The organism is Brevibacillus brevis (assembly GCF_001039275.2).
Taxonomy (GTDB): Bacteria; Bacillota; Bacilli; order Brevibacillales; family Brevibacillaceae; genus Brevibacillus; species Brevibacillus brevis_C.
The window spans coordinates 1942171-2054590 of record NZ_CP030117.1; the positions used below are offsets into that span (position 1 = coordinate 1942171).

Here is a 112420-nt window from a genome sequence, read left to right on the forward strand (position 1 = left end):
AGGTCGATCACGCCGAGGTGATTACCCCAGAAGCCAGGCATAACGGCTGGTTTACCGTTGATCGTTCCTTTTTCTGCATCAACGCCTGGAATTTTATCGAATCCAGGACCAGGGAATACGGAGTGGGAATGTCCGAACAGGATCGCGTCGATACCATCGACTTTACTCAGCTGGTAGCTTGCGTTCTCCAATTGAGGACCACCCTCTATCGGGCCAATTCCGGAGTGAGGAACCGCGATGATGATGTCTGCACCTTTTTTCTTCATTTCAGGAACGAATTTATTGGCGGTTTCCACGATGTCCTTCGCGATTACTTTTCCTTCCAGGTTAGCCTTGTCCCATTGCATAATTTGTGGCGGAACAAAACCGATTACGCCTACTTTGAGTTTTACATCTTTGCCGTTCTCATCTTTAAAAGTACGCTCCAGAATTTCGTAAGGAGTGTACATGTTTTTATCATTGTTCGGGTTTTTGTCCTTGTCGTCTACATAGACGTTGGAGTTTATGTAAGGGAATTTCGCACCCTTCAAGCTGGTGTCCAAGAACTCCAAACCAAAGTTGAACTCGTGGTTACCGATATTGGCAACATCATAGTCCATCAGGTTCATTGCTTTGTAAGCAGGGTGAGTATCTCCAGCTTTCAACGGGTCAATTTTTGCTACGTAGTCGCCCAATGGGTTTCCTTGCAACAAGTCACCGTTGTCGATCAGGATGCTGTTTTTCACTTCTTCTCTTGCTTTTTTGACCAATGTGGCTGTTTTTGCTAGGCCAAACTCGTCTGTGTTTTTGTCTTGATAGTAGTCATAGTTAACGATGTTGGTGTGGATATCTGTCGTTTCCAACAGGCGGAGCTTGAGGACAGAACCTGTTTGCGCGCTTACAGGAGTAAGAGGAAAAGAGAGTGCGCCAACAACCAAAGAAGTGCTGAGGAGAAAAGCAGTCAGCATTTTTTTGTTCGTTTTTTTCATGTTTGAAATGACCTCCATAAGTTTACAATAATGCCAAGCAAAAATAGTTTATCATTAGATTCAGACCCTGGATAGATAGCTAGATGAAATAGTATATTAATTTTTTGTATTGACAAAAATAAAAAAATATAAGATCAATCCCCCATTAGTCGTGTATGTCCATTTTTCTTTGTGGCAATGATAGGAAGAAAAGCCTATATAAAGAAGGGGTTCAATGTGACTGAGAAGAAAACATGGATGGTCTATGCGACATGGGGTGCAGCTTTAGCCACAGGCGTTGTAGTCGGTATCCTGTTAGTAGGAAAGGACGAAAATGATTCGGGCCTTGCTCGTTTCCTAAACTATACAGGCAAAGCGGATGTAGTAGCAGGTAATTCGTACGAACTGGTTTTAGCTCGCCACTATTTGTGTGGGGTGCGAGAGGAAGAACATGTGTCTGTTCATACCGAGCAACTGGCAGACGTTATGGGTAACTATCATGGATGGGAAATTGTACAAGCAGAACCTGTCAAGATGATCTTGATGAAACGCGAGCAGGATATAGCGCCAGCGTGCAAGGAGAATGGACATATCGGAATAGCTGCGGACGGCATGCTTACTCTCTTTCATGGTCTGCCTGCTGAGCAAGATGTCGTGCAAACGTTTTATCGAATCGATACTGCGAAAATGGAAGCGAGTCTGCCAAAAGAGGAATGGGAGAATCTGAAACGTGGGATTCGCATTCGGAATTTGGCAGAGTATAACAGCGTATTGTCCACCTATGGCGAATACCAATGGAGTGGCCAATGAAAACGGGTGAACCAAAAGAAATCCCTTTCGAGCCTTTCGTGTAACAAGCACGTATTGGACTGGAAAGGGATTTTTGTTTCCATTGCTAAGGATTTAGTTCAACCGCAATGATTCGCCAACGTTCCCCCGGCACTTCCCGGTGCAAAAGAAACGTCCATGTCTGTCGAAAATTCCCGCCTTCCCGGGCGATGTATGAGAGCCGAACAGGAACCTCTATCAGGAAGGGACCGCGTTCGTCTGACGGGATGACGATTTCTGACGATCGCACAGATTCGATCGTGGTCAGCCCTTCAGGAAGTGAGAATCCGTCGGTTGTCATTCGCATCGCATGGGTGTCATGCTCATGCAGAGCGGTGAGGAAATAGCCGACGAGTTCTTCAGGAGACGCCCCTTTTATTGTAGTCGCAAGTGCTCCGGAGGCCTTGAGAATCATCATGCTGTGACTGGGATCGGGCTCTGTACGTCGATGGGTGGAGCTGCCGAAAAAGTGGATGCAAAAATGCCCCGGGAATTCATTTCCTTTAATCGCACCAGCGCCATGCGGCATTCCGTGCATGGATGCTGCAAAATAAGTACCGTCTACCTCAACCAGAATGGCTCTTCGCTTCCACGACCATTTTCCCTGGTAAATGTTCTTCATGATTTGTGTATCCTTGCGTGTCAACGGTTGAACATCAGCATGGCGACTACCTGCTCGGCGTTGGACATCAAATCGTTGTCCTGTCTCTAAATCAATTACGGTACCGAATTCCATCCGTTTCAACGTTTTTTTCACCTGTTCCCAGGGTATGGCTTGTGCAAAATGGATAGCTTCAACGGACTTGACCATTTCTTCAATCCGCTGGCGAACATCGTTTGCCAATATATAACGACGAGGCATTTTTTTCTCATAAAGCTGGCCATCGTGATCATATACATACGTTCGTTTTTTTACAGTCAATGTAGCGCGTATCCAGTGAGGGTTGTAAGAGGCGACTTTGGTAGCAGAACCCAATAGCCGCTTCGTAAATTGCTTTTGATCACGGAAGGACATGGTCGTTTGGAAGGAGGACTCGGGTGACACTGAAACGGTGACCGTGATGTCATTCTTGACTTTGGCAAACACAGAGTATGGCATTGACAGTGCGATTACGATTAAGCATATACAAAAAATAAGGACTTTGCTTCGCAACAACCAACACCTCCACTGCTTATCGTTTCAATAAAATGTCTGGCTCATGTGGCGTAAATCTTGGTATCATAACGCCATTGCGCTTACGCCATACTGATTTCATACGGTGATCGAAGGAGGAGTCTTTAGACTATGTCTACCATGCCTAGAGGTAGCTACAAAGACCAGTTCCATCAGCGTTTGTACGTTCAGTTGAATCAGGGGCACAACAAGCTCAATTACCAACAGATCAACAAGATCAAAGAGCACATGCAGAGTGGCGTAGACGACTATGCCCACATGCAGCATGATGTGTCAGAGTCACTCGGAATGAACAAACACTAACAGACGCCGTATAACCCGTTCCTTATAATAGGGAGCGGGTTTTTATATGGAAATGCACGTTCGCTTTTTTTGTGCTTTGTGTTACAGTAGAGAGTAGAATCTTTGCTCACGGAGAGTGGACTATGCGCATTTTAGGAATTGACCCTGGTATTGCGATTGTTGGCTTCGGGGTTGTGGATAAAGAGGGCAGCCAATTGCGTCCCGTCCAATACGGAAGCATTCAGACAGAAGCAGGATTGCCAGTGCCACTTAGATTAAAACAGATTTTTGAGGCAATGCAGAGCCTTTTGGAAACATATCGTCCCGATGAAATGTCCGTCGAAAAACTTTTCTTTAATAAAAACGTGACGACGGCCTTTACAGTTGGTCAAGCGCGAGGGGTTATTATACTTGCGGCAGAGCTGGCTGGTGTGCCGGTCTATGAATATACCCCGATGCAGGTCAAGCAAGCCGTGACTGGATACGGGGGAGCAGAGAAGAAGCAAATACAGGAAATGACGAAGCTCCTATTGCGGTTAAAAGAAGTACCAAAGCCTGACGACGTGGCGGACGCATTGGGCATTGCTATTACGCACGCACAGTTTCGCGCGTTCATTTCCATTTCGGAAGGGGTCAAGAAATGATTGATTTTGTAGAAGGTACACTTAGTTATCTCGATTCGGAATACATAGTTATCGAAACCGGCGGAATTGGTTATCGACTGTTCTGTCCAAATCCGTACCAATTCGTTCGATATGAAGGCAGCAAAACCAAATTGTTTACCCACCACCACGTACGGGAAGATGCTATTCTGCTGTACGGTTTTGCTACCCGTGACGAACGTGATTTGTTCCGCAAGCTGCTTGATGTTAGCGGAATCGGTCCAAAGGGCGGATTGGCGATTTTGGCTGCGGCGACTCCCGAGCAGCTGGTGATGGCGGTTCAACAGGAGAATGTTACCTATTTGACGAAATTTCCGGGGATTGGGAAAAAGACTGCCCAGCGCATTATCCTCGATTTGAAGGATAAATTGGTAGGGTACACACCATCTGCGATTTTGACTGTTGCAGCGGGTGATTTGACAGCAGGCGAGCAAGCTGTGTCTGCACTGAACGAAGCACTCGATGCATTGACCGCACTGGGTTACTCTGATGGTGAACTGCAAAAAATCAGAAACACGCTGTCTGAGAAATCAAAAGAGGGCGATGGTGTAGAAAAGCTCATCAAACAAGGGCTTGCGTTGCTCATGAGGGGGTAGGATTTTGGATTCTCGGATCATCACGACGCATATGAATTGGGAAGAAGATGCGGCGGAGCTGAGCCTCCGTCCTCGCTATTTAAACGAGTACATCGGTCAACAGCACGTGAAGGAAAACCTGAAAATTTTTATTGAAGCAGCGAAAATGCGGAAAGAGTCGTTGGATCACGTATTGCTGTACGGTCCGCCTGGTCTGGGGAAGACGACCCTTTCGCAAATTATCGCAAATGAGCTAGGTGTGAATATCCGCACGACTTCTGGTCCAGCAATTGAGCGGCCGGGTGATTTGGCGGCGATTTTGACGAATTTGCAAGAAGGGGATGTCCTGTTTATCGACGAGATTCACAGGCTCAACCGAAGCGTAGAGGAAGTTTTGTATCCGGCTATGGAGGATTTTGCGCTGGACATCATTATCGGTAAAGGGCCAAGTGCTCGCAGTGTTCGTTTGGATTTGCCGCCATTTACATTGGTCGGGGCCACGACGCGAGCTGGTATGCTGTCGGCGCCGCTTCGAGATCGCTTTGGGGTTGTAAATCGCCTGGAGTTTTATACAGTTCCGGAACTGACCTTCATCGTTTCACGGGCAGCCGACATCCTGCAGGTTGTCATTCGAGAAGGCGGAGCAGAGGAGATTGCCAGACGTTCACGGGGAACACCCCGGGTATCAAACCGTTTGCTGAAGCGAGTTCGCGATTTTGCCCAAGTAAAAGGCGAAGGCGTCATTACGACAGAGATTGCCAAAGAAGCGCTGGAAAGATTGCAAGTCGATGCCTGCGGTCTCGATCATATCGACCATAAACTATTGCTAGCGATTATTGATCGCTTTGACGGTGGTCCGGTTGGACTGGATACGATCGCAGCAACAATCGGAGAAGAGTCACAAACGGTAGAAGATGTTTGCGAACCATATCTCATGCAGATTGGCTTCATGCAGCGGACGCCGCGGGGGCGTGTTCTCACCCCGAGTGCGTACCAACACTTTGGTCGGGAGATGAAATCGTGAATCCTGTAGCCAAGCTACTTATTATTAGTGGTGCTGCTTTAATCGTAATCGGTCTTTTGTGGCAGGTAGGAGGCAGATTTTTGCCGCTGGGGCGTTTGCCGGGAGATATCGTGGTAGAAAAGGAAAACGTCAAGTTCTACTTTCCGATTGTGACTTGTATTGTGATTAGCATCGTTTTGTCTCTTGGCATGTATTTATTCCGACTGTTTAAATAGGCAAGTGTGAAGGCCATCGGAGCTCATCGTTCCGGTGGTTTTTTTGCGTGCGGGCGTTTGGTCCCATTTTACGAAAAAGGCAGGAGATCAGCTTGTGATTGTCGAAAAACATGGGAAGACATGCCAATTTTTGTTGAAAATCAGGTGGAGAAAGGACAATGGACGACATGAGAAAGAAATGGATGGGGAAAGTCCTTTCGGTGGGCCTGCTATCAGTAGTTCTCGTAGGAGGACAAGTACCAGCGCAGGCAGCCGGCGACGATATTAGAGTTGCGCTATTTGTGGATACAGGACAAGGCTATCGGGGAGTAGTTCCTTCCGTTACGCTGACGGCTGAAAATGGAATGGAAGTCGTACTCAATGGACCCGAGGGCAAGACAGATTTACCCGAATTAAAAGGAGATGCAACTCGTTACCGGGTTGATGAATATCATTTGATCGTTGCCGAAACTGGTGACTGGAATCGCGCACAGCAGATTGCACAGCAAATGAGCCAACGAAAATACGAGGGCTCCATCCAGGTGGCAAAGCGCAACGGCCAGACCGTCTATCAGGTCGTAAGCGGGACGTATGACACGTATCAGGCTGCTGCCAATCAGGCAAAAACGGTTGCCCAAGTAATCGGGCAGAATCCGCTGGTAAAAGGTCCACATCGACTCGAAGCGGGTAAATTCAAAAGCTTACAGGAAGCAGAACAATGGCAAGCGTCATTTGAAGCAGCGGGTATTCCTGCTTATCCCGTGATGGTATCAGATGGGGATAAAGTCAAATATGCGGTATGGATCGGCGACGAGGTTAGTCCAGAAGCTGTGAAAGAATTGAAACGAAGAGCAAACGCCGCAATTCCTTCTTTCTCCTATCAGGAGCCAGACAGTCAATCTTATGTTATATTGAAGCAGGATGTATACGGATCACCGGATGAAGTGATTTGGAAGTATGTATTCTCTCCTCAAGTAAAGCTGACTGTCGAAGCGAATAAAGCAGGCGATGAATCGGTGATTGGCGTTGTGGAGCGAGAGCAGCGCACCTATCGCGGTGAGATGGAGCTATCGGAATACAATGGTCACTTGACGCTAGTAAATGAGCTTCCTATGGAAGAGTATCTGTATGGAGTCGTTGGCTCTGAAATGGCTCCGGGCTGGCCGATGGAAGCATTGAAAACACAGGCAGTCCTGTCGAGAACTCGTGCTGTATGGCAAGGAAATAAGTATGGAGTTGCCAATGTATCAGACACGGTTTTCGAACAGGCGTACTATGGCTATACAAAAGAGTCTGATGATGTACGTAAGGCCGTCGACGAGACAGAAGGCGAAATCATTTACTACCAAGGCAAACCAGCCGAGTCACTTTTCTATTCCAATGCTGGCGGCATGACTGCTGACGGCACAGAAGTATGGGGCAATCCAGTTCCTTATTTGCGCTCTGTCGAGAGTAAAGACACCTATCCAATGGACAATGCGAGCGTATGGTACCGCGTGGCTTTAGCAGATGGAACGCTTGGCTATGTAAGAAATGATCTGGTAACTGAAACAGGCCAGAGCAATTCAGAGGGAAAAAGAATCGCGGTCATTTCGACCGAGAATACCAATTTGCGCTCAGGTCCAAGTACAACGACGCATCGTGTGTTGTCCGTACTCCCTACTGGTGCAGAAGTAACGATCCTCTCAGAAGTAAAAGAAGAAAATGCATATTCGTGGACGCGTGGTCCGTTTACCTCTACAGAGGTTGCAGCTATGATCAATGCCGCGCATGACAAGAACAAAGCTCCGCGCATTTCAGGAAACGTAACGAGCCTGAAAGTGACAGAACGCGGTCCATCTGGACGTGTGATCGCGATGGAAGCAAACGGGAAATCGATCGTCGTTTCTTCACCGGATGCTTTCCGTTCTGTATTTCAACAAGGTGGCTCCCCTCTGCGCAGCACGAAGTTTGAAGTAGAAATGGTCAATGGCTCGCAATTCATCTTCCGAGGCACTGGCTTTGGGCATGGACTTGGTGTTTCGCAATACGGAGCTCGTGCAATGGCAGAGGAAGGGTATGACTACAAAGATATCTTGCAACACTACTACCAGGATGTGACAATCGAAAAGTAAGTCGTTTGCCACAAGATCTACCGCAAAAAGGAGTAACGATTTCGTGGACGTGCAACAATTTGATTTTGATTTGCCGGAGCATTTGATTGCCCAGCACCCGCTAGAAGACCGAACTTCATCGAGATTGCTCGTGTTAGAGAAACAAACAGGCAATATCGTTCATCAGCAATTTACCAATTTAATCGATCATCTCCAAGCAGGGGACGTACTCGTCATGAATGACAGCCGCGTTTTACCTGCCAGACTGATTGGAGAGAAGGCTGACACTGGTGCGAAAATAGAAATCCTTTTGTTGAAATCACTTGGTGACGATCGCTGGGAAACGCTGGTGAAGCCCGGGAAGCGGATGAAGCCGGGGACAGAAGTGGTTTTTGGTAACGGTCTATTGCGTTGTGTTTGTGAAGACGTGACAGAGACTGGTGGACGAATCGTGCGCTTTTTGTACGAGGGAATTTTTTATGAAATTCTCGACCAATTAGGCTCGATGCCTTTGCCTCCGTATATTCACGCACAACTGGAGGACAGTGAACGTTACCAGACAGTCTATGCGAAGGAGCGCGGTTCAGCAGCAGCTCCGACAGCCGGCCTCCATTTCACGAAGCCATACTTGGAGCAAATCGCTGCAAAAGGCGTACAGCTTGCTTACGTGACACTGCATGTGGGACTTGGGACTTTTCGCCCTGTATCAGCGGATTCCGTAGAAGAACATGTCATGCACGCGGAGTACTATGAGATTCCTGAGGAAACAGCAGAGCTGGTGAACCAGGCAAAAGCAGAAGGTAGAAGAGTAATCGCTGTCGGGACGACATCCTGCCGCACATTGGAGACAGTAGGACGCGCGAATGGAGGAAAGCTGGTCGCAACCTCTGGTTGGACGGATATTTTCATTTACCCGGGCTACACGTTTTCCATCCTGGACGGGCTCCTGACAAACTTCCATTTGCCGAAGTCTACGCTTGTCATGCTAGTCAGTGCTTTGGCTGGGAAAGAGAATGTGATGCGTGCCTACAAAACGGCTGTGGAAGAGGAGTATCGCTTCTTCAGTTTTGGCGATGCGATGTTTATTTTATAAAAATGTGAACAACCCACCTGTATAAGTGTATACTTATTAGTCAGGTGGGTTTACTTCATCCAGAAGTTTTTCTATAATAGGTAAGACTTACATACATAGCTTGAGGAGTGCAAAGAGTTGGCTGTACGCTACGAGTTAATCAAAACATGCAAACAAACTGGTGCACGTCTCGGTAAGCTACATACCCCTCATGGGACGATTGACACCCCTGTCTTTATGCCTGTCGGTACACAAGCGACAGTAAAGACGATGAGCCCCGAGGAGTTAAAAGCGATTGGCGCGGGCATCATCCTCAGTAATACCTACCATTTGTTTCTACGTCCAGGGCATGAAATTGTTCGGGAGGCAGGCGGACTTCACGGCTTTATGAATTGGGACCGTGCGATTCTGACTGATTCCGGCGGTTTTCAAGTGTTTAGCCTTAGTAACCTCCGCAAGATCACGGAGGAAGGAGTATCCTTCCGTTCCCACCTAAACGGCGAAAAGCTGTTTATTGGTCCTGAAGAGGCTACACAGATTCAAAACGCGTTGGGTGCTGATATTTTTATGGCATTCGATGAGTGTGCTCCTTATCCTGCGGAGTACGATTACGTAAAAAAATCAATGGAGCGAACAACCCGCTGGGCAGAGCGTTGTCTGAAGGCGCATACTCGTCCAAACGAACAAGCGTTGTTTGGAATCGTTCAGGGTGGTATGTTCAACGATTTACGCGCACAAAGTGCTCGCGATCTCGTTTCCATGGATTTCCCAGGATACGCGATCGGCGGTTTGAGCGTGGGAGAACCGTTTCCTTTGATGTACGAAGTGCTGGAGCATACCGTTCCACTGCTTCCGACAAGCAAAGCCCGCTATTTGATGGGGGTTGGTTCGCCAGATGCTCTTATCGAGGGAGCAATCCGCGGCATCGACATGTTTGATTGTGTGTTGCCGACACGAATTGCCCGCAATGGGACATGCATGACAAGCCAGGGAAGATTGGTCATCCGCAATGCAAAATACGCGCGAGACTTTACCCCACTTGATCCAAATTGCGATTGCTACACCTGCAAAAATTACACACGTGCTTACATCCGACACCTGGTCAAGTCGGAGGAAACCTTTGGAATCCGATTAACTACCTACCATAACCTGCACTTCTTGGTGAAGTTAATGGAACAGGTGCGTCAGGCGATTGCCGAAGACCGCTTGCAAGATTTCCGCGACCAGTTTTTCGCTCAATATGGATTGGGTGAAGATAGATCTTTTTAATCGAGGGGGATTTTTTTCATGGAAGGCTTGACTCAGTTTTTACCGATTATCATCATGTTTGCGATTTTTTACTTCTTGCTGATTCGTCCGCAACAAAAGAAGGCAAAACAACGCAACGCTATGCTTGGTGCTCTGAAAAAAGGCGACAAGATCGTAACAATCGGTGGAGTGCATGGAACGATCCAAGACCTGTCTGATGATACTATCACTTTGCGTATTGCTCACAACGTAAACGTTACGTTCGATCGTGGTGCGATCAACAGCGTAGTTTCTTCCAGCAACGAACCTGCAAAGAGTGAACCAGCAAAGATCGAAGAAGCAAAAGAAGAATCCAAATAATACATGCGAAAAGCAGGTGGGTGATCCACCTGCTTTTTTCTGTCTTGTTTTAGCGACGAGGCTTGATAACTTTAGGTTTACTGCCTTTATGTTTGTTGTTGGAATTGGCCGAATTCACGCCGAGAATCCCACCTAACGCAGCCACGCCAAAAGCGCCGAACAAGAACAGGAAGGTCCCCCATTGCATCGGGGCGTCAAAGCCGAGGAAGCCGATCAAGAGGATGAAAAGGAAGTAAGTGAGTCCGGTAAGTCCGCCATAGTACCAGCCCTTGCCGCCACAACGACGTCCAGTAACGAATCCCCCGATCAAAAGGGCGATGGCATTGATTACGTACGTAAAATAGGGCAGCGTGCCTTCTCGTATCGAGGTGAAGCTAAGGAGCAAGGTCGCGAGTAACGCTCCAATTAAAACAAGACATGTCGTATACAATAGACCTGTCAGTACAGAGGTGGATGCACTTCGCACGGTATGTACCCCCTTATTGGAAGTGTTTGTACATCTATATGAGAGGCTTGGCTCACGTATTCATCTTCGCGTTGAACATTGATAGGAATTTTCGTATGATGGATGGGGAACGAGACGGGGGTGAGGAAGATTGATCAAAACGTACTTTTATAACCACTCTGAACAGAAGATGTTTCACGACGTTGATCTGGCAACGAAGGATCAATGGCTGAAATCACCAGAGGATCTTCTCTGGATCGATCTGTATGATGTGGGAAACAATGAACTGCCCTATATTGCCAAGATTTTCGACTTTCACCCGTTGGCAATTGAGGACTGCCTGCACGTCAGTCCACGTGCCAAGGTAGACAAGTACGATGACTACTATTTCTTCGTTTTTCACGCCCTGCGTTACAATGAAGAAAGCGATGACGAGATCACAACGGTAGAACTGAACGTTTTTCTCGGCCCTAACTACATCGTGACGATCCACAAGTCCCCGATGAATACCATCGGTCGGATCGCTGCCATGTGTCACCGCAACATTTCTTACTTGAACAGAGGTCCTGACTATTTGCTGTATGCCATTGTAGACGGGATTACCGATGAATATTTTCCCATTATTGATCGGATTAGTGTGCGGATTGACGAGCTGGAGGACGAGATTTATGAACATCAGATGGAGGAAATTACCGAAGAGTTCCTGGCGTTGAAGCGAACGATTATTTTAATCAGGCGTGTGATCATGCCGCAAAAAAGAATTTTCGCGAACGTCAACGGCCGCTACTCCTTCGATATTTCCGAGGAAAACGTTCCGTTCTACACCGACCTAACAGACCACTTGGAGCGGATTTCGGATTCGACGGAAACCTTCCGTGATCTGGTTAACGGTGCGTTGGATACGTACTACACCATCATTAGCGCCAAAACAACGGAGACGATGCGGGTTCTTACGATCATCTCTACGATCATCCTTCCGTTGACATTTATCACCGGACTATTCGGGATGAATACTTTTGCATGGCTGGGTGAAGAAGCCGAACCGTATATGCTGATCGTGGCACTCGTGATTATGCTAGCGATGACGTTTGCCATGCTCCACATTTTCCGCAAGCGAAAGTGGCTGTAATTGGTGCTAATACTTTCCCTGCCCCCTGTTGAACACTAGTATCAAATGTTCTTTGGGGGGCAGCGCAAGTGGATAATCTTACAATGGTGTTACTTCGCACCCTTTTCTCGTATTTTTTCCTCTTGATCTTAGTGCGGTTGATGGGAAAGCGGGAATTGGGAAAGCTGTCCGTTTTTGATGTAGTCATCTCGATCATGCTTGCAGAAATGGCTGCACTGGCGATTGAGGATGTCGATAAGCCCGCCCTTCGGTTTTACTTGCCGATGCTGTTGATTGCCTTATTGGAAGTCGCTTTCGCTTATGTGTCATTGAAGAGCAAGAAATTCCGCGATACTGTGGACGGCTCTGCCGATTTGATTATAGAAAATGGGCAAATCAGGGAGCAGGCGATGCGTCGCAATCGCTTGAACATGGATGACTTGATGGTACATCTGCGGCAAAAAGACGTAAAAAACATTGCCGATGTTGAATTTGCGTTGTTGGAGCCAACCGGACAGATGAGTGTGTTTTTAAAGGAGCAAAAAGACAAAGTTACGAGGGAAGATCTCTCGTTGATGAAAAAGCCGCAAGTCGGTCCTGTCTCGTACAAAGGTCTGCCCATTCCACTGATTCTCGATGGCAAGGTGAGGACGGAGGCACTGAACAAGATCGGACAAAACCAGCTTTGGCTGAAACGAGAAATCCGGAAATACGGAATCAAAGACATTCGAGAGGTTTCTTTTTGCAGCATTGACGAACGTGGCATCATGTATTTGGACAAAAAAGACAAGCCGCTGCAATAAGCGCTAGCGGCGAGGGAAGAACACGGCGAGTTGTTCGCCGATCCACGGAATACGACGCACGTCTTGCTTGCCCAAGACGCGCATGGCGACGAGCAGGACAAAGTACAGCAGGGTGCTAATGAAGGTACTTGCAGTCAATAGCTGTCCAATTGATACGTCCGTAAACCAGTGCTTGGCAATGTAGGAACCGGAATAACCCATGAGTAGCATAGCGACCGCGATTTTGCCGAATTCCCGAAGGTCTACTGTAAAACCGATTTTTTTGATCAGACTGGCAAAATGTAATAAAGTTCCAAGTGTAATGCCGATATTAAGAGCAATGACAGCGCCGTGAATGCCGAATGCTGGATGTGCCGTGAAAAAAAACATGGCGACAGTTTTGACGATGGCACTAATCAGCGTATTTCGAAAGACGACCTGAGCGTAATCGAGGCCTTGCAAGGCGGCTGCAAGCGGTGCTTGGAAAAACAGGAAGACGGAGAACGGTGCCAGCTCTTTTAGCAGCACGCCAACCTCCCGATACTCATTGCCGTAGAGCAGGACACATAACGGTTCTGCAAAAATGGTGAGCAAGACGGTACAAGGTGCTCCGATGACGAGTGTAATCCGCATGGCTTGATAAATGCGGCGATGCACGAGTGGGGCATTTTTTTGATAGGCCGCTTCCGCCACGGCAGGAACGAGGGAAACGGACAAGGAATACGTTAAAAAAGTGGGAAAAAGTAACAAAGGGACGGCCATTCCGGCAAACTGCCCGTACAAACCAGTAGCAGTCGAGGTGGTAAAACCTGCGATGACGAGTGCGTACGGTACGAGCATCGGCTCTAGCACGTAAGCGATGGAGCCGATGATACGGCTAAGCGTGACAGGGAGTGCGACATGGATGAGTTGCGACAAGCTCTTTTTGCTTGCTGAAACCGTCATGAGAAGGGGCTTATCCAGAAGCTGAGCTGCTGCTTTTTTGCTGCCTTTGCGATACTGCCAGAGAATGTACAAGAGTCCGGCGGCTTCTCCAAAAATAATGCTGGCGACAGCACCTGCTGTGGCGTACTCAATGCCTGCCGAAAGAAACGACATCGTCATGACAACGACCAATGCCATTCGGACGACCTGCTCTATAAGCTGAGAAACCGCAGTAGGGATCATGTTTTGCTTGCCTTGGAAGTACCCTCGCAGAACAAGAGAAATGCCGGAAATCGGGATGACCGGAATGGCTGCGAGCAGAACAATGTGTGCACGAGGGTCCGCAAAGAGCATTCCAGAAATCCATTGAGAGAACAAGAGGAGCAGGACACAGATGAAGAGGCTGATCCCGCCGGCGACCGACAAGGCTAGTAATAGAAATCGGCGAGTCAGCCGCGGATTATTAGCCGCTTCCGTCTCTGCCACTTGCTTTGCAATGGCAACCGGAAGTCCGAATGTCGTCACAGTAATCAGAAAGTATAAAAGGGGCACAACCATTTGATAAAGCCCCATTCCTTCCGCTCCGATAATGCGCGACAACACGATCCTGTGAGCAAAACCAAACACTTTGGTGATGCCACCAGCAATAATGAGGATGACCGTTCCGTAAAAGAAGGATTGTTTCATGGAAGGCTCCTTTGCAAGGATAAATTCACTCAGTAAAGAATATGGACGTGCCGCTGTCGGCATGACTACTTTGAGGGGGAAATTGGGATGGACCAAGCGCAAAAACAGGAATGGTATGGGCAAGTCGCAAGTCTTTGTGCAAGTAAGGCAGAGGAATTTGCTCTCTTGGGGTACGACAATGTGGCACCTGAAGACGTTTGGGAATGCGTCACGAACAGCTATAAAGAAATGCCGCCGATTCACCAGCTTGTCAACGACATTTTGTCCTTGAAGCCAAACAAGTATATGAATTACCTCATGATTCAAATGTACAAAAATTCTTAGTGAAACTTCTTCTTATCTAAATCGTATAGGTAAAAACGCGCGATGCAAGATAAGGGGTTGGTTACCATGGTTCGCTTTTCCAGCATCAATTGACACGTTTTTTCTTACTTCGCTATAATGGGCATATTGGTTTTCGTGTCGACGACGAGGCACGGCTAGGAAAGAGGGGTATTACATGATTAAATGGAGCAGACTTGTTTTGTTCCTGGTTGTGGTGGGCTTGTTGGGCGGTTTGTTTACCACGACTGGACAAGTAGCAAGCAATATCACACTAGGATTGGATCTAAAGGGTGGCTTTGAGATTTTGTATCAGGTAGAGCCCCTGAATGAAGGACAAAAGGTCGATACAACATTATTGGCTGCAACAGCACAAATGGTTGAAAAACGGGTGAATATCGGTGGCGTTACTGAACCAGAGGTAAACGTCGAGCTGCCGGACCGAATCCGCGTGAAGATTGCTTCCCATGATGCTGATCAGGAAAAGCTTCGCGAGTTGATCGGCAAGCCAGCCGTACTTACGTTCCGTGACGTACAAGGCAAGACGTTGATGAGAGGTAGCGATTTGGCGCCAGGGGGAGCAGCAGTTGGTTACGACGAACTGAAAAGACCGTTGGTTACCGTCAAATTTAAAGAACCAAAACTTCTAGAAGACGTGACTCGAGCAAATCTTGGTAAACCAATGGGAATCTTCCTAGATGATACAATGCAGACCAACCCAACGATTCAGTCTGTCATTTCCGGTGGTAGTGCACAAATTACCGGTAACTACACGCAAGAATCGGCGCAAGAGTTGGCTGACTTACTTAACTCCGGTGCAATGCCGGCCAAACTGATTGAGAAACAGGTAACATCTGTAGGGGCTACACTTGGTGCGATGTCCTTGGAAAAAACCTTGTATGCAGGATATATCGGTGGAGCCTTTATCTTCCTGTTCATGCTGGTGGTTTATCGTTTGCCAGGTCTGGTAGCGAATATTACATTGGCAGCTTTTATCTATCTCTCCCTGCTCTTCTTGGATTGGATGGATGCGACGCTTACACTGCCAGGGATTGCTGGTTTCATTTTGGGAATCGGGATGGCCGTGGACGCGAATATTATTACCTATGAACGTATTCAGGAAGAGATCCGTTCCGGTAAGACGATTCTATCTGCATTCCGTGCAGGTGAACGACGTTCCTTGGTCACCATTTTGGATGCGCAGGTTACGGCTTTGATCGCAGCTGTGGTATTGTATTTCTTCGGGACTAGCTCTATCCAAGGCTTTGCGATTATCTCGATGCTGACAACGATCGTAAGTATTTTTACAAACGTTTTTGCCTCTCGCTTCCTCCTCGGCTTGTTGATCCGTACGAACCTATTCAAGAAGCCGTCTTGGTTCGGGGTAAAGGAGAGTGAAATTGGTGAGTTATAGAGCACTAGAGTACGCTGATAAGTACAACATTGTAAAAAACCGTAAGAAGTTTTTTGTGATTTCATGGATTATTCTTGCATTGGGCCTGCTGTCCATGTTCACTTTTGGGTTGAATCTCGGGGTTGATTTTAAGGCAGGTACACGTCTGGATATGTATATCGGGAAAGACTTCTCGACTACTGATATTGATGCAATCGTCCGGGAAAAGCTACCGGAGACGCATTTTACGAATGTGACAGCCTATGGGGAAAAACAGGCTTATACACGCTTTGAAGAAACCATTCCGCCAGAAAAGCTGACGGAGATTGAACAGGCATTGATAGCCAAGTATGGTGATCAGGTAACCAAGCAAGAGTCTACAGTTGATCCGATTATTGCACAAGAATTGGTACGCAATGCCGGTCTGGCAATTTTGTTCGCTGCACTTGGGATTGCCATCTACGTAGCGTTCCGCTTCCAGTTCTTGATCGGGGTCGCGTGTGCGATTGCTCTCTTGCATGACGTATTTATCCCGATCGCGTTGTTTTCCGTGTTTCGACTCGAGGTTGACTTGACCTTTATCGCAGCGATTTTGACGATCGTTGGTTATTCGTTGAACGATACGATTGTTATTTTTGACCGTATCCGTGAAAATGAACGCGTGATGAAGACCAAGACAATTGAAGACCTGGAACACCTGGTAAACGTGAGCTTGTGGCAGACCATGCGCCGCTCTGTCTTTACCGTGGTAACCGTTTTGGCGACAGCCGTTGCGATTGTGTTCTTGGGAAGCGAAGGGATTCGCAACTTCTCCCTCGTACTGATTTTCGGATTGCTCAGTGGTTCCTACTCTTCGATCTTTATCGCTGCGCAAATCTGGGTTTCTTTGAAAAAGAGAGAAATGAACAAGAAGCGCTTTTCAACTGCTCCAAACGAAAGCTAAGCCGAAAGCCGCGGGGATATTCCCGCGGTTTTCTCCTTTTTTTACCGGAGAAAGCCTCACTATTGTCAGGCTTGGGCTCCATCCTCTATAATGAATGAGGATTGGAGGAAAGCCCATGCTGAAAGCGAAAACACGCTGGAAACTGGCCACCTATGATGAGCAGCTTGCTGCTAGTATTGCCGCAGATTGCCAGCTTACTCCGCTCGTATCCAAGCTACTGGTGATACGTGGCATTGACACATCACAAAAGGCTCGTGACTTTTTACAAGCCGGCCCAGAATTGTTTCATGACCCTTTCTTGCTGGATGGAATGGAACAAAGCGTGCATCGCATTCAACAAGCCATTCAAAGGCAAGAACCGATTTGCATATACGGCGATTACGACGCCGATGGGGTTAGCTCCACATCGCTAATGGTACATCTACTGCGCCAACTCGGCGCTGTTTTTGACTACTATATTCCCAACCGTTTTACAGAAGGGTATGGGTTACATAAAGACGCATTGGCGCATCTGCATCATAGCGGCTATAAGCTGATCATCACTGTCGATACAGGGATCAGTGCAGTGGAGCAGGTAGCGTACGCGAATCAGTTGGGTCTTGACGTCATTGTAACCGACCATCACGAACCTCCGGCAATCATCCCGGAGGCATTTGCTGTGATTAACCCCAAGAAGCCCGGCTGTTCGTACCCGTTTGATATGTTGGCGGGAGTGGGGGTCGCCTTTAAAGTGGGGCATGCCTTGCTGAAAGAACCGCCATTGCATTTAGCTGATTTGGCTGCATTGGGGACGATAGCGGATTTGGTGCCGTTGGTAGATGAAAATCGCATTCTTGCTCGAGCAGGATTAAAGCGCTTAAATCATACAAGGAATCTTGGTCTGCAAGCCTTAATCCGAGTTTGTGGGTTGGCCGATACCGAGCTGTCTGCGGGACATGTAGGCTTTGCGCTAGGACCGCGTCTGAATGCGAGTGGAAGGCTGGAGACGGCTGAATCTGCTGTGAAATTGCTGACGACTTCGGATATGGACGAAGCAGAGAAATGTGCCCAGGCGCTGGACGACTTAAACCGCGAACGTCAGGAAATTGTCGCAGCGATGACTGAGGAAGCTGTACAGATGGTGAATGAGCTGTATCCGCCTGACCAGAACAATGTTCTCGTTCTAGCTAAAGAAGGCTGGAACGTGGGTGTGGTAGGGATCGTAGCTTCCCGATTGGTCGAGCTTTTTTACCGTCCAACGATTGTGCTTGGCATTGATCCGGAAAAAGGAACAGCAAAAGGCTCGGCACGAAGCATTGCAGGTTTTGATATGTATGAAGGTCTGACTGCTTGCAAGGAGTGGCTACCGCACTATGGCGGTCATACAATGGCAGCGGGGATGACCTTGCCTGTAGAAAATCTCGACTTCTTACGCCAAAAGTTAAACGAGCTCGCTGGAGAGTGGTTGTCCGCGGAAGACTTCACGCCGATGACCAAGGTGGACGTTGCGATGAGCATGGAAGAGATCAGCTTGACCGCGGCGGAGCAACTCGAACAGCTCGCCCCATATGGAATGGGGAATCCAACACCGCTCGTTTTGTTAGAAGAAGTAGAAACGCAAGGGATGCGCACTATTGGGCGCGATGACAATCATTTGAAGTGTACCTTGAACAAAGCGGGTACCTCTTTGGATGCAATTGGCTTCAACTGGGCACATGTAACAAAGAGAGTAACGCCCAAGGCACGTTTTCACGTATTGGGAGAATTGTCTGTAAACGAATGGAACGGAAATCGAAAGCCTCAGCTGACGATCCGTGATTTGTCTGTTGGACACCAGCAAGTGTTTGACTGGCGAGGCAGTCGTGACAAGATAGAGAAATGGCAGCAAGTAATGGCGGAGTCAAATTCGGTGACCGTTCTGTTTCGCGAGGAAAGCTACGAGCCATTGGCAGCGAAAGCGACTAGCGATCAGGTGAATTCCTTGTTCGTGGTTGGACGAGAGGGGACTGACATCACAACCTCTTCCAACGTGATTTTGTATGATTTGCCGAAGCATCGTTCCGAATTGGAAGTGGTTCGTGTCTTGCTCAAACAAGCGGAGCGCATATACTGCTTGTTTGGTGATCCGGATTTGGGAATGGAGCGGCTTTCCTGTCCGGGCCGGGATCATTTTAAACAGTTGTACCAGTTTTTCGTCCAGGTGCCAACTGTTAAAAAAATCCACATGGATGCATTGGCCAGAAAGCTGCAATGGAAAAGAAATCTATTGGACGGCATGATTGCCATCTTTATGGAGCTGGAGTTTTTAGTAGAAGAGGCCGAACAGTACACGTTGCAGGCCAACACTGCGAAAAGACCGCTCGAGAGCTCTATGCTCTACGCGAATTGGAAGGAAGAAGCACAGCTTGCTACGGATTTATTGCTTTCTTCTTCTGATGCAATGATTCAAGCGCTTCATCAATTGGTGGAACCAACCACCGTTTAGGAGGAATTTTTCATGGATTTTAAACAATACATTCGTGTTATCCCAGATTTTCCACAGCCAGGTATTCGTTTCAAGGACATCACTACTCTCTTGAAGGATGGCCCTGCTTACAAAGCTGCGATTCAAGACTTGGCTGTGTTCGCGCGTGAAGTACAAGCAGACGTGATTGCGGGTCCAGAAGCACGTGGATTCGTAGTAGGTGCTCCACTGTCGTATGAAATGGGAATTGGCTTTGTGCCGATCCGCAAGTCAGGTAAGCTGCCATATGAATCCATCAAGGCGGATTACGACCTGGAGTATGGAAAAGATGCACTGGCTGTACACGTAGATGCTATCCAACCAGGTCAGCGTGTTCTGATTGCTGACGATTTGCTGGCGACAGGTGGAACGATTGAGACAACAATCAATTTGATTGAGCAACTCGGAGGCAAAGTGGTAGGAGCTGCCTTCTTCATCGAACTGTCCTACTTGGATGGACGTAGCAAAATAGGTGAAATTCCTATCAAATCGCTCGTTCAATATTAATTGATGTAACAAGGAAAAACGGGTGAAATGCCCGTTTTTTTCTTTTTTCTGGGGCTGTACATACTTTACAGGGGAATTCAGCTTTACAAGACGAACGACATACAAGATAATAGTATGAAATAGACAGACATGATACGTGCAAGTAAGCCTTCGCCTGCGCCAAAAGGCTTGGCAAAGCCCAAGTTTTCTAGACGTATAGGAAAGTTCAAGTGCTTCACAGTGCGAAATGCGTCCAGGCTTAAACTTTCCGGAGCGCATCACGAAGTGCCTCAGCGTCTGCTTCCGGCAATACTTCGGTGAAACTTTCCGCTATAATGCGGTCGCTCCTCCGTGAGAAGGCCTCGAACGAGGTTATTTTACTGAGAGGATAAGGGAAGGGAACTATGATTACCGGCATTGATGAGGTAGTAAAAAAAGCAAGCACCTATTTATCACAATCGGATTTGGACCTGATTACACGTGCCTATCAGCTTGCCGAAAAAGCGCATGAAGGGCAAATACGCAAATCAGGTGTTCCTTACATTATGCACCCAATCGCTGTGGCGGGTATTCTTGCAAACCTGCACATGGATGCCGTTACGATTGCGGCTGGATTTTTGCATGATGTCGTGGAAGATACCGAGATTACGCTTGATCATCTCCGTGAGCAGTTCGGACCGGATGTAGCTCTCCTGGTAGATGGAGTGACCAAGCTGGAAAAAATTAAATACAAGTCCAAGGAAGAGCAGCTCGCCGAAAACCACCGCAAGATGCTGGTTGCCATGGCACAGGACATCCGCGTCATCATGATCAAGCTGGCAGACCGTCTGCACAACATGAGGACACTTCGGCACATGTCCGAGGAGAAGCAACGCGAGATTTCCGATGAAACGCTGGAAATCTTTGCGCCACTTGCCCATCGTTTGGGGATCGCTTCCGTCAAATGGGAATTGGAAGATACGGCGCTTCGGTATTTGAATCCGCAACAATATTATCGGATTGTGAATTTGATGCAAAAGAAACGGGTGGAGCGCGAAGCCTACCTGAATGAAGCATCGGATACGATCAGAGAAAAGCTGGGCGAGTTAAATATCGAGGCTGAAATTTCGGGACGTCCGAAGCATATCTACAGCATCTTTAAAAAGATGACGAGACAAAACAAGCAGTTCAACGAGATTTATGACCTGCTGGCGTTGCGGATCATCGTGAATGACATCCGCGACTGTTATGCGGTTCTGGGTATCGTGCACACCTTGTGGAAGCCGATGCCAGGCAGATTCAAAGATTACATTGCCATGCCAAAGACGAACATGTACCAATCACTTCATACCACAGTGATTGGGCCAAAAGGTGAGCCATTGGAAGTGCAAATCCGTACTTGGGATATGCACCAGACAGCTGAGATCGGGATCGCGGCTCACTGGGCGTACAAGGAAGGCAAAAGCATCGTGCAAGGCTCTTTTGCAGAGAAGCTCGGTAGTCTGCGGGAGATTATTGAAGGTGGATCGGAAGAAGCTCCGAACGCGCAAGAGTTCATGGAGAGTCTCAAGCAGGATCTTTTCTCCGATACGGTTTTCGTCTTCACGCCAAAAGGCGATGTAGTCGAGTTGCCAAAAGGCTCTGTACCACTGGACTTCTCCTATCGGATTCACTCTGCGGTAGGAAACAGAACGATCGGCGCCAAAGTGAACGGCAAGATTGTCCCGCTCGACTATGCGATGAAAACAGGCGATATCGTCGAAATCCTGACCTCCAAGCATTCGTACGGTCCTAGTCAGGATTGGCTAAAGATGGCCAAATCCGCGCATGCTCGCAACAAAATTAAACAGTGGTTTAAAAAAGAGAAGCGGGAAGAGAATGTCGCCAAAGGTCAGCAGATGGTGGAAGCGGAGATCAAGTCGCGTAGCTTTGATATTAAAGAAGCGATGACGGAAACAAACCTGAAGGAAGCGGCAGCCCGGTTTAATTTCCAAGGGGCAGAAGACATGTTTGCCGCAGTTGGCTATGGTGGCATTACGGCTTCGCAAATTGCGACTCGTCTTGTAGACAAACTCCGCCGGGAGCGCGAAGAACAAAACCCGACGATTCCTGAGGTCAAACCGAATCCAGCAGATCGTTCTGCCAAGAGTGAATCTGGCGTCAAAGTCCGTGGCTTGGATAATTTGCTCGTCCGTATTTCTCGTTGCTGTACACCTGTTCCAGGCGACCAGATTATCGGTTTCATTACAAGAGGTCGTGGGGTATCGGTGCATCGACTGGACTGTCCGAACGTACTGACAGACGAATGTACAGAGCGTTTGATTGATGTGGAATGGGATACCGATTTCAAACATAATTTCCATGTAGAGATCGAGATCACGGGCAATGATCGGAGCGGACTGTTAAACGATGTATTGCAGGTTGTGGCAGAGACAAAGACGAACATTGCGGCTGTCAGTGGCAAGTCAGATAAAAATCGAGTGGCAACGATTCATATGACCATCTCGATTAGCAATGTGGATCATCTGTTGAAAGTAGTAGAGCGCATCAAGCGCATCAAAGATATTTATTCGGTTCGCCGGATACTGAGCACCTGATCCTTTGTGGATTGGGTGTTCTTGTTTAGCTAACAGGAAGGATGAGTCAGTGTGAGGGTTGTCGTACAAAGAACGAGAGAAGCGAGTGTTACCGTAGCAGGAGAGATCGTCGGACAAATTGAACACGGCTTAATGCTGCTGGTAGGCATTACGCATGAAGACACAGAAAAAGAAGTAGAATTTGTCGCAGACAAAATTGCGAACTTACGTATTTTTGAAGACGAGGAAGGCAAAATGAACTTCTCTGTTTTAGACAAGGGTGGCCAAATTTTGTCCGTATCACAATTTACGCTGTATGGTGATTGCAGAAAGGGCAGAAGACCCAACTTCATGGCTGCCGCACGACCAGAGCAGGCTGAACCGCTGTACGAGCTATTTAACGCCAAGCTGCGTGAAAAAGGGCTTCAGGTGGAAACAGGACGCTTTGGCGCAATGATGGACGTACGTCTGTTAAATGATGGCCCTGTCACGCTGATTGTCGAATCGTAAACACAACCATCAGGGGGGATGAAAACATGGCCAAAGAAGCATTGGTGATTGGTGCTAGTGGCATGCTTACAGAGGTCTCCCGCTGGCTGGCTCGCCAAGATTATCAAGTAACCGTGCTTGGTCGTGATCCAGTCAAATTAAGCCGTGTCAGAGACGGTTCCACTCATCCAGAATCGATTCATTTGCTGCCTCAAGACTATCACCAGACAGACGGCTTGCGTCAGGCTATGGAAGAGCTCGTAGAGAAGAGAGGGCCGATGGATGTGGTTGTCGCGTGGATTCATTCGACTGCACCGCATGCACTGCCTGTGATCGTGGAAGAACTGTCGCGTCCTGAGAAGCGCTGGCAATTGCTGCATGTGTGTGGGAGCGGTGCTTGGAGAAATCCACCAATAGAACTTACATCAGAAGTTTGTATATATCGGCGAGTCGTCCTCGGGTTTAGATGTACAGATGAGCATTCACGCTGGCTGACGAATGATGAAATCGCGGTTGGGGTGATTGACGCTCTGCAAACAACTGAACGGCAAATGATTGTCGGTCAGGTCGAGCCGTGGGAAAAACGTCCGACGTTGTAACACAGATAGCGAAGTCAAAAACAAAAACGATTGCCGGATGCAATCGTTTTTGTCGTTTCAGTACTAATCGGGTCAGTGAATGAAAGTGGTTGCAGGGAGGATCAGATTTTTGCCGATCAGGTTTGCGGAAATCGGCTTTTTCCCGATTTCTCGTGCCCATATGGATAGCTGCCCGACATGGTGGATTTCATGAGCGATCATATGCCGCATAATTTCACCCCATGTGTACGTAGCAATGCTTCCGTCTGGCTTCGTATCCTGAAAGGCTCTTGTTTCCATACTTTCATCCCAATTGCGCAAAAATTGAAGCACATCCGGGCGAAAAGTCGCCTCCAGGTCACGAACTTTTTCCAACCGGTTGTGCAGGTCGAAGCTCTCTTGAAAATCAGGTCTCCCAAGCATGACTTGAATCCAGCTCCACTCTACATCAATGACATGGAACAGTGTGTGCAAAATACCCCCGACACCACCGACGCGCGCACGAAGTAATTCTTCCATGGGGACATCCTCACACCATTTCAGCCATTCTTCACGAACGATCCAATTGTACTCAAACATCGTTTTAATAGAAATCACTCCATTTTCAAAGGTTAACTTGTGATCACCTGCGTCCATACCGTACGTTTGTTGATGTTGTGATTATTTTTCATCCGTCATCACTCCTTTCGATGCCTTATGATATTCGCAAACCCTTTTGGAATTCCTGCCTGTCTTGCTTTGATGCAATCGGGTGCGCCATAAAAGAACCCCCATACGAGAGAGCTTGAGCCAGCTTCTTTCGCATGGGGGTGGAAGAGAGGGATCAGCCTCCCTGATTGCTTTGTGTATTAAAGTACTGGACAATCCCTTTGAACAGACCTTCCGCTGCAAGATCCTGCTGTTTCTCGGAACGTGCGCGAATCTCGTCGTTGTAGTTGGATAAGAAGGAGATCTCGGCCAAAATGGATGGCACCGGGTTTTCGCGTAGAACGAAATAGTTTCCGTATCGATAATTCATGTCCTTATAGTTCGTCGCTTTCACCAGCTCCGTTTGAACCAGGGAGGCGAGCTTACTAGAGTTACCTTGGCTGTAGTAGAAAATAATCGAGCCATTTGTTGCTGAGTTTGGATGCGTATTATGATGGACGCTGACAAAAATATCAGCCTGATTTTGAATCGCGATGTCGACGCGCTGTTGCAGGGTCAATTTGCGATCATCAGCCCGTGTCATGATGACTTTGGCACCTGCTGCTTCCAACTTGTTGCGCAGGAGCAGGGAGACTTGCAGATTGACCGTTTTCTCTAAAGTAGAGAAGCTTGAGCCTGTCGAACCACCATCTGTACCACCATGACCAGCATCGACGACGATGACTTTGCCGGCAAGATCATTACTGCGTACCACTGCTGGCGCACCATTAGCAGAAACGAGCCAGCCTGCAATGTAGCCTGTGGAGCCGTCAGGGAAGTTTACTTGGAACCACTCGCCCGATTTATTGGCAATCCCGTATTTTTCGCCAGGCTGTACCTGTTTGATAACATTGTGATCGGTACTCGGACCAGAACGAACATTGGTATCTGGATTCATAATCGTTACGTATGGGCCACTCGGAGTAGGCATACTTGGTTGATTCACCGTGATGTGCCACCCAGCCACCCAGCCAGTTTTTCCGGCCGCCGTGTTGATGCGGTACCAGTCTCCTTGTTTTTCCAAAACAGTCAGTGTGCTTCCGGCTGGAAGTGTCGCTTGAATGGCACTCGTTGTGTTCGGTTCACTGCGCAGATTCAATCCGTCCGTTTTTACTGTGGCGGTTTGACTTGAAGAAGACGGTTGTCCAGTCTGAGGTTGCGTGCTTCCGTTTCCATTTTCGGGCAGAGTCGGTTGACCAGTGTCCGGGTTCGTTTGATCGGTGGAGAGCCAAGCGTTGACTCCATCGTAAGGGAATTGAATCCAACCATTTTGTCTGTTCAAGACCGTGATTTTCTCGCCCGCATGTAGTTGACCGATAGCCGGTGTACTGGCATCTGGCGTGGCGTATACGTACGGAGCGAAATCCAAGGTTAGGCTGGCTCCTTGTACGGCGGGAGGCTTCGGTTGTGAGCCAGTACCCGCAGGATTGGTTGTTGGGGGTGTGCTACCAGTAGAGGGAGGAGAAACTGCTTGTCCCGCACCTACTTCTTTTACAAGCCAGTTTGCGACCCAGCCTTTAGTTCCTGCGTTGAGTTGGATTTGGATCCATTCGCCACTCTTTTGCACGATGGGGTAGCGCGTACCTGGATTGATTGTTTGAACGACTGCATATGTCTGACCGGGTCCAGAACGAACATTGAGATTCGTCGTGTTGCTCTCCACTTGCTTGGCAGATGCAGTAGCTGGTTTCTGTTGCTGTTGCTGTGTGTTGACGAGCCAGTTTGCTACCCAACCGCTTTGACCGTTCGGAAGCTTTACCTGAATCCAGTCATTTTTTGTGGAGATGACGGGCAACACAGTTTTGTTCGGCAGTGTAGTGACGATAGTGTCTTGGAGGCTAGGACCTGAACGGACATTGAGCTTGTCCACGGTGACCTGAACAGAACCGGCGGCCCAAGCTGCAGAAACGGGGAGGAAAATGGCACAGACGACAGTCAGGAGACTCCTCAGGATCTTTTGACGAACAAACACGATAGACATCCTTTCCGAAATACGTAGCTTTTTGATTTCATTGCGATCTTGCATGTTTTTACCAAAACAATCACTTCGCTATTTCTCCTGCTTTTTCCTGCAAAATACGACAAAGTTCTGCATGGGTTCCCTGATTGCTTTTCGGCAGGCAAGGCAATACTAGATTTTACTAGATGCTAGCGAACGCAGCTTTTCAGGAGGAATTCATCGTGAGACAGTCAAAGAAGGAAACATTCGCGCAAGGATTGAATCGGCAGTTTTTGTCTGTTGATTTTCAAGACGATTTAGAGAAAGAAATGTCACTACAAAATGTAGAAATGGCCCAAGATTTTCATCCAGGCTTGCGGGATATCCAACATCCTCGGCAAAAACGGAAATGATCGATTTTGCCACCTTGCACACGATGCCACAACTTGTCTAGTTGACCCGAGTAATTCTCGTCGGCTATGATGAGGAGTGGCATTTTTGAAAAAAGCAGGTGAACTCCATGATACAGATCATATGTGAGGGACACGCATTCGAGCGGGAACTCTCCTTAATTCTCGCGTTATTTTATGAAGATCCAGCACTCACTTTTGTGCCCGAGTGGACAGGTGAGGCTAATTTGAAAATCAAGCTGGCACTGGCCGTGCAAGAAAATGGAGTCGTAGCTTCGGGAGAGTTAAACGATGGCAAGCAAAGCATCTCCCATCAGGTGGAGCGAGACTACGTAGCACGTGATGAAAAAGCGATGAAAAAGACGGCTAAGCAAGCTCTTTGCTATGCGCTGCTATTGATGCTGGAAGAATACACAGGTATGGAGCAAGGTTGGGGTATTTTGACCGGGATACGCCCGACGAAACTGCTGCACCAGTTGAACGCCGCTGGTGTAAACAGACAGGAAGCACACAGGAGATTGCAGCAGGATGTGATTTTGCGTCCATACAAGCTAAAGCTATTGCAAGAAATCGTAGACAAGCAGCTCTACGTCGTGCCTGATTTGTATCAAATTGATCGCGAACTGTCCGTGTATATCGGCATCCCATTCTGTCCGACGAAGTGTGCGTACTGTACGTTTCCTGCTTATGCGATTCGCAGTCACACGGCTTCGGTTAATCCGTTTCTCGAAGGTCTCCATTACGAGCTAGAGCGGATGGGAGAGTGGCTTCGTGCGAATGACCAACGGATCACGTCCATTTATTTCGGTGGCGGAACCCCTACAAGTATTACCGCAGATGACATGAACCAGCTGTTTGAGACGATGCATCGCTCTTTTCCGCATATGGGAGATGTGCGTGAACTGACAGTTGAGGCGGGAAGACCCGACACGATTACACGCGAAAAGCTCGATGTGATGAAACAGTGGGAAGTGGATCGGATCAGCATTAATCCACAGTCGTTCACACAGGAGACGCTCCAGGCGATCGGACGTCATCACACCGTCGAAGAGACGATTGAGAAATACCATCTGGCTATGGAGATGGGCTTGACTAATATTAATATGGACCTGATCATCGGGTTGCCAAACGAAGGCGTAGCCGAGCTGGCCCACAGCCTCCAAGAGGTAGAAAAGCTGATGCCTGCCTCGCTGACGGTGCATACGCTGTCTTTTAAAAGAGCCTCAGAGATGACGCAGAACAAAGAGCGCTACAAGGTCGCCAGTCGCGAAGAAATTAGCAAGATGATGGAGATGGCCTCCGAGTGGACAGCGGCGAATGGCTATGACCCGTACTATTTGTATCGGCAGAAAAACATTTTGGGAAATCTGGAGAATGTCGGATATGCCCAGCCAGGGCAGGAGAGCATCTACAACATCATGATCATGGAAGAGGTACAAACCATCCTCGGTCTCGGCTGTGGTGCAGTATCCAAGCTGATGGCTCCAGGAAGCGGCAAGCTGACGCGCTTTCCGAATCCAAAGGACCCGAAAACGTACAATGACACATACAAGGTTCTAGTGGAAAACAAGATCCGTGATTTGGATGAAATCTATTCAGGTGCGAGAGCGGCTGGGCAGGTATCTGGCAAGTGAGTGATGGATATACTTGTTATTAATAAAAAACCTCTATCGAGGCTTTTTCAAGGAGGAGCGACCGCGTTTTTGCGGAAAGTTTTACCGAAGTAATGCCAGAAGCAGACGCTGAGGCACCTTGTTATGCGCTCCAGAATTTATTAGTATGTCACTAATAAATTCTTACACGTTAAAAAAAGTTTTATTCGAGCGCCTGTTGACGGCTGTTGGCGGGTTTGCTATGATTCACATTAAGCTTTTTTATTGAATAAGCAATGATCTGATGACGGGAACAAGTATCCAAAGAACCGATACCCAGAGAGAAAGCGCCGTGGCTGAGAGTGCTTTCGTATAACGGCTTGGTGAATGACATCCCTGAAGACCGCAGTGAACGGCTGAAAGAAATCTCTTTCCCCAGTAACTGGCAGGCGTGTGCCGGCGTTAACGGCTAATAAGTGGGATAGCCTTTGTGATGTAGGGCTATTCAAACAGGGTGGCACCACGGGAGTATAACCAGTCTCTCGTCCCTGACATGCGGCGATTTGCTAAATGTCAGGAGACGAGGGACTTTTTTATTTGGTCATAAATAAAGGTTCCTTGATCCTGAAGGTTTGGCTTTAGCCCGAGTTTGTGAAAAGACATGGAGGTTCGAGAGGAATGACAAGAATCCAGATCCCACGCGGTACGCAGGATATCATGCCTGGTACTGTAGAGCTGTGGCACTACGTGGAGGCCAAGGCCCGCGATCTGTGTCGCCGCTCCAATTACGCGGAAATTCGTACGCCGCTGTTTGAGAGCACAGAGTTGTTCCAACGGGGTGTAGGCGAGACCACGGATATCGTGGAAAAAGAAATGTACAGTGTAGCCAATCCGCGCAGTACGGATGCTCTCACGCTGCGTCCAGAAGGGACAGCGGGTGTTGTTCGCTCTTACGTGGAAAACAAGCTGTACGGTGTGCCTAATCAGCCTACCAAGCTGTACTACTTAGGACCGATGTTCCGTCACGAGCGTCCGCAAGCAGGCCGCTATCGCCAATTCGTCCAATTCGGTGCAGAAGCGATCGGTTCAAGCGATCCAGCGATTGATGCAGAAGTCATTGGCCTTGCGATTCGACTGTATCAGGAGCTCGGATTGACAGGACTTTCTGTGGAATTGAACAGCGTAGGTACGGTAGAAGACAGAGCGCGTCACCGTGAGCATTTGCTCGCACATTTGAACGGTGTTCGCTCCGAGCTGTGCGAGGATTGCCAATCTCGTATCGATCGCAATCCGCTGCGTGTGCTCGATTGCAAAAATGAAACATGCAAAAGACTGACGATGGACGCTCCGTCCATTTTGGACTACTTGAGCGAAGAATCTGCGGCACACTTCGAAGCCGTACAAAACTATTTGACCGCGCTGGATATTCCGTTTCATGTAAATCCACGTCTGGTTCGCGGCTTGGATTACTACACGCTGACCGCATTTGAAATCAAAATGGCAGAGATCGGTGCGGTAGAAACGCTTTGTGGCGGTGGTCGTTACAACGGACTGGTTGCAGAGCTCGGCGGTGACGATATGCCGGGCATCGGCTTCGCACTCAGTATCGAGCGTCTGCTGTTGGCACTGGAAAAGCAAGGTGTTCAACTGCCGATCTCGGGTGGCATCGACTGCTTCGTAGTGGTGCAGACACCAGAAGCAAAAACAACAGCTTTCGTACTCGTCGACCAATTGCGCCAAGCAGGGATTGCGGCTGAGCTGGATTATCTGGATCGGAAAATGAAAGCACAGCTAAAGCAAGCAGATCGTCTACAGGCTCGTTTTACCGCGATCATCGGTGAGTCTGAATTGGCAAATGGCACGGTTGTTCTGAAGGAAATGGCAACAGGCGAGCAACAAGAAGTGAAACGCGAGGAACTTGTTTCGGTACTCGCTGCAAAAGTAAATCAATAAAACAAATCGTTGGGGGAAATGATCATGTCTTGGCAATATCGCACCGTACATGGTGGAGAAGTAACAACAGCACACGTTGGGCAGGAAGTCGTACTGAACGGCTGGGTACAAAAGCGTCGTGACCTCGGAGGCGTCATCTTCATCGACTTCCGTGACCGCACAGGTATCGTTCAAATCGTATTCAACCCGGAGTACAACAAAGAAGCTTGGGAAGCGGCTGACAAGGTTCGCAGCGAATACGTACTGGTTGTAAAAGGGAAAGTGGTAAACCGTGCACCGGAAGCAGTCAATCCGAAGCTGAAAACCGGCGAAGTAGAAGTGCACATCTCTGAAATCGAAATCCTGAACGATGCAAAAACGCCTCCGTTCCTGATTGAAGACGAGATCGATGTAGATGAACAAGTTCGTCTGAAATACCGCTACCTGGACTTGCGCCGTCCAGAAATGCAGCGCTCCCTGATTTTGCGCAGCAAAGCAGCGAAAGCGTTCCGTGACTACCTGGATGAGAACAACTTCGTGGAAGTAGAGACACCAATTCTCCAGAAGAGCACTCCTGAGGGCGCACGCGACTACCTCGTGCCTTCCCGTGTACATCCAGGAGAGTTCTACGCACTGCCGCAATCGCCACAGTTGTTTAAACAGCTTTTGATGGTATCCGGTTTGGAGCGCTATTACCAAATCGCACGTTGCTTCCGTGACGAAGACCTGCGTGCTGACCGTCAGCCTGAATTTACCCAAGTGGACATTGAAACCTCTTTCCTGTCTATGGAAGAAATCCTGCCAATGATGGAAAAGATGGTCGCTCACGTATTCAAGCAAACGGTTGGTGTAGACGTACCGACTCCATTCCCTCGTCTCACGTATGCGGATGCAATGGCGCGTTACGGTTCTGACAAACCAGACGTACGCTTCGGCATGGAGCTGACAGACGTATCTGATCTGGTTGCGACAAGTGACTTCAAGGTGTTTGCAGCAGCAGTAGCTGGTGGCGGACAAGTAAAAGCGATCAACGCAAAAGGGTGCGGACACTACTCCCGTAAAGAAGCAGACGACCTGGGCAAATTCGCTTCCCGTTATGGTGCGAAAGGCTTGGCTTGGATCGGCTTCAAAGATGGCGAAGTCAAAGGGCCAATTGCGAAGTTCTTTAAAGAAGAAGAACTTAACGAGATGAAAGCACGCTTGGCAGTGGAAGAAGGCGACTTGCTCCTGTTCGTTGCTGACAAACCAAAAGTGGTAGCAGATGCACTGGGTGCTCTTCGTTCCAAGCTGGGTGCTGAACTCGGTCTGATTGACCAAAGCCAGTTCGCATTCCTCTGGGTAGTAGACTTCCCGCTGGTTGAGTGGGATGAGGATGCAAAACGCTACGTTGCCCTGCACCATCCGTTCACACGTCCAAAAGACGAAGACTTGCACCTGTTCGATACTGATCCAGGTCAAATGCGTGCACAAGCGTACGACATGGTTCTCAACGGATACGAGCTCGGCGGAGGTTCCATGCGGATCTTCAAGCGCGACGTGCAAGAAAAAATGTTTACCACACTTGGCTTTACCCTCGAAGAGGCGCGTAAACAATTCGGCTTCCTCATGGATGCATTCGAATACGGTACACCTCCACACGGTGGAATCGCACTTGGCTTGGACCGCCTGATTATGCTTTTGGCTGGCCGCACTAACCTGCGCGAAGTCATCGCATTCCCGAAAACAGCAAGTGCGAGCGACCTGATGGTAAACGCTCCAGATGTAGTAGACGGAAAACAATTGAAAGAGCTGTCCATTGCAACAATTGTCACAGAAGAAGAAAAGGTGGAAGCGTAATCGACTTGCGCAACTGCATTGCTCTTTGATACATTGGTAATACTATGATGAAAGCCCTGCGATGCCCGTGACATCCGATAGTTTTGAGCCACAAAGTTTGTTTAGGGAGTTTTTCGTCCGTGATTGTAAAGGCATGCCTCCTTAGAGTGGACGTCTGTAACAGTTCGGCAAGACACCCACCTGCGATGAGCAGGTTCAAAACTAAGGAGCAACACGGCATAATGGGGCTCCTTTTTTCTACTTCAATCCTACTTTTCCGATTGACTATAAGTTGCGCGTTGAACTGCCCAATAATCTCGCTTGCGAATGAAAGGTGACACGAAATATGCTTCATCAATTTTCTCGTTGTGAATTGGCCTTCGGTCCTGAAGGTTTGGAAAAAATGAAAAATAGCCGCGTTGCTGTATTAGGAATTGGCGGAGTTGGTTCCTTTACAGTAGAAGCACTCGCGCGAACAGGTGTAGGCAAGCTCGTTTTGGTAGATAAGGATGTAGTAGACATCACGAACATCAACCGCCAAATTCATGCGACGCTGAACACAGTTGGTCAAAAAAAGGCTGAGCTTATGAAGGAGCGTATTGCGACGATCAATCCGGAGTGCGAGGTCGTAACTCTCCATATGTTCTACAATGAAGAAACAGCACATGAGCTGTTTGAACATGAACTGGATTACATCGTGGATGCCATGGACACCATGTCCGCGAAGCTCCATGTAATTAAAGAAGCAAAGCGTCGCAATATCCCTATTATTTCTAGCATGGGTGCGGCCAACAAAATGGACCCGACCCGTTTTGAGGTTGCCGATATTTCCCAAACGAGTTATGATCCGATTGCAAAGGTCATTCGTCGTGAGCTGCGGAAAAGCGGTATCTACAAAGGGGTAAAAGTTGTATACTCCCGTGAGATTCCCGTCACCGTACGTGTAGATGTACGCGAACAGATCGTTTCCAACCCGGATTCACCGATTAGCAAAGTGCGGATGCCTCCAGCAAGTAATGCTTTCGTGCCTTCTGTGGCTGGTTTAATTTTAGCCAGTGTAGTGGCAAGAGATATTTTGGAGTGGCAGCCTGTAAAAGGATAGTGGAACATGGATGATTTATTCACGTTTGCCTACGACCAGCAGGGTGGTGGCAAACAGAAGCCATTGGCTGCACGGATGCGGCCGCAAACGATTCAGGATGTAATCGGGCAATCGCATATTTTGGCTCCTGGAAAGCTGCTCCGACGCGCGATTGAAGCAGATCAAGTGTCCTCTGTCATTTTTTACGGACCTCCAGGTACAGGGAAAACAACGCTGGCAAAAGTCATTGCTCGAACCACACGCACGCATTTCTCCGAGTTAAATGCCGTTACGGCTGGTGTCGCCGACATCCGCAAAGTGGTAGATGCGGCAAAGGAGCGGCTCGTTATGGACAGTCAGCGGACAACCTTGTTCGTAGACGAGATTCACCGCTTCAACAAATCGCAACAGGACGCCCTTCTTCCTTATGTGGAGGAAGGCACAATCATTTTGATTGGCGCCACGACGGAGAATCCTTTTTTCGAGGTGAATCCGGCGCTTTTGTCGCGTTCACAAGTGTTTTCCCTTCAATCGCTTTCCCATGAGGAATTGAAGCAGGTCATGGATCGGGCACTTCGTGATGAAGAAAATGGATTGGCGGAGCTATTTGTCACCGTTGAACCGGAAGCGGCAGAGCATTTGATTCAATATGCCGAAGGGGATGCCAGACGTTTGCTGAACGCATTGGAACTGGCAGTGACAACGACGCAACCAGGTGTGGATGGACGCATTACAGTGACGCTGGACGTCGCCGTAGAATCCATTCAGCGCAGGGCTGTACGCTACGATAAGAGTGGGGACAACCATTACGACACGATCTCTGCTTTTATTAAATCCATTCGTGGTTCTGATCCGGACGCAGCTCTTTACTGGCTAGCGAGAATGATCGATGCCGGAGAAGATCCACGGTTCATTTCTCGCCGTTTGGTCATTTCGGCTTCAGAGGACATCGGAAATGCTGACCCGCAAGCGATCACAGTTGCGATTTCCTGCTTTCAGGCGGTAGAATTGGTGGGAATGCCTGAAGGGCGTATCCCTTTAGCACAAGCGACGACGTACCTGGCAACCGCCCCCAAAAGCAATGCCGCTTACAACGGAATTAATTCTGCGTTGGATCGTATCCGAACGGATGGTCACAAGCAAGTGCCGATTCATCTGCGAGATTCTGCTTACAAGGGAGCTGCGAAGCTGGGACACGGTCAGGGATATCTGTATCCGCATAACTATCCATATGGCTATGTACCTCAACAGTATCTGCCTGACGGTGTAAACTACTCGTTCTACCAGCCAAAGGACCACGGCTATGAGCGTCACATTCGCCGCTTCCAGGAAGAAAGACAGAAGATGGATGAACGTGGATTGCCAAGGAAAAACTCCCCCGAATAAATAGGGGGAGCTAACATTTACGTGCGGACATTTCCGCCTGGTTTATTGGGCAAATCACCGTTTTCATTCGGCTGTTTGCTCTGCTCACTCGCACCGTAACGGGCTTTGTGAGCAATCGTGCCTGCGGGTTGGTCGTACAAGGTTTCGGACGGGTGGTTGGGACCTCGTTCCGAGCGTTTGTTCGTTGTCATCTGCATATCACCCCCTAAGATGTTAGTGTGTCCCTCGATACAGAAGACATGTAGGGGGCGGGCGCGTATTACCGATACAAAGAGGAGAGTTGTTAACGTGAAGATTTCGACGAAAGGACGTTACGGGCTGACGATCATGATGGAATTGGCCAACCGTTGCGGAGAAGGGCCGACTTCACTGCGGAGCATCGCCCAAAAACACGATTTGTCCGAGCATTATTTGGAGCAATTGATTGCACCTCTGCGTAACGCGGGTTTGGTAAAAAGCATTCGCGGCGCATATGGCGGTTATGTTCTGGCGAAACAGCCGGATGAGATTTCTGCTGGCGATGTGATTCGCGTGCTGGAAGGGCCGATCAGCCCTGTGGAATTTGCAGAGGAAGAAGATCCGGCTAAGCGTTTTTTATGGCTGCGTATTCGGGATAGTATTTCTGCTGTTCTGGATTCGACTTCACTTCAAGACTTGATCAGTTTTGAAGGCGATGGTCCTGCTGATAATTATATGTTTTACATCTAGAATATAAGTTGGTAGAAGGTGACAGCAGTGTCAGATCTAATGTATTTTGACCATGCAGCTACTACGCCTGTACATCCGCGGGTTGTTGCTGCTATGACTCCCTATTTGACTCAAGTTTACGGGAATCCATCCAGTGTCCATGGTGCAGGTCGCGAAGCGCGAAAAGCGTTGGAGCATGCGAGAGACACGATTGCCGACTTTATGGATGCTGATCCGCAATCGCTCATCTTTACGAGTGGCGGGACAGAAGCGGACAATATGGCCATCATCGGTGCTGCAATGGCACAGCGCGAACGTGGTCGTCACGTCATTACTTCGCAAATCGAGCACCATGCAGTCTTGCATGCTTGTGAATTTTTGGAGCAGGCAGGATTTGAAGTGACGTACCTGCCTGTTGACCAGACAGGCATGGTTTGCTTGGAAGACCTGAAACAAGCGGTTCGCCCAGATACGGTACTGGTGTCCATTATGTACGGGAACAACGAAGTAGGAACGATCCAGCCAATCGAGGAAATCGGTACCTTCCTGCGGGAAAAAGGGATTGTTTTTCATACGGATGCCGTACAGGCTTTTGGTGTACTGCCTGTCCATGCACGAAAGCTGCCTGTGGATATGCTCTCGGTATCCGCTCATAAAATTAATGGTCCAAAAGGAGTCGGCGCTTTGTATTTAGCGCGTAAGGTTCCGTTTTCCCCGATTTTGCACGGCGGTTCACAAGAGCGCAAACGCAGAGCGGGAACGGAAAATCTGGCTGGGATTGTTGGGTTTGCCGAAGCGACAAAGGTCGCTGGAGAGGAAATGGCCGAGCGGGTTGAAAAGTATGAGCAGATGAAAGCTGCGATGATCGCAGTCTGGCAGGAAGCAGGAATTACGTTCTGCTTGAATGGACATAGCGAACAGGCATTGCCGCATATTTTAAATGTGTCCTTCCCTGGTGCCCATACAGAAACCATGCTGATGAATCTGGATATCGCCAAGATTGCAGCCGCGAGTGGCTCAGCTTGTACATCCGGATCATTAGAGCTGTCACATGTTCTGAAAGCGATGCACTTGGACGATAAGATTGCTCTTTCAGCTATTCGTTTTAGCTTTGGGATTACGAATACAGTGGAAGAGGCGAAGCAGGCTGCTATAATGATTGCTGCGATTGTAAAACGTTTGGTTCGTGAATAACGAAGGGTGAAAGCCGTTTGGATAAGCCAAGCGGTTTTTTTCATTTGAGCAAAAGTTGGTTTCTTATTGGAGTTTGGTGGTGAATTGTGGAAGAGGATGGTAAAATAATTCTGTAGTACTATTCCTGAAGAACTATACAACTCGGACCATCCGATAAGGAGAGGACTTTCATGTTGGCCAGACGCTACTCTATTCGCTACAAACTGGTGTTTACGATACTGATCCTAACCATGCTCCCACTAATGGTCGTCGGCTATATCCAATTTGAAAATGCACGCAGTGCGCTATATAAACTGGCGGTATCTGACTTGCGATACATAACGGAAATGAAGGCACGTGAACTGGCTGTTTACGCTCAAGAGGCAACGATTAGTGAGGGGAACAGACAGAAAATTAACGAAATAACACGCGAGGTGGCGGAAGACTACTACAAGCCAAATGGTATGGTTGGCTACGCCTATATCTTGGATGCGAGTGGAATTGCCATCTTTCATCCAGACCCGAAAGTCGAGAATACCTCTTTGGCGAATGAAGAATTCACGCAAGTCATGCTCGCTCAAAAAAACGGCTGGATCGAATATGAATTCGGAGGCTCTACCAAAGTGGCGGCCTATAAGCAGCTACCGAACGGGTGGATACTAGTCATTGGCAGCTACGAGAATGATTTGCTGACGACGATTGAGAGCAGTCGTCCGATGATGTTTCTCCTCAACCTGATAAGTGCCACCTTAGCGCTGGTCACAGGTATTTTTATTGTCAACAAGCTCGTTCGACCGCTAAAAGAGCTGGTATTGGCAATGAAGCGTGCAGAGACAGGAGATTTAACCACCCAAGTGACTGTCCGTTCCCGGGACGAGCTTGGGGAATTATCGTCGATGTACAATGAGATGATGGGGGTATTTCGCGGCATGGTCAACGAGGTGCAGCGAGTAGCCCAGCAGGTCGCGGCAGCTTCGGAAGAATTAACAGCGAGTGCGACAGAAAGTGCACGTGCTTCCGAACAGATTTCCATGGCTTCCTCGGAAATCGCTACGGGTTCCGAACAACAAAAACAAACAGTGACAGATACAGTACGCTTTTTATCTCGCATCGGTGGAGATATCCAACTCATTGCGGCCTCGACCTCTCAAGTAAATGCTGATGCCACAGACGCGAATCGATTAGCACAGGTTGGGGAAGGCAAGCTGCAAGAGCTCGTACAAGAAATGGATCAAATCACGGATCATGCCCGTCGAACGGAGCAGGTTATCCGCGAGCTTGGCTCTCAATCCGAGCAAATCATCGGAATCATCACGACCATTCGTCAAATATCCAACCAGACGAATCTATTGGCTTTGAATGCCGCCATCGAGGCAGCACGGGCGGGGGAACAGGGACGCGGCTTTGCGGTTGTGGCCCAGGAGGTACGTAAGCTGGCTGAGCAATCGGGTGAGGCGGCAGAAGAGATCGCAGGCTTGATTCATACGATCCACACAGATATTCTCGCGGCTGTGTCGGAAATGGGAACGACTGCTGTCGCTATACAGGATGGACGCGAAGGAGTGGCCCAGGCAGGAGATGGCTTCCACCAAATCCTGGTGGCCGTTCAAGACGTCAGCCAGCAAGTACATCGTATGAACGATGCAGCCCAAGCGATTCATCGAGATACAGTCCAATTGGTGAGTCACTCTGAAAAAATAGCAGGACTTGCAGAAACAGCGGCCAGAGATACACAGGAAGTGGCAGCAGCGTCTGAAGAACAGTTAGCAACCTCCGAGGAAATGACAGCAGCATCGGAAACGCTTGCGAAAATGGCTGAGCAGTTGTCAGAACAAGTAAAACGATTTACAATTTAAGACGAGCATATGAGAAATCCACTTTCGAGAGAAGTGGATTTTTCCTTTCTGGAACGGTTTTTATGTAAGGAGGCGTTTAGATGGACGAGCAGCAGTCAATCTCGCTGTTTGCGGAAAGCTTCATTCGAGGATTTGTTTCTCAAGAAATTTTTTACAAGGAAGAAACGTGGTACGGAGTTATCCGTCTTAAGATAGAAGAGACTACCGAATCGATTAAAGAATCGGAGGTCATTATAGTCGGGAATTTTCCTCGCCCGCATCCAGACGAGCTGTACACCTTTTACGGTGAATGGAAGACACATCCTCGTTTTGGCCAGCAGTACGTAGCAAAGCGCTATGAACGTGAAACGCCGAAAACATTGGCTGGGGTTGAGCGATACTTAGCCAGTGGGTTGTTTCAAGGGATCGGAAAGAAGATGGCCAAACGAATTGTCGAGCAGCTCGGGGTAGATGCGCTGTCGATTATCGCGGACTTCCCGGAGCGATTGGCTGAGGTACCCGGCATTTCTGAACAACGTGCCAAAACGATCTACGATTCAGTAGTCGAGCATCGTTCCTTGGAAAGTGCCATGGTTTTCTTGTATGACTTCGGCATTGGTGTGAACATGGCGCTGCGTATTTATCAGACCTACAAGCTGGAAACGATGACAGTGTTGAAGGAAGAGCCTTACCGGTTGATCGAGGATGTCGTAGGAATCGGCTTTAAGCGGGCAGATGACATTGCACGAGCAACTGGAATTGCTGCTTCCTCAGAAGAACGGGTGAAGGCAGCGGCTCTCTTTGTCTTGCAGGAGGCTTCGTATTCAGAAGGACATGTTTATTTGCCTGTGGAGGAGCTTTGTGAAAAAACACTGCGCCTTCTCGAAGAGTGCGGGGGGCACGACTTTTCTGGAGACGATATTCAACTGGCCGTGGAAGCTCTGTTTGTGTCGAGTAAGATTGCCTGGGAAGATGAGCGGGTGTATTTGCCCTCGCTGTTTTTTGCCGAGCTCGGTCTTGCCAAAAGACTGCGCCACTTCGCTGAGCGGGATGAATTCGGTACGTTCCCGACATCAGAATTTTACCGTGCGTTAGGGGCGGTCGAGGATGAGCTGGGGATTACGTATGCCCAGACGCAGCGTGATGCCATTGAACAGGCGATCAAAGCGGGTCTGATGCTATTGACAGGGGGACCTGGTACGGGGAAAACGACAGTCATTCGCGGGATATGTCGCGTCTTTTCTCAGCTCCATGGATTGTCTTTGGACTTGAAAAAATACAACGAAGAAAATCCGTTCCCGATCGTTCTTGTGGCTCCTACTGGACGTGCAGCAAAACGTATGACAGAGACTACGGGTTTACCAGCAATGACCATCCATCGCTTGCTCGGTTACAAAGGGGAGAGCTTTGAGCATGACGCGGAGCACCCAATCCGTGGTCGGCTATTAATTGTGGATGAAATGTCCATGGTCGATATCTGGCTCGCCAATCAATTGTTTCGTGCGGTCCCAGACGACATGCAGATCATCATGGTTGGTGACCCTGACCAGTTGCCTTCCGTAGGACCGGGCAACGTCCTGATGGATATGATTCGATCTGAATTGCTGCCGTTGGTACAGCTGACAGAAATTTATCGGCAAGCAGAAGAGTCCACGATTATTCGGTTAGCCCATGATGTACGAAAGGGGAATGTACCGGCAGATTTGCTTCACACCACCCCGGATCGGCGATTCTTCACAAGTTTGCCACAAGAAGTTCCGGAAGCAGTGAAACAAATTTGCTTCGGAGCCGTAAAAAAAGGATATACGGCAAAAGATGTTCAGGTATTAGCCCCTATCTATAAAGGTAATGCCGGTGTTAACCGGTTGAATGAAGAATTGCAGGAGCTGTTTAATCCAAAAACGCCGCAAAAGCGTGAAGTTACCTTCGGAGAGACGACTTTCCGTACAGGAGACAAGGTCCTGCAATTAGTGAACAATGCTGAAGAACAGGTGTTTAACGGTGACATGGGTGAGATCGTCGCCATCTTTTTCCCGAATGAAAATGCGGAGAACCAGGAGATGCTGGTCGCTGCCTTTGATAACAGGGAAGTGGTGTACAAGCGTTCGGATTATCATCAGCTGACGCTTGCCTACTGCTGCTCGGTGCATAAGTCTCAAGGCAGCGAATTTCCGATTGTGATCATGCCGTTTGTCAAAAGCTACTATCGTATGCTCAGACGTAAGCTGGTCTATACCGGGATTACCCGGAGCAAATCATTCCTCATCATGTGTGGAGAGCCGGATGCGTTCCGTGCTGCTGTAGAGTCTGATGAGGAGGGGGTACGGTACAGTTACCTGGAGGAACGGCTGAAGCAAGAGTGAAGTTGGAACCATTTGCGCCGAATGGACGTGTTCATTTCGCCTGATACTAACAAGGCGGAAGGGGGATGTCCCACATGCGCAAGGCAATGGATGCAGTCGGATTGCCAGTTGTTTGCCTCCAAACAGGGGAGACGATTGGAACCGTGCGTGACATTCTTTGCGACTCCACTTGGCATGTACGAGGAGTCTTGCTGAGCGAACAGGGCTGGTTCCAATCAGGTACCTATATTCCTACCGAACATATTCATGCGGTCGGGGAGTCCTGCCTTACCGTATCGGGAAAAGACGCGATCACGCCCTTACCTCATCTCGCCGGACTAGAGCCTGTCGGCATTGTGACGGGAAAGACGAAGTTAAAAGGAAAAGCGGTGATAACCGCATCCGGAGAGTGTTTGGGGAGGCTGGAAGACGTTTACTTTTCAGCCAACTGGGAGAAACTTGTAGGGTACGAACTATCGAATGGCTGGCTTGCAGATATTACGGAAGGACGAAAGCGCCTCCCTGCACCAGCATCCGTTATCATCGGGGAAGAAAACCTGATCGTGCCGGACTAGTTCGTGGCCAGGCGTGAAAGGGAGGAAAAAGCGTGATGCGTGTCATATGCCCGAATTGCAGTTCCAAAGACGTAGGAAAGATTGGAACCAATCAATACTATTGCTGGAACTGCTTTATAGAAATGAGCGTTTCCAATGAGCAGATCGCCTCTGTCTACCAAGTTGAGGAAGATGGATCTTTGCATTCGCTCAACGATCTGTTTATTGAGGAACAGACAGTAACCGCTCACTTGAATATGTAGTGGATTTGAGCGGCAAAACCAATGGAGGTGGCACGATTGTTCATTCGAGGCCTGTTGCGGATTCTTGCCACAAGCGGAATTGTGGCGATCATTGGCTATTGGATGGCTCCGCGACGTCGCAGTCGGTTTTCATTGAATTGGAATCAGTTGCCCTTCTCCATGCGTGATATGACGCGTATGTGGAAATCAGGTCGCAAGCTGATGCGTGCCGTTACTCGTTAACACAAAATGTGCAGTGGAACGTAAATAAACACCCGAACATACACTGTGTTCGGGTGCTTTTTTTCTACGTACATGAAAAAGCTCCGTCGCGGAAACGACGGAGCCTTGCTTTGCATTAAGATTGTTCTGCCAAGCGTTTTTGCTGTTGGCTTTTCATGCGTCCGATCAACAGGACACCAACCACAACAGCTACGATGAATACCCATTTCACCCAAGGATAAGCGGCAAAGAATGGTGTGAGGAACTTCTCGCTTGTTACCATGCTCGCAGCGGTATACGCCAATACGGCAGAACCGATATATATCACAATCGGATATTTCTCGATCAGCTTCAAGATCAATGTGCTACCCCATACCATGATCGGAACACTGATGATCAAACCGATAACTACCAGAAGGAAATCACCATGTGCGGCACCAGCAACCGCGATAACGTTATCCAAGCCCATTACTGTGTCGGCTACGATAATCGTCCAAATCGCTGCTCCAAGAGATCCGCTTGCCTTCATATTCTCATGACCATTATCTTGAATCAGCAACTTGAGGGCGATCCAAATGAGAATCAAACCACCTACAAGCAGCAGACCAGGAATCTTCAACAACCAAACGACAGCGAGTGTCGCCAATGCACGAATGACAATTGCACCAACAGTTCCCCATATGATCGCTTGCTTTTGCTGATGAGCAGGCAGGTTACGAGCCGCCATCCCGATGACGAGGGCATTGTCCCCGGCCAGCACCAGGTCGATGATAACGATAGAAAGTAATGCGGTCCAAAACTCAGGGCTTAACAATAAATCCATTTCTCTTCCTCCTCCTAATCCATTTTGGAAGCGAATAATCCGCTGGCCGTTTTCTTGATACCTCCTATAGTGTGTGTAAAGGGGCGAAAAAGAAAACGACCTTTCCCGGGACAGGAAAAGGTCATTTGAAAAACAAAAATAGACCTTTTACCTGGCCGGCAAAGGTCTTGCTTACAACATTTACGAAAATGTTGCCAACATAGCCGGGGAAAAATCCCGTAATGACGACTATGTTGCGAAAAAGCTACTCCCCTTTGGAGATATCCTCTTGTAATTACATACTACTGAACACGAAATTGTGTGTCAATAGGTTACATGAAATTTATGTGAATGAGACAAGCTAAAAAAGATGTTTGCAAATAGGGAGGAGTTGGGGAACGTGGATGAACTTCGGCGAAGTCGTCTATTTGCTGCTGCTGTTTGGCTCATCGCACTTTTGGTCATCGGCAATCTGCTTTGGCTGCTCCGACCAGTCCTGTCACAGTTGTTTTCGCTCATAAAGGAAGTGCTCGTTCCCGTCATATTGGGACTCGTCATCGCTTACTTGCTCCATCCGGTCGTGCAATTGCTGGAAAAAAGAAGAGTTCCGCGCTTGATGGCAGTTCTGCTCATTTATGGCTCATTTGTATTGGTGATTACCATTGCGATCATCAACGCGATTCCTGTTTTTACGAAACAATTGGTGGAGCTGTCAGACGATATTCCCCGCTTGATGGATTGGTACTATACATGGATGAGTGAGTGGGAAGCGCGAAAATATTTCTTGCCGGATAGCATCTCGAAGGGTGTCGACCGGGTGATCATCCAGTCGAATGAAGGGATGTCTCATTCCGTATCGAAAATCGTGGATAATGCTCGTCATTCGATGGGAAAGCTGTTTGCTTTTGCTATCGTGCCGTTTATCGCTTTTTACTTTTTGAAGGATATGAAGCAATTGCATGAGACGGGGATGTCGATTGTTCCGAAGGCTTATCGGAAGCAAGTGCTGATTGTCTTGCGGGATATTAATGAATCCTTGGGTAAATACATACATGGACAAATGATTGTCGCCCTGATCGTAGGCGTTTTCGCATACTTGGGCTATTGGTGGATCGGCATGCCATATCCTTTTGTACTGGCTGCATTTGTATGTCTTACCAACATCATTCCGTACATTGGACCCTTGATTGGGGCGGCACCGGCAGTTGTAATCGCGATTACGATTTCCACCAAGACACTGCTACTCGTTCTCGTTGTGAATCTCATCATTCAAATCGTAGAAGGGAACATTTTGTCCCCAAACATCGTTGGTCGTTCTTTGCATTTGCACCCGCTTCTCATTATCTTGGCACTGCTGGTAGGGGAGACGGTAGGGGGGATCATTGGGTTAATTGTTGCTGTTCCGATCCTTGCCGTTTGCAAAGTGATCGTTAGCCGAATCGCTGTCATGATGCACGAAAGTTGACAGTGATCAGGGAAAATATTTATAATATGGACAAAGTGATTTATGTGAAATCAATGAGGGAACGAGTATGTTGCAGACCTTTTACAGAGAGGGCGCTCCATGGTTGAGAGGGCGACCAAAAGAAGAGCAGCAGAAGGCTACTCCTAAGACCGGGCAAAACCCGGCGGCTTGGCACCGTTAGACGCCACTTAAGCGACAGGCCTTGGCTAAGATACGTGTAGCGAGCCTGTAAGCAGGGTGGTACCGCGAGAAAATCAGTTCTCGTCCCTGAGGGGATGGGGACTTTTTTTATTTTTAGATGAGGAGAATGTAGATGAAGAAACTGACAGGCAATCAAATCCGCCAGATGTTCCTCGACTTTTTTGTAGAAAAAGGACATCGCATTGAGCCTAGCGCTCCATTGGTTCCAATCGACGATCCTTCCCTTCTGTGGATCAACAGCGGTGTGGCGACCCTCAAGAAGTACTTTGACGGCCGAATCATCCCGGACAACCCACGCATCACGAACTCGCAAAAGTCTATTCGTACAAACGATATTGAAAATGTGGGACGTACTGCTCGCCACCATACCTTTTTTGAAATGCTGGGTAACTTCTCTATTGGTGAGTACTTCAAGGAAGAAGCGATTGAATGGGCATGGGAGTTTTTGACGAGCCCAAAATGGATCGGCTTTGATCCGGCTTTGCTTTCCGTTACGATTCACCCAGAGGACGAAGAAGCATTTGAGCTGTGGAGCAAGAAAATCGGTGTTCCAGAAGAGCGAATCATCCGACTGGAGGGCAACTTCTGGGATATCGGAGAAGGCCCGAGTGGACCGAACACGGAAATTTTCTATGACCGTGGTGAAGCGTTCGGAAACGACCCGAGCGACCCTGAGCTGTACCCAGGTGGGGAGAATGAGCGCTACCTGGAAATATGGAACCTGGTATTCTCCCAGTTCAACCACAATCCAGACGGTACCTACACGCCGCTGCCTAAGAAGAACATTGATACGGGGATGGGTCTTGAGCGCATGACGTCTGTCATCCAAGGCGTAGACAACAACTTTGAGACAGACCTGCTGTTCCCACTGATCGAAAAGACTACGGAAATCTCCGGTGTGAAGTATAAAACAAGCCCTGAGATGGATGTAGCATTGAAGGTTATCGCTGACCATGCACGTACGGTTGTGTTTGCGATCGGTGACGGTGCGCTTCCATCCAATGAAGGACGTGGCTACGTCATTCGCCGTCTGCTTCGCCGTGCCGTACGTATGGGGAAAAAGCTGGGCGTAGAGAAGCCATTCCTGTACAGCTTGACTGAGACAGTAGGTACGATGATGGGTGAGTTCTACCCAGAGGTAGTCCAAAAGCGTGCGTTCATCGAAAAAGTCATTCGTGCCGAGGAAGAGCGTTTCCACGAGACATTGAACGACGGTCTGGCGATCCTGTCTGACATGGTGAAGGCAGCAAAAGAAAGCGGAAAGACACAACTGTCTGGTCAAGATGTCTTCAAAATGTACGATACGTATGGATTCCCTGTTGACTTGACAGAAGACTTCGCAGACGAGCAAGGGCTGACTGTCGATCGCGATGGCTTTGATCAAGCGATGGAAGAACAGCGTGAGCGTGCACGTGCAGCACGTCAAGATGTAGACAGCATGCAAATCCAAGGTGGTCCATTGTCTGATTTGACGGTTACGAGCCAATTTGTTGGTTATACTGAATTGGTAGCAACAGGTAAAGTTGAAGCGATTATTTTGGACAACCAGCTGGTAGAAGAAGCAGAAGAAGGTCAAACCATACAAGTCGTTCTGAGCCAAACTCCTTTCTATGCAGAAAGCGGCGGTCAGATCAATGACGAAGGTTTCCTGATTTCTGATATCGTGAAAGCACGTGTGACAGATGTACAAAAAGGACCAATGGGTCAAAATGTACATTCCGTCATCGTCGAAGCAGGTACCCTGCGCAAAGGCGATGAGGTTCGCGCGGAAGTGAACCGTGAAGCACGTCTGGCTATCACCCAAAACCATACAGCGACTCACTTGCTGCATCAAGCACTCAAGGATGTCCTGGGAACGCATGTCAATCAGGCAGGTTCCTTGGTAGCACCAGAGCGTCTCCGTTTTGACTTCACTCACATTAGCTCCATTACGCCAGAAGAGCTGGAACGTATCGAAGCGATCGTGAATGAGAAGGTGTGGGCAAACCTGAGTGTCGAGATCTCCAACAAACCATTGGCTGAAGCAAAAGCGATGGGCGCGATGGCGTTGTTCGGTGAAAAATACGGCGACGTTGTACGCGTCGTAAAAGTGGGCGAATACAGCTTGGAGCTGTGCGGTGGATGCCATGTGAACAATACCGCGGAAATCGGTCTGTTCAAGCTGGTTAGCGAGAGCGGTATCGGCGCAGGTACACGCCGGATCGAAGCAGTAACAGGACGCGGTGCTTACCAGTTCTTGAACCAGCAGTTCACTACACTCAAAGAAGTGGCGCAAGCACTTAAAGCACCAGTGCTGGCAGAAGCACCTGCACGTGTAGAAGGTCTGCAACAACAATTGAAAGAAGTTCAGCGCGAAAACGAGTCCCTCCGTGCAAAACTGGGGAACATCGAGGCAGCGTCGTTGACGGATAAACTCCAACAAGTAGACGGCATGAATGTACTCGCTGCACGTGTTTCCGCTGTCGATATGGACAACCTGCGCGGCATGGTAGATGAGCTGAAAAACAAACTCGGTTCCGCTGTCATTGTGTTGGGTGCAGTCGATGGGGACAAGGTGAACCTCGTTGCAGGTGTAACCAAAGATCTCATGGATAAAGGTATCCACGCTGGCAAGATCATCAAGGAAGTCGCAACTCGCTGCGGTGGCGGCGGTGGTGGACGTCCTGATATGGCACAAGCTGGCGGTAAGGACCCATCCAAGCTGCAAGAAGCACTGGATGCAGTGGTTGACTTCGTGAAGAGTCAAGCAGTATCGAAATAGTGCGATTGCGCGAGAAATTTGTATAATCGACAGGAGTAAATGAAATCCGAGTCGAATACAAAAAAGAGTAGGTAACCAAAAGAGTCTCAAAGGAAATCGAGGTGTTGATTGTGAGTTCGTTGGATAATACCATGAAATTCACGGTGCCCAAGGAAGCGAATGCGGCGGATGTGCAAGAAACATTGACAGAGGTGTACAAAGCCCTGCAGGAAAAAGGATACAACCCGATCACCCAGATCGTAGGTTACTTGCTTTCTGGCGACCCGGCGTTTATCCCACGCCACAACAACGCGCGGAGCCTGATCGGCAAATTGGAACGGGACAAAATCATAGAAGAGTTGGTGACCGTTTACTTGTCAGAGCGCAAGTAGACCTTAACGATGACACGATTGATGGGGTTGGATGTAGGCGACAAGACTATTGGAGTGGCTGTCAGCGATGAGCTGGGATGGACTGCGCAAGGAGTAGAGACCATCAAGCGACAATCCAAGGAAAAGGATCTTGCCCGCCTGAGCGAATTAGTTTCGCAGTATCAAATTGGGGCTTTCGTCGTTGGTTTGCCCAAAAACATGAACGGAACCATAGGCCCGCGTGCTGAAATGTGTCAAGCATTTGGCAAGCTTTTGGAGGAACGCATGTCTCTTCCTGTCCACATGTGGGACGAACGCTTGACGACGATGGCGGCAGAGCGTATGCTGATTTCTGCTGATGTCAGCCGTCAAAAGCGAAAGACAGTGATAGATAAAATGGCGGCCACTTTAATCCTCCAAGGATATTTGGACGCGAAATCGAGGTGACCACAATGAGTGAAGAGATGATGGAAGAGTTCGAAGTGGGCGATGTGATCGCGCTGACGGAAGAAGGTACCGAGGAACCGCGAGATTTTCGTATCATGTACATTTTTGACATTGAAGACCGCAGCTATTTGGTGCTCGTACCAGTAGATCAGGAAGAGGAAGAAGAGTATGAGGTTCACTTCCTGCGTTATGACGGTACAGACATGCTCCAGCCAATCGAGGATGATGAAGAGTGGGAGCAAGTAGAAGCTACCTTCGAAACGTTGATTGCTGATTTGGAGAAAGACGGAATTTAATAGATTCGTGGAAAGAGAGTCCGCAACTGGCGGACTCTTTTTTATGTCTTTTTTCGCCAAAATCACCCATGAAGTGACAGTTGGATAAGCCTCTTGTATAATGAATGGGATGGAGATAAAGAGACCCTAAAGGGAGGATTTCTAGCTTGAAACCAATGTCAGCGAAGCCTGATTTTAACCCCGGACGCCCTGTGACAAATCGACGCAGACGTGGCGGACGAATTGTGATGTGGCTGGTAGCCTTGTTGTTGTTGATCATTTTGGCTGCGGGGGGAGCAGCGTGGTACGTGTACCAGCAATTACAGCCAGTTGCAGGTGAACAGACGGTGAAGAACGTGGCAATTCCGTCCGGTTCATCCGTACAAAAAATCGGTCGACTTCTGGAAGAACAAGGTCTGATCCGAAATGCCGATGTATTTAATTACTACGTGAAGTATAAAGGCGTGGCCCCTGATCTTAAGGCAGGAGAATACCAATTTACGACTGGCCAAGCCATTGACGAGATACTAACTGCCATGGTGGAAGGAAACACCGTGATCAATGCGAACCGATTTACGATCCCAGAAGGCTGGAATGTCGAACAGATCGCAGATCATCTCGATAAAGAAGGCATTGTAGAGAAGGCAGCATTCTTAAAAGAAGTAAATGAAGGTGCATTTCCCGACTATCCTTTTGTCGCAGCTATACCGAAGCATACAGATCGAAAACATCGTCTGGAAGGGTATCTGTTCCCGGAAACGTATGAGGTGGACAAGGATGCTACAGCACATGATGTCGTCTCGCGTATGCTGGCTCAATTTCAAAAGGAATGGAAGCCAGAGTGGACAGAGCAACTAAAGCAGCACGATTTAACCCTGGATGAAGCGGTTAATCTCGCATCGATCGTTGAGCGAGAAGTAACAGTAGACAAGGAGCGTCCACTTGTAGCAGGCGTGTACTACAATCGGATTCGCGATAAGTGGCCGTTGCAGGCTGATGCTACCGTTCAATTTGTTCTCGGCAAACAACGAGACCGTCTGACCTTCGAGGACCTAAAAGTAAAAAGCCCGTACAACACGTACACAAATCCTGGCTTGCCACCGGGGCCGATTGCAAGCCCAGGCAGAGCTTCACTTGAAGCAGTCGTCAATCCGGCTAAACACGATTACTTTTTCTACGTGACGAAAAAAGACGGAACGTCCGAGCACTACTTTTCCAAAACACTGCAAGAGCATGAAGCAAATGATAAGAAAAGCAGGGGAAACTAACCAAGTTTCCTCTTTTTTTTTTGCATGCGATCAACGGTGCTTGACGTAGCCAAGCTTTCTCAAGGTGTGCTATAATAATTCGGTTGTAACGAAAGAGGAGTGAAATCATGATTACCAATCCGGCAATTGACGACTACGTGTCAAGCCTGGTTCCCGAGCGTTCTTTGCTGCTCAAGCGATTGGAGCAGGAGGCGGCAGAGGAAAACATTCCGATTGTGCAGCTCCCGTCCGCTCAAGTCATGCGGATGTTGTTGTTGCTGCATCGTCCCAAAGCGATTCTTGAAGTGGGTACGGCAATTGGCTATTCCACCATTTGGCTTGCAGAAGCTGCACCGGAAGCGCGAATTGTCACAATGGACATAGATGAAGATCGATTGGTGAGAGCACGGGAAAATATAAAAGAAGCAGGATGTGCAGATCGTGTGGAAATACTCTCACGTGACGCCACTTTAGGGCTGCCGGAGTCGTATCAATTTGACTGCTTGTTTATCGATGCAGCCAAAGGGCAGTATCGAGTATTCCTCGATTTGTATCTACCGCTTCTTCGCGAAGGCGGTTTGGTAATCAGCGACAACGTCCTGTTCCGAGGACTGGTGGCGACCCCAGAAGAAGCGGGCAAGCGCCAGCGTCCGATGGTGGACAAGCTGCTTTCTTATAATTCACATCTGATGGAGCGTCCTGATTTAGAAACGACATTTATTCCAGTAGGAGATGGGCTGGCCATCAGTATGAAAAAGAAGTAAAAACATAGGGTCGTAAACGTGTAAAGCATCATGAGGAAGGGGACATGAAGCATGGGTAACCCCGTATTGATTGGGGTAGCGGGAGGCAGTGGTTCCGGAAAAACGACTGTTGCAAAGGAGCTGTACCGCCAGTTCCAAAATGATAGTGTAACGATGATTGAGCAGGATTCCTACTACAAGGATCAAAGCCATTTGAGCCCAGAAGAGCGGGCGTTGACGAACTATGACCATCCCTTCGCTTTTGACAACGATTTGTTGCTTGCGCATTTGCAAGAGCTAATGCAAGGAAAAGCGATCCAAAAACCGATCTACGACTTCAAGGTGCATAACCGCAAGCCAGAGCAAATCCAGGTCGACCCGAAGGATGTCATCATTCTGGAAGGAATGCTGATTCTGGAGGATGAGCGGATTCGTGATTTGATGGATATCAAGGTATTCGTCGATACGGATGCGGATGTGCGTATTGCACGCCGAATCGTACGTGACATCGAAGAGCGCGGTCGTTCCCTCGATTCAGTGGTGACACAGTACTTAAACGTTGTTCGACCGATGCATTTGCAGTTTATTGAGCCGACCAAGCGATATGCAGACGTCATCATCCCAGAAGGCGGCTACAACCGAGTAGCATTGGATCTGTTATCGACGAAGATCAGCAATATTTTATTGGAGAAGCAACAATTCGCCAATCAATCATAAACACCTTAAAGTGCACCGTGACGTACGGTGTGCTTTTTTCTTTGTTCGTTGTTTCTGTCGCGTTCATTCCGGCAATACTGGTGAAAAAAGCCAGGGAGGGAATTCGATGCAGTTGGATCGACGAATCAAAAGACGTCACTTTCTTGTATTGCTGTCCATGTCGTTGTTATGGCTCGGTTTGGTCGCGCGCTTGTGGTGGATTCAACTCGGATCGCCCCATCGGTTTTCTCGGCATGGCGTTGATTTGGTAAAGGCAGCAGTAAAACAAAGACAGCAAAGCATCGTACTGCATAGCGGGCGTGGCGATATCGTAGATCGAAATGGGTACGCCTTTACCGGAGAAGAGCATCTCGCCTTGATTTTGTTCCCGTTGGCACGTGGGAGCCTGCAAGGAACAGATGGCTTGCAGCGATTGGCTCAAATAACCGGAGAATCTAAGGAACGGCTGTCGGAGACGATGGAAAAGGCAAAAGTACCGCTACTCATGCGAGAGGAATCCGGCAAGCTGGTGATGCTCACCGAGCGGCAGGCCGAGGAAATCAATGCACTTGCCATCCCAGGAGTAGTGGCATTGGCGGTGACAGAACGATACCGCGCGGATGAAGTAGCCAAGCATCTGATTGGTTTTATCCATAAAAATCCCGACATGGTGCAGAAGCTGTATCCAGATGAATGGACCAGCGGGAAAATGAATGCCGAGAGCACGCTGGGAGCATCGGGTCTGGAGCGAAGCTTCGACCGGTTTTTACAAGGGGTAGAGCCGTCTGTCTTGTCCTATTATGTAGATGGGCACGGACAACCGCTCCGAGGGTTGGATATTCGCTATACAAAGCAGTCGAATCAATACTATCCGCTGTCATTAACGACTACCTTGGATGCAGCAATCCAACGAAGCATGGAGGCAGCAGCCGATCAAGTAGGCTTAAAAGAGGGCAGTATCGTCGTTTTGGACGTACAAACAGCCGATGTTCTTGCAGCTGTGAGCCGCCCTACCTATGATCAAACAAATGTCACGGGAAACGCAAGCGACTGGAAGAATCGCGCATTCAAGCAACTCCCGCCTGGTTCTGTCTATAAAACAGTGGTAGCAGCCGCTGCGTTGGCGGAAGGGATTGTTTCACCAATTGACCGTTTCACATGTACAGGGGAGTACGGGAAGTACCAATTCTCCTGCTGGAAAAAAGAAGGTCACGGCAGTGTGACACTGGAAGAAGCGTATGCCCAATCCTGCAACATTGCGATTGCCCATATTGCCAAGCTGGTGGGCGGAGAAAAGTTGGAGGAATATGCAAAAAAGCTGGGCTTGACCACTCAAGTGGGGCATGTTACTCCCAATCTGTATAAACTCAAAAACTTCAAGCAGCTGGATGGCGAAGAGCCGGGGAGAGTCTTTGCAGAGGGAGTATCCCGCGACGATGAAGGCGTCCTGATTCAAAGCGCCATTGGTCAACGGGATGTACGAATATCCCCCTTGCAAGCAGCCAACATGATGGTAACGATTTTGCGTGGCGGTCAAAGCTCTCAAGTACGGCTAGTAAAAGAGATCGCATACCGAAATGGTCAGTCGTTCCATACGTTCCCAGAGCAGGACCTCGCTTTGGACGGAATTGACTACGTCACAGCTAATAAATTGCGAAAAATGATGCGTAAAGTCGTCACCGAGGGAACAGGACAGATGCTCATGAATTCCACTTGGCAGGTGGCAGGCAAAAGCGGGACTGCACAAATCGGGGATGCGAATGGAAACAACCATCTGTGGTTTCTCGGGTACGCCCCGTTAGAAGAGCCGCGTTACGCCATTTGTGTCGTGGCAGAAAATCAGCCGAGCTGGGGGAAAAACCAGGCTATGGAGCTTTTTCACCGAGCTGTTGCTGAGCTTGCCGATCATACAGCTCAATCTTGACCTCGCGAAGAGTATTTCCGAGGATGAAGCCTCTTGCGTTAATTTGATTGTTTTTACCTAGCCCGACGATCAGCATGAGGGGAGAGGAGGACATGTACATGGACTGTGACGCTTTTGCCCAAATGGTTCTCTTATCACCTTTGCTGGGAGATAGGCGTTTTACCGTATGACTATGCCAATCACCAATGTATTTCCATTGTCGATGTCTGCTTAATTTTCGGACGAGCTTATTGAGATGCGTGTCATCGAAAAAAATAGAATGTGGCTGGTGAATCGCATTTGGGCCTGGTTCACTTGCATACGTAACGACCCATCTATCTTCACCAAGTGGGTATCCCATCATGACCCCTCCTGTTTCAAGCGAGGGTTTTTTTCGTACGGCCTGCTCAATCTGTTTCCACGCTTTTGGTGTGATGTACAGCGTCGTCATGAGACGTTCGTCCCTCCTTGATAAAACCACTGACATTTGCTTGATATCATATGTATGCGAATAGTGAAATGTCCCGGCGTCCAGCAAAGTTATGAATTGTCGAAAAAAAGATTGTAACTCATCCTCTTCCTTTCTATAATTTGAGTAAAAGTGTGAGTTCAAAAAGTCGACTTTTTGAACAACCTCTAAAAAGACGGAGACTGGAAAGGTTGATTGTATGCCTTTGGCACCTGTTGATCTCTCACTGATTGGACAAGTTTTAGCGGCTGATTTGTACACCGAACAAGGAATTTTGCTGCTGGGACAAAACACGACGGTCACGCCTGCCCATGTGATCCTATTGCAAAAGCAACGAGTCCGTGAGGTTGACATTATACAGAGTCTAACGGAGGGAACCGGTGAAGAAGTTACTTCTCAGCTATTCCAGCTAGAGGCAGATTCCGAGACTGTTGCTGCTTATGTACAAGCCCTCGACAAAACGAGACTACTCTTCGATGAACTGACAGTTGGCGGGGCACCGAGTCTTGAGCATTTTTCCAACATCTTTTTTGATGTAGCAGAAAAATCGACGAAGCATTTGGGGTTGTTCCGGAACTTGTACGTACTGGAAGGGGCAGACAGCTATACATACCGACATTCATTAAATGTAGGCATTCTTTGTTCGCTCATTGCTCGCTTGATGAAATGGGATGAAGAGCGAATAGCATTCATGGGGACGGCCGGATTTTTGCATGACATTGGGAAAATGAGGGTACCGAAGGAAATATTGCTTAAGCCAGGCAAGCTAAGTGAAGAAGAATTTGCGATCATGAAGAAGCATACCGTCTACGGCTATGAAATGATCCGTGAGATGGAGGGTGGATCTGAGCTGTTGGCTTTGTGTGCCTTGCTGCATCACGAGCGACTCGACGGGTCTGGCTATCCGGAGCAAAGAAAAGGCGATAGCATTCCGATCGAATGTCAGGTGCTCGCCGTTGCCGACATGTTTGATGCGATCTGTTCTGATCGGGTGTACAAAGGGAGGACGTCCCCATTCGAGGCAGCACAGCTCTTGTGGAAGGAAGCCTGTAACGGGGCGTTAAATGTTGAGATCGTTGCACAGTTTGTCCGCTACATTGCCTTGCTGTACGTAGGTGCGAAGGCGAGGTTGAGTAGTGGGGAAGAAGTGGAAGTGATTCTTATCCATCAGGATGAACCGATGCGGCCGTTGGTCAGAAGAATGGGTGAATTCCTCGATTTGCGGCATGATCGCAAGCTGACGATTGAAAAAATGATTGGATAGGAAAGACGACGCGAAAAAGGTGAAACCGCTCTTGGAAAATGAGAGCGGTTTCATTGTTGCTGATCTGTGAACGATCGTCGGGAAAGCTCGATCAGTTTGGCAGATTGTGACACAATGATAGTGTGCATGATAGACAAAGAAACGAAAAGAGCCGTGTCGTGCGAATGCTCGAAACGCAAGGAGGAAACACATGATACGCAAAGCGGAACCCACAGATGCAGCTTTTGCTGCGCCATTAATTTATGATGCCATTGGCGATATCGCGCATACGTTGACAGGTGCAACGGAGGCAGCAGATGCGATTCGCATGATGGAGGAGTTTTTTGCGAAGGAAAATAACCGGCTCAGCTACGAAAACGCGGTGATTGCCATGGATGGAGATGTACCGGTAGGACTGGCGCTCTTTTATCATGGAAGCCAAACAGAGGTGCTCGATCGTCCCTTCGTTGAGCATGTCCAACGTTTGACTGGCGAGACGATTACGCTTGTAAAAGAAGCAAAGGATGACGAATTTTATTTGGATTCTGTCGCGGTTGATTCCTCATGCAGAGGGAAGGGGATCGGATCACTTCTGCTGAATGCCTTTGAAAAAGAAGCGATTCAGCGCGGGCATGACCGAATCGCTTTGCTTGTTGACGAGGAAAAACCACGTGCACGCAAGCTGTATGAATCGCTCGGCTATCGTGAGGATGGGACAGTGATCGTAAGCGGTCATAAATTGAGCCATATGGTGAAGGACCTATCGGATAAGGCGTAAGAAGACTTCTATCAAGGCTAGTTACAAGAACAAAAAACGTTTCCCATTGGACATAGAGTGAAAAGTCCGAGGGAAACGTTTTTTCGTAAGCTTAGCTGCTAAAAGAAGGCAAGTTTTCTACTTGAGGAGAGGGCAAGTAAGGTGTGAGATCAAACTTCCAGTCAAATTCACGAATCGGACTGTACTTACCCGTCAGGAGCTTCAAAATATGAGCTTCGGTTGCTTTACTCGTATTTTTGGATGCGCCTGCTTCGTCGAAAAGATTGCCGCATGCATATGCAAATAAATACTCTTCCCAGCTCGAATATGCGAGTTGGATTCGCTTGGCTATGTCCAGCATGCTTTCTACAGCATCTGCCTTGGGAATATAGGACTGTTGGGCGCCCGCTTTGCAAATAATGAGATACCAGGCGTAATCAAAGGCGGCAATGCCGGCATGTGGGAGTCTGTTCATGTACGAGTACACAACCAACTGCCGGGCTGACTCCATGTCGCCTTTTTTTAAGGATGCGATGTAATTGGAACGATTGGCAGCGCTGAGTGCGGATAATACGTGGCGATGCTGATCAAATTCAGTTCTTCGCCCATGTTCCAAAAACCAAGTCAAGCGCTCTTGCGTTTTGGCTGCATCTCCCGTATCCCATCTGTTATCGATTCGAAGCCGCAGAAAGGTATCGCGCAGGCGGTTGTATTCGTGGATGGCCAAATAATACGCGAGCCGCTTCTGATTTAAGCAAACAGAGGAGAGAGCATGCAAGTAGCGCCTTAACTTTGGATCGATCTCTTTTTCGTTTTCTGCCTCTTTTGTCATGAAAGTCCTCTCTGCCCCCTTTAGTGGAATGTCAATGCTTTGCGAGTTTTGGGAATCTCACGAATGATACGGATGTAATACAACAGGGAAATCATCGCGAGAATGCCCAGAAGCCATGACCCTGTCCATCCTTTTTCTTCTAAGTCAGCCTTGGCATTGATATACGTATCGGTCACGAGAACCGCATTGTGCGGATGCCTGCGTTTGTCCAAAGCATTTACTATGACAGGCAACATCTCACCATCGGGTATCACCTTGTGCGTTCCTCGCATCGTAATGGAATGCTTGTCATGAATTTCTTTGGCATGGTCGTAGTCCGTAATGACTATGATCGCTTGTTGATCCAGATACCACACATTTATATAACCGGTGTCAGCGTTTAAGAGATCTCGCTCTTCGGCTTTGGCAGCAGGAATGAACTCGGCTTTTGGCTCGGGATGCTTCTCTTTGTCATAGACGCGGAGCATATTGATATAAGACGCTTTGGTCAATGTAAATTCCACCTGGTAGCCAAGCGGAGTTTGTTTTAACTCGTCGATCGTCTTAATTTGGACAGGTTTATATGTATTGACCAAGGAGTCAAACATCTGCTCCGGAGTCATCTCCAGCTTCATGGAGACAACAGCAAACATAGCGTAATGGAGCAGAAGGAGAAAAATAATCGTCCAAATGTTACGTCTGGTGTAGATGGCAAAAAATTGCTTGAACCTTGATAGATTGCCAGGCAGCCCGAGTGCGCGTAAGTTTTTTCTCCTAGCGCCTTTGGCCAGCTTGTTCGTAGCGGGCTCGGTCACCTTGTTAAACGGTGACTGTATTTGTGTCAGGCATATCTTCGCGTCGATATCGGAGGGATTATGCGAAAGCATCTCCTGAAAAACCTCTTGAGCCTTCTCCCATTCCCCTAGCTGAAGATAGCCTTTCCCCAACAAGCTGCGAGCGTCCCATAGTTCTGGCATGCGAGCGAGGATTTCCTCGCAATCCTTGATCGCATCAGCAGCATCTCCCTTTTCGAGGAAAAGTCGCGCACGATACAGATACGCATCGATGTTATCTGGATCAAGACGTAATAATTGATCAAAAGCATGAAAGGCACGATTCTTATTGCCGGTTCGCAAAAAATATTCGCCCTGTAAACGGATCAAATCGGGGTCAAGAGCGTACAGGGCATGGGCTTTTGCCAAATAGCCCTGAGCCGTTTCCCAATCATTTTCCATGAGGGCAAATAACGCATCGCTGCGCCATTCAAGAAACGCTTCAATATCCAAGTCCTCGCGATTCTCAAAAGAGTGGTAACGCAGCGTGAAGGTCCGATTGAGCTGCCCGTTCAGGTAAGCGATAAAACGTCCTGAGAGCTGGATTGCGAGCTTTTCCGATTTCTCCCGCCATTGAAAATGGGAATCGAGCAGCATCCACACCTCATGAGGCAAATGGTAGTGTTCTTCTAAAAAGTGGAGAAATCGCGTATCGATGAGTTGATGGCAGCCGACATTCCACATGGCCTCGTTATTCAGCAACTCACGCCAGTTTTCAAGCTGGATACGCTCGTAATAGTTATCGTACAGCTCTTGCGTACGCCGGAAAAAACGCTCCACCATATCATCGGGGTTCAAGGAGCGTTCGGAATGATCGTAGCTCTCCGTGAAATCGTACCGCTTGGGAATGGGGATTTCTTCTTGAGAGACTACTTCTTGCGTTGTTTCCTCTAAAAAACTGTCAAACAGTGTGAGCCGCTGTGGTGGATCGAAGATAGGTTGCTCTTCTTCCGGTTCATGCTCCTCCCGCTCATCCAGTCTTTCCGGTAGGGGCGTTTCTTCGAACATACGATTCCGCTTAGTATTGCGTGTGTACTTCAGGGCGAGGTCATACGCCTCTCGCAATCGCTGAAAGCCTTCAGGATCAACTTCCGGATTGTGCACCTTCAACTTTTTGGCATAAGCCTTTTTTATCTGGGCAGGATTGTCCGTCGGTTCAATCCCGAGAATCTCCCAAATCCCCATTAATACTCATTCCACCCTTCAAACATGTCCAGTTGCTGCTTTAATTCTTCTGCTGCTTTGGCGATGTCTCTTTCATTTTGGGTGGAGAGGACACTTTCGAAGCGGCGTAAGTAATTCGCAATGATCATCCGGTCTTCGCCCAACGCTTCCTCATACATACGTTCGCCTTTTGCCAGAAGTAATCGATTTTCGGTTCGCTCTCTAGGGTGGATTTTAATGTTTTGAAGAGCTTGAAAACGCTCCTCAATTTCTTTTTTTGATAGGCTACCTGGACTTTTTTCGATGACGGCCTTGGTTTTAACGCCTGTAGAGACGACAGTCACTTCGACTTCCAGAATTCCGTTGATGTCATATGTATAACGAACATCGATAGACTCCTCGCCCTTTTTGGCAGGGGGAACTTTTACATTCAATTCGCCAAGCTTGAGGTTATGTTCGACACGTCGGCTTTCCCCTTGATATACATCAACGAGAATGGAGCGTTGATAATCGTTAACGGTATATAGCCGTTCTACCCGGCTGACCGGGATGGGCGTATTGCGCTCGATGATCGGAAAAAAGTAGCCATCCTCGTGTTTGCCGTTTGCCATGGTTTGTACAATACCCGTACCGAGTGTGTATGGGCAAACATCGGTCAAAACAAGCTCGTTTAACGCCTGGTTGCGTTCCTTGAGTGCTGCCTGAATCGCTGTTCCCAATGCAACAGCCTCATCAGGATTAATATGCGAATAGGGCAGTTGGCCAAATATTTTGCTTACGATGGATTTGATAAGAGGCATGCGCGTTGCACCGCCAATAAGCACGATTGCGTCCAGTTCCCGAGGGGAGATGGATGCGTCTCGCAATGCACGCTCGATCGGCTGACGAAGTCGTTGCAGCAGAGGAAACGCGAGATTTTCCAGTTGATTCCGGCTGAGAGTCGTTTCAACCAGCGCTCCCTGAATATTGACACTCATTTTCCCTTCTTGGTCGGAAAACATAGCGCGCTTGCACAACTCAGCTTGTTTGTGGATGGACGAACGTGTTTTGCTGTCAAGCGAGTTGATGTCGAGTCGATGGGCTTCTATAAAATAAGAGGCAATCAGATCGGTAAAGTCTTCGCCGCCCAAAAAGTTGTCTCCAGCGATTGATTTTACTTCCATCACACCTTCGAACATTTCCAAAATAGAAACGTCAAACGTTCCGCCACCTAAATCGAATACGAGGAATTGTGTCTCGGATTCCTCCTGATGGAGGCCATATGAGATCGCGGCGGCAGTCGGTTCGCTAATCAAGCGTTCTACTTTCAGCCCAGCAAGCTCTGCTGCTCGTTTCGTTGCTTTGCGTTGTGTGTCGTTGAAATAGGCAGGCACACTGATAACCGCTTCGTGAACGGGGTGCCCTAAATGAGCCTCAGCATCCGCCTTCAACGATTTAATCACAAACGAGGAAAGATCTTCGGCAGAAAGGGAATATCTCCCCAATTGGTACCTTTTTTCTGTCCCCATAAACCGTTTGAAGGTAGAAGCAGTCCGATCAGGGTGAGTTAAGAGGCGCTCTCGGGCGATTTTTCCAATCAAGATCTCGCCGTTCTCATCGACGCTGACTACAGAAGGAGTCAGTGTTTCTCCGAGCGCGTTTGGAATGAGCACGGGTCCATTCTCAGTCCAGTAGGCCACCAGACTGTTTGTCGTGCCCAAATCAATTCCAATGGTGGTCATCAGTTAGGTCCTCATTTCTGTGTTTTTCTACTAATATCGGTAAAAGTAGAGGCTTTGTAGATCATTTTACCATGAAAAAAATGGATATAATTGGTGCTTTAGTAGGATATGAAATCGAATTTTAGATAAAGAAAATAGAAATAGAATTCGTAAGATAGAAAACGACAAACGAGAGAGGTCGTTGTGCCGATGCAGCAGCGAATGGAAAAATGGTTTGAAGCGTGGAAATTACTTATGCACGATATGGAGCGACAAGGTGCTCAGGTTTGGCCGCTCACGATAGAACCACCAGCGGCGCTGGAAGAAATCGAAAGAAGAGAGGAAAGTCTCGGGATCCGCTTTCCCGCGACGATCCGTACTATTTTGCTTACGGGCAGCAGTCAAGTTCAAATAAATTGGTCGTTGCCATCTCGAGCGTTAGATCCTTTTTCACTCAGTGGAGATTTGGGATGGTCATTGGATGCATTTGAGTGGCCGTACTTTGGTGGAGACGAAGCGGATGAGGACGAGAAAAGGTATCTTTGTTTTCACGTCGGCGGTAATGGCGATATGCTGCTCATCGATTTGTCGACAGGCGCAGATGACCCACCCGTCTATTCATGGGGGCATGAGACAGACGAATTTTTATTGCTCGGCAAAAGTTTTACAGAGTTCGTAGAGCGAGTCACGGAGCTCGGCTGTATTGGGGCAGAGTGCTGGAATTATGAAGCGCTTGCCGGGGTAGAAGGCCTCGATGTTGAGGGGCAAGTCGCACAAGAGTGGAAAGAATGGCTGCAAATCTATCGGACGCTAACCTTTGAAGAGGCCGCACAAGATTTCGAGAAGCTGGTCTTGTTTGCAAAAATGCATGGTGCAGGAGATTCACGTATCCAAGAGGCATTTGTTCAGTATGATTGGGAGCCGATTTTGCATAAATGGGTAGCACAAATCGAGCAGGAAACCTCATCAAGCAATTTGTTACTCTGGTGCCAGCTCATTGTCGAGACAGTAGGCAAGAAGGCAGGGAGCTGGGTACGTTCGCTCTGGGAGTCCGAGCCACATTATGAACGGATAGGCTCGAGTCTACGTGCCTATGTAGCGGCAGCTTGTTTGCCAGAAGAAGAGGGCTTGCAGCGAGTTTTGGCTGAAATGGACGAGGTCGTTGCCAGAAAAGAATGTCTGGTTGGCTATGCTGCCAACAGTCATTTGCATCACTTTCGCTCCCGTGAAGTCATTTTGTGGATGGAACCGCATGTGGCGTACCCGATCGAAGGCTGGGATGAGCTATTCGCGGTATCACGTCCACAATGGGATGATCTGATTCGCTGGCTGGACGGAAATGAAGCACAGCGGCAGATTGCGTTAAGTGCTTGGGGCAAAATGCTCGCAAGTGGTGAGTCCCCCTCCGGTGAAGCGAATTGGCAAGAAATCAATCGGTTGCTGGATGTAGCGTACGAAAAAGCCATTCTGCGCAAGGAAAAGGAGCGTGTAGATCGCATTCGCGCTTCCTTGGAAATAGCAAAGCATTAGACGAAGGGGCATGAACCCGTGTTTGTACAAGAGGAATGGAGCGAGGGGGAAAGACAATGAGAAATGTGGTAACGGTATGGGGAACAACCTTGCAGTCTTCTGATGAACTAGCGGATTTTCTGACTCCGGTTTACGATGAAAACGGGGATGTGATACCGTCTGGCTTTTTAACAGCGTCGGGCCTTGAATGGATAGACGAGGACTTTTTTGAAGTGCATGAGGTACAGGATGCAGAGGCCAGAGCGGACTTCTTCACGTATTTGGAAAACGAATATGCGATGAATGCAACGCTCAATAGAAAAGAATGGCCCAAACAGTTAGAAGAGGAGATTGGCAAGTACCCACATGTGATTTTGCTGTACGGCAATGAATCGCGGTACGGTCCGATTAACGAAAAATTGTTCGATCTCACTGAGGGCGGGCAAGAAAAAGAGGCACCAGTGGTCCTGCTCGCCAAGCTAGTATTTGAGACAGAGGAGCAATAAGGAGCAGGAAGGAGTGAATATGATGGGAGAGACAGAGATGACTTATCATTTCGCAGATTTATATGATGCAGCCGAACTGGGAGACCTTGAGCTCGTAAAAAAGATCGTCACGCAACAGCCGGAATTGCTGCATGAGAAGGATGAGTATGAGTTTTCCGTACTGCATGGAGCTGTGATGACAGACGATGTCGACCTTATTGCGTACTTGGTAGCACAGGGAGCAGATGTCCATGCGAAAAACGATGAGGGCATTACCCCGTTGCATATTGCACTCTATCCAGAGGTTGCAGAGGCGCTCATCGCGCACGGTGCAGACATACATGCCAGCGCTCATGATGGAAGTACCCCGCTGCACACACAGGTTGCGGATGGAGAGGAGCGTGTGGATGTGGTAGAGCTGCTCCTGGCTAAAGGTGCGAATCCTAACCAAAAGGATATGGAGGGGCAAACACCATACGATATAGCACGAGATCGAGAAGACGAAGAGATGATGGCTTTATTTGAATAGGGGAAAAAGGAAAGCGTCCGTTATGATTTCGGGCGCTTTCTTTCTTGCTCGAGTGCTGCGACACGTTTTTCCAGCTCGTCGATGGCTTTTTGCTTGATTGCCGTGCGTTTTACGATGAACAAGCAGCAAGCAATGACAAGTGCTATAGGCAGGAAGAGGATGACAAGTTGAATGAGTACAGTACCCCATTCGATCGACACGGCGCCAAATTCTATCATGGGTAATTGCTCCCATCATTCATTTTGTTCATTTTACCAAGATATCCGATTTTTTTTAAGCTCCATCCATATGCAAAAATGTGAATCCTTTACCATACAAGCAACAGTGAATTAATCGACAACAACTCCCTGCGTACAGGCACGCATAGGCGACCGCCCACATAAGGATAGAAGTAAGCTATTCCAGACGTGGAGGTGGCAGCCATGTCCAGCATTATCGCGGCGCTTTCCCTTGTTTTTAAAGAACTTCTTGTTTTTGTGGCTTATGTCAAGAACAATGCCTTCCCGCAACCGCTTCAGGACACCGAAGAAGAAAAGTACCTCCGACTCATGGCCAAAGGCGACCCTTACGCCCGCAACAAGTTGATTGAGCACAATTTGCGTTTGGTGGCGCATATTGTGAAGAAATTCGAGAACACGGGTGAGGACAGTGAAGATCTGATTTCCATCGGTACCATCGGCCTGATCAAAGCAATCGAGAGTTATCAGGTGGATAAGGGCACCAAGCTGGCTACGTATGCTGCGCGTTGTATTGAGAATGAAATCCTCATGCATCTAAGAAGCTTGAAAAAAACAAAAAAAGACGTATCCTTGCACGACCCAATCGGGACGGATAAAGAAGGCAATGAAATTACCTTAATCGACGTCCTTGGCACAGAAACCGACGAAGTGGTCGACGCAGTACAGCTCAAGCTGGAGTCCAATAAAATTTACCAGCACATTCACATCCTTGATGAGCGCGAAAAAGAGGTCATCATCGGCAGATTTGGGTTGGATCAGGACAAAGAAAAGACACAGCGCGAAATTGCACGTGAGCTGGGCATTTCTCGTTCGTATGTATCCCGTATCGAAAAGCGAGCGTTAATGAAGTTGTTTAATGAGTTTTATCGTACGAAACAGCCGCAGAATCGGTAGTTTGTTCGCAGCGGAGGAGCTATTTTGAGGTAACATTTCGTAGCTCGTTCTCTACTTCCATTCAAAGTTAAGGATAAACAGATGTGAAAAATGACATTTCATTACAAAATTTTACACAACAAGCGTTTTTTTGTGGATATTGGGATGAAGCCACTCGGATGCCGGGTGGCTTTTCTATTTGCTTGCTGATCAAGACGCTCTTATTGGATCAGTCAAAACGCAAGTGGAAGGGGTGATTGTACGAATCCAAGGAATGGAGGACCAAAAGAAATAGCGTAGGGCAAATTACTATTAGAACTTAAAAATGAAAATTATGCCGATAACGGAACTTTTCAATAACCTAATAACTAAAAAATTCACGGAGACAACACTCCTTTTTCTAGGAGTGTAACGCGGGAGGATAGGACAAAAAAAGCAGGGCACACAAGCTCAATTAAGTTAAATCACTCATTATTTTTGCTGAATTATGTAAAAACACTCCAAATTCCAATAGCTAAATAAAGAAAACCAAATAAACCGTAGGCATTTGAGGCAAAAAAGTAAAAACTCCCCCTGGTTCGGAGGAGACTTGCAACTAACTATATTGGCGCAACACGAAACATTCCTGTTAAAGCAGGGTACTGTTTAAAGTCGTATTTCTCATACAGTATCTTACCTTCGTTAGAAGAAAAAAGACCAATAAAAGCTTTATCGGGAGCATTCTCTTTTAGATAGGACATAAGGTTGTCCATAATCATTGTCCCTATCCCCATTTTTTGAAACTCCGGAAGTACAACAATATCTTGGAGGTAAAAATAAACGTACCCATCGCCGATAATTCGGCCCATACCAATTATTTTACTTTCGGAGAGAACAACAACTGAATACAAAGAATTTTCAAGTGAGTCTTTGATCACTTTGAAATTCATCATCTTTTCCCAACCAACCGAAACGCACAATTGATGAAACTCTTCAAGAGTAGGGGGGCGTTCTATAATCTCAAATGACATATAACTCCTCGCTTCCAAATTTTCTATGTCTGAGGATATAACTTCATTTGAGACACCCCCTAAAAGTTGATTAGTGAAGATATTACCATTTTTTGCTTGGAATATCTACAATCTCGTAAAGTCTTGGGGAAAAAGTAGATTGTGTCACATTTACCTTCCCTACAATAGTAATAGTACCATCAGTGTTTAATTTGCGAAGTTGGTATCTAACATCAGATGAATAACTGTCATCATGTGCAACTTGATTATGAACCAATAGATATGCTTTTCCTGCATTTAGATTAAAGACTGGGCTATAAACATAGTTAGCATTTGGAATTGAGTATGAATAGTTAGAAAGGTTCGTAGCTGGAACATTCTGTTGGCTTAATGTTGGAGCTTTCTCTGCTGATGCGGAAGCAACAGCCCCAGAGAGAATTAGTCCCATTGACAACAGAGGAATGGTAACCATTTTCCTTACTTTACGAAAAGTCATTTCATAGCACTCCCTATTCTTTAATTAAAATTATTAATTGGTATTTTTTACAATATTTGGTTTTGTTTGTGATCAAACGGATGAGTAATAAGTAGAGCCTTAAGGCTTCGGTAATGACAGCAAGTCATTCATAGAGATGATACAGCAAAAGCAACGTACAACTGGGAATGAATGGATTTATCAAAATAGTTAATGAGCAAATATCAGTTCTCGAAGTTGCGTTAAAACACTAGGTAAGTATTCTTGTGGATGCAAAAAAATCGCCACAAACACGCTTATTGGTATGGCTACAACCCAAATCAGACTTTTGAATACTCTTGATTTTAATTTTTGAGTGATAAACAGAGAAATTAACAAAATAGCAATATTTAAAATTAATGTAATTGGAATACTTACAATTCTACCAAGACCTGTATAAGGAAAGTAATCGAGCAATAAAAGTATGGTAGCTATACTCGGAATCACGGCTAAAAAGAAAGTTATTACTGGCTTCTTCATTTGGTGACCTCCTAATCTGGTTGTTTGCAGTTTCACTTAATTTTCGTGCTGCGATTCCCATAATAAGGTACTCGTGAAATGAATAAATCTATCCTGTCCGTTAGGGTAATTTGTCTTCAGTCTCAAACGATATTTTCATCGAATACTTGGAGTGCAAGTCTTTACCAATAGCGATTTACCAAGCTGCTATAAAAGTGGCTGCTTAACAAAACGGTAATTTAGAAAATGTACTCTAAGGCTGTCAAAAGTATCCCGAAAAGCAAGAGTATCCAGCCAATCACTAATGTTATGTAGGTTAAAAGCTTCCAGATTCCATAAACAGAGCCTTTTCGTAAACTAATACGACTCCACAGAATCATCCATAATCCAATCAGGGTCGCTTCCTTTTGAAGGACTGGAAAAGCAACACATATTAATAGACCTGTGATGAAACCTAATAGTATCAATTTTTTTGAGCGAGTCATATAAAGTACCTTTCGAATCCCAGATTTATGTTTCAAACACTATATACATTAAAATGATTATTCCTTGAAGTAAATACAAAATTTGACACAACACGCGATTTGATAAATGGGGAGGGCATCGCTATGAAAGTAAATCTGTACTACATCGCTCTGATCGCGGAGTTTATTCGATAGAAGATCGGAAACAAGACACCATTTCGATTATCACCCAAGAGGAAGCGATAACAATTTTGGTTGCCGCAGATTAACAAAACAATCGATTTGTTAAAAAGGGGGGGTGAATTGTGCATGATGAACTGGTAGAAGTGTTCGACTCGTTGTATAGCGCCATCGTATACAGCCCTGCGACGCCGACATTCAAGACCAAATTCATCACAATTACAGTCATTTATCTCCTTAAAATGTGCTTAAATAAGATATCTGGTGAAGGCGTTATTTATGGAAGCAATCATTTCAGATGTTAAAACAGAAAGGAGCTCGCTATGATCTGGATTGTTCCACCTTATGAAGTAGACAAAGTATCTATTATTACTGTAACGGAATGGGTAGAAAAACAAGCTAGATATATTAGACAGGCAGTGGCAGAACACTATGCCATCGTTGATTTCGTAATTGAGCCATGTCAAGGTCACATTGGCTTTAAGAATGAAGCATTGATTCAAGATGATTTGAAAGGAAATAAAGAGTGGGAACAACTGTTTCCAATATTGATATGTTGCATTTATGACGCTTTAAAAGAGTTTATTCAATATCAATATCACGAACGAAATCTGGCAATTGGCAATTTCATGTTCAAGCTCATGAGCCTTGAAATCCGTCCTGGAGATAGTAGAGTGACGGATTTCAAAATAGCAACATATATCGGTCTGAGAGAAATATTTGAAAATAATGAAGCAAAGACTAGTACAACTTAGCGATCAGTATTTCGTTCTACAGATGATTAACTGAATAGCCGAATTTGTTAGTGATTTCTACAAGTTGGGGAGAGTAGGATGCAAGCAAGGAATCTATTTGGAATATGAGCATTTTCGAGAGGGGAGATATTTGGTCTGTCCCTCAAACGGTTAGTCTATCGTTACTTAACAAAAGAGAAATTGTGATGAGTCGGAATCAGAGCAAACTTTTCTCTTATAAACGATTAATTTCTCGCATAGAAAACACAGCTCTTGTATCGTTAGGGGTTGCCCTGAAGCCAATCAACTTGCCTTCTGCTTCTCACTTGTAAACTTCTTCTTTTGGAATGCCTAATGCGTTAGCAACTTGTGTTGCAGTTAGGTAAACATCTTTCTTACCAAACATGTTTGCTCATCATTTCTGCATAACTAGATAATCTCCATGTAAGTAAGATCGCAATCAAAAGCTATCTGTTTAACAATATATTGTGAAAGAAGGAAACAAAAAAGAGTCCTTCTGTTAGAAAGAAGGACTCTGGTTTAATATCTTATTCAACACTAAAGTAGAGCGTCTTTTCCACGCCACCGTACTCAACAGTAAACCAGCCAACATCATTTCCTGTAGATCTTGTCGCTTTAACCATAGCATATGCAGTTTTAGGTTGTTTGATATACTCGCATGCTTGTTCATCCGTTACGTTAACTTCATTTGATACAAGCTTGGATGTTCCGTCCGAAAAATGAGCAGTTACCCAAATAGGAGCATAGTCATAAGGATAGAAATTGTAAGGGATATCTTCTTCAATAACAAGCTTGGTGACAGTCGCTTGGGCCGTAACATTTGATTGAACAGCTTGAGGTGTTGCGGCACTCGCTGATGAAATAATGGCAAAGACTGAAAAAATGGATAAAGCTACAGATGCTAATCTTTTCATTTCTGTCATCTCCTAATATTTGAATTCGTATAAAGATTACCTTTGGATACAAAAAAATACAATATTTTTAATTCCGAAATATTCTTTTATTTCGAACAGAGAACAGGATTGAACACAATATTTCGGGAGTGAACTGAAGATTTTAGTCATCCCAGTTTTCGAAAATCGAATCGCCAGCACACCACTTCTCGTAATCAAAAAGTTCAGGATTTTGGATGAGTTGAAATGAACGGGCTACCCATTGTTGGATGAACGTATTTCGATTGGAAGAAGCCTGTTCTACAAAAGAACGAACTTCTTCAAGGTGGTTTTTATTACTTTTAATTTTGACAGCATCACCTACTAATAGATATAGACAAGCTAGAAAGACTTTTCGCTTATCCTTTGCTACTTTCGGGTTAACAGATAATGATAATAGCAAAGGAGCAGTATCTATAGTAGTGATAAATAGGTCCCAATCTTGATGTGGTAACTCTGAATCATTTGAGAACGCTCATTCGCGGATGTCATAAGTCATCGTATCAACTACTTTCTATAAAAAAATAGCCCCCAGCTGGGAGCCCGTATATATGTGTAGATGAACTGCGGGTGTTGAGGGATGTTAACAAATCGTTAGGTGAAAGTCTACAAAAGCAACGACGAGAGTATGATCAGTTGCAAGGTGAAGTGGTAGCAGCAGAGACGAGCAAGGGCGTGAGGATGAAAGAAAAGAATTCTTGGGTTTCATGAAACACACATTTGTTTCTCAGTATTGCAATTATGCGGAGGCAAAAAGCAACTAACTGTAGTTCATGAACAAGCTGGGTCGATGGTAGTCAATTACCCTGCATGCAACTTATCCGGGCAGCAAGGAGTTTTGCTTGCAGGAGCCTTTCCGCAGTGTTTTGGATTTGCACGGGTATATGGCAATCTGCCAACAGGGGCGATTGTGGCATTTGCCGATCTGGTGGGTTGCCATAAAGTTATCGGGAATAAAGGTAACGTATCCGCGTATCTCAGCAACTCTAAAGTTGTAGACGGGCACGAATTGCTCTTTGGTTATTTCGACTTTGGACGTTACGCCTGGGAGATGGCGAATGTAAAGCCTATTGATCCGGTGCCAACAAAAGGGTAGCAAGGACTCTGGAATTGGAATTAGGACACCTAAAGAAAAGAAAAAGCACCACTAAGGGTGCAATCTCCAAACGATTATCTTATGTCTCTACCGCTAAAGGTTCATACCAAGAGCGAGGGGGAACCCTATGCATACTTACAACTGTAAAAGTGAAGTCATGTCTTTTCAGAGTACAACAAATAGTAACAGTCTTATTTTAGAAGTGCGAAAGACTCATTTATTTTTAAATCACCATACAGTTGGTCAAATAGCTTGCCGTCTTCAGATTGGGAATCAAACGGATTGGACTGTGGCGTTGTATACACATACACCATGTCATTTGATTCTGCAATGGATGTCCCTACAGGCGGCCCTTCTTCGCCAGAGAGGCGAGTCCAATCAGTTTTCGTAAAAACGGAGATCATCAGAAGCGCTTCAGAACCTTTTCCATCTTTGGTCGAATAGTCGAATTGCACTACATGCTTGGCTGATGGCAGAATTTTGTCTGCATCTGCACCTTCGTATTGGTTCACCTTGTAATGCCCGTTCCAAGAAGTTGGCGGCTTAAAGCTGAAATTTGCTTGAGGGTTAGTGTAAAGGTCAGTTTTTCCGCTTTCTTGCGCTACAGGCTGTACTGGCTGTTCTACTTTGGCCGCTTGCTGAATCTTGTCTGCATCTGCACTTGAAGGTTCGTTCACCTTTTGATGCCCGTTCGAGGAAGTCAGGGGCTTAGAGCTGAAATGTTCTTGAGATTCAGGTTGTTCTACTTTGCCATAGTTAACAGCGAGTAAGATGCCGATCACTACGACGGATGTCAGTATGATGCCGATGATGATTTTTTTGAAATTCATGTTGGTTCCTCTTTCTTTGTATAAGGAGTGATGTTGCTTATAAGGTTATTATAAATGAACAACATATGAAGATAGTTACAGATAAGTGACATTTTTCTATTTCATAAAACGTTTTGACTGGCATTTAACATAAGAGAAAAAGTGATTCTGAATGGAATCACTCGGCAAATATCACAGGGACATTCATATGAGTAGCAAGCTGCATGAACTTCCCCAATTCAACAAGGTTACGAGAGATTCGCTCAGCACTGTGACAGATTACCTTGTTTACCACCCCAGCCTCTATGTCCGCAATCATCTGAGACAGACAGATCAGAGTCAATGGTTTTAATGTTGATTTTCATATACACCTTATGGGCTGCATCTTGGACAAGCGGCATGCAGGACTCCAATTGTTTTTCAGTCTTTCGAAAATCGTTGAAGGCAGTGCGGATAAATACAGCAACCATTATGATCACCTCAAATTGAACTCTTGCGTCAAGTTTACAGCGCAAACAGACAAAAAATAGCCCCCAGCAGGGAGCCCTAATAATTTCTTTCGCCAAGAAAATTATAGCATGGGCTGCCACGAGGGGGAGTTGGAAAGATGAGCGCACAAGAGCAACTGTCATTTCTGGAACCAGTAGACGAAAAAGAAGTCAGAAAGGCTGTTGTCAAAGCATTAAAAGAATATAAAGCCCTTCGTGTTGCTGTACAAAATAAAAAGGAGCGACAGGAGAAGGGTGTCGATCAACTGTTTCCACGGCTTCAAAAGTCTGAGTCCACGAATGAGTTGAAAGCAAGACAGATTGAAAGGGCGTTGCAGTACTCGTTAGATGAAGTAGAGCCCCAGATCATCGAAGAGAAGTATCTCTGCACGTCCAGGGTGAAGGACATCAATGTATATCTGGACTTAGGTCTGACAAAAGACCAATTCTACACAAAAAAGAAAGAGGCAATAATGCAAATTGCTACGGCACTCGGAATGATCTGAGTGCCCTTTTTTGTGCGAAAAAGCCCAACAAAATCACGATAAAATGCAGGATAAATCTCGGACTTTATCAGGGATAAAAGGCAGGACGATTTGAAATGTTATGGACGGTAATCTTGAGTCAAGAGCAAGCGACTCCGGCTCTTGGGAGATACCGCCTATCCCTTATCAATGGTGTACCTGAGCGAATCTATGGGTGATGATGAATGTGACCTTACGAGAGGGGGACATTCTGAGCCTGAACGCACCAGTTGCGACGAGCGTAGCAGGGAACCATGCAATTATTTTTGTTTGTATGCATTACAGCGGTTTTCAAGTTTTGGGAACCCCTCTCGGAGCTTTGAAAAATCGCGAACTACTCTGCTGGGATGTATCGGACAGAGGCCTACATGCGAGACTTACGGCTCCGGCCACTCGCCCCTTGTCCAGTATCTCTCATTTTCGTATTGGCCAACCCTGTCAAAGAGTGCAGAGGCTTTTTTCCGGTAAGCAGGGGCAAATGCTTACTGATTGTTCTGCAACGCCTCCTAAAGCCTGTGACCGGAGTAGGCGTAAGGATTGGCTCGCGGCGGAGGCCCCTGCAAAAAAGAGTGGGGCTTTTGATATAGACAAGCACCTGCCATTACCTCAGAATGGAAGTATAGGGGGTGATATTTTGCCAGAAATTTATCTAGGAATTTCGATACCTGATATTGTTGTTAGTTCGAAAACTATTCTTCCAACTATCGCAGGGGTTATTGTCACAGTGATACTAATAAGAAATAGTTTAAATTAAGCACCCACACGGTGCTTTTTTTCATGGAGGTGGGTGAAATGTAGTGCGCCAGTATGTTGACTCAGTGACAGGAGAAATATACTACACAGAGGAAGTGTTGCGCCGGTCAGACGAAATTGTAAAAGTATTTCGACCCGTAGGCCGTAGCTCAAAATTCGTGAAGATCAAAGCCAGCCAAAAGGCAAAGCGACGGCTCAGAAAGCTGTCACTCGCTGAGGCTGGTTTTTTGTTGAAGATCGCTCCTTATGCCAGCGAGGGAACTAACCTCCTGCAAGGCGACAATGAGCGCGGACAAAAGGGGACGCCGCTTACCGTCAAAGACCTTGCCCGCATCGCAGACTGCTCCTATCCTACAGCACGCAAGATCGTGAAGACATTCATTGAGCTGCACATCATGCGTCGAACTGACTTGGAAGGACGGTCAGCATTAGCTATTAATCCCCTGTATTCTCTCAACGGGAAGACAGCAGAAGCGTGGCTCCTGCACCTATTTAGCCAGGAGATCACAGAGGCAGGAGAAGACCCAAATTTGGACTAGGGGGGTCGCCAGTAGCCAACTGCCAGCTAAAGCATGAGGCTCTAAGCTTCAACCCCATTTTTTACGGTGAAACAATACATATACTTTTCCGCTTGAATAGTAGTCGTTTGATTACACCTACAAAATATGGCATCAGCCCAACAGCATCAAGGCATCCAGCAATTTAGTGGCTGGCAATATTCTTTATTCTTACTTTATTGCCACGAAGGAGCTAACAGCATGGATATACGTAAAATACCAGTCTCTAAAATCAACTCAGCCCCTTATAATCCACGGGTCGATTTGCAACCCGGCGACCCCGAATACGAGAAGCTGAAACGATCCATTCAAGAGTTTGGATACGTCGAGCCACTGGTTTGGAATAAGCAAACAGGTAATCTAGTCGGCGGGCACCAACGCTTTAAAATCCTTGTAGAGCAAGGAACTACTGAAATAGAAGTTTCTGTTGTGTCCTTGGATGAAATCCAAGAAAAGGTTTTGAATGTTGCGTTGAACAAGATCAGCGGTGATTGGGACACAGACGCTCTCACGCAATTGCTTGTTGAATTACAGCAGGAAGGGGGAGACATTGGCTTATCGGGCCTTGATGATGTAGACCTCAAGCAAATGGTCGGAGAGATCGAGATACCAAATTTCGAAGCTGGCACAGCAGAGGACCAAGGGGATCTAGGTGTATTGAGTTCGAAGTTGGTTACTTGCCCGCATTTCGGGGAGGAATTCGAGCGTGATTGAATTTGAAAGTCGATTGGGCGACACATGGGGCTACGAGATTTGCTTGCGAGAATTTTCACTTTAGCCGCAGTTTGCCAGCAGGAAAATCGGTGAAGGTGGGAGCATGGGAGAATGGCCAATTTATCGGGGATGTTATTTTCAGCCGGGGAGCGACGAACTACATCGGTTCACCCTAGGGTTTATCGCAGCGCGAATGCTGTGAGTTGACGCGAGTTGCTCTGACAATGCACCAATCGTTTGTATCGGAGATTTTCGCTAAGGCTATCAGATTCCTGAAAAAACAGTCTCCAAAGGTTGAACTGATTGTCATCTATGCCGCCGATGTTGAACATAATCATCACGGTGGGATTTATCAGGTAACCAACTGGATTTATGAAGGTAAAACGAATGGTGAGCACTATTTCATCATCAAAGGGAAGAAAACTCATCCAAAGTCGATTCACTCTAAATATGGTACTGGCAGTCAATGAATCGAATGGATTAGGAGAAATCTTGATGCCGATGCAGAGTTGTATTACACGGTAGGAAAGCCTAAGTACCTGATGCCACTAAGCAAGAAGATTCGGCGCAAAAATCTTGCCTTTGCACAAACCTTATCCAAAATAAAAAGGGAGACGCGTCAACGTCCTCCTTCACCCGGGTCACCCCCGGCTGAGATAGCGATACCTGCGGCCGCAGTTGTCTTCACTCGCTATCTCGTTTTCCATTTTACAGGAAAGCCGAGGGTGCCACAATGAAAACAACTAGAGAACAGTCTTCTCCTGAATCTATTGACCTTCTATTGCAATATCAAATCGAAGTAATGGAAGGCATCATGGAATCGAAAGACCAATACAGGAAAGTCGTGAAAGCAGCCATTGCAAAGTGGGTTAAGGACTTCCAAGCAGGCAAAATTGAAATTAAAACAGTAGATGACTTGAAAAAGTTGATAGATCTAGACATTGAACTGCAAAAGGATAATTTTTGAGACTATTTCCGCTTCTGTACGTAAAAATCATACAGGAGGGATCACATGGCTAAATTGAAAGAATTCTTTTTGTTTGCTTTGGTTTACATCGGAATGTTTTTTATGATGCTGAGTTTTGTTCTTCCTTATGGAAATTTTACAGCATGGGGGGAATTTACTAAAGGAATTGCACAAATAAAGGTAACTGTGGCGTTGGGGTACGCAGCGCTGATAGCTGCTATAGCTGCAACTCAAAAGCATGCAGGCCAGTTTTCAAAGAATAAGAAAGCTTTATATAACATTATTAGATTATTTTGTCTCATGATTTTTTTGGATATGTTTTTGTATGGATATTCTTTTAATGTTTTTTTTCAGAAGGTTAATTTGATTATCTATGCTGGTAGTACATTGGTGTTTATAATACTGACGGTAGCAGTTCTAAAATTAATTCGAATGATGATTAATATAGAAGAGTAAAGAGCATTCATTGATTTGGATGCTCTTTCTTTTTTCAAAAACAACCCCATGAAGTGGTGAGGTGGTGGTCATGTAGATGGCGAGGAATCCTGAAAAGAAAAAATGCAAGGCAAGGAGTAAGCAGCGCGACGAGCAATGCAAAAACTGGGCTAAGCCTGGCTGGGATGTGTGTCGTTTCCACGGTGCTGGCGGCGGTGCCTCAACGCGCAATACCAACGCACTCAAAACAGGCGAACATCAAACAATCTGGATGGATGCTCTAACTCCCGAGCAACAGGAAGTTTTGGCTAGGGTCAATTTGGAGCCGTTGGAGCAAGTGAACCAATCAATCAAGCTTTACGCTTGGCGTGAACGAGAGATCATGCTGAAAATTGCTAGAATCGAGAGTGGTTTGACTGAAAAACAACGGCGAGTGCTGCAAGAGCGCCTCACCATAAAAGAGCCTGTGCAAGTCCACGATGACAAATCTGGACAAACAAAAACAGTCGCCCTGTCCCGGGAAGAATTGGTCACCACGGAAATTGAGGAGACGGAGTACAGGGCAATCGATGACATCCTTCACCTACAGGAAGCTCTTACGAGGGTGACAGACAAGAAACTCCGGGCTGTCGAGATGAAGCACAAGCTAATGAGTGGAATCAACCCTGAAACAGTCAACATTCAGCAGTACCTGGAGGCGTTAGGGACAGTTGCTGAGGAAGCCTGGGGAGATGAGAAATGAAAAAAGGTGGAGCAAAGTTTCAATTTAAGCCTTTTTCCCTCAAGCAAAAGAAACTGTTGTTTTTTTAAAACGGTTCATACTTGGCCTATGGATTATGGCAGAAGGCATTGTGTATGACATGTTCTCAGAAGATGTCCACGTCATCGACGAGTTACCAGCATCATTTGATCGCCTCATCGTTGGCGGCGACTATGGTATGAACAACCCAACGACATTTTTGTTAATCGGACAAAAGGGAACCGATTTTTATGTCATCCGGGAGTATTATTATGGTGCGGGTCAGAAGAAGGGTCAGAGTGAGGAGGAAGCACAAGTAAGGCAAAAAACAGTAGCTCAGTATGTAGATGAATTTATTCAGTTCCTTGGGGATGACAAGCCGCAGTATATTTTCCTTGATCCATCAGCAGCAGCGCTTATTATCGAACTGAAAAAACGTAGCTTCGCGAACATTAAAGGCGCGAACAACGACAGGATAGACGGCATTCAATTGGTCCAGCAACTTCTTGGCGGGCATGAAGGCCGTCTTTATTGGATGATCCGATCGTTTAAGAGAGCGATTGAAGAGGGTAAGACTCCTGTGGAACGAGCTGTATTAATCAAAGAGGTAAGCAAGCAGCGAGGAAGGACCATTCAACATAAACCGCGCTGTTACTGTAGCGAGAACCATATCCACGGCTGATGCAAATGGAGGCAAACTGGAAGGCCGGAAGCAGTCGGGGCTTGTGAAGAAAAAGCGGTGGCGGGCAGCGAATAACAAGCGCAAGCGCAAGGATCACAAAAAGGCAAACGGTCAGACAGTGGACATCGACGAACATTTCGATGTAGGAGGTGAAAAACTTATGCACCCAGGAGACCCGGCAGGAAGTGCAAATCAAATCGTAAAATGCAGATGCACGATGCAAGCTGTGTTTGACGAAGGGAACTCGTCCGATTTAGTGTCAGGGCTCAATAAAGAAGCCCAGAATGTTTATACAACTGCAATGCATTTGAAGATGACTTACACACAGTAATAATCCACTCCTCCAGTTGCAGGATTACGTGATTGATAACATCTTGGACATGGAGTATAGCTACAAACATTTTCTTCAAAGCATCGATATTCCCACTGTCTTGTTCGTGGATTAAACCTTCTAACACATCTTGGGCGAACACGACACGACACACCACATCGAGGTAGAGGTAACATCGGTGGTCTTAGCTGTGTTGGTGTAATTCCAGGATAGTAAAAATTATGTTGATTATAGTTATACATCGAGAGTCCCCCTTATGGGATTTCTACAATATCCTATGAAAACTTTATCCAAATTCTTTAGGGGAGTGCCTAAGATCATGGAAATTTTTACCGTTTATTCTGTGATGAAAATTTTAGTTCAGTATGTCGAAAGGAGGTGAACATTTTTGTCATACGCATTGAAAGACGCAAGAATTACGCACATTTCCCTCGTGGATAAGGGCGCAAATGGTAAACCGTTTGCGATCATCAAGGAAGAGGGTAAAGAGCCATTACAGAAAGATATCCGCATAGCAAAGGCGGACAAGGCCAAGCAGATCGTTTACGGCGTCGTATATGAGCCTGATACCGAAGATGCACATGAAAATCAGATGACAGAAGAAGAAATCGAGAAGGCAGCTCATGGTTTCATAGGGCGTCAGAACACATACAACATCGATAAGCAACACGATTTAGACGTAAACAAAGGTACATGGTGGAATCGTACATTGGCCTGTAGATATGACTCTAGGTGATCAGGAGATTAAGAAAGGGTCCTGGGTGGTTGGCGTGAAGGTAATGGACGCTAACACATGGGAGCAAATTGAAAAGGGCGAGATTACAGGCTTCTCTATGTGGGGAGTAGGTAAACGTGAAAAAATTGAAGGAGCCTCTTCGGATACCGATGATGAAACGGTAGAGAAGGGGCTTTTGCATTCCCTTGCCAAGCAATTGAAGCAGAAGAAGAGGAGAAGGTAAGCACATAGCTTTCTCCTTTCTCCCGAGCGGTAGGCGGTTGGGGAGAAGTAAAGAAAAGAACGCTCTGAAATAGAGCGTCTAGATGTTATAATATTCCAAGTGTAATTGAATCGGCTCATCCCCGATAGAAAGGGGGTGAGGCCATGACGGTGTTTGAGGCAATATCATTGATGCTCACTTTCGGGCTTCTGATCGTTGCCGTGCTTTCGTTCCACAAAAAGAAGTAGACCACCCTTGAGCTTGGTAGGCTTGGTGGTCTACTGATGACAAATTGAGATAAAAGAGGTGGGCTACATGGATTTAGATAAAGCGATATTAATTGCCGTAAATGCTCATAAAGGACAAACCGATAAAGGAGGGTACACTTACATTTTACATCCATTAAGGGTCATGCTATCTATGGATACTGAGTCATCAAGAATTGTGGCAGTCCTTCATGATGTAGTTGAAGATACAGATGTAACACTAACTGATTTGCGACAGCAAGGTTTTTCCGAGCAAATCATAACTGCCATTGATTGTTTAACTAGGAGAAGTGGAGAGTCATATATGCAGTTCATTGAGCGGGTAAAACAAAACGACTTAGCAAGGGCGGTAAAGATAGCAGACATTAATGACAATAAAGATTTGTCTAGGATACCAAGTCCAACTAAAGAAGATATAGAACGACTCAAGAAGTACAACGAAGCATTAAACCGGCTGTTATCACAATAGTTAATGTAGATGGCACACTCTTTTTAGAGTGTGCTTTTGTCGTAATATGTCGTTTGTTCCCGAAATGTTTAAACTGACTGGAAAAGTGAGGTGGGGTAGAATGTAGGCGGGAGGGAGTGGTATATATGAGACAGGTATTCATTTTATTTGTATTTCTGCTTTTAACTGGCTGTGCTAATGTATCGAATACAGACAAGAGCTTGGTTGAAGTATTTGGCGAATCTACCAGTGAAATAAAAGATAAGCTGACCAATACGTCTGACTGGTATCATAATTCTCGATCGTTCCCCGATCTAAAAGCTTCATCAAAATGGTTCGAACGTGACGAAGGTAACGGATTCAAGACATATTTTACTTTTTCTGAGGACAGTAATCATGCATTCGGATTAGTTGTAAACAAAAACGAGAACAAGTTAGTTCAGGTTCTGGTAATGTCGTTTTTGGATCCAAAGTTTAATGAGAATGCGAGTGAAAAGGCATTTGCCTCAGCCCAGATGATCACCACTGCGGCAGGCTGGACATTAGATGAAGCCAATGAAAAAATCAAGCAAATAACAGAAACTAGTATAGAGAAAGATATAGATCAGGTAAGTCACAATGGATTTGTTTTGAAAAGAGAAAATAAAAAAGTGGAACAAATGGTATTCTATTCGATAAAACCTGAGAATGAAGAGGTTCCTGTAGAATTTATGAGAGTGTTAACTAATACATAGCAAGCTAAAACCACCTAGCAATAGGTGGTTTTCTATTTGGAGGTGATACAGTGGGGGCAGTTGTAGGGCTTACCGCATAGATCCAAGCTAAAAATCAATTGAGTCCAGAACTTCAAAAGTTGATTGGTAGTTTGTTGACACCCTCGCCGAGATAGCTAGCACTACGACTGACATTCGTGGAGAGGTACTCGGCTCAATCGTTGAGTACAGCACCCAAGTGACGAAGTTTTTGGATACGCCTGAAAAACTAGCTGCTCTAACCAAGGAAATGAATAATCTGTGGTCGATCGATAAAGTACTTGATGCTTTGAAGGAAGCAACGATCAAACTCGACAATCAAGGTGATATGGTCAATGTTTTGAAGACAGCGTATGAGGCGCAGGACATTGATTCAGACGAAGCTCAAAAACGAGCTGAGAAATCAAAAATTATTGCCGAAGCGATTCACTCGTCAAACGCGGGAGACAATCAGTTCGCTATAGCAGCTTTGATGCAGACATTTGGTGGCATTCAAGAAAAAAAGTCAGACAAGAACTATTGAACGAATTGGGAGGTGGCCCTGGGGAAGATATCACGACTGCATTTGCTCCTCTTCTACAGGCTGCGGGGCGGATTGGTATGGCTGACCCAAGGGAGTATGAAAACATATCAGGACAACGACTCATTACAAGGGTTTGTTCAGGCAAAAGCATTGCTCACGACTGAGTTGGTTGGATTAGGATTACTGTCAGATGAACAAATCCAGGCTCTCCAGCACGCTTTTGAATGGATCATAGACGCATTCTAAAAGTGATAGATTTCCTACCGGATAAACAGGGGATTTTATACTCTATTCTTTATAAATATAAAGTAAATACTTTGCATTATTTGGAATAAAATGGTATTATAAACTCGTAATCTAGAAAATAATGGGAGGGAAACTTATGAAAAGGTTCAAACCTATGTTAGTAGCTTTGGGGTTATTTACTGCAATTTCGTCTGTAACGGCAGGTGGTGCATTGGCAGCAAATGATAATTGGATTGTAAACTCTAAATCTTCTATACAATCTGTAAAAACCTCCTTCAGATTTGATATTAACAGTCATCTTGAATCTGATCAGTTTGATGTAGCTGAAGGTGAAACTATTAAAGTTACTGTTGTACAATGGTTTAAGAATAGTAATGCAACAGGAAAGCCAAAAGTTTCGTATAAACTGTATAATATAAATAGTACCGAAGCAAAAGGTTCAAAGTTAATTGAAGGTACGTATACAAATACAAACACATCGTTTGAATTTCCAAATCTAAAAAAAGGAAAGTATTATATTAAAATCATAAATGAATCAAACTCGACGGTAGCTGGAAACGGGTATGTCGAGTAATAGATGCTAAACCGCTGTATAGGGGCTGTCTAAAAAGTCGATTTTCCGACTTAGAGACGCCTCTTTTTTTGTTTGCGTGTTCGCATTATGTTTGCATATAATGCGAACAAACATTCTTATTCGGAGGGAACGACTTGATTAAGGAAATGCAAAGAGCAATAAACCAGCAACTGCACATTCAGTTTATTTACCTCGGAAACAACAAGAAGACGTCGCAGCGTACTTACGCCCACTGGCGATTTTTGGAGACAGACTGAAAGCTAATTGCCTTACACGAAAGGCGCCGAGGGTTTTTGTCATCGATAACATTCTTACTATTGAACCGGTGGTGAGCAGCCATGCTATCTGATATCGAGCGGAAAGTCTTGCGAGTGATCGGAAACTACTCAGCAGGGCGGCGTAGAATGCCAACAGTAGACGAATTGTGCATCAAGACAGGGCGAACTCGTGGAGGCATAATGACAGTGCTGGAGTTATTGGCAAAAGCAACTACTCCAAAAAGACCGACTCGGGATGAATTTGAATTAGAAGAATTGGGAAATCAGCTCGCTGAAGCTAAAGATGATGGCGACAAAAGATCGTTGTCTGTTTGGGGATGTCGGAGAAAGTGTGGGGGCGGATCACGGTTCCTGACTCGCGTACTAGACTCGTTCACGTTGAAATAGAAAAGAGAAAGAACAAATTGAATGTCTTCGAAAAAACTATGACCCGTATCTGTAAAACAGCAGAGACTGGTCTTTTGTTTATTTTTGGTAGGGGAAAATAGCCATACATTCCGATATTTACAAAACAATGCTATTATCATTAATGGAAAACTGTTACAGAGGTACCACAACATAGAGAGAAGAGAAGGTGCATTCATACGAGAATTAAAGAGATTGATTATCTAAGGGCTATCAGTGCTATTGCAGTAATCTCAATCCATGTAACAGCGAGTTATGTAGAAACTAGTGTTATGGCGTTTGCTTGGAATCAGGTAGCGCGTTTCGCTGTACCAATGTTTATTCTACTTTCAGGGTTAAGTCTTGCCTTAAGTGATCGGGGGAGCATAGGGAAACGTGAGTTTTTTAAAAGGCGGTATAATAAGATCTTACTACCGTATTTGATCTGGAGCATACTTTACTTTATCTATGCCCAGCGATACAATCTTGGGTCAGCCGAACCCTGGGTTCTTTTAACAACGCTAGGGAAGCATATGGTGAAAGGTACGGCTTACGTTCACCTATATTTCTTGGTGATCATTTGCCAACTCTATCTAATATATCCATTCTTGAAGAGTCTTCTACGGACGAAGACGAATTGGACGCTAACAGTTTCGTTTATATCGACCTTAGTAATGCACATGGCAATTTATTTACATGCCAACCAACTAATCGTACTACCTAGCATCAAGGTACCTTATGTTATTCTTTTTCCTGTATGGGTGTTTTACTTCGTTTTGGGAATGTTCGTGGCAATGAGATTTAATGAAATCTCAGCATTTGTCGGAAAGCTGACGCTCTGGCAAACTTTTGTACCATGGTTTGCCTCTCTGATCGTATTGGTGGTTGATAGTAAATGGACGGACACTTTTGCCTCCTCAACTAAGCCGAGCACTTTGTTGTACACGGTTGTTAGCGCGTTGTTCATGTACAGGCTGTCAACAAGCATGACTGATTGGCCAAGGAAGGTATTACACTCGGTCTGTTGGTTCTCTACCCATTCCTTTTTCATTTACCTGATCCATCCTTTGATCATTAGTGAACTGTTTCACTTCAAAGGATTGAGAGTAGGAGATTCAGGATTGGTAATGTTATTTATACTAACGATCGTATGTTCCTGTGTCCTTGCCTATATGAGCAGTCGGTTTAAATTCGTCCATTTGTTCGGCGGAGTCTTCATCAGACAAAAGCAGAGAAAAGAAATTGATATAGCGGTAGATTATCCAAATTGAGAACTTATTGTAGATTATTGCGAATTTCTAACTGGGCACCGTAAAACACCAAAGGTAAACGAACTTTGAATAAACATCTAGGAAAATCCCTTTCCTGGACATTATAAAGGTTAGCTACAAGTAATTACCAGCACCAGTATTCGTCGATTATATCCTCTCTACCGACATAGATTACAACGGCAACGGAGTCTTCAAAAGTGCGAGGCACCTTCCAGTTTTATAGGAGGTGCCTCGTCGTGTTATTTGGTATATTCCATCACTTCAAAGGATTGAATCTTACTGAATGCTACATAATCTTTTCGACCTGTAAATGGGCCTTTATTAAAGTCCTTATCAAACATGTATGTCTCTTTGCCGCGACCATCTGCACGGTCATTGTACCAGTCGATGAAGTCTTGTACTTCGGATGCAGTTAGCTCAAATTCTTTCTCAAGACCACTAATCATTTTAATTACAAGAAGTGCGTTATCACCAGTTGGGGTTGGCTCTGGTTCAGGCTCCGGCTCAGGTTGTGGTTGAATATTCTTTGACATCATTTCTATTTCGCCAAGTGAGAGGGCTGCACCATCATTATTAGAAGAAATATTAATGCGATATGTTTTATAGCTATTTGGATTATCGAAAGTATATTCCTTTACTTCACCTAACACCCAATTAGTAACATTATTACGGACATCTAATACTACCCAATCACTACCATCCCAAGCTTCAAAGGTCCAATCTCTCGGATTCTCATTAATACTTAAATTATAATTCCTTGATTTTAAGGTGTATTTTGAAATAGTTTGTGGTGTTTGAAATTCATAGGATATCCATCCGGATTTTATTCCTTCGCTAGTTACCCATCCATAATCATTGGCTGAATCATTAAATGCATTATAGGGTTGATGACTCCCACTCCATTGACTACTAGCACTTACAATACCACTTGGAGTATTATTGCTTGTCATGATAGGAATCAAATCATCAGAATATTGATCTTCCGCATGACCAATGTTCTGACCAGAAAATAAAACAGAAAACATAAGGGCAAAGCGAAAGAAATGCTTGCTGAGCTTCTTTGTTAAAATCATGATAATCCTCCTCGGAATTCAAAAAATGGATAATAGATCAAAACACCATAGAAATATATTACAGTTCGTTGATTTGAGCAAAACAGTAAAAGGAATAAATTCAAATCAAAGGGACAGTCAGCGAAAATAGTCAAAGTGAGTTCAAAAAAACCGTCCCTGAATTTCAGGTGACGGGTTTTCGTGTTTCCTCACTACTTATGACAAGCCGTTCGCGCATATCTTCTCGACAGGAGGGAGAAGCCGTATGATCGGAATATATGCCAGGGTGAGTACAGAGGAGCAGGCCAAGAGCGGATTCAGCCTCGACGATCAGTTAAGGGAATGCAGGAAGAAGGCAGCGACGAGTGAAGCTGCCGAGTACATAGATGATGTATCAGGCGAGTTCCTAGATCGTCCGGCTCTCTCAAGGCTAAGACAAGATGTGAAGGATGGGGTCATAACAAAGATTGTGTGTCTGGACCCTGACCGTTTGTCGCGTAAGCTAATGAACCAACTGCTTATTACAGATGAATTTGATAAGCGTGGTATAGAGCTTGTGTTCGTGAATGGAGAATATGCAAAAACGCCTGAAGGTCAACTCTTTTACAGCATGCGTTGGAGCAATTGCTGAATTTGAGAAGGCAAAAATTAATGAGCGTATGAGTCGTGGAAGAAGAGAAAAGGCAAGACAGGGCCGCGTTCTCCGTGACTTTCAAATATATGGGTACAGTTATGATTCTGAGAAGGAACAGATAGTAATAAATGAAGCTGAGGCAGCAGTAGTGCGACTTGTATTTGATCTGTTTACTCAGCCAAATGATCTTGTTGAAGGGATAAATGGAATAGCCGTTTACCTGACCAGCAAGGGAGTTCCTACAAAGCGGGGGGCGAGTGTATGGCATCGACAAGTGGTACGTCAGATGCTGATGAATGAGGCTTACGTGGGGAGATTTTATCAAAATAAGTGGAATACGGAAGGGATGCTGGGCAATCAGTTTCGCCAGCCAGATGAGAAAGTCCGTATGAAAATGCGCCCAAAAGAAGAGTGGATATTGTTGCCATGCCCATCCATCATTAGTGAAAAGAAATTTGAACATGCCCAAAGACTACTAAAGGAATCTAGAAGAAGATGGGCGGGCCGGAGCTTTAACGAGTACCTCTTAAGCGGCTTAGTACGGTGCGGGAATTGTGGAAATACGATGCCAGGAAGAAAAGTGAAAAACTGGGGCCAACATGTATTTGAGTATACCGACGTTAAGAATACAGCAGGTGCAAAAAATAAGGGATGTGGTCGCCGTGTCAGATGTGAGTAATTGGACAATCAGGTTTGGGAAACGGTGGCGTCCTGGTTGAATAATCCTGACGAGATTGCCGTGGCAGTGGAAGATAAAGTGGAAACTCCATTCGAGCAAGTGGAGATGGAACGCTTGCAAAAGGAACTCGAAAAAACAAAAGCGGGTCGCAAGAGATTGCTTAAATTGTTTGCTTCCGGCGAAGATGATATTGGTGAAGAAGATATTCGCCAAGAGTTAAAAGAACTGAAGGAGAAGGAAGATAAACTGAATCAGCGTCTCAATGAGCTGCTGGATCAAACAAAACAGCAGGTCGATTATGAGTATAGCCGCAACTTAATCCAGGAAGCTGCTGAATATTATTTATCGAAGGCACAGGATGAGCTAAGCTTTGAGGATAAAAAAGAGCTGATCCGACATGTGGTAAGGGAAATAAGAGTATTTGAAGAGAGCGTGGGGATATTCACGTTTTAAGTCTTTCTAAGCTCCTCTTTTGACATTTAGATTGAAATCCTCATGCATCTAAGAAGCCTGAAAAAACCAAAAAAGACGTATCCTTGCACGACCCAATCGGGACGGATAAAGAAGGGAATGAAATTACCTTAATCGACGTCCTTGGCACAGAAACCGACGAAGTGGTCGACGCTGTACAGCTCAAGCTGGAGTCCAATAAGATTTACCAGCACATACACATCCTTGATGAGCGCGAAAAAGAGGTGATCATCGGCAGGTTCGGGCTGGATCAGGACAAAGAAAAGACACAGCGTGAAATTGCACGTGAGCTGGGCATTTCTCGTTCGTATGTATCCCGTATCGAAAAGCGAGCGTTAATGAAGCTGTTTAATGAGTTTTATCGAACGAAACAGCCGCAGGGAAGATAAAAGTTCAAGGCGTAAAGGAAATTCATTTGAAAAAGATCACCCGTAAGAGAGGCATTCTTTAAACCAGCCGTCTTACGGGTGATTGCTGTGCGAGTAGCTTCAAAAATGATTGTATCCGCACCACTTTCATTTTTTACACGAAAAAACAATCGTAACATCTGATGCATTTGAAACAATTCACCCTGATGTAAAGCTTAAAGTCGGAAGCAAGGTGGGAATTGATCTATATTCGCATTTAAATCTTTTTGTCCTAAGTGATATTTATCTAAATTGTATCCAGTCTGAAGGTTATTCAGAAAAAGAAAGAAGGTAAGGATAGTGCGAACAAATGAGCGACTTTAGTAGGCAGAAGACCTCTACATGAAACAACACTCCTTTTCTTGGAGCGCAACGTAGCAGGATGGGCAAAAAAGAACCCACCGATAGCACATTCACTATGGGTGGGATTGGGAATCGTTACCCTGCCTATGGCTCACTCTTTAGGGATTCAATCCAATCAGCATGACAGGTATCGCACAATAGTTCGTTGCGATCCTGCTTACCTTGGAAAAACGTGATTTGGCGAACGCTGTCGGTTTCACGTTCACAATAATAACAGCGATATTTCCCCAATTCGTTCCCTCCTTGAAGAGTTTTTCAAGAGTAACGATAGTTATTCTCCCCATCTATGGTTTTATCTAACACGCTAGAAATTTTTCAAATGATCATAACCTCAATTATGTTAAATCAAATCGTTTATGACCTTCTATGGTTTTTTGTCTGAAGTAAAGAAACAGAGGAAAAGCAAATGATAGACCAACAGTTAAAGTTGCAGCTATGTAAATCCACCAATGCTTAATGTGATGCTTTCTAACTTCTTGAAAAAGAAATACCCAGAAAATTAAGCAAGAGATTAGAAAATCGGTTGCAAAAAACGAAGAAATGTTGTTTGCAAAAAGTTCCGATGTAAAGAGTTTGATATCTAATCCATTTGCACGAAGGAACGGAATGAAATAACTGTAAGGCAAGACTGCTCCCAAAATTGCCAGTAACAAATATAAGTTTTTCATTCTCAACTTCCCACCCTTATTTTTGGGAATATTATACAGTAGGCAAAGAGTCAACTTCAATCCGTTTGAGAGTGAATTATTTGGTCTAAATACCATGGTGAACAATATTGTAGTTTTCATGAAAAGCCCGTTCAGCAATTGCTGCCAAAGCAGCTAGGGTTTTCGTCAGATCATCTCTGGTGCAAGTGTCTTTGAGCAGGTTCGCACCTTCGTTACGAATGATTGTAATGCCGTGGTAATTTAAGCCGGTTTGGTTGTTAAACTATTGGAATGTATGAGACAACATAATGAAATCCGTATAAGATACCGATTTTGGATATTACGACAAAGGGCGCTATGCCTGGCAATTAGATGACGTTTAGCAGATAGATGAGCCGATGACATCGAAAGGACAGCAAGGACTCTGGAATTGGGGAGGGGAACGGGATGCAATTCACCAGGCTACGTGAAAAGAACGGCAAGGAGATTTTCAAAGGGGATATCTTGCAAGATATCACTAACAGCGATGCTGCCGTCTGCTTAACAAAAGAGAAATTTAGATAATCAAGTTGTTTAAACAAACGAAATTAACAAGAGGCCTTCCGTAGAAAGCCTCTTTCAAAAGAGTAGGTTTATGGTGTTGTGACTGAAATAGTACCAGAAGTTCTCCCGGTCCTTTTGCTGTTATATCTAATGTAATATTCGCCAACTGGTAGCGGTTTACTACTTGTGAAGCTAAAGGATCCATTTCCATCTAAGTTTGCACTGCCATAGGAGGTTGTAGTACCATCCGGACGGTCTTTAACAATTGCATAGAGAACATAAGCGGTGTCACTATTATGAGTCTGACTCACATTAACTGTAACATAGCCTTCTGTATTTACATTGAAATACCCAGACGAACTAGTCTTATTACTTTTGCCTAAGTTCGAAAAATTTGCTACTTGTGTTGTTGTAGAAGGTACAACGGTATTAGAAGTTTGTTGAGAATTGGCGGCTTCTGCCCCTGTTGGAATAACAAAAGAGGCAGTAAGTAATGCGAGCATAGCTGCTTGAGCAAACTTTTTCAAATCTATCATCTCCCAATTTTCGAATTTTAGTATATATTACATAATAACGAGGGGGAATTGGAAAGATGAGGGGACAAGAGCAACTGTCATTTCTGGAACCAATAGATGAAAAAAAGTCAGAAAAGCAATTACCACCTATCCCTTGTCAATGGCGAACCTGAGCGAATCTATGGGGATGACGAATGCGACCTTACGAGAGGGAGGACATTCTGAGCCTGAACGAACCAGTTGCGATGAGTGTAGCAGGGAACCATGCAATTATTTCTCATTGTATGCATTTCAGCAGTTTTCAAGTTTTGGGACCCCCTCTCGGAGCTTTGAAAAATCGGGAATTACTCTGCTGGGATTTACCGGACAGGCGAGACCTAAGGCTTCGGGCTCTCGGCCCTTGTCGGTTACATCTCATCTTTGTCTACGGAATATGGTAGTCACAATAGGGGAACACCCCCGTATGTTGGCGGGATATTGAGAGGCTGTCATGTTGATGATTGGTTCTAAGAGTGTTAAGAGGGATAGAATGAAGTGAAACAAGCCACCCAGTATATGAGTGGCTTGTCTTTGAGGGAGTCGTGGTCTCCCTGCTCAATGGAAATGTGTAGCTTAATCCAAGTACCTGCTATATACATAGTATTCATCAGGAAGGTTGTCATTAGAAATGATTGTATCTACTCTTAGGTTGTATGTTTTGTTTGCTTCGAGGTAGACATCGAAAAACTTATTATCGTAATTGGCGACATTTGCGTTGTACGACCCATTTGCATTTAATCGTAGCCAAAAGTCTTGATATCCTACACCACTACCTTTTGTTCCACGAGCGTAGACAAACTCAAAGCGAACGGTGCCTGATCTTGGAGGAGTAACTTTATAATAATCGGTGGATTGGTCATCTTGAAAACCATTAATTTGTCCACCGATAGCATAGAGACCGGCACCACTTAGTTTGTTGTTGTCCGGCTCAATGTCAGGATAAGTTGCTGAGGCATTAAAATTATCTAGTGCTGGAGACTCCTTAGCAGAGGCAACGGGGATGAGACTAGAGAGCAAAACTAATGTAAGCAACCCAGACATTACTTTTTTCACACGCTAATACCTCCTAAAATTTGGTATATAATATTATTACCACCTTATATGTTGGTTGTATATGGAATTTTTTGGATTTTATTTTAATTTATATTTCTCATCACTATATAATTGATCTAATGGTTTGCCAGCTAAAGCAGGTGGTTAAATGTAGTTAAAGATGGAATATAATAACACTGTACCCATCAGGCATCAACCAAGCAACATACGATTAAAGATAGATTTGAGAGCCCTCTTTTATTAAAAAGAGGGCTCTACCTTATGAAACAGGGCGAAAATGTTGCGAGTAACAAGGGAAATATATTACGATTCCATATATATCTTTGATTATGAGCTAAACTTATGATTGGTATGTAGAAAGGGAACGCCATATGTTCGCACAAGAAACATATATTTTAAAACCAAGACAGTTCATAAACCAAGAAGAAATGTGTAAAGAAAACAAAACCTTCATTGACTGCTTTGATTTAGTTTTTGTCCCATTGGACGATAGGGAAGAAATGAATAAGTACTTCTCGTGCAAAAGAGATCGCCGGTATGTTGATACAGCCATTCACCTTACCTTCAATGAGGATACATTGTTGCATAAACATGTCTTCGAAACCGATCTTTGGGGCGATTTTTTATCCCTCGTGAGTCGATTTATCAAATTTAATTTTGCTAATGTTCAATTCACTGGCACACAGAGTTATTTTTCACTAGTAGATCTTCCAAGTAATACTATTCAATATTCAGTTAAAGTGACTGACTCGATTTTTGATTTTGAGAAAGAAACGATTCTGCCTAAAAAGGAATTTGTCGAATTCATCCTAGTAGAAACCATAAAATTCAGTGAATCAATGATAATGTCCGGTTTTAACCAAAAATATTATGAAGATAGAATGAAACGGGCTACTCAGTGGTTGTATTGTGTTGATTTTTTGTAACTAGAAATGATAAGAGTCATTGAATCGAGATCAGGCTCACTATTCCATGAAAATGAAATCTGTGCATGATCAGATGAGAGTCTATCCTGTACCAGCAATGATCAGCAGCCCTAAAAACCAAGTTCCTGATTCCATTCAAGAAATAGATCACCCGTCCCTGTTTTAAGGAGACGGGTTCTTTGCTGTGAAATGTTTATTCGTATCAGTAATCTGTGGGTGCACAAAACAGACACTTTATTTGACCAGGATTTCAACCTTAGTTCCGTTTGGAAAATCCTCTAGTTGATTGGAAATCCACGATCCAGCTCCTCGATTATCGGATGGTGATATGTATTCGATATGTGCCCCTGTTCCACCCTCAGCACACATTGCCATCGGCCATTCGTCTCGATCGAGTCCCTTTTTTGTAGGTATGCCTTTGAGTGATTCTTCACGATTTTCATCTGCTCCATCGCGGTCAATTGTACATACAGCGGACTTCCCAGAGGCAATCGCTTTTTTGATATGCTTTGCAGTCTGAGGGTATCGATCAGATGGAAAAACAATCGTATGGTCTACGTTCCCGTTGCTGACTGTTTTGTTCTCTATTGGCACAAGTCCAAAGAAATAGGCGGCTCCGACCAGCAGCACCACAATCAACATCAGCATTTTTCTGTGTGTCATGCTTTTGTCCTCCAATTAAGTTCTTTTTCAATAATAACACCACCCAGCGATATGTCGAAGGGATGTGATTAGCTTGAGCAAAGGGAACTAGCTATACCTGCAAAGGTCAGAAGTCCAAAGAATGAGGGACCCAAATATATCCTAACCTATGAATAAAAAGAGGCACCATCCTGTCTTAGAGGAGGTGTCTCTCATGTTATTTAGTATATTCCTAAGTTAAATTACTCGTCACTTTTGCCAAAGTATGTAAAAACATTCCAAATTCCAATAGCTAAATAAAGGAAGCGGCCACGCCAAACTCCTTTGGGAATTACTATGCAGGGATTTACCGGACTGGGGGAATAAATGGAGATTATGCTAGCTAAAAGGAGAAAATTGGAACGTTTTTAAATAATACGGTTGTATTGTTTAGAAACGCATGCTATGATGTCTTTGAAATAATTGGAAGGAGATGGGAATGATGTATTAATTTTGGTTTTATAAAGAAATATGAAAAAGGATTTGTTCGAAAAGATTAAGTGGGAGTGTGGAGTATGATTAAAAAGTTAATGACTTTAGGTGCCGTTGTTTCTGCATTAACTTTCGGTTCGCAAGTTGTGTTTGCAAATGACGTTTCACAAACTGAGAAATTAGGTCAAGAAAAGATTAGGTTACAAGAGGGCAGTGTCATTGGTAGAGATCAGCAAATCAAAAATGTTCAGCAGCAATCAAATGAAAACATCTTTTTTAGAAAACTAGGATTAAGAAATACTGATGGATGGATCGCTTTTGAGGATTATGCCCAGTTCACTGTTAACTACTACCGAATAGTAGAGATTACCACCCACCATACGGGACAGAATGCTGATATCGAATACGTAGTGGTTTCCCCAGGTAAGGAACCAAAGACGTTTCAGATAAAAGGAGAAGTCATAGGCAAACAGACGTTTTGGCTCCCACCTGGCACGTACTATGTGAACTTCCGTAATCACTCAAGTGATCCGGCTGATGTTTCTGTATCGGTAAATCAATACATGTAATGACCAGTAAGACTCACCATGACCAAGTCTACTCCCTATCAACTTGCTCTTCTTCAGAAGGCGGGTAAAAAGAAATGTAAAAAGGAGTGTTTTTACGATGAAAAAGTTTATGACAAGCTTAGCGACAGTGGCATTATTGACTTCAGCAGTTCCTGCATTTGCACAGGAGGAGCAGCAAACACCTGTAACTACTGCAACCACTCCATATTCTTCATCTAACGAGTTATCAAAAGCTTCTGCTGAACAGGAAGAGTTTCAAGATATTGAAGTGCGTTTTAATCATGTTCCAAATGTAGATAGATATAAGTGGGTTCGTTACAATATAACCGATGGATATGAGGACGCAGGTGGTACTTCGTACTCAACTAGCACAAAAATTTATAGTTTGCGAATTGGAAAACTATACAGAATACATGCTTATGCTTTAGACCAAAACAATAATGTAATCGCAGTATCAAACGCGGTGGAAGTAAGAGGGGAAAGAGGGGAAACGGTTATTTTTCTTAATTTAAAATAATGGCTATCGGAATAGATAGACGTAAAAGCACCTCTTGGGTGCTTTTTTTATCGAGGTGGGCGGAGTCTCCCCATATTGAACAATTTAATGAGGTGTTTATGCGGACTCTTACGGGTGAATTTTGTTAGACAGAAGCTGTACCTCCTGTTTTCCTTCCCTACTTTACGTGTGTAAGGGATACTTCAAAGGCATCTAAAATCTCTAGAAAATGCGAGGCTTCTCTAAATACATGGTCAGCGAGCAACGGGGGGATTATGCTCTTGATTTTGCATTCCTCAATCAGATCACGAGCAGTTTTTTTGAAGTCACGCAATTGACGGACGGATACGCGATTTTGATCGACAAATTGATTCAGGAGCGGTTTCGTTTGAGACTGGGGACGCATGGAATCAAGATCCTGAGCTTGGAACAATAATTGATCAAAATCATGACTAAATTCTCTAGCTTGATCCACTAGCTTTCTTTCGGAAGGATCGAGCAAATGGTTAATAAATTTCGCATGGTCAGCCATGATTCGCAGGAAAAAGACATTTTCATTAATCACCGCATCTGGTAAGGGATCAAGGTTTCCTGTATTCAGTTGTTCTAATCGATTCCGGAAATAGGCGGCTTCCCGGCTCACGTGATCGACCAACAGCGGAAAGTTGTTACCACCGATTTTGCAACGAATAATGAGTCCGAGTACTTTGCGTTTAAAAGCCCAAATATAGGAAGCGGCATTGTGAACGATTTGATTAAAGTCATAGATTCGTTGAGGCTCTACATCAGAAGAAAAGGCAAGGGCTTGGCTTTCAATTTCTTCAAAAATGCTGTAAAAGCGATTCGCTTCTTCAATCAATTTTGTGTCTTCGCAGTTAAAGCCCAATTTGAGAAACAGGGAGTGTTCTTTCATGATGCGGGACCAAAAACGTATTTCCTCTAATGATCGTTCAACAAAAACATCTGTCATGTTGTACCTCCGCATAAGGATTTGGGCGGATCATAGCCCATTTTCCACTTTTGATCACATATGATGTATGTCTATGCGTTTACCCAGTTTCGTGAATGGGCATGAGCACAGAATGAATAAAAGAATGGTGCCCATTTCTTCATACAATTGTCTCGGGTGTGCTTGTCCCATAAAAAAACTCCCAGTAACGGGAGTTTTCCATGTTAAAAACGACGCATCGAATGCATTTGCGTTCTGTGGTGATGGGCCCGCATGCGATGGAAGTGTTCTCTTTCTCTAAAGGTATGATGACGCATGCGATCATGCCGATGTTCAAAAGCTAAAGAGCGAAAACGTTCTGCTTGCCTCATGTGGTGATGCATTCGCTGTCTGTGATGCTCAATAGGATCCATGACACTTCCTCCTTAACGTTGGTACTGTATAGCATATGAGGACAGCTTCCTGCTTGCTTATGCAAGAGTGGATATCGCAAAGAAAGAATGAAAAAGAGGCGTAAAGCCTTTAGCTTTCGCCCCGTTCTGAACATGGTTAAGCTTTTACTCGATTCGCGGTCTGGTCGGGAAACAGTCTGGTGATTGCACGTCGGCAACCTCAGATAGCTTCATCAAATAGTAGCATTCTTCTCGAGACATATGGTCGGCCATAAGTGGGGAGAAAACTCCTAGCAATTCATCGCACATTCGCATCTCTCCCAATTCATGCAAGAATACCTGAAAAAGCTTCATTTCCATTTCTGCTTGATGGTTAAAACGACGTAGTGCCGGGAAGTTATTCAAGTTTGTTCGGAGATACCCGGCCAACTCCACCGCTTTTAGGTAAAAATGCTCGAATTTTTTGGTGAATTGTTCACTTTTAAGCTGATAGTCTTTTTCCACCATGTCCAAAAGGGAAGTGATAGTGGCTGCATGCCCTACCGCATCGGATAGCCACAGAAGGTGGAGCTCTACCGGGTGATTGGCAGATGGTAAGCTTCCGGAGAGAAAAGCATGCAAAATTCGTTCATATTCTTCTAGTTCGTTGACCATGTGGTTTAAAAACGTTGGGGGAAGACTGATCGATATTTTACTGATGAGGTGCCTTTCCAAAATGTGGAGTTTAAAATCACGAAGTTGTTGGGTGAGCGCACTTGCTTGCTGGTTGAGGGTGAGAAGTTCATCTGAAGACAGGTTTTGCCTGGCGTTATCCAGTAAGTTATCGAATGACACGATAAAGTATATGGCTCTTTCAATCTCCTGCTCTTCATTCGGAGCGAGTGATTGAAAAATAAAGCGGGCATGATCGCCCAGAATTTGTAGCCAGAAACGATGCTCAAACAACATGCTTTCTCGCAAAGGGTCGTTCACTGTTTTTCCCTCCTTACTCCACATCAAGATATGTAAAAACGCCCAGAAGTGTGTAACGGATTGACCTTGACTCGGAAATAAACATAAATGGTAAAATACTTGTAGGAGCAGCAGCAGTAAGGGGGGAGAAAATGAAGAGGCCAATCATACATATCCCAAAGACAGGCAGCGAATGGTTATGGGATGTAGTTGGTTGTTTATTTTTCGTGGGATCGCTACTCTTTTTAGTCTTTGCATGGAATAAGCTTCCTGACGAGGTGCCTGCCCATTACAATGCTCTGGGTGAAGTAGATCGCTGGGGCTCAAAATGGGAACTGCTTCTTTTACCTGGGATTGGTGTCTTTATCATTTTCCTCATGCAGATACTCGAAAAACATCCAGAGCTGCATAATTATCCGGCACGCTTCACTGAATTGAATGCCGAGTCGTTTTATTTGCACAGTCGAAAAATCGTAAACCAAATAAAAAATAGCTGCTTAATTATTTTTTCCGTAATCTTGTTGGAGTCGGTTTCCATTGCGTTAGGATGGGGAGGCGGCTTTGGGAAATGGCTTCTGCCGATCACGATCATTGGGATGATTATTCTGCTTGTAATAGGAATCGTGAAACAGAAAAAGATTCAATGAGAAGAATGAGCGAGAGGGCCTTCAAACGGGAAGGCTCTCTCCTTTGTTTTTTGCAACAAAAACCATGAGGACATATGTCCTTCCCTATCCACCTTGCGATCCTTTTTAATTAGGAACAGATCAGTGTGAGGTGAGAGGATGAAAGGAATTATTTTTGCTATTTTGGGCGGTGTTTTCATTACCTTGCAAGGTGTAGCGAATTCAAGAATCAGTCAAGATATTGGTACTTGGCAAACCGCGACACTTACGCAGTTAACGGGTTTCCTCACGGCTTTTTTACTCCTGTTGTTTTTTCGAGATGGAAAATGGCAGGCATACAGGCGAGTGAAACCGTTATATTTGACAGGTGGGGCATTCGCCGCGTTTATCATTTTTAGCAATGTTACGGCCATTCACCATATCGGGGTAACCATGACGATTTCCGCCCTCTTGATTGCGCAGCTAAGCCTGACTTTTCTCATTGACAGTAATGGGTGGTTCGGTGTGGATAAACAAAAGATGAGGCTGCCGCATTTTATTGGGATCGGGATGATGATTCTGGGGGTACTGATACTGAGAGCCTGATGTCGAGAGGGTGAAACAAAAGAAATGAAGGAAATCGAAAATCGTGAGCTTTTGCAACAATATCTCCGTGACCATCAGTTAGCGTCTGTTTTTCATGAGCCTTTTCTGCCGTATTTGTCCTTGTTTCAATTTGAACAAGGGGAGCTCATTTGTGCTCAGGGCGAAACGGCCTGTCATCTGTATGTTTTGGTGGAGGGCAAAGTAAAGATTTTTACGACTTCCCCCGAGGGAAAAACCCTGATCCTTTCCTTTAAAAAGCCGCTTGAAGTGATCGGAGATATTGAGTATGTAAGGGGAATTTCTTATCTGAATTCGGTGGAAGCAGCCTCGTCTGTTCAGATGATCGGGATTCATTATCGCTGGTTGAAAAAATACGGAACAGACTACGCTCCACTCCTGCAATTTTTACTGCAAATCATTACGCATAAATTTTGTGTGAAGTCCAACTCATTAAGCATCAACCTTCTGTACCCAGTTGAGGTACGTTTCGCTCGTTATTTGTTGTCCGTTTCCATAGAAGAGTGGAATACTGCCAACAAAGAACAAATCAGTACGAGCAATCTCTTGGATGCAGCGAATATGATTGGGACGAGCTACAGACATTTGAATCGGGTCATCCAGCAGTTCTGCAAGGAGGGACTGATTGAGCGTGCCAATGGATTCCTTCTGATCAAGGATAGGGAAGGTTTAGCTAAAATGGCGAGCGAGACTTCGAACGAATAAGGAGACAGGAGTGTCAATAACATGGTAGTCGGGTTATTCTTCGCGTTACTGGCTGGCTTGTTGGTCAGCCTGCAAAATATTTTCAACAGGAAAGTAAGTGAACAGGCAGGAACATGGTCTACGACGACACTTGTGCTTGGGATGGGATTTCTGTCGTCTTTGACGATGGGTCTCATTTTCGAAGGCAATCAGTTGTTTTCGCTTCCAGCTATGCAGCCGTGGTACTGGTTCAGTGGCATGATCGGTGTTGGGGTGGTCTTTTGTCTGGTGCAAGGGATGAGACTGCTTGGCCCAACGTATGCCATCTCCATCGTTCTCACTGCGCAGCTCGGCTTTGCTTTATGGTCGGATTCAATCGGCTGGTTAGGGCTGGTTCAAGTGCCGATTACTTTCACGCAATTGTTTGGAGTTCTGGTCATTGTCGGGGGTGTGATCGTATTCAAACTAGGCGGCGAATGGCAACAGAAACGCTCCATGAGTAAGATGTAAATTTTTTATTGACTTAATTTTAAACGTCATGATAAAATAAAAAATTTTAAATTCGATATTTGTGCTATAATGGATATAGATTGCTTTGAAGGAGGTGGACGTATGTTTCAAGTTGGAGACAAGGTTTTTTATCCGATGCACGGGGCAGGCGTAATCGAGGCGATGGAGGAGAAAGAATTTCTGGGTGAAAAACACCTCTATTATGTGCTCAACATGCTGCTGAAAGAGTTAAACATCATGGTCCCGGTTGAAAAGATGTCCGCTCTTGGTATTCGAAAGGTGGTCGAATCCGACATTCTGGAGAATGTATTGGCCGCCATGCGAGAGGGGCAACGCGACACCGCCTTGAATGCAGCGCAGCGCTACAAGCTTCATACAGAAAAAATGAAGAGTGGCGATATTTACGAGCAATCTGAGGTCATTCGCGATTTGGTTGGTATGAGTAAAGAAAAAGTATTGGGAACGAGTGACAAAGTGATGCTGGATAATGCGCAGCAGCTCCTCATTAGTGAGATTGAATTGGTAAAAGACGTAGATACGGAACAGGCAACAGAAATGCTAAAGCAAGCTGTATGCCCGGAAGAAATGTCTGAGATTGTCCCATAAATATTGTCCATACAAGGGAAGTAAGGGGAGTGATTGTTACTGCAATCGCCCCCTTTTTTTGTATGTGCGTTAGAGCGGCAAGACATGATCCAGTGAGAATTCTTGGCGACTGGCAAAGTGCTGGTATCCAGCGCGTAAAAAGGCTTTGGCCATTGGCGTGTTTTTTACATCGGTATCTGCGCGAATGGATGTTTCTCCTGCTAGAACAAGAACGTCTGTGGCTTGCTTCAGCAATCGATCAATATAGCCGTGTCCTCTTTGCTCGGGGAGAACACCTATGTATCCAATCGTAGCAAAGGTAGGGCTGACCGTAGGCATCAAAAATCCAATGAGCTCATTTTTTTCTGTATAGGCAAGCTGCCACCATTCCGGTTCGTATTTCATTTGCTGTAAATCCTGGAACATTTCCTGTGCTTGGACTAGAGGGCCTTTTTCCATGCGCTCCTCTGTAATTTGTTGATCATAGGTGAATTGCGAGACGCGCATGATGGCATCCACAAATGCAGCTTCGCCAACCTCAGGAAGACTGCGGTAGACGATCAGATCATGCGCTTTGTTTGACGGTATAGCAGTTGCATCAATCGGAGCATGCCATTCAAAGCGGTTTGTTTCCCGGCTAATTCGGAAGCCGAGTGCCTCCAGTACATTTCTTCGCTCTTGGTGATCCGTTTGCCATTGGGGAGAGGAGGAAGGTGAATCCAGGACGTAGCCGATTTTCTCCGAAAGATTTCCTGCCATGAGTGTAAAGACTTCGCGTAAAAAATGAGCTCCAAGCGAAGGACATTCTGTTTCTTTCCATGGAAGCTCCCACAATACCAAATCAGTCGCTTGATTACTGCCAGGCAATGTCCAGAAGGCAAGACGACCAGTGATCTCACCTTGTACCTCCAGAATAAAGCACCAGTCCTGACGCATGGCTCCTCGTGCGAACATTTTGTCGAGGTAAGCAGCTATATCATCCCGAACGGATGCAGGGTGGTTCGGGAAGGCAAGAAATGCAGGTAAATCCTCCGAGTGGATACGGCGAACGGTGATCATGCAAGTCATCTCTCCTTTGTAACTATCTAAGTTAATTTCGTTAGTTACAAAAGGATTTTACCAAAATGTTCTGTGAATCGTCAATCGCGGTCTTTGTAGGAAAAGAGGAAGGGGAGGGAGTAAACTGACGGCTCCCTCGTTTGCTTCAGTGTTATTCAATCAATACGCCCCGCGACCTGCCTATGATACGGATGGCGCGATTCCACAGCAACTGGAGCTTTTTTCTCTGTAGGGGTCGCACATACAGATCAGGGCTTTTTAGATACGAACGCATGGGGATGACACGAAAGCGTATACGCCCTTGACTTACGTAGCGTTGCGAAAACGTCGGGATGACCGAAATTTGCTCGAGTGAAATCTGATTCCGCTCATCCTTCTCGACAGTAAATCGCAGGATTGCTCCGCACTGAGATTGATCAAACGAGAGCATTTTCTCTGATGTGAAATTGCCCAAAGAATACGCGACTAGTGTTTGTCTCTTTGTTCCGTGAGCAGTCGTGATACTCGGGGTGACAACAGGCTGCAGTACATGAGGGTGAGCCCCAAGGATGACATCAGCTCCGTTGTCAAGCAGGCTTTGTACGAGATGTCGTTGGCGAGTCGTCGGTGTATAGCGGAATTCAATCCCAAAGTGTAGGGAAATGATCACGACATCGACGAGAGGACGGACTTTTCTCAGGTCGGATAATATCGTGTCAAGATGAAGAAGTCGGACCATCCATGGCGTATGAGCGGGGATCACCTGCTTGTTTGTCCCGTAGGTGTACGCAAGCATGGCGATGCGAATACCGTTTACCTCCTTGATCAAGAAGGTATTTGCCTCCTCAAGGCTTCGATAGGTTCCGGTATGAGCAAGCTTGTATCGATCCAAAACATCAAGGGTTCGGCATAGTCCGGTTACTCCGCCATCCAGACAGTGGTTATTCACTGTCGTCAATACGTCAAAGCCAGATGCTTTCAAGTCCCGAGCCAATTCATCTGGACAGTTGAAGCGAGGGTAACCGGTTCGTGCCGAACCGATTTGATAGGGCTGCGCCTTCCCGGAAAAGGTGGTTTCTAAATTGCCAATCGTGAGATCTGTCGCTGAGAGAATCGGTGTCACGGGGTGAAACATATCCGTAAAAGAGAATTGATCTGTACCAGGCAGTCTGGCAGTTGCCACCTGCTCTTTCCACATCAGGATGTCGCCTACAGCGGCGATGGTGGCCTTCTTTTTCATTCGCTTCACCTCCCTTGCTACTCTATTCCAGAAGTCGTCCGTCTGATTTGGATAGTAGCGGAACGTTTTCATAGATAATGGTCTATACAGGCTGTCTATGTCGTTCATACAATAGGAAAGCTGATCGAGAGAAGAACGAGGCAAAGGGGTGATGCCCGTGAAAAAGAAGAGAAGAGCTGCTGTACCGGTAAAGACACTGATTCTCGACAAGCCGGTTATCGCCGTGACGGGAAGCGCAGGGAAGACCACAACAAAGGAAATGATCTACACCATCCTGAATCTACGCATGCCCACATATAAATCGATGTACAACAAGAACTTCCTGGGAAATACAAGAGCGCATACCAAAAGAATTCGGGACGAGCACAAGGCCGCAGTGCTTGAGTATGGAATTTATCGAAGCGGTCATTTGCGACAGCACTGCAAAATCATCCAGCCATCTATGGGAGTCATTACGAATATTGGCACGGCTCATATTGGAAATTTTGGCGGTGATGCTAGGCAGCTGGCGTTAGCAAAAACGGAGTTAATTCGTCATATGAAACCCACGGGAACCATTTTTCTGAATTGGGATTGTCCCTATTCTCGCGAGTTTATTCAACAGCCTTACCTGGGTTCGTTCATGGGAAAAATCGTGACATTTGGCAAGGAGCATGAGGCGGACTATAAGGCGGGGCGAACGAAAATAGAAGGCAATGGGTTTCGATTCGAATGTTCTTTGCGTGGAGAAAAGGAGTCATTTTTTGTTCCTATTCCTGGCGAGCATAATTTATACAACGCATTGGCTGCTATCGCAGTCGCACATACGATGGGGATTCCCGTCGATGACATTCGTCACGGGTTAAGTCAGTTTCGCGGACAGCGAAAACGTCTTACCAGCTATCGACTCGCGAATAACATTCAGGTGCTGGATGATACCTTTAGTTCGAATCCGGATGCGGCCAAGGCAGCGATTGATGTGTTAAGCCAGGTCGGGCATACCACAAAGATCGCCGTGCTCGCCAGCATGCTGGAAATGGGCAAATACGACGTGAAAGGTCATGAGGATGTCGGGAAATATTTGAGTCAAAAAAATGTAGACTATTTATATACGCTGGGAAGTAGTGCTAGGTATATTGCAAGAGCAGCGATTCGCTCCGGATTTCCGGCAAATCGGGTGAGACATTGCTTGAGTAAGGCAGGCTTGCATCGGCGTCTAGCAAAACAACTGCAGCCAAATACAGCCTTTCTCGTAAAAGGATCAAATCGGTTGAAAATGGGAGAGACTGTGCAATTTTTGTGCAGGGTTACAGCCCATCAAAGTAATCGAAACACTGGGAAAGGATAAAAGAGTGGGGACGCCTGCGGGGTGGCGGACAAGGGATTTATATACAGGCTATTGCGGAAAAAATAGGTGAATGACGGCGGGCAAACGCACATACCATCTGTGCGTTTGCTGCATTTCCTATAGGGAGACTAGTAGGAGGTGACACGTCATGTCATATCAATTTCCCCCTGGCGGCCGAGATGGTTCTCCAGATTTTCCAGGCTCCCCTGGTTCCCCCGGTTCACCAGGAGGTTTTCCCCCTCCGCCACCAGGTCCTCCACCGAGTAGGACGCCAAGTGCACCGGGAGCAAGAGGATATGGGGGAACACGCCGGATTGATGCTGGCGGATTCTATCCCTGCTTATATCGTTACACGTACGTTTGGCTGAAAAATGGTCGCTCTTTCTGGTTTTACCCCGTCTATGTCAGTCGTCACTCTGTAACTGGATACCGCTGGAATGGATATCGTTGGGAGTATTACGGGACAGACTTGAATCGAATCGCCTATTTTACCTGCTAACCGAATTTACGAGCAAAACGGCCATTCCTTGGGAGGATGGCCGCTTTATTTTGCATTCTTATTTTATGGAAAGTGAAAAATCTTTGTGATCATGAATGTCTCCCTTTTCCACATGGACCTTCACTGTATAATCTCCAGCAGTAGGGAACTGTACGTTGCCTTCATACTGACCAGCCGCCGTTTCCGTTGCATCGACGAAGCTGTGCTTTTGGTCAGTTCCCCGCCAGAACTCGAACTTGACTGTTGCTTTGTCCAACGCTTTGTTGTCTTTCATGAGATGAACGGTGAGAGCAGTTGGTGTTGCTACTTGAATATTGTCGGCTGGAGAGAAATGATAATCAACGGTTTCCCCATTCGCGTGACCTGCCGCCCCATGATCATGTGACTGACCTGCGTTAGCTGGAGGTGCGGATGGCGTCGTCCCAGGCGTCTCACCAGCCTTGCTGTTTACGGTAAAAGGTGTCTTCTGCATATTGTGGAAATCACGTGCCGTTACATGGTAGTAGACAAAATAAGAGCCTGGCTCGCTAATGATTTGTTGGGCCGTGTAGATACCGTCTCCTTGCAGCGAAGCCGGGATCGTTTCATGCTTTTCTTGCCCATCTTTCCACCATTCGAACTTCACTTCCTTGGCGTCATCCACGGGTTGGCCATCTTGCGTAACTTTAACGGAGAAGGTAACGGTGTCGCCCGCTACAAGCTCCTTTGGTTCCAATGTAAAGGCAGCCTCAACGGGAGCTCCGGGTTGAAAAGCTTGTTGCTCGTTCTCTTTTCCACAAGCGGCTAAAAGGAGCATAAGCATGGATAAGAGCAGAATCATCGTACGTTTCATGTTGGATTACCCTTCCTTCTTCAATTTCAACAGTTCCTGATAAATTTGTTCGGGATCGAAATCGTCACCCATGCCGAATTTTTGAATGACGGCATTGTTATCATCCACGAGATATGTACTCGATGTATGAGAGATAAATCCATCATCCATCTTATTGGCAAAAAAGCCAAGCGAATTTGTAACCGTTTTGATCGTTTCGTCATCACCTCGAAGCAGGGTCCAGCCTTGTTCTTGAATCCCCAATTGCTTGGCATAGTAGCGCATGACCTCAGGGGTGTCGTTTTGCGGATCAATCGTGATGGTCAAAAACTCAACGTCTTGCCCCATCAAGTTTGCTTCGAGCAAGCGCTTTTGCAACTGAACCATTTTTACCGTTGTCGTGGGACAAATATCCGGGCAACGGGTATAAATCAGCTCCACTAAGCGAAACGTTTTCTTTTGCGGTGCTAGCGAATAGGATTGTCCATCGATGGTTTGCAGAGTCACATCAGGTAATTTCGCCTGGGCGTTTTTGGGCCCGAACCAAACCCAAGAAGCGACAAGAGCAACAAGGACAAGGACGGGTAACAACAAGAGCAACCGTCGGATTCGAATAGCAGTAGCAGGGGCGATATTCACGTGTGTGTGGCGCCTCCTTTCTGATTCTTTTTGGCTATGGTGTCATGAGGCCGTCCTCTTCCTGATTCTTTTCTTTTCGATACCAGGTAGAGAAGATGTAAGCCAGGACGACTCCATACGTTAGCTCCTGCATGAGCTTCATTACTATTCCGCCCAGCCGTTGATCCTCCAGAGGGAGCAGTGGAACGGCGAACATCGATTTGTCGATCGGCGTGGAAAAGAATGGAGCGCAGAGCATGGACGGACCGTCTACATATGTCGTATACAACGGTGTTGCTGAAAAAATAATCAGTGCGCATGCAGGCGTAATCAAAACACCGTTAGCAAAGATGTAGGCAAGCTTTTGCAGTTCGGACAGACGGTGAATTTCCGGTATCGGTGCGACAACAGGCATCCACATCAAAATCGCAGTCACCAGCAGCAGTAAATGAATCAAATTATGCAGGGCCAGGTTGTTCATTGCCAAGTCTAAAATAACTGGCATATGGTAAAACGAGAACAGGGCATTGAACATGAGAATAGCAGGTATTGGGTGACTCGCTATGCGCATGAACAGCTTGAGCCCCCGACGATAGAACAGGCCGCGGATCAACCATGACGGGGTCCCTGCCAAGAGCAGCAAGGGCATTACGAGATAGAGTAACGATTGTTGCAGCATGTGGGCGCTAAACAAAAAATGCCCAGCCACGTTCAAAGGACTCCCCATACTAAAGTAAAAACCAATTAAGCCGAGAGTGAAAAAAGTCTTTTGCTTTCGTGTAACAGGTGTGGAATCTTGAAAAGTTTGGCGTAATGGTCCGGTCAGCGAGAAATAAGCCAGACCGATCAAGAAGGTCAAAAGAATCAGCTCTGGATTCCATGTCGCCCGAAAGCCAAAGGTTTCAGTGAAATAAGTGAGGGTCATGCGATTACCTCCGTTTTCAAGGATTATCCCCAGTACTCATTATAGGCAAATAACTGGAAAAGCCTAATGACTCGTTCGGGCTATTTCTTCCAAGAGAACGGAATTCTTCACATATTTGTCACGTATGTCCAATATAAAAGAGCCTCCCGCAAAGAATTGTGGGAGGCTACCAAATGTTATGATTTTTTCTGCTCTTCCAACCAAGCTTTCCATTCGCTTGCTTCACGTCCACCGACGAGTCGAGCTACTTCCTTGCCGCCCTTGTAATGAACGAGGGTCGGAGTGAATTCGATGTTGTATTCACCATAGCTGGCGTTAAATTCTAGCAAATTGAGCTTTTTCATATCGATGTCCAAGCTTTTCACGATCGGTACAAGGACGGGGGTAGTTGCTTTGCAATGCTCACAAACCGGGCTGTAAAAGTAAACAAACGCGTCTTCCTGATTATCGAGTTTACCTTTGAGCTCATTAGGCATAATGAGATTATCGTACAGCGGGTCACTCAATTGTTCGAGAGTAGCGGGGTGCAAATTGGCTTTACCATAAGGGTTTCCTTCCGCAAGCTGACGGTTCGAAATGTCAGCGTACACGATCGCACCGATCAGGATCGCAGCCACAAGGATGGATAGAAAGATGACTTTTTTCATGAATCATTTCTCCTTTGCATTTTTCATAACGATGACAAGCAGGATGCTGATCAAGGTGAAGGCAATGAGTGCAAGGAACGGAATTGTGATAAAGCCTAGCCAGTTAATATAGTCCGTGTTGCATGGCACAATGCCGCAAGCGCTACCGAGATCTTGCAGGGCAGGTATTTTTTGAATCGAGTAATGATACAGCGATGTGAGTCCTCCTATGATGGAGAGAATCAAGGCGTACGACGCGATCTTGTCATCTTTCTTCGCGGTGGCCACTCCGAGTAAGATGACGAGCGGGTACATCAAGATTCGCTGGTACCAGCACAGGTCACACGGTATGTACTTTAACACCTCTGAAAAAAACAAACTGCCTCCTGTTGCGATCAGGGAGACTCCCCAAGCGGCAAACATGGCTTGTTCCACGATTTGCTGACGTTTCATATAAACACCTCGTCCATATCTTAACATATTACAAATCGAAAGTAGATTATAAAAAGTAATAATTTGTTGAACGAATGGGCTTGTCTCCCGCATCATACTGGATGCACTACCCGATGCGCTTGCAGCAGGTAGGAGCACCAGTGCGAAAGCTCCCAGTTTTCCCCGAGCACGATCAGTAGACCCGTACTTGTGGAGAGGATTGCCTATCCCGAATCGGTACGAACATGGTTTGAAGAGAAGGCCATTCGACGAGCATGACGCCTCGCCAATATCCTGCGCCACCATCAATGCCGACGATATTGTCTCTGCGCCAAGGACCGCTGCCTGTGTATTCGGGCAATCCGGGAACAGGGGTATGACCAAAGATGACAGGGAGTTCTCCATCATAATAAAGATAAAAAGGCTCGCGAATCCATAGTAAATCTTGCGGATTTTGATCCTGCAAGCGGATGCCGGGTCGAATGCCTGCGTGTACCAAAAGTACGGCTGGAGCTCCTGTTCGCGGATCGGCTGGCAGCTCTATATACAGAGGAAGAGACGACAAGGTTGGCAAGGTTGTTGGATAGCGAGAAAGGATGAATTGCCGCGCTTCTTCTTGTTCCTGCAAAGAAGGCGTCCGGTTGAGAAAAGCTCGCCGAAGCGGGTGATTCCCTAAGAAAGAACGTATGGTGGCATCGCCGCCATTGTAGCGCAGGTATAACTCCGGATTGCCGTTTCCGGACAGCCAATCCTCGAGCATTTGCTCGTGGTTGCCTTTTATGAGATAGATTTGGTTCGGATACGCCTGCCGAAGAGCGAGTAGATCGAGCAATACTTCCTTTGATTCAGGTCCTCGATCGATCATGTCCCCCAATACGTACAGACGATCACCAGCTTGGGGCGAGAAGGAAACGTCCCGCAGCGCCTTTTGAAAAGCCTGATTCTGACCATGTATGTCCGAGACTAAATAAGTAGTCAAACAAGATCACCCTCCTCGAGTACCCGTTATGCCTTTTAATAGGATATGCTTGTGTAAAGGGGAGGGTGAAAGTTGTGTCACTTCCTCGATGGAATAGATGGGTGCACATATTTTGTGAACGAGAATAGAGATGCATAATGAGTCAAATACCCATACGGTGGGAGGATCAACGACAGATGGCTACTTCCTATCGCGACTATACATCGCCTAATACTCAGTTCACGTACGATCTGAGGAATAATCTGTTTTTCAAAAAGGACGATCGGAATTTTATCGATTCCCTGGGGATCGCACAATTAAATACATTGGGCAACAATTCGCTGCTGGATATTTTCCTGACAACGGGAAATGTAGTCGAGCCACACATTCATCAAAATGCAGCGGAGCTGGTGTATTGTATCGCTGGTGAGGCCATTGTGTCCTTAATCAATCCTTTTACTAATCAATTGCTCAACTACCATATTAAACCGAGACAAGTTGCCAATATCCCGCAGGGCTGGTGGCATTATGAAATGGCTTTGACAGACGATACGCATCTCCTGGCTATTTTTGATGCGCCTGTTCCTGAGGTGATCTTTGGCTCCGATATTTTGCGGTTGACTCCAGCAAGTGTGTGGGCACATACGTATTGTTTAGACGAAGCAAAGGTAAAAGAAACATTTGCGCCTCTTACCCAAACAGTCGTGATTGGCCCGCCTGTAGGATGTCAGCAGCAGGGGCAGTTGCCAGCTAGAGCAGCCTCAAGCCAGTACCCGTCCTATGGCTACTCGAGTCAGTTGCCAGACAGTTACGGTTATTACGATGCCTACTATGTGCAGCAGGGTGGGTATGGACAGCACCCAGTCTATCAACAGCCGACGGGATATCCGTCACAACCCGTTTATCCATCCTACTGAATGGAAAGACAGATGGTGTCCTGATGGGCAGGTCTCCCAATTCCGGCATTCTTCTATTACAATCAGGAGAAGAACATTTTCAAAGAAGAAGGGGAGACCATGATGGATCATCTGGCACACTGGTTGCGGACATCTTCCTATACAGTTGTATTCACCGGAGCAGGCATGTCGACAGAGAGTGGCTTGCCTGATTTTCGTTCACAGTCTGGACTATGGCGCGGTAAAGATCCGATGCAACTCGCGAGTACTCGCGCGATGATGGAGAATCGGGAAGCGTTTGTGGAATTTTATCAGATGCGCATTCAAGGACTGCTGTCATGCAAGCCACACGCCGGACATGAATGCTTAGCTGAATGGGAGCGGCGTGGATTGGTTCATGGGATCATTACACAAAATGTAGACGGCTTTCATCAAGCGGCGGGAAGCTTGGCTGTAGCCGAACTCCATGGCTCCCTTGCGAAAATCCGCTGTCTTGCCTGCGGGACCGAGTATGCCAATACACGCTATCTACAGGAACAAGGGACGATATGCGCATGCGGAGGATTTTTGCGTCCGGGTGTTGTCCTGTTTGGCGAATCTTTGCCGCAATCGCAAGTCGATCAGGCCATCTCGTGGACCGAACAAGCCGATTTGTTCATCGTATTAGGCTCTTCGCTTACCGTGAGTCCGGCCAATTGGTTTCCGCAGCATGCAAAAGAAAGAGGAGCCAAACTGGTCATTGTCAATCAGGAACCAACCCCATTGGATGCGTGGGCAGATGAGGTCATCCAAAATGAACGGATCGGCGACGTGCTGCAAAGATTAGGACAGTCGTTAGAAGAATAAAAGCAGGCGTGCTCGATGAAAAGAGTACGCTTCTTCTGTTTGGGCTCGTTGACATACCTTATTGCTGGTGACGCTTCCTATTTTATTTTTATCCAGGTATCATTATTACTTAATATTCTATATTTTACCATTAATGAGGCGTCATTCCAATATTTGCTCGATCCATTGAATCACCCTAGAGCTTGCGCGAAAAACATGATACCATCGAGTGTAAGATTTATATGGCTTCTCGATAAGCAAATAGAAAAGTACAGGTGACGTTCATGCAAATATTATCAGTAGAAAACCTCTCCAAAGGTTATGGAGAAAAAGTATTGTTTGATAACATTTCCTTTCATATTGCCGAGCAAGAGCGAATTGGTCTGATCGGTGTCAATGGTACGGGAAAATCCTCGCTCTTGAAAATCGTGGCGGGCTTGGATACTGCCGATAGCGGGAAAATTGTTCACGCGAATCATTTCCATGTGGAGTATTTGCCACAAAATCCCGATTTTGACGAAAGCTCTACGGTACTGGAACAAGTATTTTATGGTGATTCTCCGCTCATTCAGCTTTTGCGTGATTATGAAACAGCGCTTGAGGCTGTTCAGGAAATGCCTGACGATGAGAAAAAGCAGGCGCGATTGTTTGCTGTTCAAAACAGGATGGATGCGGCTGACGCGTGGGAGAGCAATACGCAAGCCAAAATGATTCTGACCAAGCTGGGCCTGCACAATTTCTCACAAAAGGTAGGAGAGCTCTCTGGTGGACAAAAAAAGCGGGTAGCAATGGCGCGTGCTTTGATCCAACCAGCAGACCTGCTCATTTTGGATGAGCCTACCAACCATATTGACAATGAGACAGTCGAGTGGCTGGAAGAGTATTTGTCCCGCTACAAGGGTGCTTTGCTGCTCGTCACCCATGATCGTTACTTCCTGGATCGCGTGACGAACCGCACGTTTGAGCTGGATCGCGGCAAGCTGTACAGCTATGAAGGCAATTATGGGATGTTCCTGGAGAAAAAGGCGGAGCGTGAAGAAAACGAAGCGGCCGTTGAGAGCAAACGGCAAAATCTGCTTCGTCGTGAGCTGGCATGGCTTCGTCGTGGAGCAAAAGCACGGACAACCAAACAAAAGGCACGTGTGCAACGGGCGGAAGAGTTGCGAGATAAAGTAGTAGATGGACCTGCTGCCAAGATGGAAATGGCACTCGGGGCCAGCCGTCTCGGCAAAAAGGTGATCGAGCTTACGAACATCCATAAGGCGTACGGTGAGCGAAAACTGATTAACGATTTCAGCTATATTGTCCTGCCGGGTGATCGTGTGGGGATTATCGGGCCAAACGGAAGTGGGAAAACGACTCTCTTGAACATGCTTGCAGGAAGAATTCAACCGGATAGCGGTTCATTGGAGATCGGGACGACTGTTAAAATCGCCTACTACACGCAGGACAATGTCGAGATGGACGAAAAGCTGCGCGTCATCGAATATGTAAAGGAAGCAGCAGAGGTCATTCAGACGAGCAATGGCGAGTCGATCACGGCTTCACAAATGTTGGAGCGGTTCCTGTTTTCGCCGCATATGCAATGGACACCGATTTCCCGCCTGTCTGGGGGAGAACGTCGTCGTCTCTATCTGCTCCGTACGCTGATGGGAGAGCCGAATGTGCTGTTTTTAGATGAGCCTACGAATGATTTGGATATTCAAACGCTCAGTATTTTGGAAGACTATCTCGAGCAATTCCCAGGCGCAGTCATTACGGTATCGCATGACCGCTATTTCCTCGATCGTACCGTTGACCATTTGTTTGCTTTTGAGGGGCAAGGAAACATTCGTCATTATTATGGCAACTACTCCGAGTACCTGGAAGAAAGACGCCAGGAGAAAGCAATACAGGTGCAAGAAGCGGATCCACAGGCAGAAAAGACGCAAAGCAACAGCGGGGCTAATCGCGGCAACAACCGCACACGCAAGCTGTCTTACAAGGATCAGAAGGAATGGGATGCGATTGAAGGCAAGATCGCGGCTTTGGAAGAGCGCAGCGTCCAGCTAAAGCAAGAGATTGCAGCGTCTGGCAGCGATTACGGCAAAATTGAAAAGCTCTATGCAGAAGAACAGCAAGTGGCGGCAGAGCTGGAAGCAACCATTGAGCGTTGGGCGGAATTATCAGCATTGGTAGAGGAATTGGAGCAAGGGAAATAATTAGTGGCGTAGCCAGTAATTGAGGGCTGGGAAAGCGACGCTTCCACCTGTAGACTAGAGTAGATTACTAGAGTAGAGGAGTCGCTGTCGTTGCCTGCCTATAAGTTAGACCCGGAATGGGTGATGTCTTACCTAGAGCTGCAAGAACAGCAGCTCTCTTCCGAAGTGCATCCAGAGGATAAAGAAGTGATCATGAACAAGATCAGGGAAATGACGTTATCGATCATGTACAAACAAGCGAGAAGATTTCTTGTATACTTGGAAGCGGATGAAACGGAAGCAGAAAGAACGAAAAAGACTCATCTTATGTAAAGAAGACCCGCCTTGGTTTAAGTGAGGCGGGTCATTTCATGTTTATGTTTATTGCTGTCTGATTCGAACAGGCGTACCGATGGGCACGATTTTTCCCAGAGCATTCACGTCCTCATTGTACATGCGAATACAGCCGTGAGATACATACTTGCCGATAGAAGAGGGGTTGTTCGTGCCGTGAATGCCGTAGTGTGGTTTACTTAGCCCCATCCATAAGGTGCCGAATACACTCAAAGGACCTCCCGGATAAGAATTCGGATAGGGGACTTTGTTGATGATGGTAAAATCCCCTCGTGGTGTCGATGTGGCAATTTTGCCCAAGGCAACAGGATAAGAGCGGATGAGTTGGTTCCCATCGAACAGATCGAGACGTAGCTTTGCAATCGAGATGCGGATGTTGTAGGACGGCAGCTTTTTCACCTCCCCCACAAGCGTTTCGAAATGCCGCTGCTACTATCTTATGAAAACGAGTGGAACCGGTACCTTTCTCTTATGATTAATGTAGTTTGACATCTAACGAAAACGTATCCGGATAGCGCAGGCCGTCACGATAGAACAAGGTTCGCACCCAGACGTACATCCGTAAAGGAATGGAAGGAAAGACGATGGCCAGCTTACCTTCTTCCAAGACAGGCAAATCGAGCGGGGATTGAATTTCATAAGGGACTCCTTCTTGATCAAGCAACGTTTTGTAATGTTGGGCCTCGCTCCAGCTAACAGGATAATAAAATGATTTTTCCATCCAATTCCAACACCTTTCCAGGTTTCACTGCTTACCATTGTATGTAAAACATTTGAGATAAAAAAAGAAACAAACGCCACAGTCATTGAAAAATAGGCAGTCCAATTGAGGTTTCTAAAGTGTCGTCTACGCAAAAAACGTCATGATTTTCCCAGAAAATGCGTGTAAAGTGGAAGTAAGCACAAACTGGAGGGACACGGGAATGAAGCAGACACACTTGCACTTTAACATGCAAATAGGCAGGAAAAAGCCAGTGAGTGTAAACAACACAGAGACGGCCTGTCCTTTTTGTGATCGAAACAGTCTCACAGACGTTTTGGAGCAGCGGGGCTCCATGATTTGGCTCAAGAACAAATTCCCTGTTTTGGAGGATACGCATCAGACTGTTTTGATTGAGACGGATGAATGTCAAGGGGATTGGTCTGTCTATTCCAAAGAGCATGTACGAGCATTGCTGGCATTCGGGATAGAGAAGTGGCTTGAAATGGAGCAAAGCAACTCTTATCGTTCCGTCCTGTTTTTCAAAAACCACGGCCCGTATTCCGGGGGGAGCATCCGTCATCCACACATGCAGATCGTCGGATTACATGACTACAACTATTTGGATCAGGTAAAAGACAGTGATTTTATTGGCATAACCATCCATCAGGAGGCGGGGATTGAATGCAATCTTTCTACGCATCCGCGTGCAGGTTTTTTTGAATATAATGTCATTCTATCAGACTTTGATCAATTGCCGAAAATGGCAGACTACTTACAAATTTTAGCACATTGGATACTGACTCATGTCAATCCGCGTAACCAAAGCTACAATTTTTTCTTTTACCATTGGGGAGAAAAGCTGATCGCTAAAGTAGTTCCGAGGTTTGTTACCTCGCCTCTTTACGTAGGCTATTCGATTCCGCAGGTCGCCAATAATTTGGAAGAAATGGTGGCTGAATTGCAACGACGATACTTCTAATCAAAGAAGGGGTGCTTAGGCGATGACGTATACGATCACGGCAAGAAAAACACTCACCTCAGGAGAACTGGCACAGATTAAAGAATTGGCTGCGATTTGCAATGAGCAGGATGGGCTTGATCTCAAAGTAAACCCGGGTATGCTGGAAAAGCGTTCGGGAGAGCATGAAGAAGACTTTGTATGTTATGCGGATGGAAAGCTGGTTGGCTTTCTAGGGCTCTACGTGTTTCATGGCGGTGAGGCAGAAGTGAGCGGCATGGTCCATCCAGCCTACAGAAGAAAAGGCATATTCACAGCGTTGCAAGCACAAGCCGCAGATGCATGCAGGCGAAGAGGTATTCCGTCGCAGTTGTTTATCATTCAGCGAGATTCGCAAAGCGGCAAGTCATATATGGAGCGAATCGGCGGGGAGTATCAATTCTCGGAATATTGGATGGATTTAGGGGAGAAACAAAGAGCAACGGTTTCAGGAAACGTACTGCTTCGACCGGAGATCGCCAGTGACTACGAAACATTGATTTGGCTGAACGTCCATGGTTTTCAAATGGAGGAAGAACGCGCAAGGGAAATGGCCGAAAATATGGCGGGTGATCCCAAATCCACCACGCATTTAATGATTGTCGATGATAAGGCCATTGGCAAAATAAGCGTGAACAAGGATGAGAGCAAGGCGTTTATTTATGGATTTTGTGTACACCCAGATCACCAAGGGAAAGGATATGGACGCCAGGCTTTGGCACAAACGATCGAGATGCTGGTGGAAGAGGGATGTCCGCAAGTATCACTGGAGGTAGCCTGTGAAAACAGCAGTGCTTTGGGGCTGTATGAATCATGCGGCTTTTTTGTAAAGTCGGCCAATGATTACTACAAGCTGGCGTTGTAGTGGGCAAACTGCTTTTCACTATCTCTCAGGTTGGAAAACGTATCAGGATACATGCTACGATAGACGGGAAGCATGTAGCGTTGTAAAAAGGTTGTTCAAAAAGCCGTCTTTTGATCACGAGGTATTCGTGACTTTTTGAACATGCATAATTAAGGAGTGACTCACTATGAAACTGTTGTCCATCGAACCGACGCCGAGTCCAAACGTCATGAAGCTGAATGTAGACGAGCGTTTGCCGGATGGGGTCCAACATGTCTATACAAAGAAAGATGCGAGTAAAGCACCAGAACTCATGAACAAGCTTTTGGAGATCGATGGGGTTACCTCCATTTTTCATACGGCAGATTTTCTCGCGCTGGAGCGAAAGTCCAATGCAGATTGGCAGCGTATTTTGACTGTCGCGCGCGAGGTTTTGCAAGCAGGTGCAGGAGCGGCTGTTCCTGACATGTCTGCGGAGGAAGCGGGGGCATTCGGAGAGGCGCAAGTGTACATTCAAATGTTCCGTGGGGTACCGATGCAGGTCAAGGTGACCATGGGAACGGAGCAGATTCGTGCAGCGCTACCAGAGCGTTTTGGACAGGCAGCCGTGCGTGCAGGCTCTGCGTCGCCGAACCTCATTATGGAACGAAAATGGGTCGAGCATGGCGTGCGCTATGGCGATTTGCGCGAGATTGGCGAGGAGGTCGCATTGGAAGTCGATGCCTCCTATCCAGAGAGCCGTGTGGAAGAAATCGTGGAACAGGCCATGGCGCTTGGTCCCGGGGAAACCCCAGAGCCAGTCGTGCGTGAAAAGAAAGTCGTTACCCTGGAGATGCTCGATGATCCAGATTGGCAAAAAAGATATGAAGCGCTGGATCGAATGGAGCCTACTGAAGAGGATTTGCCTGTTTTGGAAAAAGCGCTTCGTGATAGCAAACCGTCGATTCGCAGGCTTGCGGTTGTGTATCTCGGCATGATTGGCGGCGACGACGTTTTCCCGCTGCTGTTTGAAGCGCTCCGCGATGATTCCGTCTCTGTACGACGCACAGCAGGCGATACCTTGTCCGACTTGGGGGACACGCGCGCGATTCTACCGATGTGTGAAGCGTTGAAGGATAAAAACAAGCTGGTACGCTGGCGTGCTGCTCGCTACTTGTTTGAGGTGGGGGATGAAACGGCCTTGGACGCTTTGCGTACCGCACAGAACGATCCTGAGTTTGA

Annotated in this window: 128 protein-coding genes, 1 other RNA gene and 3 pseudogenes (2 of these 132 running past the window's edge); 93 read left to right on the top strand and 39 right to left on the bottom strand. The window is 46.3% G+C overall.

Going from position 1 to position 112420, the window contains the following annotated elements; all coding sequences use genetic code 11:
* A protein-coding gene (locus AB432_RS09790; RefSeq protein WP_048032127.1) for a bifunctional 2',3'-cyclic-nucleotide 2'-phosphodiesterase/3'-nucleotidase crosses the window boundary here: on the bottom strand, nt 1-968 show its start. It extends 1021 nt beyond the left edge of the window; the window shows 968 of its 1989 coding nt (coding positions 1-968); it begins with the start codon at nt 966-968; its stop codon lies off the left edge, out of view.
* A gap of 216 nt (nt 969-1184) precedes the next feature.
* Here AB432_RS09790 and AB432_RS09795 point away from each other — a divergent pair, with 216 nt between their 5' ends.
* Entirely contained in the window at nt 1185-1757 is a 573-nt protein-coding gene (locus AB432_RS09795) for a BofC C-terminal domain-containing protein (RefSeq protein ID WP_048032128.1), read from the top strand.
* Between the two features lie 85 nt (nt 1758-1842).
* Here the strand turns inward: AB432_RS09795 and AB432_RS09800 are convergent, their stop codons facing one another.
* On the bottom strand, nt 1843-2874 hold the full coding sequence (locus AB432_RS09800) for a hypothetical protein (protein WP_235617653.1): 1032 nt from the start codon (nt 2872-2874) through the stop codon (nt 1843-1845).
* 186 nt (nt 2875-3060) lie between these two features.
* Between AB432_RS09800 and AB432_RS09805 the strand changes: the two genes are divergently transcribed.
* The 9 genes from AB432_RS09805 (at nt 3061) to yajC (ending at nt 10459) form a co-directional block, all read left to right on the top strand.
* The gene (locus AB432_RS09805) at nt 3061-3252 is read left to right on the top strand and encodes a hypothetical protein (RefSeq protein WP_048032130.1); all 192 of its coding nucleotides are present in this window, start codon (nt 3061-3063) and stop codon (nt 3250-3252) included.
* Nucleotides 3253-3374: 122 nt separating this feature from the next.
* Nucleotides 3375-3875 carry a crossover junction endodeoxyribonuclease RuvC gene (gene ruvC / locus AB432_RS09810; RefSeq protein ID WP_012685580.1) on the top strand — a complete coding sequence of 167 codons (501 nt, stop codon included), beginning with the start codon at nt 3375-3377 and terminating at the stop codon, nt 3873-3875.
* A complete protein-coding gene (ruvA, locus tag AB432_RS09815; protein WP_048032131.1) occupies nt 3872-4489 on the top strand; it encodes a Holliday junction branch migration protein RuvA in 618 nt (205 codons plus the stop codon). Before ruvC ends, ruvA begins: the two co-directional genes overlap by 4 nt.
* 4 nt (nt 4490-4493) lie before the next feature.
* Nucleotides 4494-5492, top strand: a complete 999-nt coding sequence (ruvB, locus tag AB432_RS09820) for a Holliday junction branch migration DNA helicase RuvB (RefSeq protein WP_048032132.1) — start codon at nt 4494-4496, stop codon at nt 5490-5492.
* The gene (locus tag AB432_RS09825; RefSeq protein WP_048032133.1) at nt 5489-5707 is read left to right on the top strand and encodes a DUF2905 domain-containing protein; all 219 of its coding nucleotides are present in this window, start codon (nt 5489-5491) and stop codon (nt 5705-5707) included. The genes ruvB and AB432_RS09825 overlap by 4 nt, the downstream gene beginning before the upstream one ends.
* A 158-nt stretch (nt 5708-5865) precedes the next feature.
* Nucleotides 5866-7800, top strand: coding sequence for a SpoIID/LytB domain-containing protein (locus AB432_RS09830; RefSeq protein ID WP_048032134.1), 1935 nt, complete (start codon nt 5866-5868; stop codon nt 7798-7800).
* A gap of 43 nt (nt 7801-7843) precedes the next feature.
* Nucleotides 7844-8872 carry a tRNA preQ1(34) S-adenosylmethionine ribosyltransferase-isomerase QueA gene (queA, locus tag AB432_RS09835; protein ID WP_048032135.1) on the top strand — a complete coding sequence of 343 codons (1029 nt, stop codon included), beginning with the start codon at nt 7844-7846 and terminating at the stop codon, nt 8870-8872.
* A gap of 117 nt (nt 8873-8989) precedes the next feature.
* A complete protein-coding gene (gene tgt, locus AB432_RS09840; RefSeq protein WP_012685587.1) occupies nt 8990-10120 on the top strand; it encodes a tRNA guanosine(34) transglycosylase Tgt in 1131 nt (376 codons plus the stop codon).
* A gap of 18 nt (nt 10121-10138) precedes the next feature.
* Complete coding sequence (gene yajC, locus AB432_RS09845) at nt 10139-10459, top strand: preprotein translocase subunit YajC (protein ID WP_048032136.1); 321 nt, start codon at nt 10139-10141, stop codon at nt 10457-10459.
* Between the two features lie 49 nt (nt 10460-10508).
* Here yajC and AB432_RS09850 read toward each other — a convergent pair whose 3' ends face one another.
* Entirely contained in the window at nt 10509-10925 is a 417-nt protein-coding gene (locus tag AB432_RS09850) for a TIGR04086 family membrane protein (RefSeq protein ID WP_048032137.1), read from the bottom strand.
* A 130-nt stretch (nt 10926-11055) separates the two neighbouring features.
* Here AB432_RS09850 and corA point away from each other — a divergent pair, with 130 nt between their 5' ends.
* Together corA and AB432_RS09860 are read left to right on the top strand one after the other, a co-directional pair.
* Nucleotides 11056-12033: a magnesium/cobalt transporter CorA gene (gene corA, locus AB432_RS09855; RefSeq protein ID WP_007717563.1), complete on the top strand. Its 978-nt coding sequence runs from the start codon at nt 11056-11058 to the stop codon at nt 12031-12033.
* 68 nt (nt 12034-12101) lie between these two features.
* The gene (locus tag AB432_RS09860) at nt 12102-12815 is read left to right on the top strand and encodes a DUF421 domain-containing protein (RefSeq protein WP_048032138.1); all 714 of its coding nucleotides are present in this window, start codon (nt 12102-12104) and stop codon (nt 12813-12815) included.
* Nucleotides 12816-12818: 3 nt separating this feature from the next.
* On the opposite strand, the gene spoVB is transcribed toward AB432_RS09860, so the two are convergent.
* Nucleotides 12819-14405: a stage V sporulation protein B gene (gene spoVB / locus AB432_RS09865; RefSeq protein ID WP_048032139.1), complete on the bottom strand. Its 1587-nt coding sequence runs from the start codon at nt 14403-14405 to the stop codon at nt 12819-12821.
* An 87-nt stretch (nt 14406-14492) separates the two neighbouring features.
* Between spoVB and AB432_RS09870 the strand changes: the two genes are divergently transcribed.
* The 8 genes from AB432_RS09870 (at nt 14493) to AB432_RS09905 (ending at nt 23673) form a co-directional block, all read left to right on the top strand.
* A complete protein-coding gene (locus AB432_RS09870) occupies nt 14493-14729 on the top strand; it encodes a post-transcriptional regulator (protein WP_048032140.1) in 237 nt (78 codons plus the stop codon).
* Nucleotides 14730-14904: 175 nt separating this feature from the next.
* The gene (secD, locus tag AB432_RS09875; protein ID WP_048032141.1) at nt 14905-16140 is read left to right on the top strand and encodes a protein translocase subunit SecD; all 1236 of its coding nucleotides are present in this window, start codon (nt 14905-14907) and stop codon (nt 16138-16140) included.
* Nucleotides 16130-17062, top strand: a complete 933-nt coding sequence (gene secF, locus AB432_RS09880; protein WP_048032142.1) for a protein translocase subunit SecF — start codon at nt 16130-16132, stop codon at nt 17060-17062. Before secD ends, secF begins: the two co-directional genes overlap by 11 nt.
* Nucleotides 17063-17177: 115 nt before the next feature.
* A complete protein-coding gene (gene recJ / locus AB432_RS09885) occupies nt 17178-19526 on the top strand; it encodes a single-stranded-DNA-specific exonuclease RecJ (protein WP_048032143.1) in 2349 nt (782 codons plus the stop codon).
* 12 nt (nt 19527-19538) lie between these two features.
* Entirely contained in the window at nt 19539-20051 is a 513-nt protein-coding gene (locus AB432_RS09890; protein WP_017247577.1) for an adenine phosphoribosyltransferase, read from the top strand.
* Between the two features lie 383 nt (nt 20052-20434).
* Nucleotides 20435-22606 carry a RelA/SpoT family protein gene (locus AB432_RS09895; RefSeq protein ID WP_048032144.1) on the top strand — a complete coding sequence of 724 codons (2172 nt, stop codon included), beginning with the start codon at nt 20435-20437 and terminating at the stop codon, nt 22604-22606.
* Between the two features lie 51 nt (nt 22607-22657).
* A complete protein-coding gene (gene dtd, locus AB432_RS09900) occupies nt 22658-23095 on the top strand; it encodes a D-aminoacyl-tRNA deacylase (protein ID WP_048032145.1) in 438 nt (145 codons plus the stop codon).
* A gap of 26 nt (nt 23096-23121) precedes the next feature.
* Nucleotides 23122-23673, top strand: coding sequence for a short-chain dehydrogenase (locus tag AB432_RS09905; protein ID WP_048032146.1), 552 nt, complete (start codon nt 23122-23124; stop codon nt 23671-23673).
* A gap of 72 nt (nt 23674-23745) precedes the next feature.
* On the opposite strand, the gene AB432_RS09910 is transcribed toward AB432_RS09905, so the two are convergent.
* The gene (locus tag AB432_RS09910; RefSeq protein ID WP_048035749.1) at nt 23746-24240 is read right to left on the bottom strand and encodes a DinB family protein; all 495 of its coding nucleotides are present in this window, start codon (nt 24238-24240) and stop codon (nt 23746-23748) included.
* A gap of 235 nt (nt 24241-24475) precedes the next feature.
* Entirely contained in the window at nt 24476-26365 is a 1890-nt protein-coding gene (locus AB432_RS09915; RefSeq protein WP_048032147.1) for an N-acetylmuramoyl-L-alanine amidase family protein, read from the bottom strand.
* A 155-nt stretch (nt 26366-26520) separates the two neighbouring features.
* Between AB432_RS09915 and AB432_RS30690 the strand changes: the two genes are divergently transcribed.
* The 7 genes from AB432_RS30690 (at nt 26521) to AB432_RS09945 (ending at nt 34494) form a co-directional block, all read left to right on the top strand.
* The gene (locus AB432_RS30690; RefSeq protein ID WP_173618896.1) at nt 26521-26691 is read left to right on the top strand and encodes a hypothetical protein; all 171 of its coding nucleotides are present in this window, start codon (nt 26521-26523) and stop codon (nt 26689-26691) included.
* Between the two features lie 107 nt (nt 26692-26798).
* Nucleotides 26799-28322 carry a coproporphyrinogen III oxidase gene (locus AB432_RS09920; RefSeq protein WP_048032148.1) on the top strand — a complete coding sequence of 508 codons (1524 nt, stop codon included), beginning with the start codon at nt 26799-26801 and terminating at the stop codon, nt 28320-28322.
* Between the two features lie 636 nt (nt 28323-28958).
* Nucleotides 28959-30233, top strand: a complete 1275-nt coding sequence (hisS, locus tag AB432_RS09925; protein ID WP_048032149.1) for a histidine--tRNA ligase — start codon at nt 28959-28961, stop codon at nt 30231-30233.
* Nucleotides 30234-30257: 24 nt separating this feature from the next.
* Nucleotides 30258-32048 (top strand): aspartate--tRNA ligase, encoded by a 1791-nt coding sequence (gene aspS, locus AB432_RS09930; RefSeq protein WP_048032150.1) that lies wholly within the window; start codon nt 30258-30260, stop codon nt 32046-32048.
* 50 nt (nt 32049-32098) lie between these two features.
* Nucleotides 32099-32280: non-coding RNA, 6S RNA (ssrS, locus tag AB432_RS09935), on the top strand.
* Nucleotides 32281-32373: 93 nt separating this feature from the next.
* On the top strand, nt 32374-33129 hold the full coding sequence (locus tag AB432_RS09940; RefSeq protein ID WP_048032151.1) for a tRNA threonylcarbamoyladenosine dehydratase: 756 nt from the start codon (nt 32374-32376) through the stop codon (nt 33127-33129).
* A gap of 6 nt (nt 33130-33135) precedes the next feature.
* Nucleotides 33136-34494 (top strand): replication-associated recombination protein A, encoded by a 1359-nt coding sequence (locus AB432_RS09945; protein WP_048032152.1) that lies wholly within the window; start codon nt 33136-33138, stop codon nt 34492-34494.
* A gap of 17 nt (nt 34495-34511) precedes the next feature.
* Here AB432_RS09945 and AB432_RS30695 read toward each other — a convergent pair whose 3' ends face one another.
* Complete coding sequence (locus tag AB432_RS30695; RefSeq protein WP_016739245.1) at nt 34512-34685, bottom strand: hypothetical protein; 174 nt, start codon at nt 34683-34685, stop codon at nt 34512-34514.
* Nucleotides 34686-34782: 97 nt separating this feature from the next.
* On the opposite strand from AB432_RS30695, the gene cymR reads away from it, so the two are divergent.
* From cymR to AB432_RS09980, 7 genes are all read left to right on the top strand, one after another.
* The gene (gene cymR / locus AB432_RS09950) at nt 34783-35202 is read left to right on the top strand and encodes a cysteine metabolism transcriptional regulator CymR (protein WP_048032153.1); all 420 of its coding nucleotides are present in this window, start codon (nt 34783-34785) and stop codon (nt 35200-35202) included.
* A gap of 27 nt (nt 35203-35229) precedes the next feature.
* Nucleotides 35230-36375: a cysteine desulfurase family protein gene (locus tag AB432_RS09955; protein WP_048032154.1), complete on the top strand. Its 1146-nt coding sequence runs from the start codon at nt 35230-35232 to the stop codon at nt 36373-36375.
* A gap of 170 nt (nt 36376-36545) precedes the next feature.
* The gene (locus AB432_RS09960) at nt 36546-38210 is read left to right on the top strand and encodes a methyl-accepting chemotaxis protein (RefSeq protein WP_048032155.1); all 1665 of its coding nucleotides are present in this window, start codon (nt 36546-36548) and stop codon (nt 38208-38210) included.
* Between the two features lie 80 nt (nt 38211-38290).
* Complete coding sequence (locus tag AB432_RS09965; protein ID WP_048032156.1) at nt 38291-40552, top strand: SF1B family DNA helicase RecD2; 2262 nt, start codon at nt 38291-38293, stop codon at nt 40550-40552.
* A 74-nt stretch (nt 40553-40626) separates the two neighbouring features.
* Nucleotides 40627-41106 (top strand): PRC-barrel domain-containing protein, encoded by a 480-nt coding sequence (locus AB432_RS09970; RefSeq protein ID WP_048032157.1) that lies wholly within the window; start codon nt 40627-40629, stop codon nt 41104-41106.
* 35 nt (nt 41107-41141) lie between these two features.
* Nucleotides 41142-41348, top strand: a complete 207-nt coding sequence (locus AB432_RS09975; RefSeq protein WP_012685613.1) for a hypothetical protein — start codon at nt 41142-41144, stop codon at nt 41346-41348.
* A gap of 27 nt (nt 41349-41375) precedes the next feature.
* Nucleotides 41376-41570 (top strand): hypothetical protein, encoded by a 195-nt coding sequence (locus AB432_RS09980; protein ID WP_235617730.1) that lies wholly within the window; start codon nt 41376-41378, stop codon nt 41568-41570.
* 115 nt (nt 41571-41685) lie between these two features.
* On the opposite strand, the gene AB432_RS09985 is transcribed toward AB432_RS09980, so the two are convergent.
* Nucleotides 41686-42372 (bottom strand): TerC family protein, encoded by a 687-nt coding sequence (locus tag AB432_RS09985; protein ID WP_048032159.1) that lies wholly within the window; start codon nt 42370-42372, stop codon nt 41686-41688.
* A gap of 379 nt (nt 42373-42751) precedes the next feature.
* On the opposite strand from AB432_RS09985, the gene AB432_RS09990 reads away from it, so the two are divergent.
* The 9 genes from AB432_RS09990 to AB432_RS10030 all read left to right on the top strand — a co-directional run bounded on the left by AB432_RS09990 (nt 42752) and on the right by AB432_RS10030 (nt 52460).
* Nucleotides 42752-43816: an AI-2E family transporter gene (locus tag AB432_RS09990; RefSeq protein WP_048032160.1), complete on the top strand. Its 1065-nt coding sequence runs from the start codon at nt 42752-42754 to the stop codon at nt 43814-43816.
* Between the two features lie 313 nt (nt 43817-44129).
* Complete coding sequence (gene alaS, locus AB432_RS09995; RefSeq protein WP_048032161.1) at nt 44130-46778, top strand: alanine--tRNA ligase; 2649 nt, start codon at nt 44130-44132, stop codon at nt 46776-46778.
* Between the two features lie 110 nt (nt 46779-46888).
* Nucleotides 46889-47149 (top strand): IreB family regulatory phosphoprotein, encoded by a 261-nt coding sequence (locus AB432_RS10000; protein ID WP_007727936.1) that lies wholly within the window; start codon nt 46889-46891, stop codon nt 47147-47149.
* A gap of 9 nt (nt 47150-47158) precedes the next feature.
* The gene (gene ruvX / locus AB432_RS10005) at nt 47159-47575 is read left to right on the top strand and encodes a Holliday junction resolvase RuvX (protein WP_047072727.1); all 417 of its coding nucleotides are present in this window, start codon (nt 47159-47161) and stop codon (nt 47573-47575) included.
* Nucleotides 47576-47580: 5 nt separating this feature from the next.
* Nucleotides 47581-47871, top strand: a complete 291-nt coding sequence (locus AB432_RS10010) for a DUF1292 domain-containing protein (protein ID WP_005832492.1) — start codon at nt 47581-47583, stop codon at nt 47869-47871.
* A 146-nt stretch (nt 47872-48017) separates the two neighbouring features.
* Complete coding sequence (mltG, locus tag AB432_RS10015; RefSeq protein WP_053079562.1) at nt 48018-49118, top strand: endolytic transglycosylase MltG; 1101 nt, start codon at nt 48018-48020, stop codon at nt 49116-49118.
* A gap of 107 nt (nt 49119-49225) precedes the next feature.
* Nucleotides 49226-49861 (top strand): O-methyltransferase, encoded by a 636-nt coding sequence (locus AB432_RS10020; protein WP_048032162.1) that lies wholly within the window; start codon nt 49226-49228, stop codon nt 49859-49861.
* 51 nt (nt 49862-49912) lie between these two features.
* Complete coding sequence (gene udk, locus AB432_RS10025; protein ID WP_048032163.1) at nt 49913-50557, top strand: uridine kinase; 645 nt, start codon at nt 49913-49915, stop codon at nt 50555-50557.
* Nucleotides 50558-50663: 106 nt separating this feature from the next.
* Nucleotides 50664-52460, top strand: a complete 1797-nt coding sequence (locus AB432_RS10030) for a peptidoglycan D,D-transpeptidase FtsI family protein (protein ID WP_048032164.1) — start codon at nt 50664-50666, stop codon at nt 52458-52460.
* On the opposite strand, the gene AB432_RS10035 is transcribed toward AB432_RS10030, so the two are convergent.
* On the bottom strand, nt 52402-52890 hold the full coding sequence (locus tag AB432_RS10035; RefSeq protein WP_048032165.1) for a Mov34/MPN/PAD-1 family protein: 489 nt from the start codon (nt 52888-52890) through the stop codon (nt 52402-52404). The two genes, AB432_RS10030 and AB432_RS10035, sit on opposite strands and share 59 nt — an antisense overlap.
* Before the next feature lie 217 nt (nt 52891-53107).
* Between AB432_RS10035 and AB432_RS10040 the strand changes: the two genes are divergently transcribed.
* Both AB432_RS10040 and AB432_RS10045 read left to right on the top strand, forming a co-directional pair.
* Entirely contained in the window at nt 53108-54172 is a 1065-nt protein-coding gene (locus AB432_RS10040) for an HD-GYP domain-containing protein (RefSeq protein ID WP_048032166.1), read from the top strand.
* 190 nt (nt 54173-54362) lie between these two features.
* The gene (locus AB432_RS10045) at nt 54363-54929 is read left to right on the top strand and encodes a GNAT family N-acetyltransferase (RefSeq protein WP_048032167.1); all 567 of its coding nucleotides are present in this window, start codon (nt 54363-54365) and stop codon (nt 54927-54929) included.
* Nucleotides 54930-55020: 91 nt separating this feature from the next.
* Here the strand turns inward: AB432_RS10045 and AB432_RS10050 are convergent, their stop codons facing one another.
* Genes AB432_RS10050 through AB432_RS10060 form a run of 3 tightly spaced genes read right to left on the bottom strand, consistent with a single transcriptional unit; the run spans nt 55021 to nt 59437 of the window.
* Nucleotides 55021-55740 (bottom strand): DUF1266 domain-containing protein, encoded by a 720-nt coding sequence (locus tag AB432_RS10050; RefSeq protein ID WP_048032168.1) that lies wholly within the window; start codon nt 55738-55740, stop codon nt 55021-55023.
* A 20-nt stretch (nt 55741-55760) separates the two neighbouring features.
* Complete coding sequence (locus tag AB432_RS10055) at nt 55761-57737, bottom strand: J domain-containing protein (RefSeq protein ID WP_048032169.1); 1977 nt, start codon at nt 57735-57737, stop codon at nt 55761-55763.
* Entirely contained in the window at nt 57737-59437 is a 1701-nt protein-coding gene (locus AB432_RS10060) for a molecular chaperone HscC (RefSeq protein WP_048032170.1), read from the bottom strand. The genes AB432_RS10055 and AB432_RS10060 overlap by 1 nt, the downstream gene beginning before the upstream one ends.
* Nucleotides 59438-59626: 189 nt before the next feature.
* Here AB432_RS10060 and AB432_RS10065 point away from each other — a divergent pair, with 189 nt between their 5' ends.
* From AB432_RS10065 to AB432_RS10075, 3 genes are read left to right on the top strand one after another with little or no spacing between them, the layout of a single operon-like run.
* Nucleotides 59627-60946, top strand: a complete 1320-nt coding sequence (locus tag AB432_RS10065; RefSeq protein WP_235617654.1) for an SMI1/KNR4 family protein — start codon at nt 59627-59629, stop codon at nt 60944-60946.
* 56 nt (nt 60947-61002) lie between these two features.
* Nucleotides 61003-61431: an immunity 22 family protein gene (locus AB432_RS10070; RefSeq protein WP_048032172.1), complete on the top strand. Its 429-nt coding sequence runs from the start codon at nt 61003-61005 to the stop codon at nt 61429-61431.
* Nucleotides 61432-61450: 19 nt separating this feature from the next.
* Nucleotides 61451-61939, top strand: a complete 489-nt coding sequence (locus tag AB432_RS10075; protein WP_235617731.1) for an ankyrin repeat domain-containing protein — start codon at nt 61451-61453, stop codon at nt 61937-61939.
* 20 nt (nt 61940-61959) lie between these two features.
* Here AB432_RS10075 and AB432_RS10080 read toward each other — a convergent pair whose 3' ends face one another.
* Complete coding sequence (locus AB432_RS10080; RefSeq protein WP_048032173.1) at nt 61960-62157, bottom strand: hypothetical protein; 198 nt, start codon at nt 62155-62157, stop codon at nt 61960-61962.
* Nucleotides 62158-62361: 204 nt separating this feature from the next.
* On the opposite strand from AB432_RS10080, the gene sigK reads away from it, so the two are divergent.
* Nucleotides 62362-63072 carry an RNA polymerase sporulation sigma factor SigK gene (gene sigK, locus AB432_RS10085; protein WP_007727902.1) on the top strand — a complete coding sequence of 237 codons (711 nt, stop codon included), beginning with the start codon at nt 62362-62364 and terminating at the stop codon, nt 63070-63072.
* A gap of 578 nt (nt 63073-63650) precedes the next feature.
* Here sigK and AB432_RS10090 read toward each other — a convergent pair.
* From AB432_RS10090 to AB432_RS10100, 3 genes are all read right to left on the bottom strand, one after another.
* Nucleotides 63651-64061, bottom strand: a complete 411-nt coding sequence (locus tag AB432_RS10090) for a GNAT family N-acetyltransferase (protein WP_048032174.1) — start codon at nt 64059-64061, stop codon at nt 63651-63653.
* A gap of 82 nt (nt 64062-64143) precedes the next feature.
* Nucleotides 64144-64536: a hypothetical protein gene (locus AB432_RS10095; RefSeq protein ID WP_048032175.1), complete on the bottom strand. Its 393-nt coding sequence runs from the start codon at nt 64534-64536 to the stop codon at nt 64144-64146.
* 189 nt (nt 64537-64725) lie between these two features.
* A complete protein-coding gene (locus AB432_RS10100) occupies nt 64726-65034 on the bottom strand; it encodes a hypothetical protein (RefSeq protein ID WP_048032176.1) in 309 nt (102 codons plus the stop codon).
* Nucleotides 65035-65980: 946 nt separating this feature from the next.
* On the opposite strand from AB432_RS10100, the gene AB432_RS10115 reads away from it, so the two are divergent.
* Nucleotides 65981-66412 (top strand): hypothetical protein, encoded by a 432-nt coding sequence (locus AB432_RS10115; RefSeq protein WP_048032179.1) that lies wholly within the window; start codon nt 65981-65983, stop codon nt 66410-66412.
* A gap of 527 nt (nt 66413-66939) precedes the next feature.
* Here AB432_RS10115 and AB432_RS10120 read toward each other — a convergent pair.
* Both AB432_RS10120 and AB432_RS10125 read right to left on the bottom strand, forming a co-directional pair.
* A complete protein-coding gene (locus tag AB432_RS10120; protein ID WP_048032180.1) occupies nt 66940-67326 on the bottom strand; it encodes a hypothetical protein in 387 nt (128 codons plus the stop codon).
* Between the two features lie 142 nt (nt 67327-67468).
* The gene (locus tag AB432_RS10125; protein ID WP_235617655.1) at nt 67469-67747 is read right to left on the bottom strand and encodes a hypothetical protein; all 279 of its coding nucleotides are present in this window, start codon (nt 67745-67747) and stop codon (nt 67469-67471) included.
* A 330-nt stretch (nt 67748-68077) separates the two neighbouring features.
* Between AB432_RS10125 and AB432_RS30700 the strand changes: the two genes are divergently transcribed.
* Entirely contained in the window at nt 68078-68440 is a 363-nt protein-coding gene (locus tag AB432_RS30700) for a hypothetical protein (protein WP_201265919.1), read from the top strand.
* Between the two features lie 191 nt (nt 68441-68631).
* Here AB432_RS30700 and AB432_RS10135 read toward each other — a convergent pair whose 3' ends face one another.
* The 3 genes from AB432_RS10135 to AB432_RS10140 all read right to left on the bottom strand — a co-directional run bounded on the left by AB432_RS10135 (nt 68632) and on the right by AB432_RS10140 (nt 69719).
* Nucleotides 68632-69270, bottom strand: coding sequence for a hypothetical protein (locus AB432_RS10135; protein ID WP_048032181.1), 639 nt, complete (start codon nt 69268-69270; stop codon nt 68632-68634).
* A gap of 157 nt (nt 69271-69427) precedes the next feature.
* Nucleotides 69428-69568 carry a hypothetical protein gene (locus tag AB432_RS31475; RefSeq protein WP_419178473.1) on the bottom strand — a complete coding sequence of 47 codons (141 nt, stop codon included), beginning with the start codon at nt 69566-69568 and terminating at the stop codon, nt 69428-69430.
* Nucleotides 69513-69719: a hypothetical protein gene (locus AB432_RS10140; RefSeq protein WP_048032182.1), complete on the bottom strand. Its 207-nt coding sequence runs from the start codon at nt 69717-69719 to the stop codon at nt 69513-69515. Before AB432_RS10140 ends, AB432_RS31475 begins: the two co-directional genes overlap by 56 nt.
* Nucleotides 69720-69856: 137 nt before the next feature.
* Between AB432_RS10140 and AB432_RS10145 the strand changes: the two genes are divergently transcribed.
* The 21 genes and pseudogenes from AB432_RS10145 (at nt 69857) to AB432_RS31490 (ending at nt 81119) form a co-directional block, all read left to right on the top strand.
* Nucleotides 69857-70243 carry an ArpU family phage packaging/lysis transcriptional regulator gene (locus AB432_RS10145; RefSeq protein WP_048032183.1) on the top strand — a complete coding sequence of 129 codons (387 nt, stop codon included), beginning with the start codon at nt 69857-69859 and terminating at the stop codon, nt 70241-70243.
* A gap of 815 nt (nt 70244-71058) precedes the next feature.
* Nucleotides 71059-71553, top strand: a complete 495-nt coding sequence (locus AB432_RS10155; RefSeq protein WP_048032185.1) for a hypothetical protein — start codon at nt 71059-71061, stop codon at nt 71551-71553.
* Between the two features lie 219 nt (nt 71554-71772).
* Nucleotides 71773-72285 carry a ParB N-terminal domain-containing protein gene (locus tag AB432_RS10160; RefSeq protein ID WP_048032186.1) on the top strand — a complete coding sequence of 171 codons (513 nt, stop codon included), beginning with the start codon at nt 71773-71775 and terminating at the stop codon, nt 72283-72285.
* Nucleotides 72282-72461 carry a hypothetical protein gene (locus tag AB432_RS31015; protein WP_235617656.1) on the top strand — a complete coding sequence of 60 codons (180 nt, stop codon included), beginning with the start codon at nt 72282-72284 and terminating at the stop codon, nt 72459-72461. The genes AB432_RS10160 and AB432_RS31015 overlap by 4 nt, the downstream gene beginning before the upstream one ends.
* A 48-nt stretch (nt 72462-72509) precedes the next feature.
* Nucleotides 72510-72755, top strand: coding sequence for a Mom family adenine methylcarbamoylation protein (locus tag AB432_RS31020; protein ID WP_235617657.1), 246 nt, complete (start codon nt 72510-72512; stop codon nt 72753-72755).
* A 263-nt stretch (nt 72756-73018) separates the two neighbouring features.
* Nucleotides 73019-73252 (top strand): hypothetical protein, encoded by a 234-nt coding sequence (locus tag AB432_RS10170; RefSeq protein ID WP_048032187.1) that lies wholly within the window; start codon nt 73019-73021, stop codon nt 73250-73252.
* Nucleotides 73253-73297: 45 nt separating this feature from the next.
* The gene (locus AB432_RS10175) at nt 73298-73708 is read left to right on the top strand and encodes a hypothetical protein (RefSeq protein WP_048032188.1); all 411 of its coding nucleotides are present in this window, start codon (nt 73298-73300) and stop codon (nt 73706-73708) included.
* A 76-nt stretch (nt 73709-73784) separates the two neighbouring features.
* A complete protein-coding gene (locus AB432_RS10180) occupies nt 73785-74429 on the top strand; it encodes a hypothetical protein (RefSeq protein ID WP_048032189.1) in 645 nt (214 codons plus the stop codon).
* Nucleotides 74430-74523: 94 nt separating this feature from the next.
* The gene (locus AB432_RS31025; protein WP_235617658.1) at nt 74524-75108 is read left to right on the top strand and encodes a hypothetical protein; all 585 of its coding nucleotides are present in this window, start codon (nt 74524-74526) and stop codon (nt 75106-75108) included.
* A gap of 16 nt (nt 75109-75124) precedes the next feature.
* Nucleotides 75125-75439, top strand: coding sequence for a phage minor head protein (locus AB432_RS10190; RefSeq protein WP_235617732.1), 315 nt, complete (start codon nt 75125-75127; stop codon nt 75437-75439).
* Nucleotides 75440-75827: 388 nt separating this feature from the next.
* Nucleotides 75828-76175 (top strand): XkdF-like putative serine protease domain-containing protein, encoded by a 348-nt coding sequence (locus AB432_RS31275; protein WP_268811851.1) that lies wholly within the window; start codon nt 75828-75830, stop codon nt 76173-76175.
* A gap of 34 nt (nt 76176-76209) precedes the next feature.
* Entirely contained in the window at nt 76210-76398 is a 189-nt protein-coding gene (locus tag AB432_RS31280; protein WP_268811852.1) for an XkdF-like putative serine protease domain-containing protein, read from the top strand.
* 143 nt (nt 76399-76541) lie between these two features.
* Nucleotides 76542-76625 (top strand): putative holin-like toxin, encoded by an 84-nt coding sequence (locus tag AB432_RS31480; RefSeq protein ID WP_419178481.1) that lies wholly within the window; start codon nt 76542-76544, stop codon nt 76623-76625.
* Between the two features lie 67 nt (nt 76626-76692).
* Nucleotides 76693-77112 carry an HD domain-containing protein gene (locus tag AB432_RS10200; RefSeq protein WP_048032190.1) on the top strand — a complete coding sequence of 140 codons (420 nt, stop codon included), beginning with the start codon at nt 76693-76695 and terminating at the stop codon, nt 77110-77112.
* Nucleotides 77113-77237: 125 nt separating this feature from the next.
* Nucleotides 77238-77825, top strand: coding sequence for a hypothetical protein (locus tag AB432_RS10205; protein ID WP_048032191.1), 588 nt, complete (start codon nt 77238-77240; stop codon nt 77823-77825).
* Between the two features lie 217 nt (nt 77826-78042).
* Entirely contained in the window at nt 78043-78366 is a 324-nt protein-coding gene (locus tag AB432_RS10210) for a hypothetical protein (RefSeq protein WP_048032192.1), read from the top strand.
* A gap of 96 nt (nt 78367-78462) precedes the next feature.
* A complete protein-coding gene (locus AB432_RS10215; protein WP_162630234.1) occupies nt 78463-78612 on the top strand; it encodes a hypothetical protein in 150 nt (49 codons plus the stop codon).
* 136 nt (nt 78613-78748) lie between these two features.
* Nucleotides 78749-79186, top strand: coding sequence for a hypothetical protein (locus tag AB432_RS10220; protein WP_053079564.1), 438 nt, complete (start codon nt 78749-78751; stop codon nt 79184-79186).
* 134 nt (nt 79187-79320) lie between these two features.
* Entirely contained in the window at nt 79321-79443 is a 123-nt protein-coding gene (locus tag AB432_RS31285) for a hypothetical protein (protein ID WP_256434908.1), read from the top strand.
* A 219-nt stretch (nt 79444-79662) separates the two neighbouring features.
* Nucleotides 79663-79952: pseudogene (locus tag AB432_RS31485) on the top strand (YolD-like family protein).
* A gap of 153 nt (nt 79953-80105) precedes the next feature.
* Complete coding sequence (locus tag AB432_RS31490; RefSeq protein ID WP_419178482.1) at nt 80106-81119, top strand: acyltransferase; 1014 nt, start codon at nt 80106-80108, stop codon at nt 81117-81119.
* 239 nt (nt 81120-81358) lie between these two features.
* On the opposite strand, the gene AB432_RS10235 is transcribed toward AB432_RS31490, so the two are convergent.
* On the bottom strand, nt 81359-82192 hold the full coding sequence (locus AB432_RS10235; RefSeq protein WP_048032195.1) for a discoidin domain-containing protein: 834 nt from the start codon (nt 82190-82192) through the stop codon (nt 81359-81361).
* 244 nt (nt 82193-82436) lie between these two features.
* Between AB432_RS10235 and AB432_RS10240 the strand changes: the two are divergent.
* A pseudogene (locus AB432_RS10240) lies at nt 82437-83937 on the top strand (recombinase family protein).
* 33 nt (nt 83938-83970) lie between these two features.
* Nucleotides 83971-84344 (top strand): annotated as a pseudogene (locus AB432_RS10245) (sigma-70 family RNA polymerase sigma factor); the annotation flags it as partial.
* A 479-nt stretch (nt 84345-84823) separates the two neighbouring features.
* Here the strand turns inward: AB432_RS10245 and AB432_RS30480 are convergent.
* Nucleotides 84824-85009, bottom strand: coding sequence for a hypothetical protein (locus tag AB432_RS30480; protein WP_162630235.1), 186 nt, complete (start codon nt 85007-85009; stop codon nt 84824-84826).
* A 51-nt stretch (nt 85010-85060) separates the two neighbouring features.
* Nucleotides 85061-85393 (bottom strand): DUF2834 domain-containing protein, encoded by a 333-nt coding sequence (locus AB432_RS10250; RefSeq protein ID WP_048032196.1) that lies wholly within the window; start codon nt 85391-85393, stop codon nt 85061-85063.
* A gap of 426 nt (nt 85394-85819) precedes the next feature.
* Here AB432_RS10250 and AB432_RS31495 point away from each other — a divergent pair, with 426 nt between their 5' ends.
* Entirely contained in the window at nt 85820-85936 is a 117-nt protein-coding gene (locus AB432_RS31495) for a YopX family protein (RefSeq protein ID WP_113732267.1), read from the top strand.
* Nucleotides 85937-86004: 68 nt separating this feature from the next.
* On the opposite strand, the gene AB432_RS10260 is transcribed toward AB432_RS31495, so the two are convergent.
* Nucleotides 86005-86451 carry a hypothetical protein gene (locus AB432_RS10260; protein ID WP_082195898.1) on the bottom strand — a complete coding sequence of 149 codons (447 nt, stop codon included), beginning with the start codon at nt 86449-86451 and terminating at the stop codon, nt 86005-86007.
* A gap of 591 nt (nt 86452-87042) precedes the next feature.
* Complete coding sequence (locus AB432_RS10265; protein ID WP_048032197.1) at nt 87043-87522, bottom strand: hypothetical protein; 480 nt, start codon at nt 87520-87522, stop codon at nt 87043-87045.
* 371 nt (nt 87523-87893) lie between these two features.
* Here AB432_RS10265 and AB432_RS10270 point away from each other — a divergent pair, with 371 nt between their 5' ends.
* A complete protein-coding gene (locus AB432_RS10270; RefSeq protein ID WP_048032198.1) occupies nt 87894-88448 on the top strand; it encodes a hypothetical protein in 555 nt (184 codons plus the stop codon).
* A 234-nt stretch (nt 88449-88682) separates the two neighbouring features.
* Here the strand turns inward: AB432_RS10270 and AB432_RS10275 are convergent, their stop codons facing one another.
* The gene (locus AB432_RS10275; RefSeq protein ID WP_048032199.1) at nt 88683-89111 is read right to left on the bottom strand and encodes a NucA/NucB deoxyribonuclease domain-containing protein; all 429 of its coding nucleotides are present in this window, start codon (nt 89109-89111) and stop codon (nt 88683-88685) included.
* 533 nt (nt 89112-89644) lie between these two features.
* Between AB432_RS10275 and AB432_RS10280 the strand changes: the two genes are divergently transcribed.
* Both AB432_RS10280 and AB432_RS10285 read left to right on the top strand, forming a co-directional pair.
* Entirely contained in the window at nt 89645-90130 is a 486-nt protein-coding gene (locus AB432_RS10280) for a hypothetical protein (RefSeq protein ID WP_048032200.1), read from the top strand.
* A 97-nt stretch (nt 90131-90227) separates the two neighbouring features.
* A complete protein-coding gene (locus tag AB432_RS10285; protein WP_048032201.1) occupies nt 90228-90647 on the top strand; it encodes a hypothetical protein in 420 nt (139 codons plus the stop codon).
* Nucleotides 90648-90804: 157 nt separating this feature from the next.
* On the opposite strand, the gene AB432_RS10290 is transcribed toward AB432_RS10285, so the two are convergent.
* Nucleotides 90805-91596 (bottom strand): DUF2935 domain-containing protein, encoded by a 792-nt coding sequence (locus tag AB432_RS10290; protein ID WP_048032202.1) that lies wholly within the window; start codon nt 91594-91596, stop codon nt 90805-90807.
* A gap of 200 nt (nt 91597-91796) precedes the next feature.
* Here AB432_RS10290 and AB432_RS31290 point away from each other — a divergent pair, with 200 nt between their 5' ends.
* Nucleotides 91797-91919 carry a hypothetical protein gene (locus AB432_RS31290; RefSeq protein ID WP_048032203.1) on the top strand — a complete coding sequence of 41 codons (123 nt, stop codon included), beginning with the start codon at nt 91797-91799 and terminating at the stop codon, nt 91917-91919.
* Between the two features lie 213 nt (nt 91920-92132).
* Here the strand turns inward: AB432_RS31290 and AB432_RS10295 are convergent, their stop codons facing one another.
* Nucleotides 92133-92939, bottom strand: coding sequence for a DUF2935 domain-containing protein (locus AB432_RS10295; RefSeq protein WP_048032204.1), 807 nt, complete (start codon nt 92937-92939; stop codon nt 92133-92135).
* Nucleotides 92940-93070: 131 nt separating this feature from the next.
* On the opposite strand from AB432_RS10295, the gene AB432_RS10300 reads away from it, so the two are divergent.
* From AB432_RS10300 to AB432_RS10320, 5 genes are all read left to right on the top strand, one after another.
* On the top strand, nt 93071-93565 hold the full coding sequence (locus AB432_RS10300; protein WP_048032205.1) for a DUF1648 domain-containing protein: 495 nt from the start codon (nt 93071-93073) through the stop codon (nt 93563-93565).
* A gap of 138 nt (nt 93566-93703) precedes the next feature.
* Nucleotides 93704-94129, top strand: coding sequence for a DMT family transporter (locus AB432_RS10305; protein ID WP_048032206.1), 426 nt, complete (start codon nt 93704-93706; stop codon nt 94127-94129).
* A 24-nt stretch (nt 94130-94153) separates the two neighbouring features.
* Nucleotides 94154-94852 (top strand): Crp/Fnr family transcriptional regulator, encoded by a 699-nt coding sequence (locus tag AB432_RS10310; RefSeq protein WP_048032207.1) that lies wholly within the window; start codon nt 94154-94156, stop codon nt 94850-94852.
* 21 nt (nt 94853-94873) lie between these two features.
* Nucleotides 94874-95341 (top strand): DMT family transporter, encoded by a 468-nt coding sequence (locus AB432_RS10315; protein ID WP_048032208.1) that lies wholly within the window; start codon nt 94874-94876, stop codon nt 95339-95341.
* Between the two features lie 102 nt (nt 95342-95443).
* Nucleotides 95444-95947, top strand: a complete 504-nt coding sequence (locus AB432_RS10320; RefSeq protein WP_048032209.1) for a CarD family transcriptional regulator — start codon at nt 95444-95446, stop codon at nt 95945-95947.
* A 69-nt stretch (nt 95948-96016) separates the two neighbouring features.
* Here AB432_RS10320 and AB432_RS10325 read toward each other — a convergent pair whose 3' ends face one another.
* Together AB432_RS10325 and AB432_RS10330 are read right to left on the bottom strand one after the other, a co-directional pair.
* Nucleotides 96017-96985 carry a GNAT family N-acetyltransferase gene (locus AB432_RS10325; protein WP_048032210.1) on the bottom strand — a complete coding sequence of 323 codons (969 nt, stop codon included), beginning with the start codon at nt 96983-96985 and terminating at the stop codon, nt 96017-96019.
* Between the two features lie 151 nt (nt 96986-97136).
* Nucleotides 97137-98204: a CapA family protein gene (locus tag AB432_RS10330; RefSeq protein ID WP_048032211.1), complete on the bottom strand. Its 1068-nt coding sequence runs from the start codon at nt 98202-98204 to the stop codon at nt 97137-97139.
* 151 nt (nt 98205-98355) lie between these two features.
* Here AB432_RS10330 and AB432_RS10335 point away from each other — a divergent pair, with 151 nt between their 5' ends.
* Together AB432_RS10335 and AB432_RS10340 are read left to right on the top strand one after the other, a co-directional pair.
* A complete protein-coding gene (locus AB432_RS10335) occupies nt 98356-99531 on the top strand; it encodes a UDP-N-acetylmuramoyl-tripeptide--D-alanyl-D-alanine ligase (RefSeq protein WP_048032212.1) in 1176 nt (391 codons plus the stop codon).
* A gap of 148 nt (nt 99532-99679) precedes the next feature.
* Nucleotides 99680-100030: a transporter gene (locus tag AB432_RS10340; protein ID WP_082195899.1), complete on the top strand. Its 351-nt coding sequence runs from the start codon at nt 99680-99682 to the stop codon at nt 100028-100030.
* Between the two features lie 58 nt (nt 100031-100088).
* On the opposite strand, the gene AB432_RS10345 is transcribed toward AB432_RS10340, so the two are convergent.
* The 6 genes from AB432_RS10345 to AB432_RS10370 all read right to left on the bottom strand — a co-directional run bounded on the left by AB432_RS10345 (nt 100089) and on the right by AB432_RS10370 (nt 104421).
* The gene (locus tag AB432_RS10345; protein ID WP_048032213.1) at nt 100089-100862 is read right to left on the bottom strand and encodes a FixH family protein; all 774 of its coding nucleotides are present in this window, start codon (nt 100860-100862) and stop codon (nt 100089-100091) included.
* A 6-nt stretch (nt 100863-100868) separates the two neighbouring features.
* Entirely contained in the window at nt 100869-101480 is a 612-nt protein-coding gene (locus AB432_RS10350; RefSeq protein WP_048032214.1) for an SCO family protein, read from the bottom strand.
* Between the two features lie 34 nt (nt 101481-101514).
* Nucleotides 101515-102384, bottom strand: coding sequence for a cytochrome c oxidase assembly factor CtaG (ctaG, locus tag AB432_RS10355; protein ID WP_007727822.1), 870 nt, complete (start codon nt 102382-102384; stop codon nt 101515-101517).
* Nucleotides 102385-102560: 176 nt separating this feature from the next.
* Nucleotides 102561-103031 carry a thioredoxin family protein gene (locus AB432_RS10360; RefSeq protein WP_048032215.1) on the bottom strand — a complete coding sequence of 157 codons (471 nt, stop codon included), beginning with the start codon at nt 103029-103031 and terminating at the stop codon, nt 102561-102563.
* A gap of 3 nt (nt 103032-103034) precedes the next feature.
* Complete coding sequence (locus tag AB432_RS10365) at nt 103035-103463, bottom strand: disulfide oxidoreductase (RefSeq protein ID WP_007727820.1); 429 nt, start codon at nt 103461-103463, stop codon at nt 103035-103037.
* 172 nt (nt 103464-103635) lie between these two features.
* The gene (locus AB432_RS10370) at nt 103636-104421 is read right to left on the bottom strand and encodes a metallophosphoesterase family protein (RefSeq protein WP_048032216.1); all 786 of its coding nucleotides are present in this window, start codon (nt 104419-104421) and stop codon (nt 103636-103638) included.
* Between the two features lie 176 nt (nt 104422-104597).
* Here AB432_RS10370 and AB432_RS10375 point away from each other — a divergent pair, with 176 nt between their 5' ends.
* The 4 genes from AB432_RS10375 to AB432_RS10395 all read left to right on the top strand — a co-directional run bounded on the left by AB432_RS10375 (nt 104598) and on the right by AB432_RS10395 (nt 108634).
* A complete protein-coding gene (locus AB432_RS10375; protein ID WP_048032217.1) occupies nt 104598-105317 on the top strand; it encodes a cupin domain-containing protein in 720 nt (239 codons plus the stop codon).
* 102 nt (nt 105318-105419) lie between these two features.
* A complete protein-coding gene (locus AB432_RS10380) occupies nt 105420-106142 on the top strand; it encodes an NAD-dependent deacylase (protein ID WP_048035754.1) in 723 nt (240 codons plus the stop codon).
* Between the two features lie 263 nt (nt 106143-106405).
* Nucleotides 106406-108322 (top strand): ABC transporter ATP-binding protein, encoded by a 1917-nt coding sequence (locus tag AB432_RS10390; RefSeq protein ID WP_048032219.1) that lies wholly within the window; start codon nt 106406-106408, stop codon nt 108320-108322.
* A gap of 90 nt (nt 108323-108412) precedes the next feature.
* Nucleotides 108413-108634 (top strand): hypothetical protein, encoded by a 222-nt coding sequence (locus AB432_RS10395; protein WP_007727805.1) that lies wholly within the window; start codon nt 108413-108415, stop codon nt 108632-108634.
* Nucleotides 108635-108682: 48 nt separating this feature from the next.
* Here AB432_RS10395 and AB432_RS10400 read toward each other — a convergent pair whose 3' ends face one another.
* Together AB432_RS10400 and AB432_RS10405 are read right to left on the bottom strand one after the other, a co-directional pair.
* Complete coding sequence (locus AB432_RS10400; protein WP_048032220.1) at nt 108683-109054, bottom strand: L,D-transpeptidase; 372 nt, start codon at nt 109052-109054, stop codon at nt 108683-108685.
* A gap of 76 nt (nt 109055-109130) precedes the next feature.
* A complete protein-coding gene (locus tag AB432_RS10405; RefSeq protein WP_048032221.1) occupies nt 109131-109376 on the bottom strand; it encodes a hypothetical protein in 246 nt (81 codons plus the stop codon).
* Nucleotides 109377-109578: 202 nt separating this feature from the next.
* Between AB432_RS10405 and AB432_RS10410 the strand changes: the two genes are divergently transcribed.
* The 3 genes from AB432_RS10410 to AB432_RS10420 all read left to right on the top strand — a co-directional run.
* Nucleotides 109579-110337 carry a DUF4931 domain-containing protein gene (locus tag AB432_RS10410; protein ID WP_048032222.1) on the top strand — a complete coding sequence of 253 codons (759 nt, stop codon included), beginning with the start codon at nt 109579-109581 and terminating at the stop codon, nt 110335-110337.
* Nucleotides 110338-110359: 22 nt separating this feature from the next.
* The gene (locus AB432_RS10415) at nt 110360-111220 is read left to right on the top strand and encodes a GNAT family N-acetyltransferase (RefSeq protein WP_048032223.1); all 861 of its coding nucleotides are present in this window, start codon (nt 110360-110362) and stop codon (nt 111218-111220) included.
* A gap of 166 nt (nt 111221-111386) precedes the next feature.
* Nucleotides 111387-112420 carry the 5' portion of a virulence factor gene (locus AB432_RS10420; protein WP_048032224.1) on the top strand. It continues 97 nt past the right edge of the window, so only the first 1034 of its 1131 coding nucleotides appear in the window; its start codon is at nt 111387-111389; its stop codon lies off the right edge, out of view.

What these genes read in the sequence shown, in the direction of transcription:
- AB432_RS10060 (WP_048032170.1), bottom strand. Translation starts at nt 59,437, where the DNA reads ATGACCACCATTGGAATTGATTTGGGCACGACAAACAGTCTGGTGGCC.
- AB432_RS31480 (WP_419178481.1), top strand. Translation starts at nt 76,542, where the DNA reads ATGACGGTGTTTGAGGCAATATCATTGATGCTCACTTTCGGGCTTCTG.
- AB432_RS10415 (WP_048032223.1), top strand. Translation starts at nt 110,360, where the DNA reads ATGACGTATACGATCACGGCAAGAAAAACACTCACCTCAGGAGAACTG.
- AB432_RS09975 (WP_012685613.1), top strand. Translation starts at nt 41,142, where the DNA reads ATGCGTGTCATATGCCCGAATTGCAGTTCCAAAGACGTAGGAAAGATT.
- AB432_RS10235 (WP_048032195.1), bottom strand. Translation starts at nt 82,192, where the DNA reads ATGATTTTAACAAAGAAGCTCAGCAAGCATTTCTTTCGCTTTGCCCTT.
- AB432_RS31290 (WP_048032203.1), top strand. Translation starts at nt 91,797, where the DNA reads ATGTTAAAAACGACGCATCGAATGCATTTGCGTTCTGTGGTGATGGGC.
- AB432_RS09890 (WP_017247577.1), top strand. Translation starts at nt 19,539, where the DNA reads ATGGATTTTAAACAATACATTCGTGTTATCCCAGATTTTCCACAGCCA.
- AB432_RS10115 (WP_048032179.1), top strand. Translation starts at nt 65,981, where the DNA reads ATGATCTGGATTGTTCCACCTTATGAAGTAGACAAAGTATCTATTATT.
- AB432_RS10250 (WP_048032196.1), bottom strand. Translation starts at nt 85,393, where the DNA reads ATGAAAAACTTATATTTGTTACTGGCAATTTTGGGAGCAGTCTTGCCT.
- AB432_RS10040 (WP_048032166.1), top strand. Translation starts at nt 53,108, where the DNA reads ATGCCTTTGGCACCTGTTGATCTCTCACTGATTGGACAAGTTTTAGCG.
- AB432_RS10365 (WP_007727820.1), bottom strand. Translation starts at nt 103,463, where the DNA reads ATGAAACGTCAGCAAATCGTGGAACAAGCCATGTTTGCCGCTTGGGGA.
- AB432_RS10315 (WP_048032208.1), top strand. Translation starts at nt 94,874, where the DNA reads ATGGTAGTCGGGTTATTCTTCGCGTTACTGGCTGGCTTGTTGGTCAGC.
- AB432_RS09830 (WP_048032134.1), top strand. Translation starts at nt 5,866, where the DNA reads ATGGACGACATGAGAAAGAAATGGATGGGGAAAGTCCTTTCGGTGGGC.
- spoVB (WP_048032139.1), bottom strand. Translation starts at nt 14,405, where the DNA reads ATGAAACAATCCTTCTTTTACGGAACGGTCATCCTCATTATTGCTGGT.
- AB432_RS10340 (WP_082195899.1), top strand. Translation starts at nt 99,680, where the DNA reads ATGTCATATCAATTTCCCCCTGGCGGCCGAGATGGTTCTCCAGATTTT.
- AB432_RS09940 (WP_048032151.1), top strand. Translation starts at nt 32,374, where the DNA reads ATGCTTCATCAATTTTCTCGTTGTGAATTGGCCTTCGGTCCTGAAGGT.
- AB432_RS10030 (WP_048032164.1), top strand. Translation starts at nt 50,664, where the DNA reads ATGCAGTTGGATCGACGAATCAAAAGACGTCACTTTCTTGTATTGCTG.
- AB432_RS10310 (WP_048032207.1), top strand. Translation starts at nt 94,154, where the DNA reads ATGAAGGAAATCGAAAATCGTGAGCTTTTGCAACAATATCTCCGTGAC.
- AB432_RS10050 (WP_048032168.1), bottom strand. Translation starts at nt 55,740, where the DNA reads ATGACAAAAGAGGCAGAAAACGAAAAAGAGATCGATCCAAAGTTAAGG.
- sigK (WP_007727902.1), top strand. Translation starts at nt 62,362, where the DNA reads ATGTCCAGCATTATCGCGGCGCTTTCCCTTGTTTTTAAAGAACTTCTT.
- AB432_RS10095 (WP_048032175.1), bottom strand. Translation starts at nt 64,536, where the DNA reads ATGACTTTTCGTAAAGTAAGGAAAATGGTTACCATTCCTCTGTTGTCA.
- hisS (WP_048032149.1), top strand. Translation starts at nt 28,959, where the DNA reads ATGACAAGAATCCAGATCCCACGCGGTACGCAGGATATCATGCCTGGT.
- AB432_RS09985 (WP_048032159.1), bottom strand. Translation starts at nt 42,372, where the DNA reads ATGGATTTATTGTTAAGCCCTGAGTTTTGGACCGCATTACTTTCTATC.
- AB432_RS09970 (WP_048032157.1), top strand. Translation starts at nt 40,627, where the DNA reads ATGCGCAAGGCAATGGATGCAGTCGGATTGCCAGTTGTTTGCCTCCAA.
- AB432_RS10180 (WP_048032189.1), top strand. Translation starts at nt 73,785, where the DNA reads ATGGCGAGGAATCCTGAAAAGAAAAAATGCAAGGCAAGGAGTAAGCAG.
- AB432_RS09905 (WP_048032146.1), top strand. Translation starts at nt 23,122, where the DNA reads ATGGCCAAAGAAGCATTGGTGATTGGTGCTAGTGGCATGCTTACAGAG.
- AB432_RS09895 (WP_048032144.1), top strand. Translation starts at nt 20,435, where the DNA reads ATGATTACCGGCATTGATGAGGTAGTAAAAAAAGCAAGCACCTATTTA.
- AB432_RS09960 (WP_048032155.1), top strand. Translation starts at nt 36,546, where the DNA reads ATGTTGGCCAGACGCTACTCTATTCGCTACAAACTGGTGTTTACGATA.
- AB432_RS09965 (WP_048032156.1), top strand. Translation starts at nt 38,291, where the DNA reads ATGGACGAGCAGCAGTCAATCTCGCTGTTTGCGGAAAGCTTCATTCGA.
- AB432_RS10100 (WP_048032176.1), bottom strand. Translation starts at nt 65,034, where the DNA reads ATGAAGAAGCCAGTAATAACTTTCTTTTTAGCCGTGATTCCGAGTATA.
- AB432_RS31495 (WP_113732267.1), top strand. Translation starts at nt 85,820, where the DNA reads ATGCAATTCACCAGGCTACGTGAAAAGAACGGCAAGGAGATTTTCAAA.
- aspS (WP_048032150.1), top strand. Translation starts at nt 30,258, where the DNA reads ATGTCTTGGCAATATCGCACCGTACATGGTGGAGAAGTAACAACAGCA.
- AB432_RS30695 (WP_016739245.1), bottom strand. Translation starts at nt 34,685, where the DNA reads ATGACAACGAACAAACGCTCGGAACGAGGTCCCAACCACCCGTCCGAA.
- AB432_RS31020 (WP_235617657.1), top strand. Translation starts at nt 72,510, where the DNA reads ATGCACCAATCGTTTGTATCGGAGATTTTCGCTAAGGCTATCAGATTC.
- AB432_RS09800 (WP_235617653.1), bottom strand. Translation starts at nt 2,874, where the DNA reads ATGCCATACTCTGTGTTTGCCAAAGTCAAGAATGACATCACGGTCACC.
- AB432_RS10145 (WP_048032183.1), top strand. Translation starts at nt 69,857, where the DNA reads ATGAGCGCACAAGAGCAACTGTCATTTCTGGAACCAGTAGACGAAAAA.
- ruvX (WP_047072727.1), top strand. Translation starts at nt 47,159, where the DNA reads ATGACACGATTGATGGGGTTGGATGTAGGCGACAAGACTATTGGAGTG.
- AB432_RS31475 (WP_419178473.1), bottom strand. Translation starts at nt 69,568, where the DNA reads ATGATTGCGGACATAGAGGCTGGGGTGGTAAACAAGGTAATCTGTCAC.
- AB432_RS10215 (WP_162630234.1), top strand. Translation starts at nt 78,463, where the DNA reads ATGAAAACATATCAGGACAACGACTCATTACAAGGGTTTGTTCAGGCA.
- AB432_RS10405 (WP_048032221.1), bottom strand. Translation starts at nt 109,376, where the DNA reads ATGGAAAAATCATTTTATTATCCTGTTAGCTGGAGCGAGGCCCAACAT.
- ruvA (WP_048032131.1), top strand. Translation starts at nt 3,872, where the DNA reads ATGATTGATTTTGTAGAAGGTACACTTAGTTATCTCGATTCGGAATAC.
- AB432_RS10075 (WP_235617731.1), top strand. Translation starts at nt 61,451, where the DNA reads ATGATGGGAGAGACAGAGATGACTTATCATTTCGCAGATTTATATGAT.
- AB432_RS10390 (WP_048032219.1), top strand. Translation starts at nt 106,406, where the DNA reads ATGCAAATATTATCAGTAGAAAACCTCTCCAAAGGTTATGGAGAAAAA.
- AB432_RS30480 (WP_162630235.1), bottom strand. Translation starts at nt 85,009, where the DNA reads ATGGGGAGAATAACTATCGTTACTCTTGAAAAACTCTTCAAGGAGGGA.
- AB432_RS10120 (WP_048032180.1), bottom strand. Translation starts at nt 67,326, where the DNA reads ATGAAAAGATTAGCATCTGTAGCTTTATCCATTTTTTCAGTCTTTGCC.
- AB432_RS10285 (WP_048032201.1), top strand. Translation starts at nt 90,228, where the DNA reads ATGAAAAAGTTTATGACAAGCTTAGCGACAGTGGCATTATTGACTTCA.
- AB432_RS10160 (WP_048032186.1), top strand. Translation starts at nt 71,773, where the DNA reads ATGGATATACGTAAAATACCAGTCTCTAAAATCAACTCAGCCCCTTAT.
- AB432_RS10320 (WP_048032209.1), top strand. Translation starts at nt 95,444, where the DNA reads ATGTTTCAAGTTGGAGACAAGGTTTTTTATCCGATGCACGGGGCAGGC.
- AB432_RS10275 (WP_048032199.1), bottom strand. Translation starts at nt 89,111, where the DNA reads ATGACACACAGAAAAATGCTGATGTTGATTGTGGTGCTGCTGGTCGGA.
- secD (WP_048032141.1), top strand. Translation starts at nt 14,905, where the DNA reads ATGATTAAATGGAGCAGACTTGTTTTGTTCCTGGTTGTGGTGGGCTTG.
- AB432_RS10135 (WP_048032181.1), bottom strand. Translation starts at nt 69,270, where the DNA reads ATGAATTTCAAAAAAATCATCATCGGCATCATACTGACATCCGTCGTA.
- alaS (WP_048032161.1), top strand. Translation starts at nt 44,130, where the DNA reads ATGAAGAAACTGACAGGCAATCAAATCCGCCAGATGTTCCTCGACTTT.
- AB432_RS10270 (WP_048032198.1), top strand. Translation starts at nt 87,894, where the DNA reads ATGTTCGCACAAGAAACATATATTTTAAAACCAAGACAGTTCATAAAC.
- AB432_RS10200 (WP_048032190.1), top strand. Translation starts at nt 76,693, where the DNA reads ATGGATTTAGATAAAGCGATATTAATTGCCGTAAATGCTCATAAAGGA.
- udk (WP_048032163.1), top strand. Translation starts at nt 49,913, where the DNA reads ATGGGTAACCCCGTATTGATTGGGGTAGCGGGAGGCAGTGGTTCCGGA.
- AB432_RS10080 (WP_048032173.1), bottom strand. Translation starts at nt 62,157, where the DNA reads ATGATAGAATTTGGCGCCGTGTCGATCGAATGGGGTACTGTACTCATT.
- AB432_RS10410 (WP_048032222.1), top strand. Translation starts at nt 109,579, where the DNA reads ATGAAGCAGACACACTTGCACTTTAACATGCAAATAGGCAGGAAAAAG.
- AB432_RS10300 (WP_048032205.1), top strand. Translation starts at nt 93,071, where the DNA reads ATGAAGAGGCCAATCATACATATCCCAAAGACAGGCAGCGAATGGTTA.
- AB432_RS10170 (WP_048032187.1), top strand. Translation starts at nt 73,019, where the DNA reads ATGAAAACAACTAGAGAACAGTCTTCTCCTGAATCTATTGACCTTCTA.
- AB432_RS10290 (WP_048032202.1), bottom strand. Translation starts at nt 91,596, where the DNA reads ATGACAGATGTTTTTGTTGAACGATCATTAGAGGAAATACGTTTTTGG.
- AB432_RS10175 (WP_048032188.1), top strand. Translation starts at nt 73,298, where the DNA reads ATGGCTAAATTGAAAGAATTCTTTTTGTTTGCTTTGGTTTACATCGGA.
- AB432_RS10065 (WP_235617654.1), top strand. Translation starts at nt 59,627, where the DNA reads ATGCAGCAGCGAATGGAAAAATGGTTTGAAGCGTGGAAATTACTTATG.
- AB432_RS10260 (WP_082195898.1), bottom strand. Translation starts at nt 86,451, where the DNA reads ATGATAGATTTGAAAAAGTTTGCTCAAGCAGCTATGCTCGCATTACTT.
- AB432_RS10345 (WP_048032213.1), bottom strand. Translation starts at nt 100,862, where the DNA reads ATGAAACGTACGATGATTCTGCTCTTATCCATGCTTATGCTCCTTTTA.
- AB432_RS10380 (WP_048035754.1), top strand. Translation starts at nt 105,420, where the DNA reads ATGGATCATCTGGCACACTGGTTGCGGACATCTTCCTATACAGTTGTA.
- ruvC (WP_012685580.1), top strand. Translation starts at nt 3,375, where the DNA reads ATGCGCATTTTAGGAATTGACCCTGGTATTGCGATTGTTGGCTTCGGG.
- AB432_RS10010 (WP_005832492.1), top strand. Translation starts at nt 47,581, where the DNA reads ATGAGTGAAGAGATGATGGAAGAGTTCGAAGTGGGCGATGTGATCGCG.
- AB432_RS09915 (WP_048032147.1), bottom strand. Translation starts at nt 26,365, where the DNA reads ATGCAAGATCGCAATGAAATCAAAAAGCTACGTATTTCGGAAAGGATG.
- yajC (WP_048032136.1), top strand. Translation starts at nt 10,139, where the DNA reads ATGGAAGGCTTGACTCAGTTTTTACCGATTATCATCATGTTTGCGATT.
- AB432_RS10055 (WP_048032169.1), bottom strand. Translation starts at nt 57,737, where the DNA reads ATGGGGATTTGGGAGATTCTCGGGATTGAACCGACGGACAATCCTGCC.
- AB432_RS10305 (WP_048032206.1), top strand. Translation starts at nt 93,704, where the DNA reads ATGAAAGGAATTATTTTTGCTATTTTGGGCGGTGTTTTCATTACCTTG.
- AB432_RS10090 (WP_048032174.1), bottom strand. Translation starts at nt 64,061, where the DNA reads ATGTCATTTGAGATTATAGAACGCCCCCCTACTCTTGAAGAGTTTCAT.
- AB432_RS10375 (WP_048032217.1), top strand. Translation starts at nt 104,598, where the DNA reads ATGGCTACTTCCTATCGCGACTATACATCGCCTAATACTCAGTTCACG.
- AB432_RS10360 (WP_048032215.1), bottom strand. Translation starts at nt 103,031, where the DNA reads ATGAAAAAAGTCATCTTTCTATCCATCCTTGTGGCTGCGATCCTGATC.
- recJ (WP_048032143.1), top strand. Translation starts at nt 17,178, where the DNA reads ATGCTGAAAGCGAAAACACGCTGGAAACTGGCCACCTATGATGAGCAG.
- AB432_RS10220 (WP_053079564.1), top strand. Translation starts at nt 78,749, where the DNA reads ATGAAAAGGTTCAAACCTATGTTAGTAGCTTTGGGGTTATTTACTGCA.
- AB432_RS10335 (WP_048032212.1), top strand. Translation starts at nt 98,356, where the DNA reads ATGCCCGTGAAAAAGAAGAGAAGAGCTGCTGTACCGGTAAAGACACTG.
- AB432_RS10280 (WP_048032200.1), top strand. Translation starts at nt 89,645, where the DNA reads ATGATTAAAAAGTTAATGACTTTAGGTGCCGTTGTTTCTGCATTAACT.
- AB432_RS10325 (WP_048032210.1), bottom strand. Translation starts at nt 96,985, where the DNA reads ATGATCACCGTTCGCCGTATCCACTCGGAGGATTTACCTGCATTTCTT.
- AB432_RS09945 (WP_048032152.1), top strand. Translation starts at nt 33,136, where the DNA reads ATGGATGATTTATTCACGTTTGCCTACGACCAGCAGGGTGGTGGCAAA.
- AB432_RS10140 (WP_048032182.1), bottom strand. Translation starts at nt 69,719, where the DNA reads ATGGTTGCTGTATTTATCCGCACTGCCTTCAACGATTTTCGAAAGACT.
- AB432_RS10330 (WP_048032211.1), bottom strand. Translation starts at nt 98,204, where the DNA reads ATGAAAAAGAAGGCCACCATCGCCGCTGTAGGCGACATCCTGATGTGG.
- AB432_RS10205 (WP_048032191.1), top strand. Translation starts at nt 77,238, where the DNA reads ATGAGACAGGTATTCATTTTATTTGTATTTCTGCTTTTAACTGGCTGT.
- AB432_RS10070 (WP_048032172.1), top strand. Translation starts at nt 61,003, where the DNA reads ATGAGAAATGTGGTAACGGTATGGGGAACAACCTTGCAGTCTTCTGAT.
- AB432_RS10035 (WP_048032165.1), bottom strand. Translation starts at nt 52,890, where the DNA reads ATGACGACGCTGTACATCACACCAAAAGCGTGGAAACAGATTGAGCAG.
- AB432_RS09870 (WP_048032140.1), top strand. Translation starts at nt 14,493, where the DNA reads ATGGACCAAGCGCAAAAACAGGAATGGTATGGGCAAGTCGCAAGTCTT.
- ctaG (WP_007727822.1), bottom strand. Translation starts at nt 102,384, where the DNA reads ATGACCCTCACTTATTTCACTGAAACCTTTGGCTTTCGGGCGACATGG.
- AB432_RS31025 (WP_235617658.1), top strand. Translation starts at nt 74,524, where the DNA reads ATGGCAGAAGGCATTGTGTATGACATGTTCTCAGAAGATGTCCACGTC.
- AB432_RS09805 (WP_048032130.1), top strand. Translation starts at nt 3,061, where the DNA reads ATGTCTACCATGCCTAGAGGTAGCTACAAAGACCAGTTCCATCAGCGT.
- AB432_RS09920 (WP_048032148.1), top strand. Translation starts at nt 26,799, where the DNA reads ATGATACAGATCATATGTGAGGGACACGCATTCGAGCGGGAACTCTCC.
- AB432_RS10020 (WP_048032162.1), top strand. Translation starts at nt 49,226, where the DNA reads ATGATTACCAATCCGGCAATTGACGACTACGTGTCAAGCCTGGTTCCC.
- AB432_RS10045 (WP_048032167.1), top strand. Translation starts at nt 54,363, where the DNA reads ATGATACGCAAAGCGGAACCCACAGATGCAGCTTTTGCTGCGCCATTA.